We start from the raw sequence: 112,739 nt of genomic DNA, 5'->3' as shown, positions 1-112,739 counted from the left end.
GCACCACTGAGCGGTTCGGTGGTAAAGTCAGTTAGGGTTAGCGATCGCTTGTTAATTAGCGACAACACAACAGCATCCACTATTAAAGGACGAAATTCTTCCATCAAATCCAAGGCTAGGGAAGGTCTACCATAACGTTCAACGTGTAAGTATCCTAGATAAGGATCAAAGCCAACAATATTTAAAGCACTTTGCACATCATGACGTAGCAATGAATACCCAAAACTCAGTAGAGCATTAACTGGATCGGTTGGTGGGCGGCGGCGTCTGGCTTCAAATTGAAATTCTGAGGTTTTGATTAGCTGTTGAAAGCAACCGAAATAGGCTGCACTCCCAGCACCTTCTAAGCCTCTGAGGGAATCAATACTGCTAGTTTTTTCGATTGGTGCGATCGCGTTTTCCAATCGAGTGATGTTATTATTCAGGTCAGTATCAGGATGTTCTCGCTGAGTACGAAGTAAGCTATGGCGGTAATTTTTTAATTTACCCCGCACAAATCCTCTGACTAAATGTATTGCTGGTTCTGATTCTCCCACAGCTTGCCATTGGGCTTTACGAACAAAGATATTTTTGGTAACTTCTGGTTCTAAACGCCCTAAATATCGTCCGTTTTGTGTGAGAAATGTTAAACAAATATGACGTTCTAAAAGTTCACTTACGACAGAGGGAGAAACGGTAGCCCTTCCTAGTACTACAATTCCTTTTATTTTAATTAAAGGGATATCCAAGATTATTTTTTGTTCAGCTTTGACGGTGAGACGTTCGTCAACTTTGCCGATAAAAGCATCAGCTTGTGTTACGTAAAGTGTTCCCATGATTTAATCCTTAATTAATTGAAAGTTATCAAACTCAATACAATTTTGTTAGCTTATTTACTACGCGAAGATCCCCCCAACCCCCTTTTTAAGGCCTTGTCATTACCAACATCTTTTAAACTGACTGGGTGATAAAATCAGCAGCCCAACACATATCCTGTAATCGCAACCAGCCTCGCCATAAGGTCTGCCAACCAGGTAGACCATCGGATTTGCGGCCAAGAAAACCACCCAAACGAGCGATCGCTAAAAAGAATTCACCCAAAGTCAACTCACAATTTGTCAACCCAAGACGAGCAACTAAGACTTTTAACATAATTGTAGGTATGTACTCGTGTGCCTTCAGTTGGGAATTGCTGCGACTAAGTTGGCGTAACTGTAATAATCTGACTGAAACTATAGCAAAAAAGCCAAGTAACCTTACCAGTGATGAAGCTGACTCCAATTGACGTTTTTCTACAGCACAACCAGTTTTGAGACACTTATGATACTCTTCAATTAACCAACGTGTAGCATACCAATCTAGTTGCATGAGGGCATCCTCACGAGCATTTACAGCAACAGTGGTAAATAGAATCCATTCTAAATCTCCTTCTGGTTCCCAACAACGAATACACCAACCATCTATTGGCTGTTGTTTTCTTTCACAGCCAATTGCTGGGGGTTGAATTGTCAATTGAGACCAAGCTACTTGTAAGTTAACTTGACGTTTGGGTTCTCCGTTGCGCCCACGCAAAACAACAGTTTTCTCCGCCATTGGTTGTAAAGAACGAGCAAATGCCTTGAGATACCCTTTGGTGGCATCAGGTTTAGTAATCACTCGGTTTTGAGTGACTCGTACTAAGCAGTGCCAGTACAAAGCTTTGGCTCGTCGAAGGTAAGAAAAAATATCACTCCCCCTGTCTCCGACACTTACCCAAATTGACCCAGTTTGTGGTGTTGGTGCAGTGCCGATGGATTCCACCATCTCTGCCCAAATTTCCCCTTCACCATCTGTTCTCAATAGTTCTGGTAGCGCTTCCACCAACGTGTTGTCATTGTCCTTTTTTTGACTACGCAGCCAAGGTATTTGTCCTGCCAATCCCAAAATTTGTGGATTCAAAGGTAACGGTACTACTGCTAAACACGTGTGTAGCATCATTCCTCTACCTTTGCCATCTCCAATATGCCCTAATCCCTTAACTTGCCGATGATGAGTATAATCTAGTTCTGTTGTGTCTTGGATGAATAAAACAACATTGGATTTTATTTCAGTTGCGCTTTGTTTCGTCTCCGTGATGTGAGGTTGAATTAATGCCTTATGAGTTACATCGTCTTCCGCAAATAATCGGTACGCAGCACGAATTTCATTCCAGCCTTGCATCATATCTGGTAAACTCCCTTGCGGGTTGGCAGCTATGGCTGCACCGATAGCGATCGCTCTTTGCGTACGACGAGTATCCCCTAATTCGGCATCTCCCCATTGCTCAACTGCCCAAGCATTGAGGTCTGTGAAATTTTTCAACTTCATACTCTGACTCTATTACATCCCTACCTCACTTTAAAAGATGTTGGTAATGACAAGCGATTAAGCGACAGTGTATAAGATAAGGCATATCTCGGTGTACTCTGTTTAGTCAACTTAATAAATTGAAATTCACTACCATTGGTGATAAACCCAAAAACAGGTTTAGCCGAAGTTGCATCTGCCAACATATAAGCCAATGCTTGTGGAATTGCTGGCACTAAGGAGTAATCTGCTCGTTTCGCCTCAATAACGAGAACCCAAAATGGAGGATGAAACACCAAGATATCAATACGTCCTCTAATAATTGTGCCTTCGTCTTCAGAAGAAATTCTTACCTCTTCTTCCGACGCAATGTAAAAAGGCGGTTGATAAAAACCTGCTAGACGCAATAGTGGAGATAGCACCACCATTTTGACTACAGGTTCTAAAATTTGGTAGCGGGATAAATGCAAATATTCTGCTTTGACTTGGTTGAGAGATTGCTTTTCTAAATCACTCAACTCAGGTAAATCTTGCTGCCACTCTGAAAAAAATTGTTCATTGTCTGCACGTTGTAGCCCAAATTGATCTATGAGTTAGGCTAAGGTTATATCTCTTCCTTGAATAAATTGAACCATTGTTAATCCTTTTTGTTAAATGGTAATTGCAGATAAAAGTTTTATTGCACTCCTAATGTACTTTTTTAATTTTTCAACCCAAGCGATGCCCAAAATATTGACGATACAATTTACACAGTGGCATCACTTCATTGCCTTTAAACTTAACCAACCCCATACTGCGGAGTTTAAACGCTTCAGTTGTGCCTACATCTACGGGGCGATTTGCTGTCATAACTTGTTTGACCGCAGCTAGCAATTCTGCATCCTCTTGCAAATTCAGCCAATGGCGGCGCAGATGGTCGCTGTAAGGCCCCTTCCTCGGTTGCCGCGATTTTTTGTAGATTTTCCAGCGTCATCCTACCACGAGCAATTTCATAAAGCGCTACCCGCACTAAATAAGGATGACCACCCACGAGTGTCATTAATTCTTCAATTTGTGATTCAGTCCAATTGAGTCGGTGACGCTGTACTAAGTCTTGTATTTGTGTTTGATTTAAGTCTAGTAACTCAATGGGTAAGCCGACATTAAAAGGCGACTGATTAATATTGAGCGGGATATAAACTTCCTTAGAATGCACAATTACCAACCGGAGATTTTTCCAAACTGTCTCATTCTTTGACCGCTCATGCCAAGCTCGTAGTAATCCAAAAAAATCAGCCGCAATTATGGGATGCTTGAAGACTTCATCGACTTCATCCAAACCTAAAGCTATGGGGCTATTAATCGTAGGTAATAAATACCGTTGAAAGTAATTTGTACATTTATTCTTGCTACCTAAAACACCCTTCCAATACTCGTCTAGCTTCTCTGGTAGATTCAATTCGTAGGTAATGCTGGCGCAGAACCACTGCAAAAACCGATCTAAATTACCGAGAAATTCTGCATCGGCTGACTGGAAATTTACAGGTGCTATCTGATAGCCATGTTGACTAGCATGATGGAGAACCCGCGACATTAGCGAAGTTTTGCCCATCTGCCGGGGAGCTTTGATGCGAATTAAGGCCCCTGGTTGCAGAATCGCTTCATAACAGTCTACCTCAATAAGCGATCGCTCCACATAAAAAGCAGAGTTGAGGGATACCTGCCCTTCTGGATTTTCTAAGGTGACTGCTGGTTTTATATCGGTATCTGGAATCGTTTCGTTAACAGAGTTAGCACCTTGGGGATTGTTCCGACTTTTCAACACTGGTGTGGAAGATTCTGGAATACTTTCTAAGTCAATAGCGCTACAGCCAAACTCATAAGCATCCTCATAAGACCTATCAGCACCTAGTGCATCATAAAAGCCTACCGCGAATTTAATTGCGGCGCGATCGCCAATTGCCCGATTCATCCCAACTACGCAGTTAATATTTTGATAAATTGCCTCAGCTTGCACCTGGCTATAGCAGGCATTTAATAATACACACTCAATTTTGTCTTTAAATAACTTAAATAGCCTTGCCAGTGACTCCGTACTCACCAGCTGCATTTCCCCTGTATTATTTTCCAAGGCTAAACCTTGATTTCCTCCACCATGCCCAGAAAAATGGATGATATGAGGATTATGATCTAAAAGCGCACGCCGCAAATCGTCAGGACGCACTGCCCATTTAGTAATAAGTTCAAACTTATCTCGGCTGCGAGAGCGTTGCAACCCTTCCTGAATTTCCCTTACTTCCTCGTCCAAGCGAAGTTTATCTGTTGTCGTGGGATTAGCTGACACAATCAGGATTTTTTTCACAGCGCTATCAACTATTGAATGCAGTCTTCTGGCTTAGATGTAGTTTACTACAGCAGATAACTACACAATTACTGATACTGCATTACCGTTAACGAGTATTTGAACTGGATTCATCCACCTTTGAACTCCGTTGACGAGTATTTGATACTCATGCAAATTCCAGCAATTTTCACAAGCATCGAATACACATAATTGTAGGGGCACAATATATTGTGCCCCTACGCGTGTAGTCTATTCAATTGAAAACCGTTGTAACCCTTAGCCAGATGCAACCTAATTAATCTTAATTTCCGATTTTTTCTTGGCAATCAGAGCTTAAATCAAAACTTTGACATTCTCTAGCTTCCGACAATTGCCTAACCGTATTACCAGACTGATAACTTATCAAAGTTCCGGCAACCGCAGCCAGTGTAACAATAGTAGCTAGTCCCAACAAAGTAGCTCGTTTTCTAGCTTTAATTGTACTGATGAAATTATCTATCCCAGTGGCACTACCAACAACCTCAATTGTCCCAAGTGCTTTTAAAGCAATAGCCGCATTAGCATAACGACGTTTTCGGTTACGTTCCACCATTTTCATCAACCACCACCGGAAACGCGGACTAATTTGAGGAACTAATTGCTGGAAATTAAAGCGATAGTTATCATCAATTAATTTGCCAATCTCAACAGAACGGGTATTAGTAAGTAAGCAAATTAGCGTTGCTCCTAAACTATATAAATCTGATGCCTCAGTCAGAGAATGACCAAACTGTTCTTCTGGAGGCATAAAACCTGGAGTTCCGGCGACAAAGCTGCTCAGAGCTATTTTTGCACCCTGTATTCTAGCCAACCCAAAATCCACCAAGTAAGCATTTAGTTCTTCATCAACCAAAATATTCTCTGGCTTAATATCCCGATGAATAATTGAGGGAACTTGCTTTTGCAGATAAACCAAAATTTCTAAGATTGACAGAGCAATTTGCTTTATTTCTTCAGGACGAAAGCTGCTTTTTAAGCCTAAAGGCGGGGCATTTTTATATTCCTGCACTAGATAAAAAACCCCTGGTATTTCAAAAGAATCTATATAGCGAGGGATGCGAGAATGATTTAGTTGCTGCAAGATTTCGATTTCGCGCTCATAAGCTTTCACACCTGATAAATCAGCATCCGCACGAGCAAAACAAAATTCTTTAATCACTACCTGTTGCTTAGAGTTGAGGACATTAGCTAAATAAGTAATGCGTCCCCCTTCTCTATTGCGTCCTAGTTCACTGATGACTTGATAGCCAAGTTCTGAAAAATCTGGATGGTGATTTAAGGGAATTACCCTTTTATGTTTATTACGCACATCAAGCTCCATTACGCACCATACGAGTTTGATTCTGTCAAGGTGCAATTAGTAAAGATTAAGATCCACTCACCCAGATTGTTAGCTCTATTTCTATCTGCATAGGCCAAGGCGCATCGGCAGGAAGTTTTTTTGCATTCGCGTCTTGGCAAAAAATTCTTACCTTTGCGTTAGCCAATCGACAATCTGGGCATTGACAACATCTGGAACCTCATCGTGAGGACAATGACCGGCATTGGGAATGGGAACAATTTTGATTTCTTTGCCATTCTCCCGCGCCTTTTCGTAAATCTTGGCCCCGGTAATTGGTGTCCAAGGGTCGTCAGCACCCCAAATTACTAATAAAGGACGTTCTACTTTGGGCAAAAGTTCCTCTGGACTAGGGCCAGGAGGCGCTGTGAGAATGGATGCGAAGACTTGTTGCGCTCCTGGGTCGCAAGAGGGAGTATAAAGTAAATCAACTAATTCATCGGTGACAGCTTGGCGATCGCGGTAAACTTGGTAGAGGGTGCGGCGAATTTGGGCTTTTTGGCGGATGCGGTTATAGACAAATTTACCTGTAATTGGCGATCGCACAAACCGATTAAAAGCTGCCATCACCATCCGTAGCGGCGGGTTCAATTCGTGGGAACGATGACTCAATCCACCCGCAGAGTTAATTAAAATACCACCAGTAGCAATTTCTGGATGTTCTACCAGTACTATTAAGCTCAAAAGTGCGCCGATGGAGTTGCCAATAAATACAGCTAGGTTCCTGGATGTGTTCTGTGCAAAAATCTTTTAGCAGTTCCACCCAAACTTCCACACTGTAATCAATGGGCGCTTTATCGGAACCGCCGAAACCTAAAAGGTCTATGGCAAATACTTGGTAGCCAGCATCAGCTAAAACTGGGATATTTTTGCGCCAGTGTCCAATGGAAGCGCCAAAGCCGTGAACCAGAACTAAAGGGCGTCCTGTACCCATGACAGTGTACTGAATTTTGTAACCCTGCCAAGTCCAAAAGAATTTTTCAAAGGCGTCTTGAGTTGGAAGCTGTTGTGTAGTTACAGTCATTAATAAGATTCATAAAGTGTTTCTTCAAATATAGTAATGTTCTCTGACCGAAATAGTGCTGAGTAACGAGTGCTGAGTAAAAAAGCAATAATCACACTCCTAACTCCTAACTCCTAACTCAGTACTCAGCACTGATGAGATGTTAGTTCCATCTACCCCAAGGGATTAATAAGTTGAGGGATATCAAATCGCCCTGTGACTTTTTAGACGAATGGTAGTGTGGGATGAAATACATAACTCAAAGTAACTTTGCTCAAATGAGCAAATTTGTTATTGCTGCAACCTCTGTAGCAATATTTTCGCCAATATCTTCTGCCTATGCAGCTTTAGGGTTCTCTACCATCGTCGCTCAAATAACAGATAATTCCACAGAACAACAACTTTTAGCCCATAAAGAAGTAGAAACAAGGAATCACACCACTATCCAACGGCAAACTGTGATTACAGAAAGCCGTAACGTTTCGGTAAAAGCGAAAAAAACAGGTTTTAGCCTTGCCATTTGGCAACCATCTGGTAATTTTTCAGAAGTGATTGCTCGCATTTCTGTTAAAAGTAAAAGTGGCCAGGGCTATTTAAAAGAGCAGTTTTTGGGTGATTACAAGTACAAGATTAAGCAAAAAGCAAAATTTGTTAAGGGGTTAAAAGCTAGCGATCGCATCGTCGTGCGATTGTATGATGTTCAAAACCGTTTTATTGGCTACAGCGAATTTGAATGTTTGCCAGCAAATACCACAGTTAACCTGATTTTGTCAGCCAAACCTAGAGAATACCAAGTAGTTCGCACTGTTTATGGTGTTGATGCTGACCAAAACGGCACTATTGACGCAGGTACTAACACTTACGACTACTTCACCCAAGTCAGGAACCAACGTGTTATTTTCCTGAGCAGTTCCCAAACTTTTCAAGGTAGTCAGTTCCAAGTAGAAGGTTTGTCAAAAATTGCCGGAACCAGCGTTTATCCCGTCTCTTTTACTCAGGGTGATTATGCTTTAGTGCGTCAGTCCTTCGTGAATATCTTTAATTCCGACTTGGCAAAGGTTTTGCAAACTACTCCTGGCAACTTGGTACAGGTGATTGAAGTCAGCGATAACTCTAGCTACGACATTAGCCAAATGCTAATGAATTATCGCCAAGTTAGACTGTCTCGCCCTTTCCAAGTTGAGTTTTCTGATATTTCTACAGACTACTGGGCTAAAGATTTTATTGCCGAATTGGCCTCAATGGAAATTCTCGAAGGTTTTCCTGATGGGACTTTCCGCCCGGATGCACCAGTAACTCGTGCCCAATTTGCGGCAATGCTGCGGAAAGCGTTTGCCAAGGGGAAAATTCGCCAAGCAGTAGCATTTAAGGATGTCTCAACTCGATATTGGGCATACAATGCCATCAGCGAAGTTTATCAAATGGGCTTTTTAAACACTGTTATTGGCAAGGATTTCAACCCCACTCAAAGGCTTTCTCGCCTTGATATTTTGGTAGCATTAGCGCGGGGATTAAATTATCAAAGCAGTGGTTCCACGGATACGATATTATCTGTTTATAGTGATGCAACTACTATTCGTAGTGAATATCGCAGTCTGATTGCTGCTTTGACACAACGCGGTATAGTCGTCAACTATCCCAACGTGAACTTGCTAAATGCTGAACGGGTAGCAACTAGGTCTGAAGTGTCTGCTTTGGTATATCAAGCTCTGTCTAGTACTGGACAGGTAGCAAACATCTCCTCGCAGTACGTCGTTGGACAACAACAAGTTGCAGTTGAGCAGCAGACTGAAACTTCAAGGGCGCGCATCAAACCGCGTCGCCATTGCAACCAAGGAATTGGTAATGGTGCTGAGGGTTGCGACCCAGGTAATTCCCGTCCTCACGGTGGTAGTAACGACGAAGGTGGACGTACCCCTGGTAATAAATAATATTTTCTTTTAAGAGACGCGATTAATCGCGTCTCTAGCTTGCTCGACTGTAAAACTAATTTCCTGACCATAGGAAATTTCTAATGTATGACCATCTGGGTCTTGAAGATAAGCCCAGTAACCAACCGGATGGCCCCAGTCATTTGGCCCAGCCAACAATATTCCCTCAGTGCGTGCCTCATTGCACAGGCGATCGATTTCCCCACGATTCTGATAAGCTACCCCAAGATGGGATTGTGGTAAAAGTGCGCCTTCTACTTTCGCTACTTTAATTAGGACAATCACAAAAGGTCTAGTCAGGTCACTAATCCAAGCAACATCTGATTGAGTCGCTTGATCAATGCGATGATGCACGACTGTCATCTGAGCATACTTTGCATAAAATGAGATACTTGCATCAACATCACTGACTGCAAGTGCAATGTGAGTAAAACCAAGATCGGACATAAAAAAACTCCGTGGTAGACTTGACCGGACGAATAGACCTCTTGCAAAAATATATTTTTGCAAGAGAGGGAAAAGGGTAAAGGTTAAAGGGAAAAGATTTTGAGTTTCTTTTACCTTTTCCCCTTCCCCTTTACCTGACTTTTGCAAGAAGTCTAATGTAGGTATTGGACTGAGTGCTTACTAAGAAAGGTGACACCATTGATAATGAAGGTAGGCGTTATCTTCACAAAATTTATGTTTTTAACTTGGTTAGACAGCAACTCTTGGTTACTGGAAATCGGCGAGAAACGAATACTAATTGACCCTTGGCTGGTTGGTTCGTTAATTTTCAGCAATTTAGAATGGTTATTTAAAGGTTCGCGATCGCAAGAGCGCCCAATCCCAGATAATATCGATCTAATCCTTTTATCTCAGGGTTTAGAAGACCATACTCACCCACCAACACTTAAGCAACTCGACCACAGCATCAAGGTTGTAGCTTCTCCCAATGCAGCCAAGGTAGTACAGCAATTAGGTTACACTCAGGTAACAGTATTGCCTCATGGTGAAACTTTCACTTTAGATAATCAAGTTGAAATCAAGGCTTTCCCCGGCTCGCCCATTGGCCCCACTCTGGTAGAAAATAGTTATCTCCTCAAAGAATTGGAAAGTGGTTTAACTGTATACTACGAGCCTCATGGATATCATTCTCCACAACTTCAGCAAGCTGCACCTATCGATGTAGTGATTACACCGTTTATTGACATGACCCTACCTTTGCTTGGGCCGATTATTAAAGGGAAAAATAGTTCATTAGAAGTAGTAAAGTCGTTAAAACCTCAAGTAATATTACCTACTGCGGCTGGTGGGGATATATTCTTTGAGGGATTGTTGATGAAACTTATTCAGACTAAAGGAAGTAGTGAAGAATTTCGTTCGTTGCTAAAAGAGAACAATCTTTCAACGCAGGTACTTGAACCGAAACCAGGCGATCGCTTTGAACTACCATTAGAAAAACGAGCATTAGCAATCTAAGTTGCACCTAGCCCTAGCGATTACAAATCGAGGTTTTCAACCCGCGCAGGCGGGTTTCGTCTGTATAGCCGCGACTTCTAGTCGCCAGGGCTAATTTTGTTACATAGCTGAATTATCTTGCATATACACTTGTCTAATCGGAAAAGGAATTTGAATTCCTGCTTGCTGATAGCGCTTGTGTAATTTTTTTACAAACAGATGTTTCCCAATGCGCTGATCGAAGTATTCACTAACGCGCATATAAAGCGTAAAATCTATACTAAAATCATTAAAAGTATGAAATCTGATATATGGTTCATTTTCTTTTAAATCCGGTGCAATTTCTTGCATAACTTCCTTGGCAACTTCTACAGTCACTTTTTCAACTTGTTCTAAATCGCTATCATAACTGACACCAACATCCATTGTTAAAGTAATTTCTTTTGCAGGTAAATGATAATTTGTGAAAATCGCAGAAGACAACTTAGAATTGGGAACAATGACTACATTATTTGAAATTTCTTTAATCGTCGTATTGCGCCAAGAAATATCTATCACATATCCCTCATGTCCAGCATCTAATTTTACATAGTCTCCGGTTCTAACTTGCTTAGAAATAATTAAGTAAAAACCAGAAAACAAATTTGCCAGTGTGTCTTGAAGTGCCAAACCAACTGCTAAACCACCAATACCTAAAGTAGTAACTATTGGTGTAATTTGAACACCTACCGTTTGCAAAATGATTAATGTTCCCAAAACTAAAACAGTAATCTTAGCAAGGTTAGAAATTAGTGATGTGGGAACCCCTTCTGCTCTACGAATATATAAATTAAGAAAACCAGCAGTCAATTTGGCTAAAACTAGCGTTACAGAATACAGCAATGCAATCGTCAAAACTTTTTGCAGTACGATCGCAATATCAGGTCTTAGGGGTGCGCTCAAAATTGCCCAAAAAAANCCGGCAATGACAAACCAAATAAATGTCATGCGGTGCAGAGAGTAAAATATAATATTACCCCCGGCAATTCGTTTATTCTTAACGAATATTTCCAGCTTTTTGAAGATAACTTTTTCACCAATTATTCCAGCCAATAAGCCAGCTAGAATAAATGCAATCGGTATAATCCATTCCATCATATCAATTCTAAATTTGAAATTTTAGATTTAGGAGAGCAGCATTTTTGCTGTGATTATGGCTAAATTTTAGCTTGTTAGTTGTCGGATTAGCTGCTTGAGATTTTCTTTCCTTATGGACTTGCCAATTATTTACCACCCAGATTACATTGCTCCTCTACCTGAAGGACATCGCTTTCCGATGTCTAAATTCCGACAACTCTATGAATTGCTGTTAGCCGATGGTGTAGCGAATCAAGAACAATTTCACACCCCTGAACTTCCGCCACTAGAATTGATAGAGTTAGTCCATACCCCAAGCTACGTTCAAGCTTACTGTGAAGGAACCCTAGACCCCAAAGCACAGCGACGCATTGGTTTGCCTTGGAGTCCAGCATTAGCAAATCGTACTTGTGTAGCGGTAGGTGGTACGATACTGACTGCAAAACTGGCACTAAGTCAGGGTTTAGCTTGTAATACGGCTGGTGGAACTCATCATGCCTTTCCTAGTTATGGGTCTGGTTTTTGTATTTTCAACGATTTAGCGATCGGCTGTCGCGTTTTACAAAAATTTGGACTCGTCCAAAAAATCCTCATTGTCGATTTGGATGTCCATCAAGGAGACGGTACAGCTTTTATTTTCCAAGACGACGATAGCGTTTTTACTTTCTCTATGCACTGCGAAGTCAATTTCCCCGGTACTAAACAAAACAGCGATTTGGATGTTCCTTGCTTGATGGGAATGGAAGATGACGCTTATTTACAAACCTTGGCGAATTATCTATCAGATTTATTGTCTAAAGTCAAGCCAGACTTAGTATTTTATGATGCTGGTGTTGACCCTCATATAGGCGATCGCTTGGGAAAATTAGCCCTTACCGATGCTGGCATTTTTCGCCGGGAAATGCAGGTTTTGAGTACCTGTATGAGTAGCGGTTATCCTGTCGCCTGCGTTATTGGCGGCGGTTATGCTGATGACATGAAATCCCTAGTTTGGCGTCATTCCCTGCTGCATCGTGCTGCCAGTGAAGTTTACCATCAGTACAAACTATAGTCATTTAATGGGCAATACTATCCCAAATCGTCAAGTTCTTAAACGCAGAGAAACGAAAAGGTACGCAGAGTATTTCCAAATATAATTCGTAGCGAATAGGACTAAAATAAACTTTGCGCTACTCTGCGCTTACCTCTGCGCGACGGCAGTCGCTACAACGGGGGGAACCCCCGCAACGCGCTGCCTCCCCTTTGCGTTGAAATTTAAACCCTATTTTGTCAGCAAAGGCACTACTGGATGAACAACGGCAAACTCAGAATATACGAACTAGCAAAAGAATTGAATTTGGATAGCAAGAAGCTATTAGTAATTTGTGAAAAACTAAAAATTGCAGTTAAAAGTCATACTAGTGCAATCTCAGAATCCGATGCAGAACGAATTCGTATAGCGATAAATAAACTAACAGCAAAATCCTCGAAAACTAAAACAACCTCTGAAGATTGGGGCTATATGTTTATAGCTTCAGCAATTGATAGCTTTATCCGCCATCTTGAAGGTGAAGCTGCCCTTAAATCATATTCTGAATTTAGAGAGCGGCGCGATCGCGCCAATGAATTAATGTATGAATGTGTAGGGAAAAAGCCTTCTCTCTTTTATGTACGTCGTAAAGGTGCAGGCAAAGAAGCAAGAGAAGAAATTTGGGATTTGACCATAGCAACAGATTCTGATGATTTTCAGTTACCTACAAGACTTGAGAAGCTCAGAAAAACATTAGGATTTAGAGCGGCTGTACCAAAAGATGGACGGGGAGGTTTAAAAATACTATCGGCTCAGTTATTACAGCTCTCACGGGGACACGTCGATAGCTATGCGATACCTTGTCGCTTACGTTTGCTACCTAATCATCAGCATCATCTCGACATTGCACCCACGACCTTGAAACGCATTGCAGCCGCACCAGTTTGTGGCGAAAATGTCCCTACAGAAGATCAGCTTAAAGCTTGGAAAGCGTTTTTGCAAATTGAAGAAAAAATTGCGAAAGCGCGTCAGTTTTGCGTGCGTTACGTAAGTCATAACTATAACTTCAAAAGACGGATTAGTTTTGAAATAGATGTAGGCTCAGCCACCCTTGACGGCTTTTATCAAAATTCCCTCGATGTAGAAAACTTCTGGGAACGAGCAAGACGCACAAAAAACGAAGATTTAAAGCTTTTTGAAACTGCTCCCGTCGGCAAAAATTGGATTAGCGGTCGTCAATTAGGGACTGTTGAAGAAGTTGACCCCAACCGTTGTGTTATCAGCCTCCGACTAGAACGCGACTTAGCTGAATTCATGGCAGCAGAGCGTTATAAGTTGCCAGATACAGGATTTTTGTGTTTTGAGGCAGTTGGTGATATTCAGCAGATTCAGCGTAAGAAAAAAGCTTTAGATGATTTGAATAACGGTTACACCCAAAATCCCTATTTGGGTAACTTTTTATTCGATGCTTCTCAGGCTAGACAAATCAAAACAACTGTTGAACTTCAACCACAAGATTTATTATTATCTTCTGCAAATCCTGGTCAGAAAGCAGCAGTGGAAAAGGTACTTGCCGCTCAGGATCTTGTTCTCATCCAAGGGCCACCGGGTACTGGGAAAACTACCGTAATTGCCGAGATTTGCTATCAAATTGCCCTTCGCGGTGGACGCACTCTAATTGCTTCTCAAGCCAATTTAGCAGTGGATAACGCCCTGAGTCGATTAGTTCACAACCCAGTGATTCGGGCTGTACGCAAGGGGAGAGCCGAAAAAGTTGGGGAAGAAGGACAGCCATTTCTAGAAGACCAAGTGATTGGCAGATGGCTAGAAAATACTGCAACTGACTGTGAAAATAATCTGACTCAACGGCTGGAAAATATTAAAATTTTCACTCAATTACTGGCATCATCACAAAGATTTGCAGCCTACTTCCAAGCAGAGGAAGAATTTAATCATCAACAAACTAAATTCAATAAAAATAANGGTAAAACTAGAGGTAAACTTTCAAAATCAAGAAAAATATTACAACGAAACTGTAGAAAGACAGAACAGGTTGAATCACTAATTACAAAATTAGAAAATATATTAAATACTTTACCAAATATCAACTGGGAAGCTTCAGAAGTTACAGATTTTTTGCCACTTCTTAAACCCTATACAGAAGGTAACAGTTTAGTAGAAGAATTTTTAGCAAATGTTCGTCAAACCATCAAATATACTGATGAACTTGGCTTTGTGCGTCCAGCGCTTGGTGCTTTTGGTTTAGCGGTTTGGTTGCGTGAAACTGTAGCAAGAGAAATTTCTGGATTTAAAACTGCTTTGACTTATGCTCAGGAGGCAAGTAAAGCCATCTTAGAAGTTGCGGCATCAGTGGAGGTTGTCAAACAAAATTTCGCCTCATTAAATCAGTTACAACCAAATTATCAGCAATATCTTGCCAAACTGCAAAATATACAGCAAACAATCCAGATATGGCAAAATCGCCAACGGGAAATAGATTACATTATTTCAGCAGTTAAAGAATGGAAATCTACAGCACATTCTCATCTCTATCAAACTTTAAAAGAATGTCATCAATCAGGTTTACCACTCACAGAAAATTTAGTTGACTTACCGCTAGGTTTGTTGATGTTTGCTAACACATTAAAACTACCAATAGTACCAAAAAATTATAAAATAAATTTACCTGAATGGGAAGTATTAGCAAAGGCGATCGCTTATGAAATAGACGGAGGTTTTACTGATAGACAGGGGAAACAGCATAATTTCAGCTATTTTTTACAACAAAACTTTAGTCAGATTCCAATGGTGCTATCAAAGAGCGATACCTACGGTGGGCAAAGCCTACGCACCCAATGGCAAGAAACCTATCAACAGTTCAACAACTATCAGCTACTCAACCCCAAACAGCGAAAATTACTAGTTGAAAATACCCANGGTTTTTTAGTTAGAATACAACGGACTTATGGCGCATCATGGGAATGGAATAACATTGATTCTACTCTCACCCGCCTTACAGAAGAATTGCTAGATACTATCCTTGCAAATGCGCGTCAATGCGTTTTAAAAGTCAAAACCGAAACTGAACAACAGCTTCAACATCTACAACGACAATTAAATGAACTTCAGAAAAATGAAGTTAGCCAACAGCAAATATCTATTACTCAAGCTGAGGTAGAAAAAGCACAGCAAGATGCTAATTTCCAACTTGGACAAGCTATTAATATCTTGCAAGAGCTTAATCAAAAAAATATCCCCGCTCAATTACGTATTCTAGTTGAAAAATATCTTGCAACACAATCAAATATTTGGGAGCATCCCCAAGAATTTGCAAATCAAGTAAATTTTTGTATAACTTCTATTAGTCAGCTTGAAACTTTAATCTCATCATTAGAACCTTTTGCTGTACTGGAGATAATTAAACATTATTTAAATGAGCATTTATCAAAGCTAAAAGTAGAAACTGAAACTTCTCTACAGCAACTTCAGAAATTACAAATTAATCTACGTGAGATAGAACAAAAATTACAACCACAGCCATCAGAAAACCTAAGAGAAGAACGAAGCTGGTGGTTGACAGAATGGCAAGCAATACCTGATAAATTTAAACCAGAAAATTCCCAAGCCGACTTATTTAGTATAGAGTTTTTACGCAATATCAATACTCAGTTTGAATCTTGGCAACAACAACTCCAGACAGACGAAACTTATCTCAATAAATATCAGAATTTTGTTCAAGATTGGATAGGAAAATTAAGAGAGCCAACTGAAGGCGATCGCGATGATTTAAGGCGCATTTATTTAGATAATGCTAATGTCGTCGGTATCACCTGCGTTCAAGCTGCAAATAGAGGGTTTTCGGAAGAATTCAAATCATTTGATGTCGTTATCATTGATGAAGTTAGTAAATGTACTCCACCAGAGTTACTAATCCCTGCATTGAAAGGCAAAAAGTTAGTTATGGTAGGAGATCATCGGCAATTACCACCCATGCTTGATACTAGCACTTTAGAAGAAGTTGCCCAAACAATAGGCAATACAAGAGACGAACTACAATTCTTAGAAGAATCACTATTTAAAAGTCAGTTTGAATCTGCTGATGAAAGCATTAAACAAATGCTAACTACACAATATCGAATGCATCCATTTATTATGGGAGCAATCAATCAGTTTTATGAGGGTAAACTAGAATCTGGGATTTTGGAACCTGACACAAAACGCGCACATCATTTAGCAGATGAAATTATCCGAGAATCTCACCATATTCTCTGGGTAAAAACGCCTATTGAGAATCAGTTTTTAGAGCAAAAAAATGGAACTTCTTACTTTAATACTCCAGAAATTGATGCGATTGAACGTTTGTGTCAGCAGTTTGAGAATACTTGGGCTTCTAAAGTTGCTAATGGTGAACCCAAAAAAGAAATTGCCGTAATTACATTTTATGGCGCTCAATTAAGAAAAATTGATGAGCGTTTGCAATCTGAACTTTTCCCTTCCCTAGAAATTCGTACTGGTACTGTAGATAGATTTCAAGGTATGGAAAGACCTGTTGTAATTGTCAGCATGGTTCGCAACAATAGTAAAGGAGATGTGGGATTTGCCAAGAAGCCAGAACGGGTTAACGTTGCATTTTCCCGCGCTCAAGAACTCCTGATAATTGTGGGTTGTCATAATTTATTTACCCATCAATCAGGTAAAGTCGGAAGTATGTATTCAGAAGTTTCAAATATTGTCAGTCTTCATGGAGGTTTCGTTGATGTTTCTCGCCTCTTCAGCTAAATCTGTGGTGTAGCCCCCCGCACGTTTTGTGCGAATCGACAAAAAACCTAAATTTCATAAACCGTAACTTGGGCTAAGTATCTTAACGGAATTTGCTCTTAGAGATAGAAATATCGTATTTCTGCGGTCGATAATGTAGCATTTGATAGCTATTCTAAGAAAAGCACTGAGACAAGACAGCGCTGAGTAATTAGTTAACTTCTTTATGCTTTACCGTCTAGCGTTAACCTCTAGCCTGGTGCTGGCAAGTGCATTAAGCTTGCAGGCATTCGCTCTAGATCGAGCTGTGCTAGCTCAAAGTGCAGATGTTCCGTTCAGTGGAACAGTTCCAGCTGAAGCTACCTTTATTTCTTCTGCCCCTGGCACTGCTGAACCAACTATTTCTAGCACTTCTAGTGGAATTGCGACAAATCTTGAATCACAAACTCCTGCCACTATCGGTGTGCAAAGCAGCACATCTGCAACTGTTACTGTTTCTCCTCCCAAGCTTGTATCTGGCCCTAGTCCCGATCCATCTGGGACAACGCACATTGGCTTTTTAAAATTTGGTTCGATCAATATTCGCAGTGATGTTGGTGGTGGGAGCGCAACNTTTGCTNNNGCAGGTAACACCAATCTAGAGGTGAATTTGTTAGTAGAACGACCAGTAGCGTTTACGCCAGGAATTTATACCTACGTTGTTACCTTAACTATCGCACCATAACTGCTTTTCTTGTTGATGCTTCGTTTGATTGAACTCTAATTCATTTGAGAAGGATTTAAAAATGATTCGTCGTTCTTTATTAACCGCTGCTTTGATAATTGTTGGTTCTGTTGCTGTTGCACCCAAAACAATGGCACAAACTGCTGATGTTCCTTTTACAGGAAATGTCGGTGGTGTCTGCAACTTCGATCAAATTATCCCTGGTAAATTGGGACTCAACCAGCCGACTAATGCAACTGCACTAGCGGGAGGATTTACTGGAGGGCAATTTGGTAAGGTTTTTGTTAGCTGTAATCAAGGTGCCAGAGTGAGTATATCTCAGCCACAGCAGACCGGAGGCCCTGCGTTTACACCTATGTTCTCTGCCGGACATATCAACTCATCTTTTGGTAGTACGAGTTCTCAGGGTGGTAGTCCTGTGTTACTGCCCCCTGGTAGCGGTTTGCCTTTGGATATAGACATGATCGTAGATAAGGGCAGTCCCCTTCTTCCTGGAAACTACAGCTATGTAACAACCTTGACTATCGTGCCATAGTCTAAAATTTTTCCCGTTTCCTTCAGATTGATTGAGAAAAATAATTGCTGAATATCTTGTCGCTAGAGAATAAATTTTCAAGCGGCAAGATATTTTTCTGATTACCCAGAGATAAAATAACCCTGCTTTTGGGAATTATAAATCAGGAATTAAATTTACAATCCCGCCATATTTATAAATATGCTCAATAATAATTGGCGCTCTCTAGCTGCTGTTAGTGCTGGCTTATTCGCCCTAATATTGTTTCCTGGTGCTGCTAAAGCACAAATGAGCGTTTCTCCTCTGGTGATTGAAGCCAAGGCGGAACGCGGACAAGCCCAAGGAATGATTACAATTTCCAATACCAGTAAGACTCCTTCTCGGATTCGGATCTATGCTCAACCTTTCACATATAGCCGCGATACAGGGTTTCAAACCTTATCCTCTAGTCCCAATGACCTGACAAAATATCTGCAATTCTCACCGCGTGAGTTGACTGTCAAACCAGGAGAAGTTCGGCGGGTGCGCCTCATTAGCCGCTTGGCTCCTAATTTACCTGATGGGGAATATCGTGCGGTAGTGTTTAATGAAACTCTCAGTGAATCCAAAGATGCTGCTGGTAATAACGTTACTTTGGTGGCACGAATTGGCGTGACATTCTACGTCAGAAAAGGCAATCTTTCTCCACAATTAGCGATTGATAGTGCCAGCTTTAACCCAGAGCAAAAACAAATTCAAATTTTAGTTCGCAATCAAGGTCAAGCAACTGTTCTCCCTAGTTTAAATTGGACTTTGCGCCAAGGGCAAACTGTTATCAAAACTGGGCAGGTAGATACTAATGCTGTGGTGGCAAATAGCGATCGCAATTTCTTATTAAATTACCCCAATAAAGACCAACCAGCCCTCAAACCCGGTCAATATCAGCTAAGTGGTGAGTTGTTTTGGGGTGAAGACAGTAAAAAAACTAAGTTGCCCTTCAATTTAAATATTACTATTCCTACACAAACAGCGGCATCAAATAAAAAATAGCTTGTGTAAAAATTCGTAATTCATAATACTTCGGCTCCCTTCTCTACGAGAGGCTGCACTTCGACTACGCTCTGTTACCACGCCAACGGCTTCTCTACGAGACGCTACGCGTTAGCGGAGCTTTCGCTTTAGCGATACGCTCAGGGCAAGACGCTCAGTACAAGTTCGTAATTCGTAATTAATAAATTCAAATTAAATCTGGCATCTTTAGCCTGATTTGGGAGAATTAGTCTGGCTGTAAAATACAGGATTAATATATATAATTTTGCCTGGTACGTGGGAATTATATGTTGTAGACACATTGCATTGCAATGTGTCTATTTTTAATAAATTTCCTGAGAAATGAAAATTTTGTGCAACTTCGCTTATTAACTATTATAAGCAAATATCTGCTAGCTGCGATCGCTATTATCTGTCAAATTACGATCGCCCCAGCGAAGGCAGATACACCTGCGATTTCAAATCTACAAACGCCCACAACTGACCAATTAGCGAAGGATTCTGAATTTAAAGTTTTTCCCGTAGGATTGAATGTAGGGAACCGCAATGTCAATCCTAGCGTTTTAGTGCGCGGTCAAGAAGATGGTTCTGAAGCAATTGATTTTGCAAATTGGCTCTTACCCTATGATGCTGTAATTCAAGGATTAAAATTAAATATTACCACTTTACCTGATGGTCAATTAGAAGTGCGATCGCCTGGTGTTGTAACTCGCATCGACCCAACAAAACTTCGCACCGATCCAGAATTAGGATTAGTCTTGACAATTCAAGATTTACAAACTCTCTTTGGCGTAACGGCAAAATTTGATATCAATGAATACGCCATAGTTTTAGATGTTCCAGGATTAGATCAATCTACTGGCAAACTAGCAGAAACGGAAACTCCGATTCAACTGGAAGGATTACCACACATTGCACCTCAAAAGTTTAGTATTGCCGCAATTGAACAGAAGGTAAATGCTAGCGGTAGTGCTACCAGATCGACAAACTATAGAGGTGATTTTCTGGCTGTTGGTAGTGCTTTTGGTGGTTCGTGGTTCATCCGCACCGATCAACCAAATTTAGAAAATCCGCAAACTTGGAATATTGCCGAAGCGCAGTTTCTGCGACAAACTAATTCAGCTGATTATTTTGTAGGTTCCCAGCCAACGTTTTGGCAGACTCAAGGAACAGGAGACTATTGGGGTTTTACATCCATTCAACGACAGGGTTTTGTACCACCTCAACCCTTCGGTGGCGGTTCTTCCGATCCTCGCCAACGGTTACAAGCAGATGCTATTGGACGGACAATTTCTGGTAAGACTGAACCAGGTACATTAGCGCGGTTGGTACAAGGTTTTGGCGATCGCGTAATTGCCGAAATTTTAGTTGATTCGTCTGGCATTTACCGCTTTGAAAATATTAAAAGCCAAAATCAATTTTTGGGCAACAATTATCGCGTCTTGCTTTATCCCCAAGGACGACTCACCGCCCAACCAGAAATTCAAGAGGCTACTTTTTCGACAGTACTAGGACAATTACCAGCAGGTGCTTCAGCATTAATCGTTTCTGGTGGGTTACGACGGGATTTTGTGGGAAATCAAAGTCTGTTGGGCAACTTTTCTGACTTTCGGGGCGGAGTTGCTGGGCGTTGGGGTTTATCAGAAAATCTGACAGTAGGCTTAGGTGGAGTGTACGACGAATCGCCTAGAGCCTTAGCAGAATTATTTTGGCGTCCGGGAAAGTTACCTTTGGAAGTAGCAGTTTCAGCACTGACGGGTAATAAGTGGGATGTGAATACAGATATTCGCTATAATCCATTTTCTACCTTGAGTGCTGCATTTATTAGCGATCGCTTGTCTAGCCGTTTTAATCTAGATTGGCGAGTTTTGCCTCAATTCACCTTATTCACTAGTACTGACACAGCTGATGCGACATCTGGCGGTATGCAAATTAACTTGAGTGGCAAAGATGTCTTTACCTTTGCCCGTGTCAGCTTAGATACTAAAAACCGCCTGCGCTGGAATTTGCTGCAACGTCTTGGGAGACTAGAATTAACGCAACGCGGTAACGAAATTGGCAGTTTGTCGGAACTAACTTACAACTTTTCTAAAAACAGCTTTTCTAATAGTGGCAACGCCCTGCTGTTAAATTATGAAACACAGAATCAAAACCGTAACGACAGCTTGCTAAGTGTGAGTTGGCGGTATCGTTCACAACAACAGGCGATTGATGGTAGTTATAGATGGGAAATACAGTTGGGTTATGGCACTGGTTCTCAGGGTAATGGACTACTAGCGACATTATCAACAACAGTTTTACCAGGTTTGCTATTACGGGCGCGCTATCAAGGAGTATCGGCAAGTTCCGATGAAGCAACTTTCAGCATAGATTTAGCTTCTAGCCTGAATTTACAAGGGGGTATTAGTCCAGGCGATCGCCGTTCTAATTATTTCCGTACACAAGGCGGACTGTCAATTAAGCCATTTTTTGACCGGAATAATAACGGCAAACAGGATAGAGGCGAGGAAGTTTATACAGATAACGCTGATTTATTGTTGACTTTGAATAATAAACCGCTGAAGTCGTTTTTACCACAAATCCAGAGCGATTGCACTTTAGTACGGATGTCTCCCGGCGTTTATCGCCTCGATCTCGATCCAGCAGGTTTACCGCCTGATTGGCAGGCTGCGGCTGAATCTTTAGCCGTTGATGTGATTGCGGGGAGTTATACCCCTGTGATGATTCCGCTAATTCGTTCTTACACGCGATCGGGGGTAATTACGGATGCTCAAGGCTAAGCGATCGCAGGCGCACGTGTAGAAGCTATACAACCAGATCGGGGGACTCGGCGTTTTTCTGTTACCAACGGTGCTGGAGTCTATTATTTAGAAGGCTTGCCACAAGGTAAATACACTCTACAAATCAACGGTAAATCTTCTGGTAGCTTAACATTGGAAGAGTCTTCTGAGGCATTCCAAGAGCTTAATTTACAACACCCGTCAATCCCCTAGGGCGTGTCATATCATGTCCGCTTGATTGCTTATTAAACCCGAAGAACCCCACCCCGCCAAAGCTGTGCTTTGTCTCCCCTCCCCGCCTGCGGGGAGGGGGTTATTTTATTATGGGTAATTTGGCGGACATGATATCATCTATAAAGAGTGTCTGCCTCCGTAACCTCATACTTCATACAAAAGAAAACTGCTGTAAAATCCTCCCCGTACTTGAAGTATGAGGAGGATTCAATTATCCCAAATTAGCAATTATCAATATTGCTAATTTGGATTTAGCTGTAAGCTTGCAGACATGCCTTAGCCTTCTATGGATTTTGAGAGATGTTTACGCAACGATCTCAAAGTTTATCGCTGATAATAATGGTGGGGCTGTGAATTGATTGTTATCGTTATCAATGTTGGCAAACAGACTACCTGTCCCAAAGCCTGGTGATGTCAAGTTTTGGTTGAAGAACAAGTTGCCAGTTCCAAGACTGTAAGTAATGAGTCCAGAGCTAGTTGCCGCTGCTGCATCATTAGCTACTATCCTAATTTGGAGCAGATTATTGAGTCCGCCAAAAGTTGTCTTATCGAGGACAATTTTATCGTTAAAGTTGCTGAAGTCAGTAATTGTATCGACACCGAGATCGGCACTATTGTACCCAACACCTGAGTTGAATACAAAGCGATCGCCACCAGCACCACCAGTCAGGATGTCATTACCTTTACCACCTCGTAATGTATCATTACCACTATCTCCATAGAGTAAGTCATTGCCAGCGCCACCATAGAGAATGTCATTACCCTCACCACCGAAGGCTCTCAACGGTGTTGTTGTACCACTACCATCCAGGAAGTCATTGCCAGCCCCACCTGTGAACCAGACTGCATTTACAGAAGTTCCTGACAAGCTGTTGACATCAAGGGTGTCATCACCCCCACCACCATTGATTTCAAACCTCTCTGCACTGTCTACAGTCAGAGTGAAGGGAACCAAGTTCAGGCGATCGAAGATTGCTCTGCCTTGAGCATCTTGTTGTAGGCGGAAGTTGTCTCCCACACCCGCGCCGTTAACTTCAACCACGTCATAGCCAGCATTACCGCTGATTCTGTCGCTACCGTCACCATTGTTCCAGATCAGGCGATCGTTACCGTTTCCACCAGTAAAGGTGTCGTTGCCACGATTTCCGAGTATGGTATCGTTCCCGTCCCCACCAGATAGAAAGTCGATACCATCACCACCTCGTAACAGGTCATTACCAGTATCACCATAGAGGTTATCATTGCCAGTACCACCTGTCAGGCTGTCATTACCCTCACCGCCGAAGGCTCTTAACGGTGTCGCTGTACCACTACCATCGAGTACATCATTTCCTGCCCCGCCTGTGAACCAGACTGCATTTACAGAAGTTCCTGAGAGGTTGTTGACATCAAGGGTGTCTTCACCTCCACCACCATTGATTTCAAACCTTTCTGCACTGTCTACAGTCAGAGTGAAAGGAACCAGGTTCAGGCGATCGAAGATTGCTCTGCCTTGAGCATCTTGTTGCAGGCGGAAGTTGTCTCCCACACCTGCGCCGTTGACCTCAACCACGTCATAGCCAGCATTACCGCTGATTCTGTCGCTACCGTCACCATTGTTCCAAATCAGGCGATCGTTGCCGTTTCCGCCAGTGAAGGTGTCGTTCCCACGATCTCCGATTAGGGTATCATTCCCGCCTCCACCAGATAGAAAGTCGATACCATCGCCACCTCGTAACAGATCGTTACCACCATTTCCAAAAAGGCTGTCATTTCCACCCAAACCATTGAAGTTATCAGAAGCAGCATTACTGATACCTATATCTGCTCCATTAGTTGGCCTCTGGGTCTGGAATCCAATTTACTGCCATGATTAATACTCCTAATTCTTAATTTCTCTAAGTGAATAATGAGTTACTAATACTTCATTTTTAATAAATGTATGGAAGTACTAGTTTCTCTCTATGAACTACAAAACTTATAGTTTTTAGCTGCTAAGTATTACTCAGAGATATTTTCTTCTTTTATGCAGAATATTGGTTTTTGTAAAACTTCTTCACTATGATTTTTATAGATAGAGTTGAATACATCCTGACTTTTTACGTCATCTGAAAAAGAAAGAGTAGCTCGTGAATGCCTTTTACAAACTAGCTTTCAACTGATTGAACGATTTTTGCTCAAGTTCAAACAAATGTAAGTAACGTTGAAAAAATGACAATATTAAATACTAAACCGTATTCGTATTGTGACTTTACTAACAGCTGCTTAATTCGTTGAGTCGTATTAATAAGTGAGTGTTTATATGAAAAATATTGTAAGTTTTGATTCAAAGAATTTATAAGTACTAGTGATTCCAACGTACCTAATAAAAATCAATTCATTCAGTTATTAACCCGGATTTTTGTTGAAATTGGAGCATTGATTTTTACATTTACTCTCAAACAAGTATTTATCTAATGAGTAAAATGTAATACTTTAATCTGATTCAATATTTTGGTTCTAGAGTTACGTAAATTCGACGGCTTATATCGTGTCCGCTGAATTGCCTATAATAAAAGAACCTCACCCTGTCCTATCGGAAGGCTTTGCATAGCAAAACCAGGGTGAGGTTTAGAAGGACTTTTGGGTAATCAGATGACTTGTGTGTACACCGTAAGCCTATTAGGGGAGAGGCCATGCTAATACGATTTGGTTAAAGACTGAGTTATTGTTAAGACGGTGATTCATCGCGTCTCTTGCCTTAACCGAACAGTATTTGGATGCCACGCAGGAATCACAAGAATTTACCGCAGTTGACATCATTCCCTGGCTGACAGTCAGGGAATGAGAAAATACTAACTCGCGGCTAAATTGCTCCAACCGACGTAGGGTAATTTTGTAGCTGTTGCCAGAACTTGGTCAGCATTCGCCACCAACTGACCGCAAGCGTCCCAAGTTCCAGAAATAAATGTGCTTCTTGTCCCTTCACCGATCGCAACTGGAGCGGTGTAATCAGCAATTTGCACTTGCAAGGTTTCCAGGTTTACTGTTACGGCAGATTGAGGATTGGCAGCAACTAAATCTTGCAGTTGTTTAACAGTCACAGCATCGGCTGTCAAACAAGGTATGCCCATTGCCACACAGTTACCAAAAAAGATTTCGGCGAAGCTTTCACCGATTAAAGCTTGGATTCCCCATTTTGCGATCGCTTGGGGTGCATGTTCTCGTGATGAACCACAGCCAAAGTTACGGTTGACTATTAAAATATTCGCCCCTTTGTATTGGGGTTGGTCAAAGGCATGTTCACCTTTGAGCGCTGTCCGGTCATCGATAAATGCGCCTTCGCCTAACCCATCAAAGGTAACGGCTTTTAAATATCGCGCAGGAATAATGCGATCGGTATCTATATCATTGCCCACTAAGGGTACACCGCGCCCTGAAACTGTTTTAACTTCACTCACCATAAACTTTATTTACCTATCATTTCAATGACAGTATGTTAATTTCTACAAATGACCAATGACAAATGACCAATGACCAAAAAATTACAGCAACTCACGCACGTCAGAGACTTCGCCTTTAATGGCAGCAGTAGCGACCATCGCCGGACTCATTAACAATGTCCGACCAGAAGAGGAACCTTGTCTGCCTTTAAAGTTGCGGTTGGAGGAAGAGGCGCTGATTTGTCTTCCTTGCAGCTTATCGGGGTTCATGGCTAGGCACATGGAACATCCTGGTTCTCGCCATTCAAATCCGGCTTCTTGAAAGATTTTATCCAGTCCTTCAGCTTCTGCTTCTTCCTTCACCCGTTCGGAACCGGGGACAACGAAGGCTTTAATTCCTTCTGCAACGTGGCGACCTTTGGCGATTTTCGCCGCTTCTCGCAAATCACTAATTCTGCCGTTGGTGCAACTACCAATAAAGCAGACATCGATTTTAGTGCCCTTTATCGGTTGACCGGGATATAAATCCATGTAGCGGTAAGCTTCTTCGGCAATAAATCGGTCTTCTTCTAGCAGTTCTTCTGGCTGAGGTACTGACTGGTTGACACCGATACCTTGACCGGGAGTAATCCCCCAAGTGACGGTAGGAGGAATTTCCGCAGCGTCGAATACAACTACATCATCGTACTGGGCATCTGCATCGCTCTTGATGGAATCCCACCAAGCTACTGCTTTATCCCAATCTGCATCTTTGGGTGCAAAATCTCTGCCTTTGAGGTAATCGTAGGTGACTCGATCGGGATTGACGTAACCGCATCTAGCACCGCCTTCGATCGCCATATTGCAGACAGTCATCCTCTCTTCCATATTCATTTGCTCAAAGGTCGTACCTGCAAATTCATAGCCATAACCCACACCACCTTTCACGCCAAGGGTGCGGATGATATGCAGGATGACATCTTTGGCGTAAACTCCAGGGTTGAGAGTACCGTTAACTTCTATTTTGCGGACTTTCAATTTTGAGAGAGCAAGGGTTTGGGAAGCGAGAACATCCCGGACTTGACTAGTTCCAATACCAAATGCGATCGCACCAAATGCCCCATGACTGGAAGTGTGACTATCTCCACAAGCGATCGTCATTCCTGGCTGAGTCAGTCCGAGTTCTGGAGCGATGACGTGAACTATACCCTGGCTACCAGAACCAATATTGTAAAAAGTTATCTTATTTTCTTGACAGTTATTTTCGAGCGCCTGAATCATTTCCTCTGCCAAGCTATCGGCAAAGGGACGCGCCTGGTTTTCTGTGGGCACAATGTGATCGACCGTGGCCACAGTCCGCTCTGGAAACAGTACTTTTAGACCCCTCTCGCGTAACATAGCAAAAGCCTGGGGACTGGTGACTTCATGAATTAGGTGAAGCCCGATAAATAGTTGCGTCAGCCCTGAGGGAAGTGTACCAACGGTGTGTAAGTCCCAAACTTTATCAAACAGGGTACCTTTGCTCATACGTCAATCAATATTTAAAGAGTCCGGTCTTAAATAGTATCAAAAAATAGTCTGGGTTTTTGCAGATAACTTAAATATTGTTAAACGCAGAGGGGAGGCAGCGCACATTGGTGTCAACTTAACGCGAAACCGCACGTCCGCCAGGGATTGTAAATCCCTGTCTCATAGCTAAAGTCATCTGAAGATGACTAGATATCCCCAAAAATATTCAGTCTACTGAAGTAGACTTTAGCTATGAGCCAGAGAATTCATTCTCTGGCGGGTTATGAAGCCCGTAGCGCAGCTATTTCTAGCTTAAGTTGACACCAATGGGCAGCGTGTTGCGGGGGTTCCCTCCGTTGTAGCGACTGCCGTCGCACAGAGGTACGCAGAGAATTCTTGATGTGATTGGATCGCATTTGAGGTAGTAAATGCGAAAATTCTCCGAAATATTGAGATGCAAAGATGTAAATAACTTTATCCTTTTCCACAAGGATATGTTAAGACAATACCAGATTATTGCACTACCAGGTTATGTCCATAGATTTACGGGAATTTTATCAGGCTAGCGATCCCAGCAGAACTCTGTTTGTCAACAATAGCTCTGATGGCAAGTATTATATAGATTTTTCCTCGGTACGAGGTGGTGATATTCTGGGCAAGCTGAAGCAGAAGATTACTTTTTTTAAGCCGAATGAACCCACTTGTACTTTATTTACTGGGCATATTGGTTGTGGTAAATCGACAGAACTATTACGGTTACAGGCAGAACTGGAAAAGTTAGGTTTTCATGTGGTCTATTTTGAGTCTAGTGATGACTTGGAAATGACTGATGTCGATATTGCTGATGTGCTGCTAGCGATCGCTCGGCGGGTGAGTCAAAGTCTGGATAAAATTACCCTAGAGGAACCCAACAAGTTTAATGAGTTGCTGCAAGGTGCTTGGAAGGTATTAAACTCCGAGGTGACGGCGGGAAAAGTTAAGCTTCCGGTGCTTGGTGATGTGGGTTTATCGGCAGATAAAGAAAAGTTTTCTCTGTCTGTAGGGATTGGGGAAATCACCGCGAAGATGAAAAATGACCCAACACTGCGAGAAAAACTTAATCAGTATTTAGCACCGCAAAAAACTAAGTTGCTGGAAGCGATTAATCAAGAATTATTGGAACCTGCGATCGCTAAACTCAAACAGCAAGGTAAAAATGGTCTGGTGGTAATTGTCGATAATCTTGACCGCATAGATAATCGTGCCAAACCTTGGGGTCGTCCGCAACAGGAATATTTATTTGTCGATCAGGGTGAGTTTTTGACGAAGCTGAATTGTCATCTCATCTACACCATGCCTTTGTCGTTGAAGTTTTCCAATGATTACGGAATGCTGACTCAGCGTTTCCCAGAAGACCCCAAGGTGTTACCAATGGTTCCTGTGCAATGGTCTGATGGCAGTGTTCATACACAGGGAATGTCACTCATGCAGCAGATGGTACTGGCTAGAGCTTTTCCTGACTTGACACCAGAGGAGCGTTTAAATAAAGTTACCGAGATTTTTGATAATGCTACTAGCTTAGAACGCTTGTGTCAAATGAGCGGTGGTCATGTGCGGGACGTGCTGAGGCTGCTGAATACCTGGATTATGGAAGAGATGAGTCTTCCCCTAACCCGTGAAACCTTAGAGCAAGTTATTCGTTCTCGGCGGAATGAAATCATGTTACCGATTTCTGAGGATGAGTGGCAATTGTTACGTCATGTCAAAGAAAGGAAAAAGGTGAGTGATGACCACGGATATCAAAAACTGATCCGCAGTCGGTTTGTGTTTGAATATCGGGATGGTGGCGAGTCTTGGTTTGATGTTAATCCCGTTTTGGCAGAAGCAAGGGAGTTGCAGTAAGGTATCTTTCGCTTATCCACTCACCCGCCTGGGAATAAATTCCGAGGCTAATAGCTAAAGTCCTCTCAAGAGGACTAATAATTCTTTCCAGTCCACTAAAGTGGACTTCAGCTATTAGCCTTGTACTTGAGTGCAAGGCGGGATATGTTGACTCAACGTCAAAACATATAGTAAAAATTCGCACCTGAAAAGCACATCAACTTATGGCAGACTCGCAATCACCAGAAGATGACCATGTAAACAACGAGCGCTCTCTGAAACAATTAGCTTGGGCGATTGAATCCTCTGTGGGACAGTTTAAGCTGATATTGGCACGGTGTAATTATGCTAGCTTGCGCGATCGCTTAATCTCTAAATTGCAAGAAATTTGCCAAGTCGAAATTCGTATCTTGGCAGTGCAGGAATCAAACAGAACTCTTTATACTACCATTCAGGAAGAATTCGGCGAAGAAATACCAGCCTGTGTGATGGTTGTGGGTTTGGAATCAGTGCAGAATTTATCTGTGATGTTAACTTCTGCGAATCAGGTGCGGGAGGAGTTTCGCAAGAATTTTGCTTTTCCCTTAGTGTTGTGGATTGACGATGAAATCTACAAGCAACTAATACAGCTTGCACCAGATTTGGAAAGTTGGGCAACTACGAGAAATTTTGATATATCAACCCAACAATTAGTAGATTTTATTATTGAAACAGCTAATCAGTGGTTTAGTAATAACTTAAAATTTAGCTTCGATGTATATATTAAGCTGGAAAATGAATTAGAAGCGGCGCAAAGATATTTACTCAACAAGCCAGATGTTTATAATTTACAAATTCAAGCTAACTTAGAATCTCTCTTAGGTTTTGTTAAACAGATAAACAATCAGAAAGATTCGGCACTACAACATTATCACAAAGCTTATAAGCTCTGGCAACAAAGTTATAATTTAGAAAGACAGGTAAAAATCCTCGCTGAGATTAGCTTTTGCTATTATCTCAAAGCTTTGAAGCATCAAGATATCAATTCTCAAGACTGGCAGACAACTTGGCATTATCTTCAAGAGTATATAAATTTTATTAGCCAGTTTAAAAGTCCAGATTTAATTGCTAGTTCAGTAGTTAAATTTGGTGATATTTTGCGAGACTTGAAAAAGTGGGAAATATTACATAGTCTTTCAGAACAAGCTTTATTAATCCATCAAAATAACAAGCAGCCAAGGGAAATAGCCAAAGATTATGGTTTTTTAGCTGAGGTGGCTTTAGCTCAAAAAAACTGGGTTAAAGCAAATCAGTTAGTTAAACAAGCATTAGAAGTTTTTGCTACGATTCCAGATTTGGAATCAGCTAATATATCAGGGATTTTATCTGATATTTCCGAAAGGGTTTTAAAATCAAAAGACTTGAGCTTGTATCGATTTATTCTAGGTCGTTCTCAATACCATCTCGGTCAAATTCAAGAGGCAACCCTCAGCTTAGAAACTGCTAAAGATGTGGGTAATCCCCTAGAAGATGTCAGGCTTTACTTGGATATTCTCAGATTTTTGCAGCAGCTTTATTTTGAACAGAAAAAATATCTCAAAGCATACAAAATTAAACAGCAGCGGCGTTCCATTGAACAGCAATTTGGCTTGCGGGCTTTTATTGGTGCGGGTAGGTTAGAAGCAACAAAACAGGCATTTGTAGAGACATTGCGCTCAAACTCTCCCCAAGGAAATATTGCCCCAGAAATTGCTGCATCTGGTCGTCTTTTGGATGTAGAACGTTTAATTGAACGCATGGGTCGCCCTGATTATAAGTTGATAGTAATTCATGGGCAATCGGGTGTAGGCAAAAGTTCCCTGGTAAATGCGGGACTAATGCCAGCTTTAAAGAATAAAGCAATCGGCACTCAAGATTATTTGCCTAGGTGGTAATGCGCGTTTACACCAACTGGGTGGAAGAGTTGGGGAGGCTTTTGGGAGGAACTGGAGAATGGGGAGAGTTAGAACCTCAACTTTCAGCCTCAGAACTCGGAACTTCAACCTCGGAACTCGGAACTTCAACCTCGGAACTCGGAACTTCAACCTCGGAACTCAAAACTTCCGCTTCAGAACCTCAACGTTCGACCTCAGAACTCCAAACTTCGACCACTGAACTCAAAACTTCGACCTCGGAACTCAAAACTTCGACCCCTGAACTCAAAATTTCAGCCTCAGAACTCGGAACTTCGACCTCAGAACTTAAAACTTCGACCTCCAATACTCAAAATCCCCACTCCTCACTCCTAACTCCTAACTTCCTAATCACCCAACTGCGCAAAAACGAACAGCGTAACCTCCGCACAGTGCTAATTTTTGATCAATTTGAGGAATTTTTCTTTGTTTACACCGAACCTGCACAAAGAAAGCAATTCTTTGAGTTTTTGGGAGAGTGTTTGAATGTTCTATCGGTGAAAGTTATCTTATCGCTGCGGGTGGATTACATTCATTACTTGCTGGAGTGCAATGATTTGTCCAGTCTCAAGATTATTGGCAATGACATTCTCAGTAATAATGTGCTTTACAAGTTGGGGAATTTTTCACCTGCTGATACAAAGTCAATTATTCAGCGTTTAACTGAAAATACTAGTTTTCGTTTAGAATCAGCTTTAGTTGAACAACTGGTACAAGATTTAGCCAGAGAATTGGGTGAAGTTCGTCCTATTGAGTTGCAGGTTGTGGGGGCGCAACTGCAAACGGAGAATATTACAACTCTGGCAGAATATCGGCAGCGTGGTACTAAGGACGAATTGGTTAAACGTTATTTGCATGAAGTTGTTAATGATTGCGGTGTTGAGAATCAGCAAGCAGCAGACATATTACTCTATTTGCTGACCGATGAAAAAGGAACTCGCCCTCTAAAGACTCGCGCTGAGTTGGAACGCGATTTGCTCCCGTACTTCTTCGAGATTGCCCCAATCCCTCTTAAAAAAGGGGGCTTTATTCTTTTTACATCTTTTTTAAGGCGATCGCAGCAGGCAAAAGTAAGTCTGAGCCGCGGCTTTCGTCGCTCAGAACTTCAGGGAGGGTCAGAAGCTAGGGAGAAACAAGCTTCTGAAATAAGTCAATTAGATTTAGTGTTAGAAATTTTTGTTCAATCCGGCTTAGTGGTTTTGCTACCAGAAAACCCGGCTGACCATTATCAACTGGTACATGACTACATTGCCGCCTTTATCCGCCAGCAACAAGAACCGAAGTTAAAGCAGGTAATGGCAGAACTGGAAAAGGAACGAAAACAAAGAAAACTGAGTGAAGCGAAACTAAATAACTTTCTCAAACGCGCCCTTTTTAGTTCCATCTCCGCAGGTTTAGGATTTGCTGGGTTGGCAGTGGTAACATTCCAGTGGACAGTAGAGGCAAATGTTCAGCTAATTAACGCCATCAATAACTCTTCTGAAGCCTTTTTTGCCTCTGGACAATATTCAGATGCTTTAATAACAGCCTTAAAGGCAAGTAATAAACTCAAGCATACAATTTGGGCACAGCACAGAAGCGATACCCGAATGCAAACTGTAGCAACTTTACGGCAAGCAGTTTACTTACAGCCAAATGAGAAGAAAGAAAACCGTCCTATAGAGGTAAATACTTTAGAAGGTCATAGCAATGGGGTCATTAGCGTCGCATTCAGTCCCAATAGACAACAGTTAGCTTCTGCCAGTTATGACAAAACTATCAAAATCTGGGATGTCGGCAGTGGTAAACTCATAAAAACCTTAACTGGTCATAGCGAGTCTGTCTATAGCGTGGTCTACAGCCCTAATGGACAACAGTTAGCTTCTGCTAGTACTGACAAGACCATCAAAATCTGGGATGTTAGTAGCGGCAAACTCCTCAAAACTCTGACTGGTCATAGCAATTCGGTCATTAGCGTAGTCTACAGCCCCAATGGACAACAGTTAGCTTCTGCTGGTGATGACAAGACCATCAAAATCTGGGATGTTAGTAGCGGCAAACTCCTCAAAACCCTGACTGGTCATAGCAGTGAGGTCGTTAGCGTGGTCTACAGCCCTAATCGACAACAGTTAGCTTCTGCTAGTTATGACAAGACCATCAAAATCTGGGATGTCACTAGCGGCAAACTCCTCAAAACCCTGACTGGTCATAGCGATTTGGTCAGTAGCGTGGTCTACAGCCCCAATGGACAACAATTAGCTTCTGCTAGTTATGACAAGACCATCAAAATCTGGGATGTCACTAGCGGCAAACTCCTCAAACCCCTGACTGGTCATAGTATTTGGGTCAATAGCATTGCCTACAGCCCCAATGGACAACAGTTAGCTTCTGCTAGTGCTGACAAGACCATCAAAATCTGGGATGTCAGCAGAGGCAAACTCCTCCAAACTCTGACTGGTCATAGCAATGCGGTTAGTCGTGTGGTCTATAGCCCCAATGGACAACAGTTAGCTTCCGCTAGTCTTGACAACAACACTATCAAAATCTGGGATGTCAGCAGAGGTCAACCCCTCAAAATGCTTACTGGTCATAGCAATTCGGTCATTAGCGTAGTCTACAGCCCCAATGGACAACAGTTAGCTTCCGCTAGTTATGACAAGACCATCAAAATCTGGGATGTCAGCAGTGGTCAACTTCTCAAATCTCTGACTGGTCATAGCGATTTGGTCAGTAGCGTGGTGTATAGCCCCAATGGACAACAGTTAGCTTCTGCTAGTTATGACAAGACCATCAAAATCTGGGATGTCACTAGCAGCAAACTCCTCCAAACTTTGACTGATCATAGCAATTCGGTCATTAGTGTGGTCTACAGTCCCAATGAACAACAGTTAGCTTCTGCTAGTCTTGACAAGACTATCAAAATCTGGGATGTCAGCAGTGGTAAACTCCTCAAATCACTCACTGGTCATAGCAGTGCTGTCTTTAGCGTGGTCTACAGTCCCAATGGACAACAGTTAGCTTCTGCTAGTGATGACAAGACTATCAAAATCTGGGATGTCAGCAGTGGTAAACTCCTCAAAACGCTGACTGGTCATGGCAGTGCGGTCAATAGCGTCGCCTACAACCCCAATGGACAACAGTTAGCTTCTGCTAGTGATGACAATACCATCAAAATCTGGGATGTCAGCAGTGGTCAACTCCTCAAAACGCTGACTGGTCATATTGGTTGGGTCAATAGCGTGGTCTTCAGTACCAATGGACAACAGTTAGCTTCTGCTAGTGATGACAAGACCATCAAAATCTGGGATGTCAGCAGTGGTCAACTTCTCAAATCTCTGACTGGTCATAGTAATGTAGTCGAGAGTGTGGTTTACAGCCCCAATGGACAACAGTTAACTTCTGCTAGTGCTGACAAAACAATAATTTTATGGGATTTGGATTTCGATAATTTATTACACAGTGGTTGCAACTTGCTGAATAATTACTTCATTGGCCATCCAGAAGTGTTAGAAGAGTTGCAATCATGCCAAACTCCATCTCGTTTGGCGCAAGGTGCTACAGTATTAGTCATCCAAGGTGAGAAGTTAGCACGAAATGATGATATTAATGGCGCTGTTGAAAAGTTCAACAAAGCACAGCATTGGGATAATAAATTAAAGTTTGATTCCCAGGCGAGGGCGAAAGAGTTGGCGAATAAAGTTAAAGGTGACAAGGGGACATTACCCTAATGATAGATAATCACAAGGCAAAAGGATGGCATACAGCGATTTTAGTCTCGCCAAGGTGAAAAAGAGTTTTGATTTAACACTCGATGAAACTCGGAATTTATTTGCTGATACAAAACCTGTTACACCATCAGAAACACTCAGAACAATTTTAATAGATTACATCCCTTTAGCAACTGCAATTTCAACCGAAAAAGCAAGGTCAGAGTTTTTAATTGCACCAATTATTGCAGAGATCAGACGATTATTAAATAATAAAATCTCCCTATTTTCGGGAAATGAATTTAATGTTGATGCAACTCAAGGCTTGCAAGGTTTTTGCAATTACATCATCAGCCATTCCCAAGAACAATTATTTATTTCTGCTCCGGTAATGTTTATTTTTGAAGCAAAAAAAGAAGATATTATCGGCGGTCTGGGTCAATGCGTAGCGGCAATGATTGCAGCGCAGCTGTTCAATCAAAATCAAGGCAATGAATTTGGGCGAATTTATGGCTCGGTTACTAGCGGAACTAACTGGAAGTTTTTATTTTTAGAAGGGACGACTGTTTATATAGATTCGACTGAGTATTATATTAAAGAAGTTGATAAAATTTTGGGTATTTTATTGCAACCTTTTCAGGCTGTTTTAACTGCTGTTTGAATATATAGCAGGTGTTGATGTAACTTACCTGGTCAAGTTTGAAAATTTGCTAAAAAATAAGATAAGTTAAACAACTCGTTCACCATTAAGTATCTAGGCATAAGTTTGTAGTAAGGACTTTAGTCCTGATAATCCTTGCTCTGAGCGATAAATCGCTCACTACAAACTAGGAGTTTATTTTATATTTAATTATGTCTACCTACTTACCACTATTCGATTGATATGAGTCTATATTGTCTAGTTCACGGTGCTTTCCAAGCCACTTGGTGTTGGGATTTGCTAATTCCATACTTAGAAGCGCAGGGTCACAAAACCGTAGCAATGGATTTGCCAATTGAAAATGCATCTGCTACTTTGTCCCAATTTGCAGATGTAGTAATTCAAGCGCTGCCAAAAACTGATGATGATATTGTCCTAGTCGGTCACTCAATGGCTGGTACTATAATTCCCTTGGTTGCAGAAGCGGTAAAAGTGCGTCAACTAGTGTTTGTGGCGGCGCTACTTCCATATCCTGGAGTCAGTACACTCGACCAGTTTTCTCATCGTCTTGATTCTGATATGCTCAAATCATTCAATTACCAGCCAAAAGAGCTAAGTAAACTCGAACAGTTCCACGATGAGCCTGATATTTATGAACCAGCTTCCGTAGGTAAAGATTATTCAGACGAAGCAGTATTAAGGGAGTTTTTTTTTCATGATTGTCAACCAGATGTAGCACAGTGGGCAATCTCGAAAAGTCGTTCGCAACAATCTATGGCATATATATTTGAAACAAATCCTCTAAAAGCTTTGCCAGATGTTGAACGTAAATATATTGTTTGTACCAATGACCGAATAATATCTCCTACATGGTCACGCTACGCCGCACGCAAGCGTTTAGGAGTCGATGCCATTGAACTACCTTCTGGACATTGCCCACACCTGTCTCGTCCTGACCTTCTGGCTTCAGTATTAACTAGTGATTAATTGTTTGAGTTTGGGTCAATTGTTGCCATAGCAAAGTTATTTTCCAACTGCTGCATTTTTGACGAATCTGATAAAAATGCAGAATATCTTACTGGTGCGTTGGCGCAACCCGCCGTAGGTATCGCTCATAATAAATGAAGCCCGATAAAGGTAAACTGGTATGGATTGGAGAACTTATATTCATTCAGACCCGAAAATTCTCCTTAGAAAGCCTGTCGTCAAAGGAACGCGGCTATCTGTGGAATTCATATTAGGGTTGTTTGCCGAAGGTTGGACAGAACAGCAAGTTACAGAAAGCTATCCAACTCTCAGCGCTCCTGCAATCCAAGCTGTGTTCGCATTTGCCGCGGAGTGTCTCAAAGAGGATGTATTCTACACACCATTGCTGTCTATTGAGGCCAAGTAATGCGGTTTCTGGCGAATGAGAACTTTCCACTTCCCAGTGTGCGGCTGCTACGGCAAGCGGGCTATGATGTTGCCTCGGTGACAGAGGATTGTCCAGGTATTGAAGATACCGAGGTTTTGAATCGTGCCGCTAATGAGCAACGGGTGATTTTAAGGTTTTATCGCGACTATGGCGAACTCATCTATCGCTTAAGATTACCATCACCAACGGGTGTGATTTATCTGCGGTTTCGCCCCCATATTCCAGAGGAGCCAGCCACACTATTGTTAAATTTAGGGATCTGCGGGTTAATAGTGTCCCAGCCAGGAGGGTTTCGACCTTCGATTGCGCTCAGTGCATCGCTGCGCTCAACCCTCAGATGTCGAGAGTTGAGCGCAGTCGAAACTCGGTTTATTGGTACTTTATTTTCACTCAAGTCCTTACTAGAGATAGAAGGATTGCAATTTGAGGAGCAGTTCACGGTATTAGAGCGCGATCAGATTCGTCAGCGTCCTCTGCCATAATTAAGGAATACCACAAATCTAAAAAGGCTAGAAACTGCATTTAAGCTGTCTCTAGCCTTAATTTACTGAATGGGCAGTACCAGACTCGAACTGATGACATCCTGCTTGTAAGGCAGTAGTGTAAAAATCTAAAATGTATTGTCTGCATAGCTTCTAGAAAGTGTAAAAATTCACTGAGCTAATTTTGAGCTAATTTGACAATTATTCTGCTACCGCTTCTTCTGTTTCAGAAGTTTCAGCAACACTTGTAAGTTGTTTGGCTCTCTTCGCCATCAACTTTTTAGCAGCAACTTGAAATTCTCCACGTGTGGGTTTTTCCATATCTGGCGGATAGGAGTTAACAATTTTGGTCAAGTGACGCTTACCCTTGGTGTTTTCCTGGGCGATGTCGCCCAAAATTTCTGCTCTTTTTGACTCGGTGTCACCAGCGAAAGTGAGGTATTTTTCGAGTGTTGGCGTAACACCTCTCTTAAGTGGCTGAAATTCGGGCTTTGACGGTTCTGCGTTGCTCACGCTACCGTTATCAGTTTTAGCTTTTGGCTCTTGCTTACGTCCGTTAGTCTGCTCTTCGGTCAGCAATGTTGCTGCCTCATGCCGCCCCTGCTCCATGCGAAAGTGAATCACTAGTTGAGATGCCGTTTCATGAGCTACTGCCCATGAATCATCGCTCCAGTAAAAGGGTGTGCCCAATGCCTGAAGGCGAAGTCGCAGTTCCTCTTCTGTTTCGCCAGTGATTGAGGTAATCCGATTCCAGGGCACCACGTTGGGCATTTCTTGAGTTGGAGCTAAATCAAACTCTACCGATCTGGAAACTGTTGCTACTGTCATAGCTTCCTCGCTTTTATGTATTTCCTCTGATTTTAGTTCAGCCGCAAGTAACAGGTTGCTGGCAGTGTCGTATATTTTCAGTTTGGAAGTGCCGAGGATGATGGCAGCTTGCTGTATCAAGCTATTGGATTGGGCGATGACAATGTTAGGATCAGCGCCTCGGAAGATGAGGCAGTCTTCATTGACTGTGATATTGAGGTCAGTAAGGACAAAAGTTTGAAATCGAGCAAGCTTTGCCGTATGTAAGCGTTGGGCGTCTTGGGAGTTGTATTCGGTGAGCATGGGAAGGCAGTGCGGTAAGAGGGGGTTTCCCGCATGAGCAACTGCCGTTTAGTTTTCCCCAGTCCAGTGATTCTATCTGGCGGAATCCGCCAGATAGAATTTGGTGCAAAGAGTATCTCCTAACCAGGGCGACTTTTACGTAATGTCTTGCGACTACCCAGCTAGGTACTTGTTTCTCTTGCTTATGTCAGTAGAGGAATAGCGCATGAGTGATGACATTTGCTATTCGCTGTTAGACTGATTATAGTGCATTGCAATTAGAGTGCAATGGTTAATAGATTTAGAAAAATTAACCCGCCTTGTCGTTTGACGAAGGCGGGTCTTCTTTAAGCATTTTTAAAATGCGATCACGCTGCTGCCTGAGAGATTGATTTTCTTCTCTCAGGCTCTCTATTTTTTTAGCGCTTCCTGCTGTTTTTGGAAAAATAGCTGTTCAAGTTCTGTCCGCACTTGCTGTATTTCCTGGCGCATTTCCTGGCGTATTCTGTCAAGCTCGTCGCTTCCATCTTTACTTTCATCGTCAATTCCCAAGGCTGCTGCCAGTAGATCATTGATTATCTGAGAAACGCTTTTGTCAGAGTTCTTGGCTAGCTTTTTGATAGCTGACAAAATTTCTTCTGTCGTGCGAAAAGTCATTTGCTCCGTTAGCTTCATATTTTTTGCATTGCATTACCTTGGCTTGATTATAGCTATATAACTAGGCTTTGGGAATTTTGTCATGCAATTATTGACAATTGCACTGCAAATGCATTACATTAGATTCATGCCACCAAAAAGGCGATCGCTCCAGTCTCGCAAACGTCAGCGAATCGCCCTTTTGGAACCCTAAATACGAACATCAGGTACAAACCATAATGACACACTCAATCTACACTGTTCAACAGCTTCAAGAACTCAAGTTAGGTGAAATCAAAGCGATCGCGTTTTCGTTAGGCGTTGCTCCAGAAGGTGACAAACGCAATAAAGATGTCTGGGCTAATGCGATCGTTGAGTATCAAAAATCGCAGGTTGAAAAGCTATCTGGCGGATTCCGCCAGATAGATGTAAGCGTTGCGGTAGCGAGTATTTTCGAGTCGCAAGATGTTGCTCAGGCTGAACTCGAAGCATTTGTTGAGGAGCAGGCAGAGGAAATTGCGCCCGATTTACAACGATTACAAAACAATCAGCAGGGCTATCAGGACGCTACCAACGGGCTAGAAATGCAATCAATAGATCCTTGCTATCGCAGTGGATACGATCGCGGATTGCGTGATGCTTCCTCAATGCCAAAGCAATGTGACTCGGAAGCGATCGCATTTGAAAAAATCGGGCAGACCATACGCGGGGGTGTATGGGAGGCGGTTGTTGATGACATCCAAATCCTAATTGTTGGAGTTAGTGGCGGCTACAAATCCAACCTTACAGGCGTGCGACTGATAGAAGACTTTGGAGCAATGATTAAAGAGACAATTGTAGCTGTTGCAAAGATACAAGAAAAGCAAAAGTTGGAATCAGCAGTACGTTCCCCACGCGCCCAAGCAATCACTGTGCTTGAACAGCAGGGCGACGAATTTGTGGTGGAGAACTCCACCAACCAAAACCGCTACACTGTCCGCCCAAAGCATCAAGATCCAAACTCACGGTGCGGGTGTGCTGATTGTCGTCATCGAGGGACAAAGTGCAAGCATCAGATAGCAGTAGAGAATTTCCTGAAACCCAGTTTAGTAGAGCAAGCCTCGCTTGAAGAAGACCGGAAAAATCTAATTTTGTATTCTTACGAAAAAAACAGTTTTGTTGCCTACGATGCAGGCGTTGAAGTGCGTCAGGCAACCATAAAAACCTTGCTTGACCAGCAATTCTATCTGATGGACAACGATGATGTTATCGGTGAGTTTCAGATTATCTGCCAAGTAGCTTAATCTACGTTTATTGAAAAGTTTTAGACATCTGCACCCATTGCAGTTGACCACCTAGTTAAATGCGATCGCCCTCTCCGTCAAGAAACAGCGATCACACCTGTCCACCCACACAAGGAATGAACACCATGAAGTTTATCTCAAGTTTCATTGTACTGACAATATCTACCGCTACCTTTGCACCTACTGCGTTAGCGCAGCCAGCCTTTGGCATCGCTTTTTCTCCTATCAAAGACCCAACGCGATTGATTCGGTTAGCCTTGCAAGTGCCTCGCCCATCTGTAGCTGCTCAAACTCCTTCATCTCCGTCCAGCGATGGTGAGGATGTGCCATATAAAGGCGGTGGCAGGCGGTAAGTAAAATTAAGTTTATTGGGAGCGTAAATTGCCCCTAAATTTTCATAAAGCTTGTTCATCCAAAAAAGGGGTAAAAAATGAATTTAGAACAACTGATTGATGAGGTTTATGGCGAGTATCAAGCCAAGATAAAAGCAGAATTTGAGGCGAAAAAGCTTCAAGAGCAACAAGAAATTGAGGAAGCGATCCTTGAATTTCGTTCTGACTTTGATGTGATGATTTCTCCGAACTTACAAAAAGAACTGGGAATCAATATCTGCGCGGTGTACCAGTCACCAGTCTACGTTTTTGCAGAATTTGTATACAAGGGCGAAAAACTAACAATATCTAGATGGGGCGGCAGCTATCAAGATTGGCAACTTCAAAGAAATAGCGATTTCTTGTGTGGTGGCAAGACTGATGGTTTTCTAAATCTCTTGTTAATTGAATTGGGAAAAATCAGGGATTCTGCTGTAGAGCCAGAGCCGGAACAAATGACGCTTGAACAAGCTGCTGGCACTCTCGATGACTGTCTTGCCTTGGCAGAGGATGTTTATGCTCATAGACACGATTTTATCCACAATCCAGAGGAGTTTGGTAGTAGTCTAAAGGCTGCGATTTGCCTTATGAGTAAGTTGTTGGATGAGCTAGCAGAAAGTGAAGGTCAAGCAGGATGAATGAACCAACACCCCAACTTAATGCGGCCCTCGCCAAAGCTAAAGCAGAAATCCCGACTATATTGGCTAACCGCACAGTCAAAATCCTCGCCAAAACAGGCAGGGAAATCAGCTTTACTTATGCAGAACTAGAAGAAATTCTGCCTGCCATTACTCCAATTCTCTCGCAGCATGGAATGGCAGTAGCTCATCAAATGGGCTTCGTGGAAGGTAGGTACTGCCTGATTTCCTCACTCCGCCACGAAAGCGGCGAACAGCTAGAATCGCTGTTTTTGCTACCATCCGACTTTAACGATCCTAAAGATTTGGCGGCAAAAATCAGTTATGGACGCAGATACAGTACTTTGTGCTTGTTAGACGTAACAATAGTGGAGCCAGATAGCCAAGATTGGGAGGAAACCAAGCGCAAGGTTGCCAAAGAGATAAAAATCGAGGCTGGGTTAGCCCAGAAGCCTAGAAAGGATAAAGAAGGCTCTATTTTACACGATATGGCTGGCGTGAGTCCTACCCAGACAATTACCGAACCTCAAGCCAAAAGATTGTGGGCGATCGCACGCAATGAGCTTCACCTTAGTGATGAGGATGTCAGACGAGCAATTGCAAAATTTGGATATGATTCGACGACCGCGATCGCTCCCAACAAATATGATGCAGTTATTCAAGAAATGCGAGATTTAGCAAAGGCGGTTTTTTGATGAAACTTTTAATTCTGGATTTGGATAATACTGTTCGCCGCCCCAAATCAGGGGCAAAATTCATCTCAGATCCTCTCGATCAAGAGATTATTGCTGGATCTCAAAGAGCGATCGCTCACTACAAATCCCAAGGCTGGCTAATAGTTGGGGCTACCAATCAAGGAGCTAATGCTGCAAACATCCCTTTTCTTTGGGCATCGGATTGGTGGGGTTCATCCACGGAAGAAGATTTCCCTTGGTAGAGGTACGCTCCAAGCAGAAAGCGAAATCTTGTTAGGCGGATTGATACATCAGGAGGCGAACTTTTGCAGTAGGTCGTTGCGGTTGTGGAGGGCGATCGCTTCTAGTATCCCCTGCCTCATCCGCTCTTTTTTGTCCAAGGGAACGCCCAAATCCTCAGCAATAAAGCTGTCAAGAGAGTTTTTATTGCTTTGCTGCAACTTCTGGATTAATAGCTCAGTCTGGTTCTTCGCAGGATTGATGAAGGTGCGGGAATCGCGGTCAAAGCCTGAATAATTTTCCATCTTTGGCATTGGTAGCCACTCGTTGATTGCCCCGTGGAAAAGGGCGCGTCCCACAGGGCTGCGCTTGGCTATTTCTTTGATTGCCTCGGAAGTTGGCTTTTTATCTTTGGGTAAAAGTTCAAGGTTGATAACTGACTCGTAGGCGCTCATTTGTTGGGGGTTGATAATCACGTAAGGGTTGAGTTGACTACGCATTCCCCCGCTTATACCCAAATCTGAAGTATCACCGTTTTGAACTGCCATCCAGAAATTTCTGCCATCCCCATCCCCCAAGCTCACAAAATGAGCAATCTTGTTTTTCAGCCAAGCCATCGCTCCTCTAGTGGATTTGAATGAGGAAGCAACAGCTGCGCCTTCATCTAAAAAAAGCAAGCATTCCCCTGGAACTTTCATGTACAAATCAAAACACCCCTTGACCCACGCGACAACCTCGTGGGGTTCCATCTCGATAATTTTTGCCCTTTCTAGATAATCTGCGCGCCCTTCCCAGTAACCCGATTCCTCTGCTTTACCTTTGGGATCGATTACAAATATTTTACGATTAGGATGATATTTTTGTACTGCTGCTAGAGCATTACTAATCACGATCCCCTTACCTGCACCCTGAATGCCGACTATCAGCTGATTTTTTATTGCCTTGCCTACCATCTCACCCATCACATCAAATTCTTGGCGGCTAGGAGGGGTGTAGTAACTGGTATTGGTTTGTGGTACTTGGATTGTGGGAGACGAGATAGCAGCCGCTCCACTTGGTGAGGTAGAGAAAGGGTCTTGTAATCCCAATGCGTTGAGGCTACCACCGACGGTGAGGGAACCCCCTCTCTCGCGCTGCTCAAGAAAATCGAGTGCATCGTTACTCAGTTTGTATTCGCGCTCTGTCGCCCATTGGATTTGTCGCAATACTTCTGCATCCCCTACTTGGCTGCGGAAATCACTAAAGTTATCCCCCTCCAGGATGTGGGCCACACACTTGTAATTATTGATTGCCACCTCATTGCGATTGGCTTGCTTAGTACGCTGCCAAGCTGAATAAAACCCCCAACCGACGACAAGCAACCCCGTGGGAGGGAAGCCAGTAGCGGACGCAGCAAAAAGCCCCAACACTATGCCGCCAATAATCAAGTATTGAGAGCCATTGTCCTCAATGGAATCGCTTGCGATCGCTTGCCACTCCTGGGGTGTCAGTTGGCGTGAGTTGGGGTTAAACGCGGACATTACTTTGTGCGATGAATTGAGGGAGTAGTTTTGAATTGGGGCTGCTGACACTGCTTCAGGAATAGCGGGGATAGCAGCGTGATTAATCCCGCTATCATCAGCAAAAAAGGAATTGGCTTAGGGATAGACACCCTTTGACTTTGCATTTTGTCCATTGCCTTGCACACTTCCTTGATTTGGCGATTATCAAATTCAAACCATTCACCATGCTTGCGAAACGAAGTAAATTTGTGGTGCAAACCTAGCTCAATAGTGTGAGCATCTTCCACAAGAATTGTCTTGGTAGCTATCAGAGGGAAAGGACTTTGACCACCGCTGAGTTCTGTTAGCCGCTGCTCAAAAGGTCTATTGGTGTAACCGATTTTGTAGCGGTTTGTTCCCTTGGCGTTAATTAGGTAAACTGTGCCTTTACTCATCTGCCAATCCTCTTTGACCTTACTCCACAAGTTAATGGACTTGCTTCGGCTGGTACGTGTGGCCAACTTGGATCTGTCTTGAGTTCTTTAGACATCTCTTCACAATTCTTGTCAAACCATTCTCTATTGTCTTCTTCATCATCTACAAACTGTTCTCTGTAATTTTGATCGTTTTCGCCTTTGCCGATGAAGTTAAGAACAATTTCAGTTTTTGAATTCTGATTCCGTGACATTGCTTTAGCCTTAATTTGTAATTGATAAGAAAAATTATCTCGAATGCGATGCTCTCATGAAGTAGGCGATTTCTCCTAGCCAGAAGATAAGGTGGATAATTGCCTCAATTGCGAATAGCGTAACGATGAGCAAGGTGACATTCTTCCAGTCAACTTGTCCCCATTGACCTGAAGCCAAAACAAACATCAACTGTCCAAATCCACCTTTGCATGGGGGATACACCAAAGCACAAAAGCAGAAGTCGATCGCGTAAACGAACAATGCCAAATTCCGCGCAGTGGTCATTGTCAGTGTAGGGAAAGCATTGTACCAACGCTTTAGTGCTGCCAACGCCGGATCGTCGTTTTCCCGAATCTCGAATTTATCAGCAGATTGGGCATTGCTTATTAGCGTCCGCATGAAGGCGCGATCGCGTTTAAGGATGATGGGGAAAACTTCAACAGTCTGCACCACTACCCAAATCACCAGGCCCACTAGCCAGTGCAATGCTGTGCCAACTGTGGCGGCGGCGGGGCCAATTAAGGGCATAGAGTAAATCAATTGGAGTAAGGCTGTATCAGCCGCCGCGCCACTAATAATCATCTTTACTGCTTGGGCATAAGGCTGGATATTTAAATAGGCAAACCAAATCCCGCAAATCACTGCTGCCCAGTACAGAACCCTGATGAAGGTACGGGTGTCTGTACCCCGATTATTCTTGTTTTTTGTCTGGTTCATTTTCTGATAGCAAGCGTCCAAAATCGTAAATAGTAACCGTTGGCTTTGGATCTGGTTGTGGCTGCGGCTCTGGTTGAATTTGTGGGGAACCCAAGCCAATCGCTTCTTTGATGAATTGTTCCATTGCTACAGATTGGGTGAAGAGTACTTAGCTTTTGAGCGTTTCACTACTTTGTCAATCACTGCTTGGTTGCCAGTGAAAGCAATCTCGCCCACCACCTCACCATTGATAATTCTGGCGGTGTTGCCGTAGGCATCGCATACCACTGTCCCCACGGGTAAAGGGGCGTTGCGAACGCGGTCAAAAACTGGTCGCCCTTCGGTTAGGGTTGTGAACTGTCCAGGAGATTTTTTAGCAACCACCAATCGACATCCTTTGTTGTATCGCGCCTCGGCAATTTTGGCGTTTGTCTCTATCTGCTGTTGAGATAGAGTGAGGTTCCATTCTTTGGAAGTATTTTCTTGGGATTTTTGCTGGAGGGAGGCGATCGCACCCCACTGATTTTTCAAGTTGCCCGACGACAGCGCCAGGCACACGCACAACCCAAAGAAAAATACCGATGCCATCGGGTTTCGTTGCAGATATTTCATGAAGCCTGAGCGTTCAAGTTTGTCGAGCAAGACTGGGATAGCAGGGATTTGACGAGTGATTTCGTGTCTGGGATGGTCATCTTCAAACCAGGTGTAATCGACTTTTTTTCGCCTGACACCCCTTCGGGGTTCGGCAGTTGCTCATGGGGGGAACCCCCAAGACCGCACTGCCTCACCTCAGCCAGAAATGCATCGGGGTCAAAATCAGTCGTGGTGTTGGTAACTGTTTTAAGTTCGGTAGCCACTTGGTGATTCGGCTTTAATCCATAATCTTGTGCAATTTGTTGCCTAGTCTGGGGGTTCTGAATCAACTGCATCATGAAGGCAACTTGCTCGGCCGTTTCCTGAGTTGCATCTTGCAAGGATCGGGCTTGCAATTCGCCCTGAACGTCTTTAAATAGCTGATTGGTGAATTGGTGGATGACGGTGGCTTGGGCAATTGTCCGGCCCGCCAGAATCTCTACAAATCCCTTGAACACTTCTTTGGGGATGTCAAGGCGATCGCCTGCCAATTCAACAGCCAAGTCTTCAACTGGCGTGAGACTAGATCCACTTGTAGCTAGAAGCTTTTGCCTGTCAACTGCATCCTGAATAATGCCAAAAATATCTTCCAACTGCTCAACAATCGATTCATCGAATGATTCTGCATTGGGGTCTACTTGTTTATCAATTTCCGCAAGCTTGGACAATGCCTGAATTACTTGCTCAGTGGTGTATTCACCTTCAAAGTTTTGAAATAATTCAGATCGTGTGAACGCCATTCCCTATTCTCCAATTCTCAAATTGCTCTCTAGTTAATTCACTACGCTTTGAGCGCAAATAAACTTTCACTTCCTCGTTACTCATCCTCCTGCCCTCTTCCACGTAGCCGTTTTTCAAAGCGTAAATAGCAGCAAGGATGAAGCGCTGATAGTTATCAAGGTAGCCGTGTCCGGTTTTATATTCAGCAAGTATGGCGATTACAAGGCGGACAATATTTTGCTCCCATCTCCATAAAGTTGTCCGCCCAACTCCTAAACAATCTGCCCATTGCTCCCGACTTAGGAAGTATGGATCAAACTGACTACGCACTCCCGACCGATGGTCAAAAAAATCCCAAATCTCAACTTTGCTCACTGTTCATCTTGTTTCACTGGTAATGTAAGGTCTGAAACAATCACGTTCCACTGTTTAAATTCAATGCCTCAAAATCTCTTTTTCGTGGGTTTTGGTGATGTTTTTAGGTTGGTTGAGATGATTTAAGGTGAATTTATCAAGTGTTAAGTGGAACCTGTTGATTCAATTGTTACTGGAACATGTTTCAGTTGTGTTTCAGCCATACGCTAATTAAAAACCCCACCATAGGGCGGGGTCTAGCGGTTGATTGTCGAGTTATTGTCCGTCAAATTGTCGGAACCAAAAAATCTGGAGGTATGACTCGTCCAACCTGCTGCCAATGAGCGTCTAATAGCCAGCAAGCAAGAAAAATAATCTGCCTTGGGTGATATTCGTTAGAGCAATAGCGCTCTGCGGTGCGGCGATCGCATGTCAAATAAAACGCTAACTGAGTCAATGAAAGATTGTACTTTGTCCTAAGTTCACGGGGATGCATAATGTTAGTTGCTCCTTCTACAGGTAATGTCTGTGGTCGGGGAAGTCGTCTTTCAGTGTCGTCAGCACTGGGAGGCGCATCTCTTTATGCCGATAATACCATCAATCAGAATTAATTGGTTTTATCATGGTATTATTTGGGGCAAAAGTGGGCAAAATAGGCTATGGCAGAAGATAACAGGCTGAGGATTGGTCTGGGAGAAATTTATCGAGATTTGCTGAAGAATGACGCTTTTCAACGCGGTAGTACAGAGACTCAGCAAGCAGATAGCCTGTTGGGAGCCAAGCTGATGGAGCGCGAAAAGCGTATCGTGGAACGCAATAGATATTTGGCATGGAAGCGTGGTATCACACCAGCACAGTTATGGATGGACGTGCTGAGTGGCAGCGCTAAACCGCCGACTGCTGAAGAATTGTCGGAGTTGCGATCGCGCGGTTTAATAGATGAATCTGGGGATGTACCAGGACTGGGCATCTGAAGACAGCGATCGCATAATCCAAATCACACCATTGAACCTAAGCATCTGCTAAGACATTCAAAACTATGAGTGTCCTTTCATGCTCGGTCTACTTGTTCTGGCTAACATTGCCTCATTTATCGCTTTTGTGATTGGCTTAATTAACCCTAAACTTGTACTGCGTGGCGACAAACGTACACGCCTAAAAAGTTCTCTATTGTATTTCGGAGTATTCTTGGCTTCCGGCTTCACTGCTGGCGCACTAGCTCCTAAAAAGTCTGAGCCAATAGCAATAGTTACACCAATCGCAAAGCCCAGAGTTGAGGCAAAACCCACGCCAACACCAAGCCCAGTTCTAACAACTAAAGAAGTCAAGCCAACTCCAACGCCGTCATCTACTCCAACGCCAACAGTTACACCTGCATCCATCGCCTTCGACCCAAGTGTGTGCAAAACAGGTGACTATTTACCAGTTAACGGAGCCAGCACCGCCTTGTACACAACCTGCCAGTATATCAACCTCAATTCGCTTAAACCTGAATCGGTGTCCATTGTGACTTGGAAAAACGGTGACGCCGAAGTAGCAGTACAAGAGTTGCAAGCTGAATCAGGCTTTGAAAAAGTTATGTGGAGAGATTACACTCTCTCTGAAAACCCAAACAAAGATGTGTGCGTTCACTATGTAGACAAATCCGTGTCTTGCTACAAATTCTCCACCGAACCGAACAATTAGCTATCTGGCGGATTCCGCCAGATAGCCTCATGCCTACTCCCGTATTTTCCTCTAGTCAGATAAATTTAAAGCTTTGTAAGCCCAGTATAAATATCATTATCTAAGTCTTTATTGCTACGCCATAACTGTAATGTTGGCGGGGATGGGGTGGGGCAAAAAGATGAAAGAGATATTTGTGCTGTATCACGCGACACGCAGTTTGCTACTGCGAAATCACCTGGTTGAACTTAACATTGGACTAGCCAGGAGAGTTGCCCATCGAATGGTGGTGAGTTGTCAAGAAAGCTACCAAGACTTGCTTGGACTGGCAACAATCGGACTCATTAAAGCAGTGGAACGCTACGACCCCAACCAGAAGTACTTTACATCCTTCGCCCTGCCCTACATCAAAGGCGAAATTCTGCACTTCCTCCGCGACAAAGCTTCCCCTGTAAGAATTTCTCGTGGATTGCACGAAATGAGCGCCAAAATTAAGAAGGCGCGATCGCATTTATCTGCCAGTTTAGGGCATCGTCCTAGTGACGCAGAAGTGGCGCTTTATCTGGGTATCAGCAAGTCCCAAATTGATGAGGCTCTTGGGGCTTCCCGGAATCAAAAATACATCTGGAGCCTTGACTCTAAACTTGATGACACAGACGACCTAACCTTGGGCGATACCCTGGTTGGGCAAGAAGCGCCGATTGACAGGAGTGATGAGATATTAGGGAAGCTGCGTGAGGCGATCGCATCCCTCAATAACCCAGCGATTGACCTTGTTTACCTCAAAGGGAAGCAGCCAAAAGTTGCGGCTATGATGCTGGGTAAAACCGAAGCCCAAATAAATGCCCTGTTGTGGCAGGGCATAGAGGAGTTGTCTAAATTAGAAATTTGCGATTTATCAGAAGCCTCGCTTATCCTCTCTGAGTCTGAGGATCTGAAAAACTTTGAAACCAGCGCTGGATACTTGCTACCTAATGGGATGGCTTTTCTGCACGATTGGCTTTACGGCCAACTTGCTGCTGCTTGAGGATGGCGACGGCGAGAAGTAAGTGAGCAAGTTTCATGGGCTGCTGGAGGAGTAGAGGATGTGGCTAGATTTCCCCAAATTAAATGAGTAATGAGTAATGACTTAGGAGTAATGAGTGATGGATATTTACTTATTACTCATTGCTCATTACTCAGGATTGTGCAAGCCTTCAGGTTGTGATGCGGATTTGACAATTCCCCCCTAATCCTCTCTTCCAAGAGTAAAAGCCAGTCTATATGCTCCATCTGGTTTTGCCAGGAAAGTTTGGTTTTTTTCTGGATGTGAATCAGTGAGAGCGGCGCTAACGCCACCCCCGCAACTGCGCGACGGGGTGCGAGTTCTGACAGTGCAAAACTTTGGGTGAACCCCTGAAGATCGCAATCCCAAATACCAATAGGGCTGCTGTCACCATTGCGCCAGACACGCCAGACTGCAAAACGGTGCGTGAGTGCAGAATTATATTGATTGTCATGCGATCGCAACCGGAAAGCGGTTCCGTTGAACTCCCCAGCCATCTCTGCTTGCAAAGCGGGGAGATAGTCGAGGGTGATGAGGTAATCGCACTCGCCGTGTATTGAAGTGATTCTGTAGGTGCTAAGTCCGCCTGGGGTGGTGCGCTCGATTCGCAGTACGGCGCAGTGTTTCCCGTACCAGCTTTTGATAATTTTTGGGGAGGCGCGACGTTTTTTCTTGCCCTGGAAATGGAAAAGCTTTGCGATCCATCGCTGTAGTCGGGAGAGCCATGTTTCCACATCACTCGCGCCCCTTGGTCAAAAAGTGTCCCAAAGCCAGGGCAATGGTGTCTGTGGGCAATCCTAAAATTGCGGCAATCAGAGCTACGCAAGGATAGAAAATTTGGGCATTGAGTTCGCGGGATGCGATCGCAAATTCAAAGTCTCCAGGCTTATTGGTTTTGAAGGAAATGTCTATCGATTGCCCCACAAGCAAGGCAGTCAAAATGGAGGCGAACAGGTATGAGTATCCCTTGCCAATTCGAGAATCTTTGGGGGTTGGAGGGGAAGTCATAGAAGGGATACTGCACTACCTCGCTAGGGTTCCCACAAAAAACGCCATACGGTGAAGATGGCGCAATCCAATGAGTGTGATAACCAAAGAGTTATTTTAGTAGCTGATTGTACTCTATATTCCCAAGTACATACCAGATGAATCGTTGGGTCTGGCGTGCAAGTACTTGGAAGTGGTTGCAGCACTGCTGTGTCCAAGCGTTTGCTGCACCAAGTGCAGTGGCGCTCCAGCATCCAGAGAGTGAGACGCGTTGCAGTGCCTTAACCAGTGCGGGGAAACTTCTTCTGTGATTCCTGCTCTTTCCCCAGCTTCCTTGACAATCCGCCAGACTTGGGATGTTGACATGTGACCACCTTTTTGACTGAGGAATACAGGGTCATCAGGTAGAGCATTTGGCTTTTTCAACAACTTGAGTGCTTCCCAAGTAGACTGTGGGATTAATACCGTCCTCGTTTTCCCGCCTTTACCGAAAATTGTAATTTGACCGCTAACTCCGGCAGGGCGTACATCCCGCCACTTCAGCCTACACAGTTCGCTGACTCTGGGTGCGGCAGTGTACAGAACTAGCAGTATTGTCAAATCGCGCCCAGATGGTGCAGAGACAATCATGCTCTCTACTTCCTCTCTGGTAAGAATGCGCTCGGCTGTAGTGTTTTTGATTCTGGGAGCGCGTTCGGGAGCAGCGATATTGAAGGGTAGATAACCAATGCGCTGCCCAAAGCTGCACAAGGATTTGATTGCATTTAAGCTGCGGGCAACAGTCGCTGGGGCTTTACCCTCTTGCTCATCTACGTAGTCTTGAATATCGGCAATGGTGATTAACTGTAAAGACTTGCCGACAAATTGAATAAAAAGTTCAGCCTCTCGTGCGTAGGCTTTTTGAGTGCTAGCGGCTTTGGAGTGCAGCCACATTTTGATTAGTTGTTCGTCGGTTGAAGCCTGTTGTACAAGGCGGTTTTTAGCTTTACTCGTGGTGGTAATTTCCAAGCCAAAATAATGCAATTAAAGGGTTCTTTACTTGCATTAGAATTCCCCGCCCTAGTTTTCGTAGTATTTGCAACTACTGAGAAGTAGTGATAGTTTGGTAATAAATACTTTTTTCAAATCAAATGATTGGGCGATTATGGCAATGATTTTTTCAATCTTTAATGCTATATTTCTCGCCGTGGAACGTTTGCTTTCATCGCAACTCTAGAATTGATACTAACCACTCCTCATTACTTTTATCGTTCACTCGCATAAACTCGAAACCCCTTGATTGAAATCGCTTCAATCGTGGCAGTTTATCCTTATCTAGCAGAACTAGTAGAATTGAACGAATAATTACGATTTGCTGCACTGCCGCCATTTGCAACACCCAATTACTAGCTAGCCACCGCGCCACTGGTGTAAGCTGCGGAAGTGAATCAGCTATCTGTAATAACTGCGCTAAAGGTATTTGCTCAAGCGAGCAGTGCGGTCTTCTCCCAAGGGGAGACGCTTTAGCGTATAGCGTAGCGTTAGCGAGTCCGCGAGCGTCTGGGGTTTCCCCAAGTGGAGCAACTGCGGAGGCTCCGGTTGTTGGAACGAAACCCCCGGAAACCTCCGAAGAAGCGATTTCGGAACCATTCGCGGCAACCACAGAACGATACACGGGTGTTTCCAATTCTTCTTTCAACGCTCTAAGTTCATTCTCTTTGTAAACAGCTTGCTTGCCGTTTTTTCCCTGAACATAAGTAACGTTTATTCGCCCTTCGCTGGCGTAATTCTCGATAGTTCGTGTAGAAACGCCAAGTAATTCAGCCGCTTGCTTTTTATCCACCCCCGAAGACCTCCGAAGACCATCGAAATCGTATTTTCGAGGGTTCATGTAACCGTGTCAAGCTAACTGGTCAACTATCAAGCTCTTGACCAGTTAGCTTTGAGAATCATTGCCGTAATTCCACGCAAGCCAGAAACAGGTGATATCGTGTTTTTGCCCTTTTCACAAAGCTTTTGAGATTGTTAAAAAATATAAGCTCTTCAAATAAAAGTAATATTAAACACAATATCTTTTAGATAATGCGTATAAGTGATGAATATCTTGCGGAATTATCAGAAGATTTCTGCGCTCTAGATGATGAGATTTCGTGCGTGGTGCGTCTTTTGCAGGAAGTGAGGAAATCTCAAGAAGATTTGAAAACGATACCAGCAAGTGAGCGATCGCGTGCTTTATTGGGGGCTTGTGAAAAGTTTGATGAGATTATCAGTTGCGAATTGCTAAAGAGTGAAACTGCGAAAAGTGCGGTCTTGGGTGGAACCCAAGATGAGCAACTTTTCAAGAAAGGGCTTTGCGCTTAACTGTCATCACTGAATTTTTGCGTCAAAATTCAGTGCCGCATTTTACCACTAAAGCTTATCAGTAGGGAACTGTAGAGAAATACGGTACGCCCAATTATGCGGTAATGCGGTGATCGACTCCAAGACTTGGGATAAAGCAAAAAATGATTATGTAACTGGCACAGAGTCGCTAGCTGCGATCGCAATGAAGTTTGGCATCTCTAAGCGTGCCGTTGAGAAACGTGCTAGTGACGAAGGTTGGGCAGCATTACGTCAAGCACAAAATGGTGTGCAGCCAAAAACTATGGAAACTTCGCGTAGTCGAAATCCCTGCTCCCCTTTTTCAAATCGTCGTCGTGACGAGTTACAAGAAATTGATGAAGTAGAAATCATTGACGGCGCGATCGCCTCTCTCTCAGCCATCCTTTCAGGAAGTATGGAAGATACTCGCGGCATTGGTGGCATTGCTACGGGATTGTGTCGGTTAATCGAACTGCGTAATAAGCTTGTGCCCAAAACTGCCGCCAATTTAGCTGATATGGCGATCGCACTCGGTATCTCCCCGGCTGAATTTATCCGCGCCTTGAATGACCAATGTCAAAAGAAAGCGTAGCTGATAAGCGCCGGAGGGAGTTTGCCGAAGAGTGTGCAGCAGCGCTTGGGCTAGTCCAAACCGAAGATGAAGCGGTTCCTTTTGCCGACTACGCCACCAAGCCAGTTGAGTTTGTGCAGGAAGTGCTAGCTGTCTCAACAGTGACAGGTGAGCAAATTAAGATTCTGGAGTCGGTCAGGGACAGAGCAGAAACCAATGTCCAAGCTGCTCATGGCGTGGGAAAAAGTTTTATCTCAGCTTGTGTTGTCCTGTGGTGGGTGTTCGCTGTTGGCGGTTTAGCTATTAGTACAGCTCCTACTGAATCTCAGGTCAAACAGATACTGTGGTCAGAAGTCCGCAAACTTTACGATAAGAACAAGATAAAGCTTGGCGGAGAGAGGGGGGAGTTATTTTTAAAGTTTTCTGAGTCTGCCCGTGCCTATGGCTTCACTGCTCGGAACTACGACAGCAACAGCTTCCAAGGCAAACACGCTGAGAAATTACTGCTAATTCAAGATGAAGCGTGCGGCATCACCGAAGAAATCGACGACGGGTTTGCTAGCTGTCTAACTGGCTCCGATAACCGAGGCTTGCGAATTGGCAACCCCATAGTCGGCGGCACTCCTTTTGAAAAATCCTGCGCTCGTCGCCACAACCGTATTTCAGCCTGGAGCCACATCAACGTTGCCTGGGCTTATGAAAAACACGCCGATGAAATTCATCGCCTAAAGCCGAGTGTCGCAGCTGCAATCATTGACCCAGTAACAGGGGATGTATTGCCACAATCAGCATGGCCCGATTGGTGTCAGCGCGATGTTATCCCTGGCGCTATCTCAATTGCCTGGATTGAAAAAGTCCGCAAAAAAGGTGAAAATTCAGCATTCTGGCAATCCCGCGTTGAGGGCTTATTCCCGGTAGATTCAGAGCAATCTATTGTCCCCCGCAGCTGGTTCCTGCAAGCTCGCGCCCGTTACGATGCCGACCCCCAAAAATGGGACTTCATGGCAGAACACCACCACTGGCGGCACGGGCTGGATGTGGGTGACGGCGGGGATGACCACGCTACTAGCAGTTGGCGCGGGCCCGTACTTTATGCAGCTGCCACTATGCCAACCAAGGGCGATCGCTTAGATGTCGGTAGAGCAGCGGCCCTTGGTGCAAAAGTGATGGACGAGAAACCAGGCAGCATCAACGTGGATATCATTGGCGTTGGTTCTGGCGCTTTATCAAAGCTACTGGAGGGTGAATACCCAGGCGATGGTACGCACTGGGGAGAAGCGGCAGATGAAAATAGCTTGTTTGCTAACCTGAAAGCGGAACATTACTGGATGCTGCGCGAAGGATTCAGGAATGAAGAGATTGCGATCGCGCCTTTGGGCGAAATCGAAGAAATGCTCATGGAAGATCTGGCGGGAACTTACTACGAGGAAACCACCACAGGCAAAACCAAGATTGAGGATAAGAAGAAGACTACTGCTCGGTTACACCGTTCCCCTAATGTCGGGGATGCGGCGGTGCTGGGGTATAACGGTGCTGGCGGGGTGGTTGAATTTGAAAGCGTGGGCAAGAGTTCTCGTGTGGGGTCGAGATTGAGGGATTACTGATCTTCACTCTCAATCCATTGATAAAGCAGCGATCGCACTTTTTCTTGCCAATCTGGCATCGCTTGAATTTTTTCTAAAACGGATGGTTCTATTCTCAAACTTAGCTTGGCATCTCTCGCCTCTGCTCTGTCTGTAGTAAATTTTCCTTGATTATTTCGTATTTTTTGCATCATTCACCTCCTATTGCCTCTATTCTATACTAGAGCCAAGTCCCCGTGGAATAGAACTTATTGATGGTAAATGGCTAAAAATACAAAATTATTTATGCAAACTCCCTTTACATCCATGTCCCCACGGCATATAATTAAAACATGAGGGAAAAGTTACGCCCTCAAATTAAGGAGGTGAGTAAATGAGTCAATCAGGAAACGGAAAAAAAGAAGATGTTAAGCCATCGGACATTGATATCTTCGAGAAGGTTGAAAACGAAAACCCGCTAACCGAAGACCAAAGGTGGTTTAAAGAGAACCTTGGTACAGGCGAACGGGAAATCGAAGTAAATCCGCCTGAGTTCGACGGTTCACAGGATGAACCTCAAGAAGGTTAATCCATAGCGAAAACCCCTACCCCAATAGGGGTTTTCCTAGTTAAATGCATTCTATCAAATTTGGCGAATATGAATGACTACACTATCATCTATCCAAGTTACTTCCGAATTTTTGAGTGCAGATCGGGGCGCTGGTTTATCAAAAATACGGATACTTTCATAGGGTCTAACACAGTTAAAGATGATAACATTACTGCACTTTATGGTGTTACTGAGCAGCAAGTGGTTGTCAATTTATTTCGGATTAATGGTGGAAAAGCTGGCTTTTATTTGGCTAACTTAAAAGATAAAACTTATCACTATTGTGGACAAAGCAGGGAAGGCATTAAAACCCAGCCGCGATCGCTCGGCATTGGACGCGACGATCCGATGTCCGCTTGAGGAGCTATCTGGCGGATTCCGCCAGATAGACAGGGAACCCTAGCACTGAATCTTTCATGATTCATGCACCTAGCCGGGGTTTCCGGCTTTCCCTCACCCTCACTCAAATGCCGCCCTCCCTCCCCCGCAACTTCGATACAGAGATAGCCTCAGTCAAACGCGATCCCTATATGCTGCTTTTGGGGTCGCGTTTGCTCAATCCTGATGATGTTCTCCAGGGACGGGGGAAAGGGGAGTATAAAGCTTACGACGATCTGCTCAAGGACGGGCACTGTCACTCAGTTTTGCAAAAGCGGTATCTGGCTGTGATAGCCCGTGAGTGGTCGGTGGAACCTGCTTCAAAGGATAAGATTGACCAGAAGGCAGCAGACATGGTGAAATACCATCTCCAAAGCCTTGCTAGTAGAGCGGATGATGACGACCTCTTGGCAACTGGCTTTGATAGAACCTGTTACAACTTGCTTGATGCTGTCCTGAAAGGCTTTAAGCCAGCAGAAATTCTCTGGGGCGAGGACGGTAAAGAATTTTACCCCAATCAGATCAAAGCCAGAAACCAGCAGCGCTTCAATTTCGCCATCAACGAGGCGGGAAAGTGGGAATTAAGGATGTTGACCCTAGAGGACATGATCGACGGGGAAGCGGTTACTAAGCTTCATCCCCGCAAGTTCCTGACTCACATCTGCGGTGCAACTGACGACAATCCTTATGGCACGGGATTGGGGCGTACACTCTGGTGGAACGTTTTCTTCAAAAAGCAGGGGATTAAATTCTGGCTGCAATTCGTTGACAAGTTCGCCTCTCCTACTGCGATCGGCAAATACAAGCGTGGGGCTACTGCACAGCAGAAAAGTACCCTGCTTGAGGCATTGGAGGCGATCGCCACTGATGCTGCCGTTTCTATCCCCGAAGACATAGAAATCATGCTACTAGAAGCTTCCCGCTCCGGTAGTATCGATTGCTATGAATCCCTGTGCAAATACATGGATTCTGAGATGAGCAAGACGGTGCTAGGTGAGACGCTAACTACTGAAATAGGCAGTAGAGGGAGTTACGCAGCTGCCAACACCCATAATGAAGTGCGGAAGGAATTAACCAAAGCCGACTCTGATTTACTCAGCGACACCCTCAATCGGACGCTCATCAAGTGGGATGTTCAATTGAACCTGCCCGATGCCAAACCGCCACGTTTATGGCGCAACTTCGAGGAAGCGGAAGACCTCAACGGACGCTCAAACCGCGATAAGACCCTGTTTGATATGGGCTTTAAGCTCAAGAAGGAAGCCGTCACCGAGATTTACGGCGACCATTACGAAGAAGTAGAACAGGGGGGAGAGGCAACAGACGAGCAGTTTCTGACTAATTCGGGCGTACAGTCGAATGACACTGCTGATATGTCAGAAGTAGTCGATTTCGGTAGCATCATTGACCGAGTGCTAAAGTGGCAGAGTTTGTCGATTGGTGTGGAGTTTTTGCCCGGACAGGTTAGGTTTCCTGGTCGCAAGAATTCTAAAAAACTGCGCTCTGGCTATGCCCATATACGCAACTACGTGGGCGCTGATGGTGAAGCGCTCGACTGCTACATTTACCCTGGACTGCTTAAAGACGAGCCAGAGGGGAGCGATCGCATTTTCCAAATATCCCAAGTTTCCCCGGAAGACGGGGACTTCGACGAGCATAAATTCATGCTTGGTTACGAAAACCTGAAGGCAGCCAAGCTTGCATATCTTCAGGAAATGCCTGTTGATTTCTTCGGCGGAATCCAGGAAGTAACAGTTGAGAGTCTAGAACAGTACAAGCGTCAGCCCCCTGTCTCCCTCTCTACTTCCCGCTCACTCCCCATCGCTACCAATTTTGCAGAGCTAGACTTGGATGGGGTTGATTTGTATGCCCAGCAGTTACAGGAGCGTTCTGCACCTATCATCACTGACTGGATTGAGCAGATACGGGGATTGGTACAGGAATCGGAGAGTTTTGAAGAGGTGCGCGATCGCCTCTTTGATCTGTTCCCCAAACTCAATACCCAAGACTTCACTGAACTTATGGCACAGGCGATGATGGCAACCGAAGCTGGGGGTAGGTTTGAGGTACTGAATGAGGCGGGAAACCTAGAGGCGTAAAACTATAAGCCTCACCGAATGCCACTACAGTTTAGCGAAAAAGAATATAAGTTTGTCGGTTTATTCGTCACGCGACTGTTGTGCGATCGCGCCATTGAGTTTGCGGAAGGTAAAACCCAAATCAAAGATAAGCAGTCACTGCTTGACCTAAAGCAAATTCTGGAATCTTCCTATACAGACGGGATTACAGCAATTCCAGAGGCTTACATTAATGAATCGGGTGACATCGTAGGGATTTTTAAAGATAAAGTTAGCCCCAAATTAACTAAGCGCCTCAGATTTAAAATCACAGATTCTGATATTAGCTACTCACTCCTCAATCCCAACCAAGTAGCTAGTTTTAGCGAAACGCTATTAGAGTTTGCAACAGCTACAAAACAGCCAAAGTCTTGCAAAAAAGGCATACCCTGTGGCGGATCGTGCATCAGTGCCAACAAGACTTGTAAAAGCCAGATACAGCCAGCGCAGAAAACCAAAGTAGCTAAGGTNNNNAGCCGCTGCGGTGGCAACTCCCACTCCCGCCAGCACGGCGAACGCTGCAACTGGCGGTGGCAGTAGTCCGCCTGCTCCTGCGACAACAACACCCTCTGCACCTTCCCGAAATCCCGCAATTAAAACCAACGATACCGAACTTGATGCCAAGCGCCAAGATTTAGAAAAACGCTTTGGCAAAAAAGCGGTTGAAGATGCAGAAAACAACGTTAAACGCATCCTTGATAGCCCAGATGTCGCAGTTCACGTTCGGGTTGGTTCCTCTGCAACGCTAGAACTGATTTTGGGCGATCGCTTCAAAACTTCGGCTGAACTTGGCGTTGACACTCATCAAATTCCTCACCTCAAAGGTGGGTATCAAGATGCCCGTAACCGAGTTGAGGCTAAATCGCTTGGCTACGACAAAAATACCAAACCCGAAGACCGCCCCATCTACGGCTACTTGGGCGGCAAGGATATGAACGGGGCATCTCATGCAGATGTAGCTCAAGCTTATGGCTCCATTACTGTCAAGCTCAGGCAAGACGTGAAAGACCGCACCACCTTCACGGGTGCTGATTCTTTCAAGTCTGGTATCGCTTCAGAAGTCAAAAATCCCAATGCCGCAGCATTGGTATCCAGCACTCGTCACGGCTACGACAAAGATAAACTTCCTGCGGGATATCCCTCTAACTACGCCGACAAATCTGGAGATAAAGCACAGCTAACCGCAGCCGCCAAAGCGAAGAATGTTGACGATTTAGCCAACGGACTCGCGCCAACCTAGCAACCGCTATGTCGAAGCTCAAGTCCACGGGAAAGTTGGGCCAAAAGACATCGCCGAGATTCACTTTGAACCTAAAGGAGTAAGCGATCGCCCCACTGCTGCGATCGCCAAATTCGCCAAGGATAACGGCGTCGATTTGTATGTCAGTGGTAAAAAGCTTTCTACCAAAGAACTTGATGACATTGTGACACCGCCCAAAGACAGGCGAAGTCAACGGATTAAGGACTTGGATGATGCCCTGCAAAAAGGTGATTTTAGCAAGGTTGCTGACCATGCAGAAAAAATTCACGATGATGCTCAAAAGCTGAAGCTAGCGCCTGGTGAAAGAGACGCTGTGCTGAAGCAGCTGTACCAGGATGCAGGGTATGACGGTAAACCAGAAGTCCGCACAAAAGCTCAGATGGATGCTTTAGCCCAAAGTGGAACCGTGATGATGACCAGAGGTGTAAGCGCCTCTACTGGGGCAGATGCCTCAAAAATGATGGAGCAATTCCGTACAGGTGATTATCACACTGGAAATGGCATTTATGGCAATGGAACTTATGTCGGACATTCAGGAAGTTTCTCGAAAGATGGCTCAACATTCATCGCCAAAAGTGATGCCAAATCTCAACAACGCGCCTGGACTGATGTTGCAAAACATGGGTACATTGTTGACGAGAAAAGAGGTGGCGCTACCTTGCGAATGGCTTTGAAGGATGATGCGGTTGTTGTCACTGCAAAATCGATGATCAAAGAAATGAATGATTTAAAATCTAAGGTTGATGCCTGGGAGAAAGCTGAAAAGCAAAAAGCTATATCTGGGGCTAATCCTGCCGTATATAAAAAAGAAAATGATGCTTACAAAAAATCATTAGACACCAAAAATGCCCGGATTGACCAAACAATTAGAGCAAAAATAGGTGTATTTCCTGTTGATGTCCACGACTATGTTATTCCTCACAAAAATAGTAAGTATGGTGCTGATATTAGGGTAAAACTAATTGACAAGACATTCATGTCAGACGGATATCAATTTCAAGCTCCAGATGGTTCTATAGTTAAGATAAAATCAAACAATTTAAATGTTGCCTTGAGGAATGTCCGCGATACTTACGCTCAACATGAAGCTACAAAAACTGCTGGTGGTGGCAATGTGACAGCAGTTGAAGAAAAAGCCAAAAAGATGCGGAGTGTTCTTGGATTGCCGCCCGATGGCGACCAAGGCAATGGAACATCTGGGCGCTATGCTGTAGTTAAAGGAGTTGATGCTGTAGCCTTAAACAACAGCTACGAAAAAGACTCCTTCATGAACCTCTTGAATAGAAGTAAAGTTATCGTGCAAGACAAAGATTTGAGTTACAAAGATGGAAAAGCTAAAGGTGTAGGGGCTTGAAGCTAAATTTCTTCTGTAATATTAACTGGATCTTGGGAATTGAGTAACTCATACAATGGGATTGCAAAGAGTTCTTCATCAGAGTCGCTTTCGTAGGATTTAGCGACTATAGGGGCATTAGAACCTTGCTCTGTGCCCACTAGCAACAGTGCAGTTCCGCCAATATCTCCTATTTTAAAAATTTCGTCGTTTGGCAAAAAATCCACATCTGGATATCGGTCTTTGTTAGTGATTATTTTTTTTTCACGTGCGGATAAAAATGCTTTGTCTGCATCTGTAAATTCAAGAGTAAAATCTGAATCCTCTTTTTTTATGCAAGATTGAATTGCTTTGATCTGCTCATCAGTCAGCCCTGAATACAGAGGATAATCAGGCTTGCTTCCTGGGCGCATACCCGCCGAATAAAGGCAAGCACCTAAAAATGTTTGCCAGTTTTTATCAAGCTTTTCAAATGTGTCTGCTTTTGTACACTTTTCTATTACTAATGAATTAAATTTGTCTCCAGGAGCAGTATCAAGATAGTATTGAGAATTAAAAACGCGAACCAACATTCTGTCAAGACTAGCGTGCATATTTTTATTTATATTCAAGTGCTACATTCCTCCTATTCAAACTCAAAAAAATACTGTTAGCCACATTTGATCCATCTGCCCCTTATTCCCCTGAGCGCATAGCGTAGGCGTTCGCGTAGCGTCTCGTAGAGAAGCCCGCCGCAGGCATCGCTCAGGGGATTTTGAAGTCTACGTCTACGCTATCTTCTTCGGTCTACCAGGCTTACGCTTGGGGGCTACAGTCGTTGCAGGGGTGTCCTTTTTGGGTCTGCCAGGTTTACGCTTTTGGGTAATGGGCGGGTTTGATTCAGATATTGGTGTGTTGGCGCAGTCCACCATAGGTATCGCCACCGATTTGGCAGGCGGTAGAAGCAAAAGCCTGTTGAACAGAGGTGTGGCAGGGAGCGTGGCGATAGCGGGGGTGATTGCCACGTTATCGCACAGCCAGGGGTCGGGTAGTAAAGCATTTTCTCTTGTGTCTGGTTCTTCGCTTTCCTGTTGTTGGGCAGGTAATTGTATGTCTGCGACATCTGGCATTGGAGGTACAGGAAAAAGCCCGTTGATGAAATCAAAAATGATGTGAGAAACAAAAGCCCAAAATACAATCTCGATCGCGTTAGTTAGTAATGCTTGCATGTAAATCCTTTTCGGGAGGGGGTTGAAGTGGTGTCCCTCGCTCATGTACCCACTATAGCAACGGTATACCGTGGTGTAAATAAATTTCGTATGAGCATTTTCTATGGATTTTGAGCAAAAATCAGTTTTGCAATTAAGGAAACTTATCACGGTATACCGTGGCTATTGGTAAGATAGAGGGAAAAATTGGATTAGCATTAATGGAACGCCCTATAGACAGAGCTAAAAGGGATACAAATGGAAGATTTATTAATGAGCCAGGATCTATGGCGGATTCGCCTATCTGCGTGAAGTTCAGCACAGAGGTAGACGAATTACTGCGATCGCTCCCCAGCCGCTCAGATAAAATCAGGCAATGGGTAATTGAGGGACTAGAACGAGAGGGGCTTTTAACAAGGGAACCTTAAACCCATGCCAGAAACCATCGATCCTTTTAAACTGCCCTTTGATGAGGCGATCGCTTATTTTCGCAATAAAACCCCACTAGGTAGCCTCGCTTGGGATAACTTCGCTGATGCGGCCCAGGATTTTGCGTTTACCGTTGCCACAGTCACAGAAGCCGAATTGCTCAACGACGTATACAACCTTATATTGAGTGGGCTAGAAAACGGCGACAGTTACGGCGAATTTAAGAAGGGATTTGACAAAGCGATAGATAAGGCGGGATGGAATCCGGCGAATCGCCCATACAGAACTGCACTCATCTTCAATCAAAACCTCAGAAATGCATATCAGGCAGGGCGCTACAAGCAGATGTCTGACCCAGAGGTGCTAAAACTGCGGGGATTTTGGCAATATGTGCACAGAGATAGTCGTGTGCCTCGTCCGCACCATCTCGCGCTGGATGGTAAAATCTACCCTGCTGACAGTCCTTTTTGGCAGACGTGCTACCCCGTCAATGGTTGGGGATGCAGGTGCGGCGTGGTTTCACTCTCTCAACGCGACCTTGACCGAGAGGGGCTAACGGTGGATGAACCGCCGCAAGAGACGGTGACTGTGGTGGATAAGGTAACGGGCGATCGCAAAAAAGTACCTGCGATCGGTGGTAAACCCATCGGCGAACCAGGATTTAGCACGATCCCCGGTGGCAGTGACCCCAGCCAAAAAAAGGCGATACTGGAGCAGGCAATGCAGAAGTTGCCGCAGCAGTTACAGGAGCAGGTGAAAAAGGCGCTAGAGAAATGAACTCAATCAGGCAACGCAGGCGAAACCGCCACAAGCTAAAAGCTGTACGAAGACAACCAACAACAAAGACCGCTTGCACTGGTTTCATTATTAAACTGACCGGAGTCAGCGAGGCTTTTGCTCAAGCAAATAAAGCAATGGCGAAGCTGTCTGAAACAATGGCGCGTCCTGAGATTCAAGGGGGGATGAGGAAAATGTGGCAGGATTTTGCGCGTCTTGCTCCAGGGATTCGTCAACTAGGGCTTGCTGACACTGGAACGCTTCGCCCCAGTTTTAACTTTGAGGCAGCAAGGGCAAAACTTATTACCGATCGAGAAGCTGAATTACTTCGTCAATACGATTTGAATTGTTATCGGCATCGATTAGAGCAGATTCAAGTAGGTGCTGAGGATGATTGGTTGGGCGATCCTTCGTGCAAGTTCAATGCGCGTTCTTGTCATGTGCAATGTGCTATCAATCCTACAGGCGAATGCAGCGAATGTTCATTTTATGAAAGCTAAAGAACTTGCAGAGATTCTGCTTCAGTATCCAGAACTTGAAGTGGTTGTAGCGGGCTACGAAGAAAATCTAAATCTCGTGGAAACAATCATCATCACCAAAATCAAGCTGGACGCGATGAGCATTGAGAGCGAAGTATATGGGAATTATTCTTATTTGGGGGATAGTCCAAGCTTTGAAATAAATAGATCACAATCTATAAACGCTATCTTTTTAGGGTATAGCGATCGCGTTGGCATGAGTAGTAGCAGAGTTAAAGGCAATCCGCTTAATTCATAAAATTTATTCATACAAATTCTGCCATTCCTCCAAACTCAAAAACCTCTCTCCGCGATGATAAATCCACCAGCCGCCGCAGGAATCAGACAGGCTTTTCAGCTTTTCCCCTGTTTTTTGGTCGATGAAAACACCGCCCCACTCAAGTTGTTTTCCAAGTGCCGCATCCCACAGTACAAATTCAGTACCATTCATCCATCCAGCAAACCAAGCCTCTGTGGAGATGCTAGTCATTAAATCTAGTAATTCTTGTGCGCTCTCATGCGATCGCGATTTTTGGTACTCGAAATTGATGTATTCATCCTCCTGATACCCCCACTTGTAAGGATTGTTGTTGGGAGGGAGGAGTTTGTCGTATTCTTCATCACTGGGGAACTTCACCATCTATAATTCAACCCTGCTTCTAAGCAAATAGGGAACAAGTCTCTGGCTTCCTGCTCTGAAATCTTGTTTCCATAGTCGGCAATGGTATCTAATGTCCAGTCAGCACTAGCGCAATAAACAGCGTAGTCATTGTTATTGCCGATCCGAGCCACGTAACCAAGCATCTCTTCAAAGCGATACAGCCTAGCTTTGGGCTGCAAGTCATCTAGATTTGCATTGTTCCGTTGAATATAGCTTGCTTTCACTTCACTCATAGGGGAATTCTCGTGATGTCGCTACGTCTAACGTGACCATTATGGCTGACATCATTATTACCCTCGATGACCTCGCTGCACGTCATGGGCTTGAAGAAATTGAACATCGCTTGCATAACCTCCGCCCAGCTTTTGCCTCAATGGGCGAATTTATGGTGCGGCGAACTGAGCAGAATTTCAAGGGTGAGCATGACCCCGATGGCGTAGCGTGGGCCCCACTGTCGGCTGCTTACCGTAAGCGCAAGCGGGGAACAAAGATATTGACCGAATCCGGCAGACTCAGAGCATCCATCACCTACCGCGCCGATGGTACTCAGGTAGTTGTGGGAACCAATACTAAGTATGCTCGCGCTTTACATCACGGATACCCCAAGCGCAATTTGCCAGCCCGCCCCTTTTTAGGAGCATCGGCAGAAGATGAGCGGGAGTTGGGAGAAATTTTGCTTAGTTATCTCAAGTCTGGTAGTTGATCTTGCATTTTTTGAGAATCCGCTTCGCTTGATAATGTGCCAAGTGATAACCAATTTGCAGTTCTTGTGCAATCTCACGGGACTTCATCCCCTTCGTTAGACAAAAATAAACCCTGATGGCTAGTGCTTTAGATTGTAGCCCTTGAGAATCAACAGTAATTTTAGGCATTTAGTCCACATTAATAATTTGCAGATTATTCTATCTGGCGGATTCCGCCAGATAGAGGTGGGGGAACTCTACGAGTACATTACTTTACCTATGTAATTTGGGAGGATGCCCCTCCTTTTCCCCTATTTCCCCATGCCCCAAGAAATCGAAATCTTTGCAGCTGGCACTCACACCAGTTCCAACGGTACAACCGTCACCCTCAATGAATCTGACCTTGATGCGATCGCCTCCAGCTACAACCCCGACTTATTTGACGCACCAGCTGTTGTGGGGCATCCCCGCGACAATAGCCCGGCTTATGCGTGGGTGGAAGGAGTGCGGCGAGTCGGGAGTAAACTGATGGCCAGCCTCAAGGATTGGGATACAGACTTCCAAGAGGCGGTCAAAAACAAACGGTACAAAAAGATTTCAGCCAGTTTTTACAGTCCTGATTCTTCCTCCAATCCCAAGCCGGGAAATTACTACCTGCGTCATGTGGGCTTTTTGGGAGGAATGGCTCCAGCCGTAAAAGGGTTGAAATCCGTTGCTTTTGGTGAAGTCGAAGAGGGAGTGGTGGACTTCTGTTGTGGGATGTCCGGGGATAAGGAGATTTTTCGCAATCTGCGGGAATGGCTAATTGAGCAGTATGGGATGGAGACGAGCGATCGCGTTGTGCCTGGATACTTGCTCACGCTGCCCGACGACAACCGTCTTAACTACCTAGAAAACCGAATCAATGAACTAGAAAACTTTATTAGTAAAACGTTTTCCCCCGACATGGAATCGCGCCTTGAAGAGGTCGGGGAGAAAGTCATGCAGCTTTTAAACAAATACGATTATACGGAGGAACCAGTGCCATCAGAAGAAAGCATTGAATTGTCAGAGCAGGTTCAGGAACTTCAAAATGAACTGCGCCAAGCCAAGTTGGAGAAGAAAAGAGAGGCGATCGCCAATTTTGTAGAAGGACTTCGTGGCAAAATTCGCCCTAATCAAAAGCCACAGCTGATTGAATTCATGATGGCTTTGCCAGAAGAAGAAGTGGAGTTTGCGGATAGCGGTAGCGGTAGCGACAAAGGAGCGTCGGGCAAGCCTCAGACACACCTAGCTTGGCTGCAAGGCTTCCTTAAGTCTCAGCCTGATTTGGTAAATCTCCGTGAAGTGGTGCGGGATGAGGAAATTGAGGAATTTTCTGAGGAAGAGAAGCAATCCCGCAGCGCCTATGCTGACGCGGCTAAAGCATACGAGAACGCCTGGAAATAACAACTAATGAATTCTGACTTTTGAATTTTGAATTCTGACTTCTAACTTCCAATCCATGAACTATGCCAGCAACTAATTATTCAGACTTACTTGACGGGCCTTCTCTATATGAAGGACAAATCGCCAACCTAGAATTAGCCATTGTCCGCACGGGGGTAAACGCAGATTCTACTAATGGCATCCTCACTTTTGGTCGAGCGATCGCCAAAGGAGCCGGGGATAAAGATGTAATTCTCCCTGTGGATGCCAACAGCATTTTGATGGGCATTGCCGTTGCCACCGACACCTTTGAAAAGCGCTCAGGATTCAGTATCAACGGTGATGGTGACTTGGGTTATCCCCTCAACTGGGCTGCTTCTTACTTGGTGCGCGGCATCATTGGCGTAAAAGTTCAACAAAATGTCACACCAGGGTCTGCCGTGTACTGGATTCACACACCCCAAACCGGCCAGCGCAAGGGGCAATTCCGCGCAGACGCTGACACCAACCGCGCCGTGCAGATAACAAATGCTCGTTTCATGAAGTCCGGCACTGCTGGCTCTGTCGTTCCTTTGTCTATCAACTTGGCGTAAGAATCATTCTCACCCCTATCCCCCACTCCCTAACCTATGACTACAGGCGGAAATTTACTATACCGGGCATTAGAGCAGAATATGCCTGGGGTGCTTTCAAGAAGGTATCGCGATTTAGCTTTTGAAAACGGCAAAATCGTCCCCACCCAAGCAGACCTAAAAGCAGGTGCATCTGAGGTCGTGCGCGATACCGTGGACGAAGTTGGCGACGCTGATATTATCAGCGATGGCGCTTTCGATATCCCTATCGTCGATGTGTCAGCTGACGAAGATCGCTACAAAATCTTCATGATTGCTTCGGCCTTCTCCTACACCTTTGCACAGGAGCGTGCTTACAACTACGCAGGTGCAAAGGCAGAGATTAACAATCGCAAGCAAATGCTTGCAAAGCGCTCCATCGGCGAACGTCACCACAAGATTGCCGCATTTGGCGATACACGTTTGAATGTAACTGGCTTCTTGAACAACGCCAGCGTTGCTCTCAACAACTCCAGCTTCGACCCCAACACCGCAGCGCCCGACGAACTGGCAGAGTTCTTTGTAGATGAACTCAAAAGCGCACACACGGCATCAAACAACGTTGAAATGCCGATGGATGTCTTAATCTCCACAGGCTTTTATTTCAAGTTAGTTAAAACCAGGATGCCTGATAGCTCTGTGAGTGTGCTTACCTACATCAAGGAGGCTTTGTCCGAGGGAGACGTGAACTTCAACATCACGAAGTGCCAAGAGTGCGACTCCAGTCAGCTAGAAAGCAACGGCGCACAAGCCGGAGGCACAAATAAAGACCTGATAACCCTTTACACCAAAGACCCAGAGGTGGTTGAGCGTCACATTGAGATGGTTCAGTTGATGCCCCAAGAATGGGTAACGGTGCGGGATGGACGGAAGGTTTATCCCATGTTTAGTTCAACAACGCCCACGATAATTAACTATCCTGGTGCTTTCCGCTATATTAAGGTTCCGAAGGTGAACTAATGGCAACAATCATTCTTAGACCAGAAAAATCCTTCCCTCCACGCAATGGTGCCGTTTGCTTTGACACCCTCACCCTCAGACCCGGCAGCAACTTGAACATCTCAGACGACGCTGTAGAGAGACTGCGATCGCACCCCGACTTCCCACAGTACGAAAGATGGGGAGCAATTGAAATTATCTCTCCTAAAGCAGAGATAAATCCAAGCGCACCTCAACCCTCGGAACTGGCAACCATGAACGTGGACGAGGCAGAAAAGGTAATTGAAAACTGCCCCGATATCGCCAAGCTCGAAGGGTGGCTTACCAACGAAAGCCGCGTTACCGTTCGTCGCGCCATCAACCGCCGCATCACAGCAATCAAAGGAGGTAATGAATAGTGGCTGTTAAGCAAAAAATCGGTGTTGAACTCATTAACGCCAACATCAACCTCACTCACAATATCAGTGTCCAGTGTCCCATCAACTCACTGTGCGTTGACCAGCCCTTCTTTGTGGCAGATGGCGCGTACTTGGTGACTGGCGTTTCCTATGTACACTCGACCGCTGGCAGTGACGGCAGTGCAGTAAACCTGCAAATCACCAAAGACACTGGCACTACTGCACCTGGCGCGGGAACCGACTTACTCACCAATAACACCAATGCTGGCTTCGACTGCAAAGGCACTGCTAACACTGTGCAAGCTGGGGCACTTGTTGCAACTGAAGCGACACGCACTTTGGCTAGTGGCGATCGCTTGTCGCTGGATTTTGCAGGTACAGTCACAGCTTTGGCTGGCGTAGTGGTTACGGTGTCATTGAGAAGGGTTTAAATTTAGAATTCAGAATTCAGGAGTCAGGAGTCAGGAGTCAGGAGTCAGAATCTAAAATCTAAAATCTAAAATCTAAAATCTAAATGCCCTACGCCACTGCCGCCGACATGACTGCCGCTTTTAGCGAACAGGAAATTTTGGAACTCAGCAACATCGACTACCCCGATAACACCACTATCAACGAAGATGTGGTGAATCGGGCAATTGAGGATGCCCAAGCGCAACTTGATTCCTATCTGGCGGTGCGTTACAAAGTGCCAATAGTCACTGTGCCAACCGTGCTTCGCAACTATACTTGCGATGTGGCGCGGTACATCCTGGATAAAGATAAGCCCAGAGATGAAGTTTCCAGGCGGCGGGATTTGGTTTTTTACTACCTTAAAGACTTGGCGGCTGGCAAAGCTTCTCTACCAGGTATTGTCGATGGTACTGATGGCAGCACAACTGATGCCGGAAATGGGGATGTGGTGCTTTTTAATTCCCCAGGAAGAACTTGGACAGCCTCTAGCCTGAAGGATTACTAGTAATGCTAGCAGAAGCAGAAGCCGCCATAGTCAAACGAGTCGAGGCAATTCTTGCTCCTTTTGAGGTGACGATCGCACCCTTTCCAGGTGACAGCGACCAACAGCCCAAGCCCGGACGTAAGGGAATGATTTTGATTGGCTATAAGCGAAGTCGCCATCGCGTGACATCCATTCAGCCGATGACCGTTGAAATCATTGCCGAATTTGAACTTTCGCTGCAACTAAAAGACTTGCGTACCCATAGAGGCGCTTACCCTTTGCTGGATGCGGTACGCTACGCCATCACTGGGTTAATTCCCCTCAAAGGGCCGCTTTCCAAGTGCTACCCGGTGCAGGAAGGCTTTATCAAAACCGACGATAGCGTCTGGTATTACGCGATGGTTGTGGCCGTGGCGATGATGCAAATCGAGGGGCAACAGCCATACACTGCTGCCGATATCGATTACCTAACGCGAGATCCCGCTTTGGGAGTGCGTCCCTATAATGCGACTCAAATTCAAGTTGCTGTGAGGCGATCGCGCGTAGACGACCTGCCAGACAACGTGGTGGATCGGACTTTTGTAGTGATAGAGTCCGTGCCAACAGGTTTGATGGACTTTTCTGATTCTGGCGCTTCTCAATATATCGAAATATTATGACTACTCTTAAGATTAAAGATGCGGACGGGGCTACTAAGCACGTTGCGACCACGGGCACGGGAACGGCTGACGACCCGATAAAGACGCAACAAAGTATTACTGGAGCGGTAGAGATAAGCCAAGCTTTGCCTGCTGGTGAAAACATTATTGGCAAAGTGGAAGTTACCGCGATGCCGCCTATAAGCGTAGGTGACATAAGTATAGGTGAGGTAACAATTGGCGCTGCTTTGCCTGCTGGCGAAAACAATATTGGCAACGTGGATATTGTCAGTTTCCCACCATCAATGGTGTCCACCGACAAGCTAAAGGTAGAAGCGACTGCTACTGAGTTTGATATCCGCGATTTATCAAGCGACACTGATTCAGTTGCATCTGTGCAGTCTGGGACATGGAGTGTTGGAGTCAGCAACTTCCCTGCCAGCTTTCAGGTTAGCAACCTACCTGCTACGCAAACAATTGCAGGATCTGTCGATTTAGGAGCAACAGGGAACCTGGTGATAAGCAGCGATGTTCAGGCGGTGCGCGATCGCTTGCCTGCAACTTTGGGTGGAAAAACTGCTGCCAGTTCTTTTCCGGTCACACTTTCTACTGATGGGCCGTTTGCTACAAATTTTGGATTGCAAGCAGATGCAGCCGCTGCTGGCGATACTGATACTACAAGTTTCCTCGGTTTATTTAAGAGGCTATTGCAACGAGTCACCGCATTGATTAACAGTGTGGGGCTTGACACGACACTGCAATCAATACGCGATCGCTTACCCGTCACCCTTGGAACAAAAACAGCCGCTAACTCATTGCCCGTAACTTTATCATCAGACGGGGCTTTCTCAACTAACTTTGGATCTACTTCTGATAGTGCTGCCACTACCGATACAGGAAGCTTTAGCTTGCTTGCCCTGTTCAAGAGATTGCTCTCAGTGACCCTAGCCAAGGGTCAAGCAGTGATGGCAAGCTCTATATCGGTGGCGATCGCGTCTAATCAATCCGCTATACCCGTCACACTACCGTCAACACAAATACCTGCGAACTACGCTCCTGTTACAACATCAGGGACGGTAGCCGCAGGAAAATACTCAGTAACTTTTTGTAACTTTGGCTCTGCTGCTGGACTTTTGCTGGGTAATTCTTTCCCTGCTGGCGCTTCAATTAATTTTACTCCCCCACCGGGAATGACTTTGAGCGCGATCGCTTACGACGCAACAGGTACAACTTTCTTGATTGGGAGCTTGTAATGGGTGTAACAATTTCCGTTCCGGCAGTAACAACCAAAACCACCGTATTCACCTCTTCTGGAACTTTTACAAAAGACCCTCGTGCTGTGTTCTTGCTCGTTCAGCTTTGGGGAGCATCTGGTGGTGCAAGGGGTGGCGGGACAACAACAAAAGGAACTGCTGGCAGTGGAGGCAGTTATAAAGAAATCTGGATTCCTGCTAGCGCCATTACAGCATCAGTTTCCGTAATCATCGGCGCTGGTGGAATTGGAGGAACGGGATCTAGCGCTACAACCGAGCGGCATCGGTGGGATTGGAGGTAATACAAGTTTTGGCAGTTATGCCACCGCATTTGGCGGTGCTTCACCTTCTAGTGCCAGTAGCGGAGCGGCTGGGGCTACTTCTATGACTGCTGCAACTGGTGCTACTACTGCACTCGCTCCCGACGGTACGGCTTCCTCAACCGCAGGTGTAGCTGGATTATTTAATGGGGCTGCTTCCGGCTCAGGTACGGGTACGGCAGGCATTGGGGCAGGCAGTGCTTATGGAGGCTGTAGTGGTGGTGCTGGGGCTGGAACTACCACTTCTGCCGGTGGCGATGGTGGCTCTCCCGGTGCTTTGACTGGTGGCGGTGGAATTGGTGGGACTGCTGGTACGCCTGGTAATCCTGGCGCTAATGGTATCAATTCTACTTATGGTGCAGGCACGGGTGGTGGAGGTGGTGGTGGTAGTACAACAGTCGGTGGCAAAGGTGGTGATGGTGGTACTGCTAGCGGTGGTGGAGGTGGTGGCATTGGCACAATCTCTGGCGCCGACGGTGGCAAAGGTGGCGATGGATTGTGTCGAATTACTGAATTTTTCTAATTTCTAAGGAGAAAAACAAATGGCTAGATATGCGCTGATTAATGGTTCAAAAGTTGAAAACGTAATTGTCTTGAACAACATCAACGATTTTCAAACTAACCTGACTTTGGTTCAGAGCGACACTGCAAATATTGGAGATATTTGGAATGGCGAAAGCTTTAGTCCGCCACCAATAATTGAAAGTCTACCTCCTGACTGGGGGGCTTTTATCAGAGGGTTATTTTTGAATGAACCTTACAACAATATTCGATTCAACCCAGTAGACAGCCCTGAAGCTAGGGCTACCAGAACAAGACTAGAAACAATCGGCATTTCTTTAGGGTTTGGTGGAGTGCTTTCAGAACAGGATTATCCCTTGTTAGCGCTGCTTTGGAATACCACAATTCAAACAACTGTTGAAGAATTTAAGCCAAGCGTGGAAAGCGTAGGAAGTTGGATAGCTTTAGGTGCTGCTTGCTATCTGCCTGTGTCCTTTAATCAGTCCACTGGAGAAATGATTTTAAGCTAAAAACAAAGCAGGGAACCCTACGGGCAGTTATCGATAACTGCCCATGCCTCAAACGCTTAACATTAATCAATTAACAGCGCCCGGTGTGTATGTATACGAGGACACAGCAGGCGTCATACCTGCTGATATTGCCTCCTTTAACCGCGCCTATCTCATCGGCACGGGTACAACCGGAGCTTACAACACACCCACACAAGTTACCAGTGCTGATGATTTTGTTACCAAGTTTGGGACTTCCCCAAGTCTCAATTCGGTAAAACTATTTTTTAACAATATTTCTAATGGCATCCTTTTCTTTGTTCGTGCTGCCTCCAAGCAAATCGCAACCGTGACGGCAGGCACGCCAACAGAAGGAAATTACTCTTTAACAGTCAGCGGTACTGCCATCACTTACGCGGCAGATTCAACCCCTACCGCCCAAGAGATTGTGGATGGGTTGATTGGGGCAACTAACAGTAACGGCACAGTTGCCGCTCTGGTGACAGCTTCTGATGATGGCACAGGAAACAGTACTTTCATCATCACATCGGATACTGTAGGCACAAGTTTTACAGTCACATCCCCCACAGCCCCGGTAGGATCAACCCTTTCAGTGACAGTCAACACCTATCCTGGACTGGCTGACGATTACGTTTACGCTATTCAAAACAGCTTTGACCCCGACCTGCACGAGCAAGGTATTTTAATTTGCCCAGAAGCTTTTTCTGGATTGACCAACCAAAGCGATCGCACCTCAGTCGCCACCGCGATGGAAAACCTGTGTGCAACAGAGGGCTTTGACTGGATAACATTCGTTGACTCTGGACCTAGTGGGACTATTAATACCCCGGCACTAGCACAAACAGAATCTGCCAACTACACAACTGCACGCGGACATCTGGCTTATTTCTTCCCCTATGTGGTTGATTTATTCGACAACACGATTCCGCCATCTGCTGGAGTAGCTGCGATCGCGCTCCGCCGTTACCGTGCTGAAGGATTCCAACAGGCTGCAGCGGGGACAAAGTACCCGATGCGTGGGGTGAAGGATGTGGCAGTGATTGTCAAAAAGGCAGAACAAGCAGTAGTCAACCCCAATGGCGTGAACTGCATTCGCAATCTACCAGGACAGGGAGTGGTAGTTTATGGTTCTCGCACTCGTTCAGCCAGTCCTTACTACAAATTTGTCAATACAAGAATCATCCTCAGCGTCTTTAACCGCACCTTATTCACCGCCTTTGAAACAGGCGGAGTGATATTCAGCGCCGTTGATGGTCAAGGCGTTCTATTCACCCGCATTCGAGAGACAGCTGAGGCGATTTGCTACAGGTTTTGGAGTGGTGGCGCTTTCTTTGGCGCACAACCCAAAGATGCATTTTTGGTGAGGTGCGATCGCTCGAACAATCCGGCCATCGATTTGGAAGCGGGGATTGTGAGAGTTGACATTTACGTTGTCCCAGTCCCCACCTTGGAACGGCTGCTGATTGGCTCTTATCGCGTGGCAATTGACCAAATACAACAAGCAGCAGGAGCAGCATAAGATATGGGAGCAACAGCAAACCCAATTACCCAACAGCAGTTTTTAGTGACCATCAAAGGCATCGATAGCTACTGGGAAAAGTTTTCAGGAATTAAAGATAAAGCCGACACCAGCGAGTATTCAGATGGCTTGAGCAACCGCAAATTCAAGCTAGTAGGCCCGCGAGAACTAGATGAGTTTGATTTAGAAAAAGCCTTTGATCCAATTGCTGACAAACCCATCATCGACTTTTGGCGCAACTACTGTGACGGCAATAAAGAAGTTATCACCGTCAGCATTACCCCAGTAACTTACTGCCCAGAAGTAGAGCCGATTGGCCCTAGCGTAATTATCTACGGCGTTCGTCCGACTCAGCTTGAAGGGTTTGAAGTTGACAAGAAAAGCAACGATATTTCAATGCTCAAGCTCACGTTTATCGGTGACGATTGGGAGTACGCATAATGGGTAGAATTGCACGAGTAGAAGTGGAGGCTCAAGAGCAGGGGAGCAGGGGAGCAGGGGAGCAAGTCTCCATTGCCCTGAGTGACGGCACACTAGCAACGTTTCGCCCCGTAGTTTTAGAAGATGTGCGAGCAATCACTGCATCTGGCATCGCCAACGAAATTGAAGCAGCCAGCCGCATCATAGCGAGAAACTGTATTAAGTGGGGAGACAGACCAGGAATCACCCTCCCGCAGTTGCGATCGCGTGACATTGAAGATATCGAGCTAATTAGCGAATCGCTCTCCCCAAAAGAGATACCCGAATTTGTTGAATTGCCTGACAGATCGAAATCCCTCACTCTCGGTAATGGAATTGAGGTGATTTTCCGTCGCCCCAATTACGGCGATGCTGAAGCAATTAGCAAAAATAAAGGTGGTGGATTGGAGGTACAAATTGCGATCGCGCTCCGTCTTTGTATCAAGTGGGGCGATCGTGATGGTGTGGATGAAGCCACACTCAATAAGCTGAATATGGGTGACTGGCAGGGGGTCGCTAAAGTCGTAGATTCCTTTCGCCCCAAACCTAAAGGCGATTGACGAGGATAGCTTTTTGCGAATTGTCTATCATCTCAACGGTAAATCTTTCAGCAATTTGAAGGACTACAAGGAAATACCTCTTGATACCCTACAGAGTATGGTGGCAATTCATGTAGAGGCAGTAGAAAGCGAAAGAAAGGCATGGGTTCGTGGCAAGTAGCTTAGTCGATTTAATAGTTAGAGTTGCTGGAGCTGCCGCCGCTACTAGCGCATTTGGTAGAATTGGCGCGGCGATGGGGGGACTTGGGCGTTCTGCAAATACTGCGTCTGGAGGAACACAAAGTCTTACTAGCGCGATCGCTGGCGGCATCATCCAAGCTAATCTCTTGGGACAAGCTTTATCACTAGTGGGTAATGCTGCGTCTCTTATGGGGCAGAAATTCGAGGAAGCTAAAACGATTGAGATGGGAGATGTGTCTGCCGCTTCCACATTCGCAGCGCTAACTGGTAAATCCTTTCAGGAATCCTCAAAATTCGTCTCAGATTTCAGTAAGGAAATATCACTTGTAGCAGGAGCACTACCAGGAGCGACCAAGGACTACAATAAGGTAGCCAACTCCATCATGGATAATGTTATTCCCGCCTTTAAAGATGCCAATGGGGTGCTTGACCAAGGCAAATTTCAAGAGAACTTGGTCGATATCACCAAGAAAATGACGTTGATGGGAATATCATCTGGGACGGATGCTCAGGCGGTGGGTATGTTCACCGCTAGATTGCTAGATGGTAATGTCGCTTCAGCCAAGCAGCTGCTATTTGCTGACAACAACCCTGCGTTTATGGGAAAATTCAAGGAAGCCTTAGAAAAGCAGGGAAAAACTGAGAAAGACTTCAAGACAATGACCTCTAAGCAGCGATTGGAACTAGTTCAAGCTGTATCTGAGCAATTTATTTCAAAAGATGTAATTGACGCTGCATCGAACACAGTTGATGGCTTGTTGGCCGGCATTGAATCAAGTATTTTCGACCCCAAATCTGGCGTATTTGGGCTGTTACGAGATTTGACAAAAGATGAGGGCAACCAGACGGTAATGACCGCAGTAGCTAGCAGTATCAAAGCAATGATGAGCTTTTTTGATGCTGGAGCTAGTATATTGCAAGCCTTGGGAGTGCCGAGTGTTGACCCGATGCTAGTACTTTACAACGGCATTAATATTTTTACTGAATGGGTAAAAAAGGCATCAAGCTTTGCTACCAATCTTGCTAATCTCGCGAAGGGTGCAGGGGGAGGAATAACTGGAGCTAGCGCGATTATAACTAAAATTTTTAATCCTGATTTTATTCTTGGTAGCTTCCAAAAATTAATCAATTCAATTCAAAGTTTTATCAAACCAGATATTTTAGTTAGCAGCTTCCGAGGAATGATGGGAGGGGCGCAGAAGTTTTTCAAGCCAGATGCAATACTAAATGGACTGGAAAAATTATTAAGTGGTGTGAACACTTGGATTGGTCAATTCTTCTCATGGCTTGTTGCCTCTTCAGGCAAGATTTTATCTAGTGGTGGCGGGGCTATTGGCTTTGGCGTGATAGGGGTAAAGCTTGGGATATTTGGCGGACAACTGATAGGCAAATTAATTCAGTTTATTATCAATCTACCTTGGGGCGATATCCTCATCTTCATTGGCAATCTAGCTCTTGCTGCTATCCCTTTTGCTATTGGTTTAATCGCCGGCTTCCGAGCCAGCATAATTTCAGAAATTGGTAAGGGATTGCTGAGTATTGGCGCGAAACTCCTGGAGGGATTGAATAACGTCGTTCTAGTGGTTAGCTACTCAATCTCTGAATTTTTCAGCTATCTTGTCAGCGCAAGCGAAACTGCATTTAATTTGGGGGAAAATCTGGGGAATCTAATTGGCGAAAAGCTGTTGGAGGGATTGAATAACGTCGTTCTAGTGGTTAGCTACTCAATCTCTGAATTTTTCAGCTATCTTGTCAGCGCAAGCGAAACTGCATTTAATTTGGGGGAAAATATTGGCAATTTAGCTGCTACTTCGATTCAAGAATTCCATTCTGCTATTGGCTCTGCTATTACTTCTACTCAAAGCTTTTTTGCGACTATTGGAAATGCGATCGCCGATATGTGGAATCAGTTACTCTCGGCGATTACTGGAGCAATTGGCAGCGTTATCAATCAAACTAAAAGTACAATAAGCGCTCCTGTAGCCGCCCTAAACAATTTCGTTACCAATCCCATTGGGACTGCTAGCAGTGCGGTTGCTGGTGTTGGGCAAGCTGTTTCTAATCCTATTGGCACTGCCAGCAGCGCAGTTATTGGCGCTGGGCAAACTGCTTTTAACTTGGGACAAAATATCGCTTCTGGAGCCACCAATTTACTCGGCTTTTACAAGGGGCACATCCCTACAGCAAGTGGTGGATTGCTGGGAGCCTTCGCTACTGAATCTCGTAATATGCCATCTGGCGCAAGTCCAGTTGTGGCAAATAGCTCAGAATTCATTTTGACCCCGGCACAGATGGGGCGCTTAATGCAGGGTAGTGCTGCCGTTGGGTCATCCGCTAAAAGCACAGTTTTTTCCCCAGTCATTAACGTTTATGGGGTGAATGACCCTGTGGCGATCGCGCGCCTTGCACTGGAGCAACTCGAAATCATGTATGCCCAGCAGCAAGAAGGGCAACTAGCTTAGGGAATTTTAAGGCAAAGAAGAAAAAAAGAAAATCATGCTAAAACAGCCTTTGCTATTCTTTGCTATGCAGTTGGACGAGACACCACAACTTAACCGTGGGCGCTTGTTTTTGTGCGACTACGAGAAAGGAATCGTAGGCAGATGGATTGCGACATCAGGACTAGGGCAATATCAAGGGACAGGAGATTGGAGTAAACAAGGCGGGGGAGTAATTCCGCCAACATACGAGATGAAAACGCCAATAGATTTTTACAAAGTTGCTACCAAGCCAGTTGACTTGAAGCACGTCAAAGGAGTCGAAGGTAATGGATACCCAATTACACCCTTTACAGTTGAAACTAAACTTGGCGTGAAGAGAAGCGATCTGTTGATTCATAAAGATGCCAACCAACCTGGTAGTCTGGGATGCATTGTTTTATCAACTCCAGAATTTGCAGACTTTGAACGTGTGTTTAGTGCAGAATGTAGCGATTTCGATTCAGTTAAATTGCTGGTTGGCTACACCTACTAATGCGTTTCAATGATCTGGCTTACACAACTCTAGCTACTGCCAGCAAAGAATCGAAGGCGATCGCGGCGGTTTTGCTGGAGTACGATATCTCCGGTAATACCCCCAAGCCTTTATGGGTATTTCTGGTCAATCCCCAATCGCTGAGATTTAGCCGGGAAGCCAAATACACCGAGATTTCACCACTGGCATCGCAGCGATCAGAAATTCAATACGCCGCTACCACAGGGCAAACTCTCTCAATCCCTGACCTCATCCTGCAAACTTGGTACTGCGGCAAATCTCTACGACCACTGCTTGAAGGGATAAATTTGCTACTAGAAGCAGATATCAAGAATAAAAAATACGCTCCTCCCATTCTCAAATTCCAGATGGGGACAAGGGAATTTGGCCCGTGTGTGCTGACTAATGTGCAGTGGGAGGAATCGGCGTGGTTAGGAGGTGAGCCAGCATCGGTAAAGCTGGGGCTAGAACTAAAGGAAGTTCCCAAGGTGATATCGCGGGGAGAAATTGAGCAGCAAAAAACTAAGGGGATGGAAACTGCCAAGGCAACCCGCGAGAAGCAGGGCAAACCTAGATTGCCACTGACTGATAGGCAACGCACTGATGCGGCGGCTCATGCCAAGAAATACCTCGAAACCAATATCAAGCAATGGGCGGCTGATGTCCAGGCAGCGATTCGGGGAAACAAATATAAGTTATCGACTGATGCCAACAGTGGCGCAGTTGCAATGGTTGGAGTTGGTGGTAAGAGTCTTGGTACAGTCCTTACATGGGATGGATTTCAGGCTAAGACGGGGCAAAGTGTAACCACAATTCCTCTGGTGACTGGTGGTAAAGCACCTTAAGCATGAACAAATGTATCTGGCGGATTCCGCCAGATAGCCAGTTACACAAACAAATTAAAATACTATGTCTAAGTTATTACCCATCGAAAAAAACGAGCAAATAGTCGGTTATTTTTTTGATTGCCCAAGCTGGTCACGCTTTGTATGTTCGTCCTTACAGAAATATTGTTGGTGCAGGCTGGGATTTCAACGGTGATATGGAAAGACCAACATTTAGACCTAGCGTTGTAAGTCGCTATCAATTTAGCTCTGAATCAGGTAAACCAGATGAGGTGGCACACATCCGCTAGCAGGGCTTACAGTCAATATCCCCGATCTATAAAATGACCAAAACCAAATCTGGAGACACCATAGCCGCGATCGCCTCTCAAATCTTTAATGGCGACGTTACCCGCTTCACCGAACTGCTCGACCTCAACCCCGATATCGACGTATTTGGGGAATTGGTGGAAGGGCTGGATTTGGAGTTGCCCGACACCTCCCAAATCCTCAACTATGCCCGTCCGGTGTTGTCGCAGATTGGCGAAACGCTTGATACAGCGACCAATACGCTCACTACCCTACAAACGCAATTACCCAGCAACTTGCAGGGATATGCGGCAGATGCCCTGAAATTGCTGGGTGATGTGAATGGGGTTTTGGGAGATGTGGAAACGACGCTGACCAAGACACAAGAACAAGTTTCGAGTTACGACGGCAAGCCAGTGCAGTTGGTGAAGTGGTTGTTAGGCGGACAAGTTTAGCTTTCTTGAGGCAGTGTGGTCTTGGGGAGCTAGTGCGGTCTTGGGGTTTCCCCAAGTGGAGCATCTGGCGTGGTTTCCACTCGTGTTCAACTGCCGTTTAGCATCATAAATACTAGCTTCACCACCGCCATTACAAAATGGGCAATCTTCAGCCGCTTTATATTCTCCACCCTTGTCTTTTTCGATGTACGCTCCAGTGCCACCGCAATACTGGCGATCTCCACTATTTGGATCTTCAGCTTTTTTCTTAACCACAATTACTCCAAATTAAATCAATTTGATTAATTTGCTCAAACCTTCTTGAATTAAAGCGATCGCGCCTTTCATGGCATTGCGTTGCTTATTGGTCATTGGGGACTCTTCATCGCCCCAGCAAACCTTCAATTCTCCCTTTGCGATCGCACGCATTAGCTTGGAAATATTCGGATCTTCTCCCCATGTCTGCCCGAAATCTAAAGCAATCTGCTCTAACTGTTGCTTTTCTTCGGCAGAGAGGGAGAGAGTGATTGTCTCTCCCTTGCGGCTCATAATTTTGCTAATCCCGCATCAATATTGTCTCGATTGTCGATCCACCATTTTGCAGAAGTGGGCAGGGAGAAATCTTTCTTCTTCCAAGCAGCAGCAATATCTGCTGCTGATTTGTGGGCGATATCGAAAGCCCATTTGATTTGTTTTTCCGATCCAGATAAATTCAACGAATCTATAGCATGATTTACATCTTCTAGTTCGGGTTCACTTATCACTTGTTCGTCTTCGTCTTCAAACTCTTCGTCACCTGCGAACGACTGGCAAACATTTAAAGCACGGCTATAAATATCCTCATGCAGATGCCCACTGCTGACTATAAAAGGCTGTTGAATTGCTTCTGCAATTGCATCTTCGGCGATTGCTTGATAACTTTCTCCTTCTGGTAGTCCGAAATTATTCTTTAAAAATTCGACCAGATTTTTTAAAGCTTTTTGTGTTTCTGGGTTTTGGAAATCTACCCTCTTTTTTATTACCCCAGTGTTTTTGTTTAAAAGTCCCATGCTAAGATCCTCTTGAATAGGTTGTTTTATAAGGCTTTGGGGTCGCATCCCTTTGCCTCATATTTATATTTAATCACCTAATTTTGTCCGTGTCAATGACAAAGTGTCCGTGTAAAATAAGGGAATTATAGGAGCGTTGTAACTGTGTTTCGCCGTGCGCCTAATTGCCCCCTTTTGTCGTTGTCGAATTGGTGAGAGTGTTTTTGAATCAGGCGATCGCTTCTTGCTCGAAGTGAGCGTAGAACTTGGCGAAAGCGAAAGGTCGAGCCGTGGATCGTTCTCAATCTACGATCCAGGTTTAGTAATTGGCGGAAAATTCCAACAAATATCGTTTACCAGTGGGGGCATTGAAGTACCGCCAGAACTGCTATCTTCCTCCAAACAGCAAGCCGCCACTGCTACACCCACAACATCAACAACATCTGACGCAACCCTCCCCACTTCCACATCAGGCGGCGCGGCAATCCTTACCCGTCCTACTGGTCGCTCGAAATCTGCTCAAGCCGATTACTACAATCGTGTTTGGTCAACAATGTCCATCCGCCCTGATCGCCTGGGGCTAGTAAAAGAGGCGGCACAGCAAGCGATCGCTAACCAGTCGAGATACCAGACTATATCTGCTAAAACTGGTGTGCCGTGGTACGTGATTGCGGCGATTCACTACAGAGAGTGTTCCTACAATTTCAACCAAAATATTGCCAACGGCGATTCACTCCAGCGCAAAACCGTGCGCGTGCCAGCCGGGAGGATTCCCGGTGTTGCTCCTCCCTACACTTTTGAGCAAGCCGCCATCGATGCGCTGACTTCAGATAATCGTTTTAAGGGTGTGAATTGGGGTTCTATCCCTGACTTGTGCTGGTTTTTGGAGCAATACAACGGGCTGGGGTATTTGTTTAAAGGGCGACCATCGCCGTATCTGCTTGCTGGCTCTCAGCACTATGATTCAGGAATGTATGTTGCCGACGGCAAATACAGCAGTGGCACAACCGACAGACGAACTGGAACACTCCCCATAATCTGGAGTATCCAAAATTCCAAGCGGACGATGACCCCAGAAACGCAGCCGCAGCCACCCCAAACTCAAATACAAGCGGTCACGCCGCCACAAGAAACTAGCATTAAGGGGACTGAAATCATCATCGAATTGGGGTTTGAGCCATCGCAGCTAATCGCCTACCACTTCATCCATGTCGCTACTGATTCAGCCAAAGGTGAAAAAGATGTCACCGTATTTACAGGGCAAAGCATTCGCTGGCTGATGACCAGGCGGACTGAGAACAAAAGCTTTGAAAACGTCACCCTGCGTCAACTGGCAGAAATTGTATGTCGGCAGCACAATCTGAAGCTGGAGATGGAAGGTAACGGCCCAACGTATCAGTTTCTTGACCAAACAGGCATCACCGCTTACGAACTCCTGTTGCGGCAATGCCGCTCAATTGGCTATACCGTCAAAGATGAGAAGAATAAGCTCATACTAAAACCCAGTGGCAGACCTGAGTACACAGGGATTGTCATTGATTGGGAAAATGTGATCAACCTCCGATTTGGCGATAAAGCCAGGGGCGATCGCACTTCAGCTTCCGGCGCATCTGCCACCTCTCCCCCCACTCCCGCAGCTGCATCTAAGGCAGTGATTGACCGCCAGACTGGGAAGGTGGAACAACAAAAAACTGAGGATAAGGCAGGAACGGGGAAAACTCCCAATGGTGTGACAGGGGCAGCCGCGCCGCCAGTTGTGGGGAATGTAAAATCAAAGCCCTCCACGACCACCGCCGACAATACGCCAACCGTTCGCCCAAGAAAACGGAAGCTACTGTTACCACGGCTGATACCAAAAAGAACACCGACGGCACAACCACAACCNATTACCACTATCACCAATAAAACCATTGAGCGCGGCAAGGTGGAGACAACAGTTTTAACGAAGTGGCAGACGGGAGCGACTGTCATCAAAAAAGTGGTGACGACGACAGAAACGACCAAAGGAACGACCATTGAAACCGAAGACATTGCCGCCAATGGTGTCATCACCAAGTCCACGACCAGCAACAGTCAAGTTTCTAAAGCGGCGCTAGCTAGCCTCACTCTCAAAGCAGAAGATCCGCCTTCAGCACCAGTCACGGCCAACCCTGGAAAAAGTGAAGATGGGGCGGGAATGCCGAGACAGGCGATTGGCGCGATTGACTTGGCTGATGGCAGGGCACAAGGGGAGGCGATCGCGGATGAAGCCAAAAGAATCAAGGGGTATGAGTCGGAAGCGACTGTTATTACTACGCCTGAGTATTTGGCGATCGCGCCTGGGCAAATTATCGGCATTTCTGGTGAACTTGTACCAGCGCCATTTAATCGGGAGTGGCGAGTCAGCAGCGTATCTCACAAGTTTCCGGGCGGGGTGACGCAGTTGCAGTTCTACACCCCACAAGCTGCACCTGCCGTGGAGTCCGCACCTGTGGCGACGGCGGCGGGGACTACTGCGATCGCTTCTGTTGCTGCGCCTGGTAAATTCATTTTCCCAGTTCCCAAAGGAGCGCAAAGTATTGGAGATGGGTTGGGGACACGCCCAGGGCGAAAACCCGGCTATTTACACAAGATATTGGATGTCGCCGCGCCAATGGGAACGCCGTTTGTTGCGATGGCAGATGGCATTGTTACAGCAGTTAAATTGCGTAATGGCGGTGCTGGAAATATGATTACTATCCAGTACGGTGGCGGGTACGAGTCCACCTATATGCACTGCATGGATGGCGGCATTTTAGCGCAGCAGGGGCAGCAAGTAAAACAAGGACAAGTAGTTGCTAAGTGCGGTTCAACTGGAGACAGTTCAGGGCCACACCTGCATCTTCGGTTCCTGCTTAATGGCAGCCCTTGCTTGCTTTCTCAAGTTGGAATCGATGTCCTAAAAATAGGCTTACCAGTACAACGATTCAATAAAACCTGCGATAAATATTAGTCTATGTGCTTCCAAGAACGTTTTCGGACGATCCCAGAAACACCTGTTTGAGTTATGCCAAACTGCTGGGCGATGTGCAAAGTGCGATCGCCCAGAGTTGCCGCTCGTGGGGCGAATTTTTATTATCTAATCATGCTTTGAATACTATCAATAGCTCAACAAAAATATTAGAAAATACTTGACAGATTTAGCTAGCTTGTTTTAGTTATTAATTAACTCTTAACAACACAAAACATGCAAGCGCATAATTTTATTAAACGCCCAGACAAAAGACTAGAATGCAAAGTTTGCAAGTGGAATTGGGCAAGCAAAACAAACACTTTTTGTCCTGGTTGCATTCGCTATAACTGGGGCAGCCAACCTCCTCATTTAAAAGACAGGGTTAGCCTTCATAAGCAAAATCTAAAACCTAAAAAAGGCGCAAATCCAAGTGGTTGCTTCTACTCAATGAAGCGTAACGATTGGACTTGGTATTATGATGAAAATGATTGTGAAATAGCAGACACGCAACTACCACCCATCGTCCAGTGGGATGACATAGGCGAACTTAAAACCGTAGGGCAACTCAAGAAAATAAATTTAACTCCAAGTGAAGATACGAAGCCTCGTGCAGTTGCCTGGGTGTGGGACAAAGATATTGAATGGGGTGTGTGGATTCCGCTTTATCATGAAGATGATTGCAAGTGGAATCCCAAAGACGGATGGATTACCAAGTTTCAATTACAAAAAACATACCTACTTTCGAGAGGGTGGATTAAGCAACTAGGAGAACCAGATAAAGAATTAGTAAATCAACGCTATCCTAATGGGCCAACTATCAAGCTTTATTCTAGAAAAAGAGTTGAGCAATTCTTAGCAAATAACGCCGAAGCCTACGCTGAGTGGTTGGATAAACGCGATAAATATATAGCTATTTTTGAAGCCAATCGAGATAAGATATTTGCAAAACGTAATGCAGCAATTGAACAAACTAAAATGTGTTTAAAATGCGCTTCTGGCTGTTCAACACCAAAAGGATTTTTATGTGCAATTTACCCGATGGGGTTGCTTGATATGCCTTGTCATGATTTTCAAGAAAGAGTAGATTAAGTGGCGATCGCTCGATAATTTACTTGTCCGTAAAGTTTATAGTTCTTGATGCTTGCCTATGCGCTACGCTAAAAGCTTGTTGTATGGCGTAATTGTAGATGCCTCTGAATCTAGCTACCGTGATTACGCAAACTGGCAACTAAGATGTCCAAAATGTGGAGAACCTATTTACTTAATCGGCGCATCTAAGCGCCGAGAACACACAAGATTAGCGCCAAAATCAAAACAAATAGTTTTGGTAAAAAGCGCCGAAGTTAGACCTTCATTTGCTCATTTTAAAAGCTTGGCTGATGCAACTTGTGAGAACTTTAACAGTCAAATAAGCCAAGTTGATATTAATAGATTCAATGCAAAAAATCGAGAGCAAAGGCTAAAAATATACAATTCTAGATTTCTAGAAATTGTGGGATACGATAAAGATAGTATGAGAGGATGCTTTTTCAATGCTTTTAAAAAAGTTAATAACTGCAATAACAAAGCAGCTAAAGCAGTTGAAAAGTCTACTGCTACTGATTTTTTAGGATTAGCGGTTAAATTTAATCCTGAAATTTTTAAAGAAGCAAGTAGGATGAGATTAGAAGAAATCAAAGCAGAAGAAAACCCATTAAATTGCGTTGATGCAAGCTTTGTCGATGAAGCAGCTACCAAAAGTTTTTTAATATGGCTAAACAAACTTGACATTGATATGCAAACAATATTTGTAGGAGAGGCGATTTCTTTTTTAAAAACGAATGCTTGTAAGGCGATCGCCTTACAGTTATTTGAACTAGCCTTTCATCGATTGGCTTTACACAATAAAAATATATCTAATTTAATAGATGTTTCTAAGGTTTTTTCCAAAAACCAGGAAGACGAACAATATACAAAGTTTATTCACTTATGCGTTAATGAGTTGATCGAAATATTTGCCTTAACTGATTGGGTAGGAGCAATAAAGAACGGGGAAGCCTAAGCCCATGTCCCAAATTTTAAGCACCCTTGCCGAACTAAACAGGCTTAAAGCCCAACTCGCCGAACTCCCCAACCGCGTGTATGGCTTGCAAATTGGCATTGTAACTGATAATGCCGATCCTCTCAATCAACGCCGGATCAAAGTAAGCCCCCAATCCAAGGCAGGTTTAGCGCCAACGGATTGGCTATCGCACTGCAACCCAGCCCCCGCGATGGACGCTCCCATTCCTGTGGTTGGCTCTACCGTGTACTTCCAATCTTTGGACGGCGACCCCCATGATGGGGTGTGGCTGGGCGTAACGCACAATGACACCAATCCGCCAGACCCAACGCAATCTGACCCAGTGCGTGACTGTGCCGTGGAAGTAGCCGGGAACGATCGCCGCACAATCATCGGCTCCAGTACGCACCAGACGGTAGGCGATCGCATCGACGAAACTGACCAAAACCACGTGGTGAAAGTCGAGCAAAACTATGCCCTAACTACCTCTGTGGGCGAAATCAACCTAGAAGCCGCTAACAACAGAGTCACCATCGCCGGACTCACTGAAGTGCGATTAGAAGATGGCAGTGGCGGTTACATCGTTATGAGTGGCGGACAATTACGTTTTGGCAATGCCTCTGGGCAAGAGTGGCAACTAGGGGGAGCATCCGGCACAAGCTGGGTGTGGAATGCAGCGGGGGCAACTATAAATGTTTTAAATGCTGGCGGTTTTCAAATTAATGGTAAAGAGGTTGCAGTCGTTGGTGCTATCGATGACGATGGCGACCATATAATCAACCGGGGTTACTAATATGGATAATTTGGATTTAGGGAAAGCTGCATTTATAGCCTTTAACTTATCCTTGCCAAAAAAACAGTCCGCAGCATTCCCTGCCACCCGTGATAAATTAGAAAGTCTGTGGAATACAACTCTTGAAGAAGAACGAAAAGCAGCGTGGCAAGATGCTGCACTAAAAGCAATCGAGGTGAGTAATGGTAAAGCTTAGGGGACTGGCTTACCCGCTTCAAGTTTTCAATGGCTCCCTGAAATTAAGTGAAGATTTCGACACGATTAGAGATGCGATCTTCGGAGTTTTAGAAACCCGCCCCTCGGAAAGAATTATGCGGCAACAATTCGGTTGTCCTGACTTCATCTTTGATGCTGTCACCCAACCTCAAGTAGTTCTTTCCCGCATCAAAGTGGCACTCGAAGAACAAATCCCCGATGTTGGGTTTGAGGTGACAGGGAATATCAAAGAAGATGGCGGCTTCAATGTGCGAATTGAGTGGAGCATTGCAGATGTGCCACAGCCGTCGATTAGTTTAGTACTAAAATCATGAGAAACTGGCGACATCACGCTTTCACCATTTTTGTTGGCGCAATACTAGGGACGATCGCAGTCAGCATTATGCTTGCTTACAAGGAGCCAACCTGGAATGTCAACTTTGATATTAGCGGATACCAATTCACAGCTAAACTGGTTGGGATTCAATGCCTACCCTTTTACCCGGTTGAATGGCTGATATCTTGCGTCTATCTGGCTTACGTTTTTCACTGGTTCGAGGAAGCGATGGAAGAAGCTGAACAAGCAAGAGATGATTAATGGAGGCGTTTTCCAAATCCCTTGTATGTCCGTTTTGTCTGAGGGCTGATTAGTCCTTTCTCCAAAAAGTACTGTTCAATCTCATGTTCAGTACGACCAGAAAAGAACATTTGCATATCGTTGGGATTGGTGATCTGAGTCTTAGCTTGAAAGCTCCAGAGCGGGGTTCCTCTCAGTTCCCGCATGATTCTTTTTGCGATCGGGAAGACTCTTAGCGTTTCTCCTGTTACGCCACGCTTTTCGTCAATAAAAGGAATACAGCGATTGTTGACTGCATCAGCATTTGCAGTAATTTCAACAGGTTCTTCAAATTCGCCAAAGTATAAAATCAATCCAAATAATTCGGGATGCCCTGTATAGCCGAAGTCAAAAAATATAGGTTCATCGTTGAACTCCAATCTATTGAGGTTGGCTTCCGACAATCCGAATCCGTATAGATTTCCACCGCCTTGCAGCGCGGAAACAAATTTAATCATTACGCGTTTTGCTCATAAACAATAGTGCGATTGTATACTTATTGTACAAAAGCGACTACGCCTAATTTCAATCTATCTGGCGGATTCCGCCAGATAGAACCTAATCAGATAACCCTTCATCAATTTTCCCAATCCCATTTTTGACAATTAATGCCCCGGAACTTCCTCTCGGCAAAAAAGGTGGTGGGTTAATCGTGTGACCACATTCAACGCAGGTTTTCCAATCCCAATACCTGCCATAGCAAAACATTTCATGCTTAGACAAAGGACGGGCGCATTTCGGGCATTTCTGAAAGAGTGATAATCTTGCTATTGTCAGGATTCTCATTACGGTGGGAAATCTTGAGCTATGCCTAATCCTACCAGATTCACCCCCCTACAACCAGAACCTCTTTATCCAGCAGACCCTAAACTGATTCTGCAAGCAATGCAGGATAGATGTTACACGGCAAGCGATCGCACTCTCAACGATTTCTCAGCAGCAAGCCCTATTGTGGCTTTGTACGAGGGTCACTTGTTTGCTGTTTTAGAGCATTTGTACTATACCAACAAGCTGCCGTCAGCCTTGGCAGTGGAGTTTTTGAAAATTGCCGGGATACAGCGAAGATTGGGAAAGGCGGCGCAGGTCTCGCTCACCTTCACGTTGTCAGCACCGCTCGGCAGTCCATTTTACCTGAGTGCGGGGTACATGGTGAGTGACGTGAGCAATACCTATAACTTCTTAACTGATGAAGATTTGGTGATTCCGGCTGGGTCAATAAGTGGGGTGGTAAGTGCAACGGCTGAGAATTTGGGACGCAGCTATAACTTGCCTGCCTACACCATTAAGAATTTGAGCGAGTCGCGGGCTTTCCTGCAATCCGTGACCAACACTTCGCTTGCGAGTGGCGGAATCGACGAAGAGACAGAAGACGAAGCGAGAGCCAGAGGATTTGTAGCACTGCGACGGCGGGGGTTGACGAGCGCCGATGACTACGAGCAAGAGACGAAGTTGCTACTGGGTGAGGGGAGTGTAACCAAAGCAGTGGGGTTGCTGGCAGCTGATAAAATCAGTTTTGAAAAGGGTGCGGTACACGTTTTCGGCTTAAATCCAGACGGTACAGAGTTAAACCAAGCTCAAATTAACGTTCTGCAATCAGCCTTAAGAGCGCCGGGTAAAGCACCGATTGGGGTACTGGTGTACGTTTCCAGTATCGAGCTTGTGCCGTTGGAGGTATACGCGATCGCCTCCTTGCTACCTGGGAGTAATCCAGAGGCGATCGCACTTGCGATTTACCAACGACTTCAGGAGTACCTACAACCTGGGAATCTGGCGTTGGGAGAAACCATCAACCTTAAGGAACTAGAATTTCAGGTGAAGCTGGCGGGAGTCGAGTTTGTGCAATCAGTTTCGACGCATACAGCGCAGGATGTCTCGTATGCAGACATTCAATTACCCAACAGCTACAGTGCAGCTTACCTACTCGACCTCACAGTTGACCTGGTGCTAGGAGGACAGAATTTTACCTACAGTTACGGTGAGGGAGGGGATTTAGATTGAGTCGTAATTGATAATTCGTAATTCGTAATTAACTCCCCAATTACGAATTACGAATTACGAATTAGTAATTAGGAGGACTAATGCCATCAGCGTGGGAACAAGGAAGACCAATTTACAAACGCCTGCCGATCGCTGAAGAGAAGTATCAAGTTGCACCAGATGACCCAGAACTTGATCCTGTGGCGGATTGGCTAACATTGCCAGTGGATGAGTATCTGGTGGCAATTAAGGCAGCAGTGGATAATTTTTATGCTGATTACCTTGATCCAACAACAGCCGCATCCGAGAACTTAGACTGGTTAGCGCAGCTGTGCGGCTTCACAGGGGAGTACTGGGAAACATCGTGGACTGAAGCGCAGAAGCGATCGCTCATTACCAATGCCTTTACCTTCATTTGGGAATCAAAAGGGACAAGAGCAGTACTAGAATTTTTGCTCCTAACCTTTGGCATCCAAGGTAAAATTTACCTTTTGGGCGAATTCTTGGCAGGGCGCAACGTGGCAGGGGATGCTCTCGGTGGCGAACCTCTGGAATACTTCTTGTTATTGCCACTTGCTTATCTGCGAACTTCTTACCAGTGGCGGTTAGCAGTTAAATTCAATCGGCTGTACGGGCCAGTTTACGTCAAATCAACTGTGTGTTACAGCCAATTCGTAACAGGTTTTTCGATCGCTGGCGACCCAGTTTTTGATAGTTCTGTCGCCTTTTAGTTACAATTCATACCAAAATCGTGAGGAATCGGTATGAACAAAGGTGAATTGATAGATGCTATAGCTGACAAGACTGGCGTCACCAAAAAACAGGCGGATGCGGTAATAACCGCCACTTTGGACACAATCATTGAAACTGTCTCTGGCGGTGACAAGGTAACACTGGTAGGGTTTGGCTCATTTGAACCCCGTGACCGAGCCGCCCGTGAAGGGCGTAACCCCAAAACCAATGAAAAGATGGAAATTAAAGCAACTAGAGTACCTGGCTTTTCAGCGGGGAAACAGTTTAGGGAATCGGTAGCACCCTGAAGAAGGCAGGAGGACGGAGCAGAGGAGTCACTGCGGTGGACGGGAAACCCTGCATAAAGCAAGTGGCGTGGCAGAAGGGAAATCTAACACTGTTCTTTAGTGGCTAGGACAAATAGGCATCTTTCCTCCTGCCTCCTGCCTCCTGCCTACTGCCTTCAAGTGACGCAAATAACAGGAAAATTCGTAGATTCGGGTGGGGTGACGTTTGACGGCGATTTGACCGTCACCCTTGATGCGCCATTGGTTGATGTCGGCACTACACCTGATTCAATTTATACTCTCACGCCTCACACCTTCACTTTTAGTTCTGGCACGTTGAGTGGCGTGAACGTTGTCGAAAGCGCCACAAGTAACGTTACATACCACTTTGTAGTCAGTAAGCACACTACGAGAATCACTTACTGGTTGGCAGATGGTACGCAGTATGACGGGCCAGTAGTCATTGAGAGCAGTCTTTACTACACTGGTACGTTTTACGATGCCGATACCTCACAGCAACTAGGGCAAGTCACCACCGCAGAATCAAGTGTGGTGATGGATTTCCATGCGCTTGTACCCAATACCTCATCAGTTGAATTTGCGTCTCTTATCCCAACACGCATTTCCACAGATTCGCTACCAAGAGCAGTCAGACAGCTTGCCGAACTGCTGACTACTGATGCTGATTTTGTAGAAGCGCTGCGTGGTGGGCCGCGATTCAAGGGAGCTTATTCATCTGCTACTTATTACCAGAGGGATGATTCCGTAACTTATGGCGGCTCCTCGTGGGTGTATATTAATCCCGATCCTGCCGCAAACCAAACTCCTTCGCTGGTGAACACAGCTTACTGGCAAATCCTTGCACAAATTGGCGACCCTGGAGGAACCGGGGGGAATGACACTGCTTACGATGCGACTGGGTGGAACGGAGACACAAATGCTCCTAGCAAAAATGCCGTGCGCGACATCATTGTGCAATTGGCAACAATTGCCCAGCTTGCAACTTATGCACCCCTAGATAGCCCTAACCTGACTGGTTCGCCTAGCCGCAATAGCAATCCACTTTTGGGCGATCGCTCACTCGCTATACCTACCACTCAATGGGTGGGAAATGAATTTGCCACTAAAGATAGCCCAATTTTTACTAATAATCCAGCAGCGCCAACCCAAGCGATAAGCGATGAAAGTAATAAGTTAGCAACAACTTTATACGTAAAAAATAAACTAGCAAGCACTGCATTTGCGGCAGTCAAAACAACCGATCAAGCTCTTACAGCAGGCTTAAATATTCTGAATTTTGATTCAGAATTGCTAGATACCGATAATGCTTTTGTTCCCTCAACAGCAACATTTACTGCCCCTACATCTGGCTGGTATGAATTTCATGCTAGCGCAAGCATAGAAAGAACTACTGGTACGATCGTAAGCTTTTTTATCGGCTCTATTTATGTGGGAGCCACAGAATATCGGCTCTGGCAAATCAGCGGAGCCGAGACTTTAATGTACGCTTCGGGTACTGCACAAATTTATCTTGTAGCAGCCTCTACAGCACAATTCAAGCCATACGTCGTTAGCGATGGCACGACAACTAATCGCAATGCTTTAACTGATATTTACATGACCCGATTTTCTGGTAGCAAGCTTTATTGGTAATTATGGTAAAAACAACTTTTGTAAATGGGACTACAGTAACTCCAGATTTTCTCAATGCAATTAATGATCCAACTTTTGACGGACAAGATTTGGATGGGCATTTTGCAAAAATCACCAACGATGATTTGAGCGATACCGCAGGACAAATCAAACCAGAGTGGACGACTTTTAGAGATACCCTCAAAGTACAAGCAGCGACTGGATTAACTTGTTCGCACCTTGGTGGCAGTGTAATACTAGCAGACGGCGCGATCGCTACCATCTCACCCGCTAATTTATCAGTCGCCAATAATACTACAAACTATATTTATGTAAACGAGGCTGGCACAGTAGTCGTTGGCGTATTATTGCTTGTGCGGTGTACGCCACTTGCTAAGGTGATAACTAGCGCTGGCAGTATCAGTTCTATTGTGGATTTGCGCCCTCGATTTCAAATCCAGCCAAGGGCAAATACAATTGCCAGTTTTGGTTCGGGTGGCTACGAGGGTGATTTGACGATTAGCTCGAATCAGTCTCTATCTGGAGTAAGATTTGTCAGAAATTTTACTGTTTCTGCTGGCGTAACCCTTACAGTCTCTGGATTTTTACAAATCATCGCTTCTGGAAATATCGCGATTGATGGCACTATTACCATCACCCCAGCAATTCCGGGGGGCAGAGGCTTTAGCGGAAATTTTCCCTCTCCTGGGCTTGTGGTAGCTGATTCTGGATTAGGGTATGGCGGAGGCGGTGGGCATAATTCTTCTGCTGCCCCTATCTACCCCTATAGCTTTTCTGGTAGCCCAAATCCAGGATCTGGTGGGGCGGCTGGGATTGCCACTTTATCAATTTCTGCTACCCCGGCCTTTGCGACATCTAGGGGCGGCTTTGGCGGCGGCTTCTTCACTTGCGATGCTGCTGGCACAATTACCATTACTGGAGGCATATATTGCAATGGTGGCGATGCCATTTCCGGTGTAGTCGATAGTGATGATGGTGCAAGTATTGCCTTGGCTGGAGGTGGTGGCGGCAGCGGCGGGCTTATATGGCTTAAATCTCTTTTAGGGATTACAGCGACAGCTGCTGCTGTACTTAGCGCTAAAGGTGGCAATGGAGCCGCAGGGAGCCGATTTAATTATGCCAACAGTGCTGGTGGAGGAGCTGGCGGTGGCGGTGGCTACATCGTCTTGCAAAGTCCAAGCACCAACACCACAGGCGCAACTATAAATTTGGTAGGTGGGGCTGGAGGAATAGGTGCAGGCACTCCGCCAGGAATCGGCTCATCACTTGGTGGCTCCTACGGTGGGCAATCGGGCGCTCCTTCTAATGGCAATGGTGGTTCCGGGACTTCGGGGCAGTTAGTTTTACAATCGTTTCTACCTATATAAATATGATTTTTTTAATCTGCAATAACGAAATCGCAGGCATAACAGATGTCTACTTGGAATCAGAATTACCAACTGGGTACAAATGCATTGAAGGGCCGAACTTGCTTCCATACGAGGTTTATTGGGATGGAGAAGCCGTGCTTCCCAAGCCTCCCCAGCCATCCTTGGAGCATTACTGGGACAGTACCACTAACACTTGGCAACTCCCCCAATTAATTACTATTCCTCAAATCAAGGTAGAGAACTGGGACAAGCTCATCTTGCTTTTAGATAGCTCCCCAGAATGGGGACGAGTGTACGCTGCGGCTGAAAAGACCCTGAAAGCCAATACGGCATTTACCACTCTGCTTACCACCCTCACTAACCTGAGAAAAGTAGAAACCCTGATTTTTGCGATCGCTAAACTCAGAGAAGCGATGACAGGTATCTCTGGAGTTGGCGATTTTACGAGTGAAGAAATCGCCAGTATTAATCAGAAGTTGACTGATTGTGGTTTTGAGTTGCAATTATCTTAAGCGTTCTGATTTTAGCTTCATCCGCACCAACTAACTCCCTTAACTGGCGGTAGATAATCAGTTCTTCCAGCAGTTGATTAATGTGTTCTTGAACGGAAGTGATCGCGTTTTTGTCAGATTTGATGGCTTCTTTAATGATGTTGGTTTGTCTGGATTCGGTTTCTAGGTTTTGGATGTGCCAGTTGTGTTGGATAATGCGCTCTAGGGATTGCAGAATTTGTACTTCAATTGGCGGGGGTTGTTGGAGGGATTTAAACAATTGCGCTGCAAATTTTGGCGGCACTGAATAGCCAATAATCGAGCCAGCAGTGGCGGTATCTGGGGGGAATTCGTACCAATCTGGAAACCCTTGCAACCGCGCTGCTGCTTCTATTGACAGTGACTTTACAGTGCCATCCGGTAGCCAGATATCAGCAAACTTGTTGCGATTGCAGCCTTTACCGTCGGTGAAGTGTGATCGCAGTATGGTATCGCATGGGAGGTGAGCGGGTTTGATTCTGTACTCTTTTTCTCTTGCCCCTGTTCTTTGAATCAGCAATGGTGTGGGTTCGTTCTTTGAGAGGAATTCTTCAAGCGATTTCTGCTGTCCTAGGACTAATTCTGAATCCGCCATTTTGGGGATGAGATCAGCCACTACTTCATACCAGCCAACTGGTTGAATTGGCTCCGGTAACGGCGGCAACCAGCCTTTAGCCGCCCAGACAATAAACCGCTCCCTGGCTTGACAATCGAGCAAAGTCATAATTTGCCTTTGCCAGATATAGCCCTCAACTTCTAGCGCCTGGACAATAATTTTGAAGCTTTGGGAATCGCGGTAGCACTTGACGTTTTCAAGCGTGAAAAACTTGGGTTGGAGATGGCGAATCGCATCCGCAACAGCTGACGCCATCTCGATATCTTCTGTTGTTTCAATAGCCTCACCCGCTTTGGCATTGCTAAAATTAGAACACATTGGGGAAGCATGGAGAAACTCGGTATTTCGCGGGAAAACAGGAAATCCTAATTTTGAGATTTCCTGAACAGTTTTCCTTTCTACCTGACAACCGTATTCGCCAAAATTGCGTTCGTGACAATCAGCGATCGCACTGCTGAGTTTGGGCTTCTTCGGGTCAAACTCGACAGCGGTAAGTGGTCGAATCCCAGCTTCCACCATGCCGGCTTCCACGCCACCGCCGCCAGCGAATAGTATTACTGCGATCGGCGCATCTGGTGGCAGAACTGGTTTGGGATTAAGTTTCTCCACTTGATCTGTACCAAGCACTAAATTCGTAGTAGTTACCAGTGACTCATAACTGACTAAGCCATCGGCGTATACATTTGGATATTCTGCGATTTCAAAGGTTTGCCCCAAGCTTAAGCGATGCTTGGAGATAATGCGATCGCCTACTTTAAAGCCTAAATCCGTGCCACTGGAGGGTCTTTTCGCTAGTAATTGAATTTCCCACAAAGTAACTCGTTTTCTGCGCGGAGGTTTGGGCTTGGTGCTAGATTCAATTAGTTCAATTGTTACGTGACCCCCGCGCTCTGGTTTTGCAATCTGATAGATAGATTCGGGGACATCCCTCCACTTGACGCGATCGCCTATCTTGAATTGCTGTGTATTCACTTCATCCATTAATTGTTCGGACTTGGTTGCATTGACAGGGCATTGAGTTGCCCAAAATTGAAACTGCTCTTTTAAAGAAAGAGATAGTGCCTGGTAGCACCCCTGTTCTTGGTGTTCAATATTTTTCTTTCCGTCAGTCCAAACCGCCTTGCAATAGTTGCTAGCCAAGTTCATGGCGTAGTTTGCATCAAGACTGATTACGTTCATCTGAGGATACAGAAGTGCTTGTTTTTTTGGGACTGCCGCCCAGTAGATGTACAGGTCTTTTACCAAACCACTCTGGCTTAAGATCCGTTTTTCCATACCCTGACTCGACACTGTAACCTAACCAATAACTATCAGGCAGCGTTACATCACATTTAGGAATCAGTAACACTCGACCAGCGTATTTAGCTAATTCTGTTGCCTGGTCTAAAATTTCTGGTAGTTGATCGGGGTGTTCTATGTCTCTTGCCGTGGCAATTAGTGGCTTGTTCTGTTTCACCATCGCAAGGTGCTTTTCGTGGTCGTAATTCTCCCAATCATTGTCGATCATCATCATGTGCTGGTGAGATTTGTTCTTGCCGCTGCTATTTATTCCTAAATTCCAGCCATGCTCAGTAGCGATCGCATCATACTTACTCTTTCCACCACCACCGCAGTAAAAGAGTAAAGGTAATTTAATATGGTATCGCCAATGATTAAGAGGTCGCGTTCTATCTTGCTCTGTTGCTTCCAGTTCAAAACCAAGATTTTTGTAAAAATCGTTAGCCGATAAATCGGCAGGGCATTTGAGGAAAATACTGGTTTTTTGCTGCTCGATAGCTTTACAAATTACTCGATAAATTAAAAGCCGTCCCCATCCTTGTTTTTGATGCTGAGGTAGAACAGCCAATTTTCTGATAGTTACTTGAGTGTCTTTTTTCCTCACATAGTAAGCACATACACCAAAATCTTCAACTAGTTCAAAAGTCAAGTCTGATAGCTCAAAAATCGAAGTGAAACCCAGTTGGTTTATGAGCTTGTTGAAAATTTTATAAGAGGCGACAACCTCGCTCCTGAAAAATTTTTCAACAACTTGTCCCTCTATGATCTGGCAAACCATCAGTAGGTGGCGTGGGATAGGGAATTCTTTTTCCTCCCATGCACCAATGCACATATTCCCATCCCAGCGCTTGAACTGAAAAGACCAGGGACATTCTTTTTCACTAATCCAATCACCTACCTGGAGCAAGGTAATATCTTCTGCGGTAGCCGGACGCTTGGTGCAACTGGTAAAAAATTTACCAAGGTTGGGTGCAGCTAATTCAGTCATTTGTCCCACTCCTGTGCGATCGCCGGATGATTATGCGCGGAATCGGAAGAAGCTGGCATGGCAATCATGATTTTGGCTCCCACATTGGGCATTGTTGCCCGATTCCCTCAAACATCTCCTCAACTTCTGTCAGGTACTCGCTCTCCACCTCAATAATTCCTAGAACCTGTTCGCGGATGCCGCGCTCAAAATGACAGCACTCGCCAGAGTAAGAGAACAACCCGCTATCAATTACTGGATGAAATTCTCCCATGAGGCAATTGAGGCAAGATTTAGTCATTCCCAATCCTCCGAGTCAATCCTGTCTTCTGCTGCTTCCATCGCTTCTTCCTCGGCATCAAAAGGGCCGTACCACTCACCAGAATCAAGCCTGTAGTACCATCCCTCTCCCGGTTCCCAACTTGTCTCAATTTCCCTACCTCTGCAAGATTCAATTGGCATTGTTAATACTCCCGCATCAGAAATATTCTGCATTTGTTGATTCAGACTTAGAGTTTGGGATCTCCTCTAACAATTTCAGTATCTTAGAGGCTAGGAACGAGCGATCGTAATGGGGCAATCCAGATGCTGAAATCGCCACCAGCATAAGTTTGATTTCTGACTCAAATTTGCCTAAATTCATCACTGAAACCAGTGGCAGCAGGCATCTGCCGTATGCCCTAACCTCTTTGTGTGTGATTCCGCCCTCGCCTGGATTGGTTGCAATTCGCCGAAGTATTTTCTGAAACCCTTCAATTTCGCCATCAAATCCAAACATTATGCAACTGCCTCCAAATCAAGACAAGAAGGATCAAACTCAACCTCAAAAAATCCTTGCTTGCCACAAACAGGAAATGGCTCAACAATCTTCTCAATATCCTCCAACTTCCATGCCCATCGTCCAACTCGCCAATCTCCACAATCAATCTCAACTTCTGATTGTTGGGCGATAAATTCTTCGGTCAAATGGAAGCAGTCGCTAAGGGTGACAACGGCGATCGCATAACCTCTAGGCAAATCATCCCATTCCCTACACCACTCATCGTCTATGAGTAAATCGGGATATCGATCCTGATATTTGTATAAAATTTTGTCGTAAATCCGCTCTTGCTCTCTAGACTGTTTTTTCGCCGAACAAATCAGTAAATCACCTCGGTAATTAGTTTCCCAAGATCGCGTCTCATACCGCTTCATGCCCAAAGGAATAAACGACGCCCAAGGCTGCCACAAACTAATAGCTTTCATGAGTAAAGCTCCTTTATACCTGCCTGAAGCGCCTCTTCTGCCTCCAAATAGCACCCGTGTAGTGTGCTAAGCCCTAGAATGCCGCCACTCATTACCCCACCGCCCATACCCACTGCAAAACAATAATGTTCTTCTTCGTATGGATGCGGCCACACTGTAACCCGCCATTGCCCTCTGGGATTACCTTGTGATTTGTAGCCACACTCCTCAAGGATGCAGTTTTTAGAGCAGTCATAATCAATCCAGTCGTCTGGAATTTCGTAAATTCCAAGTTGTCCTTTGTGGTGAAATCGGTTGATAGGTTTGGGGTTGGCGATCTTCCAGTCCCAACGACTGCTATCCACTTGTTGACAATCCACAACATCAACAAGCCCGATAACCTGACCAAGCGGTAAACGATTGTGGTGAGGAGGCTTAATTCCCGTCATCCTGAAAAAATTCTCACAATCCGAACGCGTGCATTGTTTTCCTGCATGAATCGCTACTTGTTTCAGGAAACCTATGGACTCATAACGCCTAATAACAGTGAGATTGGCGTTGAATATGGCCCATGCTAGGGTGGCTTTAACTGTGATGGCTTTCATAGCTCTCCCATTGGATAATTTCGCATCATTTCCTCAAGCGAGGCTTGGCTTCCATCTGGCAAGTAAGCCCACTGTCCTCCCGTCATCGCAAGCACTATCCCTTGCTTGCGTGCCCAGTTAAACCAATCACTGACATCAGTCGTGACAGTAGTTTTTGCCTTGACTCCACTCTTGCAGCTGTTGATGAATAATCCCGTGGGATTGTCGCACCAACCCTCTGATAGCGCCTCTTTGACACGAGCGATCGCACCTGCCACATTACCCCAATATTTCTTAATTACCCCCAAGCACGGGTCTGGATTAATTCGCAGCCTTTTTAGTTCGACACAAGTATCCTTAATTTCCTGCTTTGTGGGCTTATTTTGAGTTGAAGTTTGCTTAATTTCTGGCGCGGAAGATAAATCATCATGAGGATCTATCTCGTCAGCAGGAGTTACTTGTTCTAAGTTTTCAACGGAGTGAGTAATCTGGGTTTGCTCCCAATCATCGGTTGCAGCAGCGTTCGCGCAGCGTCTCGTAGAGATGGATTCCCAATCTGATTCCTCTTCTTCCTTCACCACAACTTTTTTTTCACCAACAGCAGTGTTGTTGTTTTTAAAAAGCTTTAAGTTAGTTTCTAATGTTGGCGGATTATTCGCATTGATAGGCTGATTAATTGGCCTATCTATGTCAATTTTTTCGCATCGACTGAAAAAAAGTATTTTTGGCAGCATATCCAAATGTTTCCAGAAGCCAAGCACTTTTGATAATTCAGCCCACTCAGATTTATCAAATTCTATCGGTGGCAGCCAGTTGGGATTTAGCCTGTACATATTGGCTGTATCCTTGGGAAAGCGCTGTGCTGGCAACTCACTCACCAGATTGTCTGTCACCAATTCTCTGAGATGTTTGCTGATCGTTTCCCGACAATACCCTAAGATTTCGCCCAGATTTTCGTTAGTTATCCTGACCCACTCTTGACCATAGAAATGCTTGCCATCAAGCCATGAGAGTATCGCTGCTTTGCATTTGTGGCGACGATTGAAAATCTCCAAAAATTCTTTGAGGATATTGACTGGGGCGCTAATTTGCCCCAGCATTGCAGAGGTAAAATTATTCATGATTCTCCTCCTTCTGCCCAGAATCGCGCTAATAACTCTTGCTTTGCATCCTCTATTCTCCAGATTTCAACAGACGTTACCTCACCGATGATTTGTTCAACCTCCTGTCTTTGTTGCAACTTCGCCTCTGCGGAAATCAGTTTATGATCGATCGCCTCAGACTCTGGATGAAAATTGAAATTTTGGTATAGATAGCGAAAGTGACGTTTATCTTGTGATGGTAGTGTTGCCCAGGTGCTTGCATCCCATCCTGGCGGGATGAAATCAGATGATGGTGGGAGTATTTTTTGTACTTGGGATTGGAGGCGATCAAAATTCTCTTGCATCTGCTGAATCTGCTGCTGGAGTTGGGGAATTACCTTGACTGCCTGTTTAGCCAAGATTTCACACTCAAGAAAATATTGGCGTACTTCTTTACCTTTTTCAGTACCCGCCATCATTGCCATTTCTTTTAAGCAATTACAAGAGAGCCAGATATCATCTCTATGGGTTAATCCCTTATCTGGAGCCGACTCCGCCAAATGGCGGAGCATATAATCTTCATTTTCAACGAAGTTTCTAGTGAGCTTTTTCTTGGCTGAATCCTTTCTTGTGTATCCCAACCATTGCCACGCTAACTCAAAATCTACAGGGAATTGCTCAACTGAATTCCATAGGTAAATTGCTATTTCTAAGGATATTTCTGGTTTAGAGAATGGTATAATCATATTGCTTTGATTGGTTTCCTTGTGGATTGCATTGTCTACAGGAAGCCATCTTTTTTTGGGAAGATAGCTGTTAATTAATCCTGATCTGAGTTTTCAACGCCTGGCTGCTCGTCAATGCTCTGGCGTACAGAATCAAGTTCGCCCTCAATGTCATCAAGGGTTTCAATAATCGCTTCATTATCAGATTCCGACTTTTGAAAGGAATCGGTTCTACCAACGAATCTAATCAACCTGTGTAACTTTCCATACGCTCTCACCAAAGCAAAGAAAGCGATCGCATAGTACCAGGGTGAATCAGGTCTGTTGCTCATTTAAAATAATGATTGTTGTCCTGGGACTGTTGAATCGCACCCAATAGCTGACTTCCTTTTGGCTCCCCTACGCCCTGTCTCAGCTTCAGCTAGTCCAAGCCGATAAAAGGCTTTGCGTCGCTCGTCCAACCAAATCTGGTAGGGATGGTTTTTCCTCATTCCAAAAGGGTAGGATGCGTCAATTGCACTCCTCAAATCCTGCTTTTGTTGGTCGGTCAGGTTTTCTAAATCGACGCTGAAATTCGCGATCGCTTCTTCAATCACCGATGCTGCTTTTTCTCTCCAATAGCTCATAGATCCTCCTCATCCTCTGCATAGTCGGGTCTGTCGCCTGTAAACTCTTCGTAGGCAATCTCAGCCATGCGGTAACACATCAGTTCTTGGGGATGTTGTGATGCAGAAAAGTCAAATCCTTCCCTCACCGCGTAACCCATCTGGCGGTAGAACTCTCTTGCCAAGTTGTTTAATCGATCTCGAATTTTCATTTCACCCAATAACCGTAATCACCAACAACTGTTTGCAAACGGTAAAACATATAAGTTTTGGTCAATGAGTTGACCAATTTGCAGCGCTGCCCCTGAGCTATTGCAATAATCTCAGGAGAAATCAATACTTGCTTGCCAGCAATGATGTTGAGATAGGTGTCGGTATCCAAAGGAATTTCGATAGTCATGCTACCGCCTTTGTTGAACTCTGAAGAAGGGCTTGATAGACTGCTTCAATCTGGGCTTTGCTCCAAGTGGTAGAGGCTTTGATGATGGCCTGATTTAATTGCTCTGGAGACAAGCGAGATAATGCGATCGCCGCTTCCACCACCAGTGCATCGCCAATGGCGGCAAAGTTGGGCATAGATGCTGGAAGTTGCTCTGGTATTGGCTCCTCATTGCGGGGGGCTTCCGGGAATAATTGCTCCCCTTTGCCAAATCCCATTTCTTCTTGTTTTTGCTGCAATTCCTGTTTTACGGATGTGGGTGGTTCTTGCGACTTCTCAACGACAGGCTTCATGTGCGAGAGGTAGATGTGGGCGTGTTTAGCTGTGTCACCCTCTACGAAGCAGAGAGCTGTATTGCCCGTGATGACTCGCACCTCGGCGGACTTGCCTTTATGTTCGCCATCCGTCACGAACACTACTTCTGTTTCTTTGGGAAGCCAGGGTTTCTCCTTCCTGGGCTTTTGGGTGTAGGTTGAACCGCCTCTGCTAACTCTTCTCCCCGTCCCTGCTCCCTGGCTCCCTTGCCCATCTATCTGGCGGAAACCGCCAGATAGACCACTAGATTCTGCTTGGACAGTTGTGTTGGACTGTACCGAACTGCGTCCAATCTCGGCGCGAATCCTACTAACAGTGTCGTGATGCACGCCGCAGCGCCGAGCGATTTCTCTGTCGCTCCAGCACACCCACTCTTCATCACTGAGCAGGGTAGATACGGCGCGGCGCTTGTCGTCGTTGGTTCTCCTCAAGCCGTGATTGCTGTTAGCTCCCACTGAATACAGCACCGCGTCTCTGCGAGTGCCCTGGCGAATATCGGCTTCAACTTCCACCACATTTGCTTGTTTTGCGCTAATGCAGCGATGGAACCCGTCTGCTAACCAGTAATTCTCGCCGTCGTAAAAGGCAATAATCGGCGGAAATTTTGCACCATCCCGCCAAGCAGATGCGTATTCATCAATTACTTGTTGATTGATACCAGCGCGAGATTGTGTCCCACCGTCTAACTTGATAACAGCTATCTGTATTTTTAAAGACTCAATTCTTGCTTTTTGAACAGATGCTAAAATGAGTCCTTGCCCCATTTGCTTGGCGGCCTCTATTGCGTCAATTCCGCGAATTAATACATTGTCTGGTGTGATAATTACTTCCGGTAGTGAGCCTTTATTTTTTAAAATCTGAATGATTCTTTCTACTTCTTTTGTATCAGCAATTGTGCCTTGTGGCACTTGAACATCTATGGGATTGATGGGGCGTAAATCCGCACGGGTGCTTGATTGTACCGAAACATCTAGGTTTCGTGATTTTAAGGATTGTGTCATAATCTGAGTCTATGAAAGAACTTTTTTTGAGCGTAATCGTGCCTGATTACGCTATTTTTTTGCCCCGCCGTTTTTCAGGCGGCAAGGCAAGTCTAGCCTCGCATTTTTCAATATGAAACTGATAGCGAGGTACGGCAGAAGAGGGACTCCGCACATCACGTACTTCATGCCCAACTCGCAATATGCCGCTTCGTACCATTTCTCGTAATTGCTTAACTGAATTGAGTCCTAAGAGAGGATAGGCTTGCTCTGTGTCATACCACTGCCTTTGTGATTGAGTAGTGGCATTTACTCCTAGCATTTCTGCCAGGATTTTTTTGATGGCCTCCCTGAGTTGGGATTCGGGAATAAAACGCTCAGTCTCAATTTTGTATTTACTGTCTGACTGCTCCATTTTGTGTGCTTGGTGTAGATGCATTCCCCACTATTGCGCCGTTGAAAGCATTCGCTCTCTGGCTTCATGCTGCTCTTTTCGATAGTTCAGCAAGAACTGTCTCAGGGCAAAAGTAACTATCGAGGACTCAGGGATGCCCATCTCTTCCGATACCTTTGCAACCTCTTCTGCTATAGCGTTTGAGGTAGTGTATGATTTTTTAGCCATGTTGCCACTACTATGGTGATATTTTCTTGATGTGGTTGCCATAAACTATATCACAAGAGTCTATAAGGTGACACGCGTAATATCAAAATCAGCTAGATGCTGAATTATCATGATGTGGATGGAAATCTTTGAACAAGCGTTAATGAGCGATCAATTTGCGGAGCGTTTTCAGGAAATTGTAAATCGGGCGAAGGGCGATCGCTCCCAAAGTGAATTTGCTCGTGAACTTGGTGTCAGTTCGTCTACTGTTCAGAAGTGGTTGGCTGGGAATGGGTTTCCATCCTCAGACAACCTAGAGAAAATCGCCAAGTCTGCTGGATTGAGTGGCGTGGATGCATTAAGGAATTACCTCAAGGGGGAGGTTGCAACAGCAAAATCTCCGATGTCGCCAGAGGAAATACTTTTGCTGGCTAAGGGATTAAGCAAGAAGCAGCGCAAAAGGCTGATTCAACTAATGCTTGAGGATTTGTAGAAGCTTTCCGTCCCAAGCGCTCTTGCACTGCCTTGTGCTATCGGATAGACAAAGATATCCGCGCATGGGACAGCTAAAACTAAACTAATTGTTGAGCAATCCCTCAAACACTTTCGCGTGTTCGACTTGAGATATCCATTTATTGTAAGTATTCCAGTGAACTGTGGGTGAGTGTCCCATCCATGCGGCCATTGTCGCCACTGGCACTTTGTGACGCACGCTGCCGCGAATTGCGTAAGCGTGACGAAGGTCGTAGGGATTAAAGGGTGCATCTTTGCGATCAAAGGTTCGGCTTACTCTTTGCCCGTAATCCCGATACATTTTCCCCGTACAGTTTGGCTTTTTAATTTCCCAAAGTTGCCATTGTGTTGGCCAATCTGGATGCAAAGGGTAGCAGATTCTTTCCCCTGTTTTTCCTTCTCTTACATAGCAAGTGTGGGGTGGTGTAGGCGAGATTTCACAAAAAAATATCTCATGATCTCGCAATCCGTAAGTTGCCATTACGCTGTATGCCCAAAGCCACTTCGGGGAATTATCGAAAAGCGATCGCACCTGAATTATCTGGTCATCAGTGGGAATTTGGCGTGGCTTGGTTTGGGCGTTGCCGTAATTACCAATGTAGAGTTTGAGGTCAACTTTTATTCCAGCAAGCTCGGCTAAAAGCTGCAACTTTTCACAAGTCCGTTTGCGGCTGCGGCTATTAGCAGTGGTTGAAGTAGCAGCAACAATAAGTGAGGTGTTGGTAACTTCTCCCTTCAAGTTTTTAAAAGCTGCTTCGTAGTCGTTCTTCCAAGTAAATTGGGTATTTGGCGTGTCACCTTTTTGGGCGAAGTAATTATTGCGTAGCTTTTCTATCCACTGCGCCCAATCCCCAATACTTCTCTGCGAGACGCTACGCGAACGGCTGCGCTCAGTACAAGTCCCCAATTCCTGCTCCGAAGCAAGATATCGACTCCAATCAAATTCACCCCGCGCCAACAGCCCACCAACAATTTTGGCTTCTGCCTCTGCCCGTTGCAGTCCAGCAGGATTGGCGTAAATGCCCAGTGCGAGATACTGCTGATAAGGTTTAGTTTTGTTGCTTCCTGGCTTGGGTGGCAGTGTGGCCCGCAATGATAAGCGATCGCCCCTAACCTCAACTCTTACCCCAATCTTGGCCGCTTTGAGCCGTTGGTTTATGATTTCAACCGTCAATTTCACTGTGCTAAACCTGAGCTAAAATTACTCTGTGGTTACAGGTGATATTGGGTGATTTAAGACAATAATATTACCGTAAATCGCGGCGGCAAAGTTATGCTTCCAATTAAAAAGCCGTCAGAGCGACGGCTTTTTAACTATGGGCAGTACCAGACTCGAACTGATGACATCCTGCTTGTAAGGCAGGCGCTCTACCAACTGAGCTAACCGCCCGTTTGACTAATCCTTAACTAATATAGCAAAAGATTTCGCATTGCGCTAGTAGTTTCAAGAAAATCTTTTTTTCTCTTATACTGACTCAGTATTCAGTTACTCAGCACGAGTTAAACGCCCCGCTATCATTAACAGGATTTAGGATGCCCTCTGGTCGGACGCACGATCGCATTACTATGTATGCTCTGCCGTTGGTGGCGGGCGTTACTTTTTGGCAAACTCGCAGTAGCAATGCGACTTTGTTGGTTGCAGGTGGGTTTCTCTTTGGTGGGCTGATGTTTGGCCCCGATTTGGATATTTACTCTGTGCAATTCCAACGCTGGGGTTTCTTGCGCTGGATTTGGCTACCTTATCAAAAAAGTCTCCGCCATCGTTCTTTTTTATCCCACGGGCCGATTATTGGTACGATTTTGCGGGTGATTTATCTGGGGTGTTTGCTTGCTATTTTGGCAATTGTCGTTTTAGCGATCGCTCAAAGGTTGTGGAATCTGAGTTTTAGTTGGCAGGATTTGGGACAAACTGTGGGGCGATCGCTCGTGCAATACGATACTGAATATGTCGCCCTGTTTTTGGGGTTGGAACTCGGTGCGATGAGTCATTCTCTCAGCGANTTGGGGGGGTCGGCTTATAAACGTTTTCAAAAGCAGGGGGTTCGGGGGTTGCTTCCTAGTGGCAAAATTAAGAGGCGGAAAGTGAGGGGTGGTGGTCGTCGGGCGAGAGTGAAGAAATAATTTTTTTAAACGCAAAGGAACGCTAAGGGAAGCGCAGAGGTACGCAGAGGTATGGAAAAGCAAGATGAGAGTTTGGCGGCGTTGCAGGAGTTGATTGAGGTGGTGGCGAAGTTGCGTGAGCCTGATGGTGGTTGTCCTTGGGATTTGGCTCAAACTGCCGAAACTTTGACTCCTTATGTGATTGAGGAGGCTTATGAGGTGGTGGATGCAATTAAGAGTGGGGATAAGGGTGCGATCGCTGAGGAGTTAGGCGATTTATTATTACAGGTGGTATTACAAGCCCAAATCGCTAGTGAATCGGGGCAATTTTCTCTTAAGGAGATCGCTCAGGGAATTTCCCAAAAGTTGATTCGCCGTCATCCTCATGTGTTTGGTGATGTGTCGGTGGCAAGTGTGGATGAGGTGCGGCAAAATTGGGAACAAATCAAAGCTGCGGAAAAGGGCGAAGCATCTCCAGACGCCCAAAAATTTAGTGCTAAACTCGCTCGTTATGGACGTACTCTTCCCCCACTGACGGCGGCGATGAAGATTTCTCAAAAGGCTGCTGCGATCGGGTTTGAATGGGAAAATATTCAGGGGGTTTGGGATAAGTTTTATGAGGAGTTGGGAGAGTTCCAGCAAGCTTTAGCTGAGGAAACACCCGAACGACAAGAAGCAGAATTAGGCGATTTACTATTTGCCGTGATTCAGCTAGCGCGTTGGCATAATCTTGACCCCAGCAACGCTTTGCAAGGCACTAATCAACGATTTGTCCAGCGATTAGAAAAAATGGAGGCGGTTGTTGACCGTCCCCTTTCTGATTACAGTTTGAATGAGTTAGAAACTCTCTGGCAACAGGCAAAAGCTCAACTTGCGAAAGAAGGGAGTGGGGAGTAGCGAGTGGGGCATTGGGAAGAGACAAGGAACACAAGGAAGAGGGGGGAGACAAGGAAGAAACTTGTTCAATAATTCTCCCTTGTCCCCTGCTCTGCTCCCCTGCTCCCTGCTCCCCATTCCCTTCTTCAAGATTTTTCAGCATCGAACCACTTATCATATAGCGATTGATAAGTGCCATTTTCTTTAAGATTCAGTAGAGCTTGATTAATTGGTTTGCGGTAGGGACTGTTGTTGGGCAGAATAATGCCATAGTTTTCTTCACGCAAGATACTGCCAACAATCTGTACTTTCCCTTTGCCTTCATTAGCAGCATAGAAAAGAAGTACAGGTGCATCAAACACTACGGCATCAGCTTTTTTGGTTTGCAGAGCATTGTAAGCTTGATCAATCTTGTTAACTTCTAGAACTGAAATCTTATGTTCTCGCATATATGTGGCGGCTGTGCTGCCCGCAGTTGTGGCCACTACCTTGCCAGGTAAATCGTCTATACTCCTGATATCGCCCTGAAGCTGTTGTACTGTCAATGAAGTAGTAGCGCTGGCTGTAAAGTAGGCGGCAAAAAGTACTCCAATGAACATCCAGATAATACCTACTAAGCGTCCTAGTACTCCCTTGGGCATTTCATCAGCTTGGGTTGCTAATGTGGCAGCTGACCACCAACAGGCTTTGAAAATGCCAGGAAAGTATGATTGGGGAATCATCCCATCTTTATGATTGCGCTCAGATAACCAAAGAATGTGGGCTGCTACGACAATTAGCACTAAGGCAACGCCTATTACTTGCAAGAGGCTAGTAGAGAAAAATAATTGCAAAATATTTGGGAAGGCGCTGTCGTTGCTTTCTGCGTTTCGTACCATTATTTGCAGCCCCCCAGCAAAAATGGGTAATGAGAAATCAAAATTCTGCTGGCGTTCGGCTGTAATCGAAATAGCTGAAATCCCTAAATTAGCTTTGTTGTCCTTAATAGCAGAAAGCAGTTCCGGCACAGTGGAATATTCTATAAATTTAGACTCTACACCTATTTGGTTGGCGATGCTGCGCCAGAGGTCGATACTGAATCCCGATAGTTCACCTTTGTTTGGTATTACAAAGGGCGGTATAACTCGTGTAGCTACTAATAACGGTTGTTGGAGTTGTGAGGATTGCTGGGGTTCCGGTTTTTAGGCTACTCCTGGGGACGCCATTAACAACAATGCCAGAATTCCACCTACTAATCCTATGCAGGTATACAGTGCTAAGGAACGCTTGGTTTTGTTTTTATGGTCATATCTGCCAATTGGGCTGTTTTTACCAGCCATAAGTTGGCGAAATCTACTAGCGATCGCATTTATCATCAGAATTCTCTTAGGGTTGTGTGCATAATCTATTTATCATGCCCACCCCATATCAAATATCACATTCATCATCCTCCTAAAATCGATTTTTTTCAGATTTAGGAGGATGAATAAACAGATAAGGGGACAAAGCGAGAAAATCCTCCCCTTGTCCTCTTCGGCTCGAACTACAACTTGATGGTAACGGTCTTAACTTCGGTATATTGCTGCAAGCCATATTCGCCTAGTTCGCGACCAATACCAGACTGCTTAAATCCACCGAAGGGTGCAGCAGCATCGAATACGTCATAGCAATTTACCCACACAGTACCAGCCCGAAGATTGTTGGCGATCGCATGAGCTTTGGTGATATCCTGAGTCCACACAGCGGCGGCGAGTCCATACATTGTGTCATTCGCCCGTTGAATGACTTCATCAATATCTTTAAATTTGATGATGCTCATCACTGGGCCAAAGATTTCCTCTTGGGCAATCTTCATGTCATCGCGGACATCGGCAAAGACTGTGGGTGCGATAAAATAACCCTTGTCGCCGACTTGATTGCCACCACATAACAACTGAGCGCCTTCACGTATCCCAGATTCGATGTAGCTCATCACCCGATCAAATTGGTCTTTGTCTACTTGCGGCCCTTGTTGTGTGTTGGCATCGAAGGGATTACCGACAACTCTCTGTCTAGCTCTTTCTACGGTCTTGACAACAAACTTTTCATAGCATTTTTCTTCGACAAATAATCGCGAACCAGCACAGCAGCACTGCCCTTGGTTAAAGAATAAGGCATCGTGGCAACCTGCGATCGCCTCGTCCATGTCTGCATCGGCAAAGACGATGTTAGGACTCTTGCCACCAAGTTCCAAAGTGACGCGCTTCAGGTTACTCTTAGCCGCTGCTTCCATAATTAGATGACCGACTTCAGTGGAACCAGTAAATGCCACTTTGTCAATATCTCTATGACGAGCGATCGCAGCCCCGGCGGTTGGCCCGTATCCTGATAAGATGTTCACCACACCAGGGGGAAAACCTGCTTCAATAATCAACTCACCTACTCGCAGTGCTGATAATGGTGTTTGTTCGGCTGTTTTGAGAACTACAGTATTACCAGTTGCCAAAGCTAGTGCTAATTTCCACGCTTGCATCAAAAGTGGAAAATTCCACGGGATAATTTGACCAACTACACCCACAGGCTCATGGCGAGTGTAGCAGAAGTATGGCCCATTAATCGGGATGGTTTTACCTTGTACTTTATCAGCCCAGCCTGCGTAGTAACGATAGCAGGCGATGACTAATCCTAAGTCACCTAATGAATCTTGTAATGGCTTACCGTTGTCGAGAGTTTCTAGTCGTGCCAACTCATCGATATTCTGCTCAATTAAGTCAGCTAGCTTGTAAAGCAACTCGCCGCGACGGGTGGCAGATATCTTTCTCCATTCTCCACTAGTGAAAGCCGCACGGGCTGCTTGTACTGCTTTATCTACATCTGGGGCATCTGCTTCTGAGACTTCGCAGATCACCTCACCTGTAGTCGGGTTGATTGTTTCAAATCGGCGATCGCTGACACTTTCTACCCACTCATTGTTAATCAGCAACTTGGTTGGGCCAATTTTAACCTGTTGTCTTGGTACTGTTGCTGTAACCATCAGGCCCTCCTAAAGTTATAAAAAAATTTTTTTAAATCTACTTATTATGTTTGTTGCTGTACAGCATTCTAGGTGGATTTCTTTATGAATTCTTTATTTTAGGATCAGAATTAGAGGTTGAGACAGCTATATTGTGTCTAATTCACTTTGTAGAACTCGCGTTGTCAAGACAAACCTCTATCTTTTGAGCAATAGTTTTGAGTTCAGCTTTTAGTGTAATTATAGATTTATTTATAATTGCCAAATATTGTATCTAACTTACGCTTCTTAGTCTTTGCAAAGTGAGCAACATGGATGTAGACGATTTCAGTCAACAAATAGAGACATTGCGCTCACGGGTAAGGGCATTAGTGCAAAGGACTACAAGTTAGCCGTATTCACAGCAAGAGCTAACAGCAGAAGCTTTTGAGGAACCGAAATAACAAATGCGGTTGGGTTTCGACTACGCTCAACTGCCGCGTAGTCGAAACACTGCCCCCTTCCATAAAAAACGGAGGCAGTTACTAACTACCTCCTGAGAAATTAAAGCTTGGATGGACTGAGAAATGCTTCGACAGCAGCCTAGAAACTTTGCTAGCTGCGGCTCAAAAACATAGTCAAGACCACTCCCAGGATAATCGATCCACCGCCAAGGATGAATGACCAAAAGCGATGGTAACTGTTGACGATGGTGCCATTTTTACTCTGGAGTTGAATTAAATCCATCCAAGGCGCAACACCTCGACGGAACCAACCCACAGCGCCAACTTGTTCGCCAATCAAGCTTTGGACTCGCTTCATCCCAAACAGAAAATTGCCAATAGGGCCAAAGCGTGAGGCGTAATGCAGATAAAGCATTCCGCTACGATCTTGAATTTTTAAATCGGAACCAAATTTATAACCAGCGTCGCCACGGCCAATAAGTTGACCTTCCAGTTTTGCAGGTTGTCCGCGTAATGGACTGGCATAAGGGTCTGACATCAGGGTGAGAATATCGGTTTCTGGTGCTTGTTTGTAGTCGGGGAACATCACCAAGGCTTTGATGAGAATTCCCATCCCTAAGCCAATTAATGGCGCACCCAGTACTAAACCTGTGTTTTGCGAACTTGACAACAAAATCACACCTGTTACCAAGCCAGCAAAGAAACCAATAGTTTCAGCGCCGTAAAGTACAACATCTAAAAAGAAGTTGCCGTAAAGTCTACTTTTATTAAGAGTTTTACCTTCTCCAATAACTCGCCCCATATCAAACTCAGTCGGTAAACCCAATTGTTCGGCATAGTTGCTCAATGCGCGAACTCGCTTGCCTGTCAAGGGATGAGTTGAATTTAACTCCATCCACCAACCCCAAGGGTTAAACATATCCCACAGAAAGACGCGACCAACTTTTTGAGTATCGGATGTAATGCGGTAAGCGGTTCCTGTGGAAGCGGCGGCTTTATGGTCATAGATACCCAAGGCGCGAGTTCCTTCAATTAAACGGCTGGGTTCTTGTGTCCGCGAACCTTCTTCTAAAATTCCGTAGGCAATCTTCACCAAAGCGCGGGATAATCCATTGGGATTACCTGTACTTTCGGCTGCAAAGTGGTCGGCAAAGTATTCTCGTGTGCGGGAGAGGTACAGCACTAGATAAGTACCGATGACATAAAACACGTAAGCAACTAGGGCAGCAGTTTGCATCGCATCTTTGATTTTGCTATCGCCACCGCCACGCCCAAATCTTCTGGCTGTGCTGTAAATCAAGTAACAAATTTGCACTAAGGTAGAAGCTACTGTCATCACTGCAAAGTCCCAGTGGACGATGTGCCCCAGTTCGTGAGCGTAAACGGTAGCAACTTCATCGTCATCGAGGTATGTGAAAAGTCCCTGACTGACGACTAAACGGGCGCTGTTCGGCAATGAACCATAAGTAAAAGCCGTGGGATTTTGGTCGTCAATAATTCCCAAACGCGGCGTTTTTAGCTTTTTCTGCTCACAGACTTGGCGAATAACTTTAGCTGTCTCTGGACTGAGGGTTTCAACTTCTGCCAAATCTACCCAGCGAGTTTGGTAAAGCCAGCCTTGAGTTAAGTCCATGATGAATGGAGATATGAAAAAGGCGGCGATATTAAAGACTAGGGTAATACCAATAGCGATCGCTAATCCTTGGAGTGGATTATCGTTACCCAAAATAAATACTATGCTCAAACCTAAAGCCAACACCATGCCAAACAGCAAGGTCATGGTGACACCAGAAGCTAACGCCAAACTACCACCCACTCCCCCCATTGCTAATTTCATCCCAGTGGTAACGGCACGACCAGCTTTTTGGCTAGCTTTAGGTGGCGTTTGACCCAAGGATTGACTAGCTTGTTCTGCCCAACTGCGAGCCTGTGGATTTTCACTCATGATTAGCTTTTGACACAGGGCTTTGGCTTTTTCGGTTTCGCCTGTGGCTTGATAAGCTTTCATCAGCCACATCTGTGCTGAAAGATAATCTGAGGAATTCTGTTCAGCGCAATCGCGGCAGAATTGTTCGAGTAATTCAACCGCTTCTTGATAACGTTTTTGGTTTAAGGCATCTAATGCAGATTGCAATGACATAGTATCTCCCTACTAAAGGAGTGGTATTTGATCTATCAATACTCAATAGATCCAGCGATCGTCACTGCAATTTCGTAAAAATTTAAATAATGACAGTATAAAATATTTACTTAAGTAAAAGACTAGAGAAACATACATTACTATGTCTCTCTAGCCTGGGGAACGCATAAATCATATTTAAGACTTTCAAATAACAACTGTAATAATACTTATAATATTTTTGCT

At 44.9% G+C, this 112,739-nt stretch carries 126 protein-coding genes, 1 tRNA gene and 3 pseudogenes (1 of these 130 cut by a window edge); 72 read left to right on the top strand and 58 right to left on the bottom strand.

The window, feature by feature from the left end; translation table 11 throughout:
- The 6 genes and pseudogenes from cas1d to QUD05_RS16905 form a co-directional block, all read right to left on the bottom strand.
- Positions 1-815, bottom strand: partial view of a type I-D CRISPR-associated endonuclease Cas1d gene (gene cas1d, locus QUD05_RS16930; protein WP_289797089.1) — the 5' portion only. It extends 190 nt beyond the left edge of the window; 815 of the gene's 1,005 nt are visible here — the first part of the coding sequence; the start codon lies at positions 813-815; its stop codon lies beyond the left edge, outside the window.
- Between the two features lie 115 nt (positions 816-930).
- On the bottom strand, positions 931-2,325 hold the full coding sequence (locus QUD05_RS16925; protein WP_289797088.1) for an IS4 family transposase: 1,395 nt from the start codon (positions 2,323-2,325) through the stop codon (positions 931-933).
- Between the two features lie 20 nt (positions 2,326-2,345).
- On the bottom strand, positions 2,346-2,822 hold the full coding sequence (locus QUD05_RS16920; RefSeq protein WP_289797087.1) for a type I restriction enzyme HsdR N-terminal domain-containing protein: 477 nt from the start codon (positions 2,820-2,822) through the stop codon (positions 2,346-2,348).
- A gap of 190 nt (positions 2,823-3,012) precedes the next feature.
- Positions 3,013-4,645, bottom strand: a pseudogene (locus QUD05_RS16915) (AAA-like domain-containing protein).
- A gap of 283 nt (positions 4,646-4,928) precedes the next feature.
- Positions 4,929-5,987 (bottom strand): serine/threonine protein kinase, encoded by a 1,059-nt coding sequence (locus QUD05_RS16910; protein WP_289797086.1) that lies wholly within the window; start codon positions 5,985-5,987, stop codon positions 4,929-4,931.
- Between the two features lie 147 nt (positions 5,988-6,134).
- Positions 6,135-7,029, bottom strand: a pseudogene (locus tag QUD05_RS16905) (alpha/beta fold hydrolase).
- 257 nt (positions 7,030-7,286) lie between these two features.
- Between QUD05_RS16905 and QUD05_RS16900 the strand changes: the two are divergent.
- Positions 7,287-8,939: an S-layer homology domain-containing protein gene (locus QUD05_RS16900; protein ID WP_289797085.1), complete on the top strand. Its 1,653-nt coding sequence runs from the start codon at positions 7,287-7,289 to the stop codon at positions 8,937-8,939.
- A 9-nt stretch (positions 8,940-8,948) separates the two neighbouring features.
- On the opposite strand, the gene QUD05_RS16895 is transcribed toward QUD05_RS16900, so the two are convergent.
- Positions 8,949-9,386: a VOC family protein gene (locus QUD05_RS16895; RefSeq protein ID WP_289797084.1), complete on the bottom strand. Its 438-nt coding sequence runs from the start codon at positions 9,384-9,386 to the stop codon at positions 8,949-8,951.
- A 234-nt stretch (positions 9,387-9,620) separates the two neighbouring features.
- Here QUD05_RS16895 and QUD05_RS16890 point away from each other — a divergent pair, with 234 nt between their 5' ends.
- On the top strand, positions 9,621-10,400 hold the full coding sequence (locus QUD05_RS16890) for an MBL fold metallo-hydrolase (RefSeq protein ID WP_289797083.1): 780 nt from the start codon (positions 9,621-9,623) through the stop codon (positions 10,398-10,400).
- A 99-nt stretch (positions 10,401-10,499) separates the two neighbouring features.
- Here the strand turns inward: QUD05_RS16890 and QUD05_RS16885 are convergent, their stop codons facing one another.
- Positions 10,500-11,516: a mechanosensitive ion channel family protein gene (locus QUD05_RS16885; RefSeq protein ID WP_289797082.1), complete on the bottom strand. Its 1,017-nt coding sequence runs from the start codon at positions 11,514-11,516 to the stop codon at positions 10,500-10,502.
- Between the two features lie 112 nt (positions 11,517-11,628).
- Here QUD05_RS16885 and QUD05_RS16880 point away from each other — a divergent pair, with 112 nt between their 5' ends.
- The 6 genes from QUD05_RS16880 (at position 11,629) to QUD05_RS16850 (ending at position 22,522) form a co-directional block, all read left to right on the top strand.
- Positions 11,629-12,546, top strand: a complete 918-nt coding sequence (locus tag QUD05_RS16880; RefSeq protein ID WP_289797081.1) for a histone deacetylase family protein — start codon at positions 11,629-11,631, stop codon at positions 12,544-12,546.
- A gap of 237 nt (positions 12,547-12,783) precedes the next feature.
- Positions 12,784-17,283: a translation initiation factor IF-2 N-terminal domain-containing protein gene (locus tag QUD05_RS16875; protein WP_289797080.1), complete on the top strand. Its 4,500-nt coding sequence runs from the start codon at positions 12,784-12,786 to the stop codon at positions 17,281-17,283.
- Between the two features lie 764 nt (positions 17,284-18,047).
- On the top strand, positions 18,048-18,521 hold the full coding sequence (locus tag QUD05_RS16865) for a hypothetical protein (RefSeq protein WP_289797078.1): 474 nt from the start codon (positions 18,048-18,050) through the stop codon (positions 18,519-18,521).
- Between the two features lie 180 nt (positions 18,522-18,701).
- Positions 18,702-19,529 (top strand): fimbrial biogenesis chaperone, encoded by an 828-nt coding sequence (locus QUD05_RS16860; protein WP_289797077.1) that lies wholly within the window; start codon positions 18,702-18,704, stop codon positions 19,527-19,529.
- 353 nt (positions 19,530-19,882) lie between these two features.
- Positions 19,883-22,309, top strand: a complete 2,427-nt coding sequence (locus QUD05_RS16855) for a carboxypeptidase regulatory-like domain-containing protein (protein ID WP_289797076.1) — start codon at positions 19,883-19,885, stop codon at positions 22,307-22,309.
- Positions 22,310-22,312: 3 nt separating this feature from the next.
- Positions 22,313-22,522 (top strand): carboxypeptidase-like regulatory domain-containing protein, encoded by a 210-nt coding sequence (locus tag QUD05_RS16850; protein WP_289799986.1) that lies wholly within the window; start codon positions 22,313-22,315, stop codon positions 22,520-22,522.
- A 325-nt stretch (positions 22,523-22,847) separates the two neighbouring features.
- Here the strand turns inward: QUD05_RS16850 and QUD05_RS16845 are convergent, their stop codons facing one another.
- The 3 genes from QUD05_RS16845 to leuC all read right to left on the bottom strand — a co-directional run bounded on the left by QUD05_RS16845 (position 22,848) and on the right by leuC (position 27,450).
- Positions 22,848-24,344 carry a calcium-binding protein gene (locus tag QUD05_RS16845; RefSeq protein WP_502911433.1) on the bottom strand — a complete coding sequence of 499 codons (1,497 nt, stop codon included), beginning with the start codon at positions 24,342-24,344 and terminating at the stop codon, positions 22,848-22,850.
- 1,012 nt (positions 24,345-25,356) lie between these two features.
- Positions 25,357-25,965, bottom strand: a complete 609-nt coding sequence (gene leuD / locus QUD05_RS16840) for a 3-isopropylmalate dehydratase small subunit (RefSeq protein ID WP_289797075.1) — start codon at positions 25,963-25,965, stop codon at positions 25,357-25,359.
- A gap of 81 nt (positions 25,966-26,046) precedes the next feature.
- On the bottom strand, positions 26,047-27,450 hold the full coding sequence (leuC, locus tag QUD05_RS16835) for a 3-isopropylmalate dehydratase large subunit (RefSeq protein ID WP_289797074.1): 1,404 nt from the start codon (positions 27,448-27,450) through the stop codon (positions 26,047-26,049).
- Between the two features lie 513 nt (positions 27,451-27,963).
- Here leuC and QUD05_RS16830 point away from each other — a divergent pair.
- The 6 genes and pseudogenes from QUD05_RS16830 (at position 27,964) to QUD05_RS16800 (ending at position 37,445) form a co-directional block, all read left to right on the top strand.
- On the top strand, positions 27,964-29,313 hold the full coding sequence (locus tag QUD05_RS16830) for a P-loop NTPase fold protein (protein ID WP_289797073.1): 1,350 nt from the start codon (positions 27,964-27,966) through the stop codon (positions 29,311-29,313).
- Positions 29,314-29,516: 203 nt separating this feature from the next.
- A pseudogene (locus tag QUD05_RS16820) lies at positions 29,517-34,930 on the top strand (WD40 domain-containing protein).
- A 25-nt stretch (positions 34,931-34,955) separates the two neighbouring features.
- On the top strand, positions 34,956-35,570 hold the full coding sequence (locus QUD05_RS16815; RefSeq protein WP_289797070.1) for a hypothetical protein: 615 nt from the start codon (positions 34,956-34,958) through the stop codon (positions 35,568-35,570).
- Between the two features lie 222 nt (positions 35,571-35,792).
- On the top strand, positions 35,793-36,536 hold the full coding sequence (locus QUD05_RS16810; protein WP_289797069.1) for an alpha/beta fold hydrolase: 744 nt from the start codon (positions 35,793-35,795) through the stop codon (positions 36,534-36,536).
- 160 nt (positions 36,537-36,696) lie between these two features.
- Positions 36,697-36,942 carry a DUF433 domain-containing protein gene (locus QUD05_RS16805; protein WP_289797068.1) on the top strand — a complete coding sequence of 82 codons (246 nt, stop codon included), beginning with the start codon at positions 36,697-36,699 and terminating at the stop codon, positions 36,940-36,942.
- A complete protein-coding gene (locus QUD05_RS16800) occupies positions 36,942-37,445 on the top strand; it encodes a DUF5615 family PIN-like protein (protein ID WP_289797067.1) in 504 nt (167 codons plus the stop codon). Before QUD05_RS16805 ends, QUD05_RS16800 begins: the two co-directional genes overlap by 1 nt.
- Positions 37,446-37,646: 201 nt before the next feature.
- Here QUD05_RS16800 and QUD05_RS16795 read toward each other — a convergent pair whose 3' ends face one another.
- Positions 37,647-38,555, bottom strand: coding sequence for a hypothetical protein (locus QUD05_RS16795; protein ID WP_289797066.1), 909 nt, complete (start codon positions 38,553-38,555; stop codon positions 37,647-37,649).
- A gap of 390 nt (positions 38,556-38,945) precedes the next feature.
- Positions 38,946-39,191, bottom strand: coding sequence for a hypothetical protein (locus QUD05_RS16790; RefSeq protein ID WP_289797065.1), 246 nt, complete (start codon positions 39,189-39,191; stop codon positions 38,946-38,948).
- A 218-nt stretch (positions 39,192-39,409) separates the two neighbouring features.
- Here QUD05_RS16790 and QUD05_RS16785 point away from each other — a divergent pair, with 218 nt between their 5' ends.
- The 5 genes from QUD05_RS16785 to QUD05_RS16765 all read left to right on the top strand — a co-directional run bounded on the left by QUD05_RS16785 (position 39,410) and on the right by QUD05_RS16765 (position 42,399).
- On the top strand, positions 39,410-40,453 hold the full coding sequence (locus QUD05_RS16785) for a hypothetical protein (protein WP_289797064.1): 1,044 nt from the start codon (positions 39,410-39,412) through the stop codon (positions 40,451-40,453).
- Positions 40,454-40,578: 125 nt separating this feature from the next.
- Positions 40,579-40,806, top strand: a complete 228-nt coding sequence (locus QUD05_RS16780; RefSeq protein WP_289797063.1) for a hypothetical protein — start codon at positions 40,579-40,581, stop codon at positions 40,804-40,806.
- A 77-nt stretch (positions 40,807-40,883) separates the two neighbouring features.
- Complete coding sequence (locus tag QUD05_RS16775; protein WP_289797062.1) at positions 40,884-41,462, top strand: hypothetical protein; 579 nt, start codon at positions 40,884-40,886, stop codon at positions 41,460-41,462.
- Complete coding sequence (locus tag QUD05_RS16770) at positions 41,459-42,157, top strand: ERF family protein (protein ID WP_289797061.1); 699 nt, start codon at positions 41,459-41,461, stop codon at positions 42,155-42,157. The genes QUD05_RS16775 and QUD05_RS16770 overlap by 4 nt, the downstream gene beginning before the upstream one ends.
- Positions 42,157-42,399 (top strand): hypothetical protein, encoded by a 243-nt coding sequence (locus tag QUD05_RS16765; RefSeq protein ID WP_289797060.1) that lies wholly within the window; start codon positions 42,157-42,159, stop codon positions 42,397-42,399. Before QUD05_RS16770 ends, QUD05_RS16765 begins: the two co-directional genes overlap by 1 nt.
- 48 nt (positions 42,400-42,447) lie before the next feature.
- On the opposite strand, the gene QUD05_RS16760 is transcribed toward QUD05_RS16765, so the two are convergent.
- From QUD05_RS16760 to QUD05_RS16720, 9 genes are all read right to left on the bottom strand, one after another.
- Entirely contained in the window at positions 42,448-43,896 is a 1,449-nt protein-coding gene (locus tag QUD05_RS16760) for a hypothetical protein (protein ID WP_289797059.1), read from the bottom strand.
- Entirely contained in the window at positions 43,896-44,312 is a 417-nt protein-coding gene (locus tag QUD05_RS16755) for a GIY-YIG nuclease family protein (protein WP_289797058.1), read from the bottom strand. Before QUD05_RS16755 ends, QUD05_RS16760 begins: the two co-directional genes overlap by 1 nt.
- Positions 44,309-44,545 carry a hypothetical protein gene (locus QUD05_RS16750; protein WP_289797057.1) on the bottom strand — a complete coding sequence of 79 codons (237 nt, stop codon included), beginning with the start codon at positions 44,543-44,545 and terminating at the stop codon, positions 44,309-44,311. The genes QUD05_RS16755 and QUD05_RS16750 overlap by 4 nt, the downstream gene beginning before the upstream one ends.
- A gap of 34 nt (positions 44,546-44,579) precedes the next feature.
- Positions 44,580-45,263 (bottom strand): hypothetical protein, encoded by a 684-nt coding sequence (locus QUD05_RS16745; RefSeq protein WP_289797056.1) that lies wholly within the window; start codon positions 45,261-45,263, stop codon positions 44,580-44,582.
- Positions 45,238-45,387 carry a hypothetical protein gene (locus QUD05_RS16740; RefSeq protein WP_289797055.1) on the bottom strand — a complete coding sequence of 50 codons (150 nt, stop codon included), beginning with the start codon at positions 45,385-45,387 and terminating at the stop codon, positions 45,238-45,240. Before QUD05_RS16740 ends, QUD05_RS16745 begins: the two co-directional genes overlap by 26 nt.
- A 2-nt stretch (positions 45,388-45,389) precedes the next feature.
- Entirely contained in the window at positions 45,390-45,854 is a 465-nt protein-coding gene (locus QUD05_RS16735; protein WP_289797054.1) for a hypothetical protein, read from the bottom strand.
- Positions 45,851-46,615: a hypothetical protein gene (locus QUD05_RS16730; protein ID WP_289797053.1), complete on the bottom strand. Its 765-nt coding sequence runs from the start codon at positions 46,613-46,615 to the stop codon at positions 45,851-45,853. Before QUD05_RS16730 ends, QUD05_RS16735 begins: the two co-directional genes overlap by 4 nt.
- Positions 46,596-46,970, bottom strand: coding sequence for a hypothetical protein (locus QUD05_RS16725; RefSeq protein ID WP_289797052.1), 375 nt, complete (start codon positions 46,968-46,970; stop codon positions 46,596-46,598). The genes QUD05_RS16730 and QUD05_RS16725 overlap by 20 nt, the downstream gene beginning before the upstream one ends.
- A gap of 265 nt (positions 46,971-47,235) precedes the next feature.
- A complete protein-coding gene (locus QUD05_RS16720; protein WP_289797051.1) occupies positions 47,236-47,445 on the bottom strand; it encodes a hypothetical protein in 210 nt (69 codons plus the stop codon).
- A 163-nt stretch (positions 47,446-47,608) separates the two neighbouring features.
- On the opposite strand from QUD05_RS16720, the gene QUD05_RS16715 reads away from it, so the two are divergent.
- From QUD05_RS16715 to QUD05_RS16705, 3 genes are all read left to right on the top strand, one after another.
- Positions 47,609-47,923 (top strand): hypothetical protein, encoded by a 315-nt coding sequence (locus tag QUD05_RS16715; RefSeq protein WP_289797050.1) that lies wholly within the window; start codon positions 47,609-47,611, stop codon positions 47,921-47,923.
- A 79-nt stretch (positions 47,924-48,002) separates the two neighbouring features.
- Positions 48,003-48,635 (top strand): hypothetical protein, encoded by a 633-nt coding sequence (locus QUD05_RS16710; RefSeq protein WP_289797049.1) that lies wholly within the window; start codon positions 48,003-48,005, stop codon positions 48,633-48,635.
- 160 nt (positions 48,636-48,795) lie between these two features.
- Positions 48,796-49,641: a sigma-70 family RNA polymerase sigma factor gene (locus QUD05_RS16705; protein ID WP_289797048.1), complete on the top strand. Its 846-nt coding sequence runs from the start codon at positions 48,796-48,798 to the stop codon at positions 49,639-49,641.
- Between the two features lie 137 nt (positions 49,642-49,778).
- On the opposite strand, the gene QUD05_RS16700 is transcribed toward QUD05_RS16705, so the two are convergent.
- The 4 genes from QUD05_RS16700 to QUD05_RS16685 all read right to left on the bottom strand — a co-directional run bounded on the left by QUD05_RS16700 (position 49,779) and on the right by QUD05_RS16685 (position 52,516).
- The gene (locus tag QUD05_RS16700) at positions 49,779-50,393 is read right to left on the bottom strand and encodes a hypothetical protein (protein WP_289797047.1); all 615 of its coding nucleotides are present in this window, start codon (positions 50,391-50,393) and stop codon (positions 49,779-49,781) included.
- Between the two features lies 1 nt (position 50,394).
- Positions 50,395-50,667 carry a hypothetical protein gene (locus QUD05_RS16695; RefSeq protein ID WP_289797046.1) on the bottom strand — a complete coding sequence of 91 codons (273 nt, stop codon included), beginning with the start codon at positions 50,665-50,667 and terminating at the stop codon, positions 50,395-50,397.
- Between the two features lie 114 nt (positions 50,668-50,781).
- Positions 50,782-51,669, bottom strand: a complete 888-nt coding sequence (locus QUD05_RS16690; protein WP_289797045.1) for a tyrosine-type recombinase/integrase — start codon at positions 51,667-51,669, stop codon at positions 50,782-50,784.
- Positions 51,670-51,847: 178 nt separating this feature from the next.
- Entirely contained in the window at positions 51,848-52,516 is a 669-nt protein-coding gene (locus QUD05_RS16685) for a helix-turn-helix domain-containing protein (RefSeq protein ID WP_289797044.1), read from the bottom strand.
- Positions 52,517-52,707: 191 nt separating this feature from the next.
- On the opposite strand from QUD05_RS16685, the gene QUD05_RS16680 reads away from it, so the two are divergent.
- The 3 genes from QUD05_RS16680 to QUD05_RS16670 all read left to right on the top strand — a co-directional run bounded on the left by QUD05_RS16680 (position 52,708) and on the right by QUD05_RS16670 (position 55,161).
- Positions 52,708-52,986, top strand: coding sequence for a hypothetical protein (locus QUD05_RS16680; RefSeq protein ID WP_289797043.1), 279 nt, complete (start codon positions 52,708-52,710; stop codon positions 52,984-52,986).
- Between the two features lie 109 nt (positions 52,987-53,095).
- A complete protein-coding gene (locus tag QUD05_RS16675; protein ID WP_289797042.1) occupies positions 53,096-53,578 on the top strand; it encodes a hypothetical protein in 483 nt (160 codons plus the stop codon).
- Positions 53,560-55,161 carry a hypothetical protein gene (locus tag QUD05_RS16670; RefSeq protein WP_289797041.1) on the top strand — a complete coding sequence of 534 codons (1,602 nt, stop codon included), beginning with the start codon at positions 53,560-53,562 and terminating at the stop codon, positions 55,159-55,161. The genes QUD05_RS16675 and QUD05_RS16670 overlap by 19 nt, the downstream gene beginning before the upstream one ends.
- On the opposite strand, the gene QUD05_RS16665 is transcribed toward QUD05_RS16670, so the two are convergent.
- Positions 55,155-55,334: a hypothetical protein gene (locus QUD05_RS16665; RefSeq protein ID WP_289797040.1), complete on the bottom strand. Its 180-nt coding sequence runs from the start codon at positions 55,332-55,334 to the stop codon at positions 55,155-55,157. The two genes, QUD05_RS16670 and QUD05_RS16665, sit on opposite strands and share 7 nt — an antisense overlap.
- Before the next feature lie 179 nt (positions 55,335-55,513).
- Between QUD05_RS16665 and QUD05_RS16660 the strand changes: the two genes are divergently transcribed.
- The 4 genes from QUD05_RS16660 to QUD05_RS16645 all read left to right on the top strand — a co-directional run bounded on the left by QUD05_RS16660 (position 55,514) and on the right by QUD05_RS16645 (position 59,464).
- Positions 55,514-55,708: a hypothetical protein gene (locus QUD05_RS16660; RefSeq protein ID WP_289797039.1), complete on the top strand. Its 195-nt coding sequence runs from the start codon at positions 55,514-55,516 to the stop codon at positions 55,706-55,708.
- A 69-nt stretch (positions 55,709-55,777) separates the two neighbouring features.
- Positions 55,778-56,089, top strand: a complete 312-nt coding sequence (locus QUD05_RS16655; protein ID WP_289797038.1) for a hypothetical protein — start codon at positions 55,778-55,780, stop codon at positions 56,087-56,089.
- 56 nt (positions 56,090-56,145) lie between these two features.
- Entirely contained in the window at positions 56,146-58,206 is a 2,061-nt protein-coding gene (locus QUD05_RS16650) for a DUF935 domain-containing protein (protein ID WP_289797037.1), read from the top strand.
- 502 nt (positions 58,207-58,708) lie between these two features.
- Positions 58,709-59,464, top strand: a complete 756-nt coding sequence (locus QUD05_RS16645) for a hypothetical protein (RefSeq protein ID WP_289797036.1) — start codon at positions 58,709-58,711, stop codon at positions 59,462-59,464.
- A gap of 60 nt (positions 59,465-59,524) precedes the next feature.
- On the opposite strand, the gene QUD05_RS16640 is transcribed toward QUD05_RS16645, so the two are convergent.
- Entirely contained in the window at positions 59,525-59,647 is a 123-nt protein-coding gene (locus QUD05_RS16640; protein ID WP_289797035.1) for a hypothetical protein, read from the bottom strand.
- A 1-nt stretch (position 59,648) separates the two neighbouring features.
- Between QUD05_RS16640 and QUD05_RS16635 the strand changes: the two genes are divergently transcribed.
- Positions 59,649-60,839 (top strand): hypothetical protein, encoded by a 1,191-nt coding sequence (locus QUD05_RS16635; RefSeq protein ID WP_289797034.1) that lies wholly within the window; start codon positions 59,649-59,651, stop codon positions 60,837-60,839.
- 2 nt (positions 60,840-60,841) lie between these two features.
- Here QUD05_RS16635 and QUD05_RS16630 read toward each other — a convergent pair whose 3' ends face one another.
- Positions 60,842-61,429: a hypothetical protein gene (locus tag QUD05_RS16630; protein WP_289797033.1), complete on the bottom strand. Its 588-nt coding sequence runs from the start codon at positions 61,427-61,429 to the stop codon at positions 60,842-60,844.
- Between the two features lie 156 nt (positions 61,430-61,585).
- The gene (locus tag QUD05_RS16625) at positions 61,586-62,026 is read right to left on the bottom strand and encodes a hypothetical protein (RefSeq protein WP_289797032.1); all 441 of its coding nucleotides are present in this window, start codon (positions 62,024-62,026) and stop codon (positions 61,586-61,588) included.
- A 158-nt stretch (positions 62,027-62,184) separates the two neighbouring features.
- Between QUD05_RS16625 and QUD05_RS16620 the strand changes: the two genes are divergently transcribed.
- The 4 genes from QUD05_RS16620 to QUD05_RS16605 are packed head-to-tail and all read left to right on the top strand — an operon-like array spanning position 62,185 to position 63,988.
- Complete coding sequence (locus QUD05_RS16620) at positions 62,185-62,433, top strand: hypothetical protein (RefSeq protein ID WP_289797031.1); 249 nt, start codon at positions 62,185-62,187, stop codon at positions 62,431-62,433.
- A 4-nt stretch (positions 62,434-62,437) separates the two neighbouring features.
- Positions 62,438-63,211: a phage head morphogenesis protein gene (locus tag QUD05_RS16615; protein WP_289797030.1), complete on the top strand. Its 774-nt coding sequence runs from the start codon at positions 62,438-62,440 to the stop codon at positions 63,209-63,211.
- On the top strand, positions 63,208-63,711 hold the full coding sequence (locus QUD05_RS16610; protein ID WP_289797029.1) for a DUF6464 family protein: 504 nt from the start codon (positions 63,208-63,210) through the stop codon (positions 63,709-63,711). The genes QUD05_RS16615 and QUD05_RS16610 overlap by 4 nt, the downstream gene beginning before the upstream one ends.
- Positions 63,701-63,988: a hypothetical protein gene (locus tag QUD05_RS16605; protein ID WP_289797028.1), complete on the top strand. Its 288-nt coding sequence runs from the start codon at positions 63,701-63,703 to the stop codon at positions 63,986-63,988. The genes QUD05_RS16610 and QUD05_RS16605 overlap by 11 nt, the downstream gene beginning before the upstream one ends.
- 3 nt (positions 63,989-63,991) lie before the next feature.
- Here QUD05_RS16605 and QUD05_RS16600 read toward each other — a convergent pair whose 3' ends face one another.
- Positions 63,992-64,369, bottom strand: a complete 378-nt coding sequence (locus QUD05_RS16600; RefSeq protein WP_289797027.1) for a hypothetical protein — start codon at positions 64,367-64,369, stop codon at positions 63,992-63,994.
- Positions 64,363-64,623, bottom strand: coding sequence for a hypothetical protein (locus tag QUD05_RS16595; RefSeq protein ID WP_289797026.1), 261 nt, complete (start codon positions 64,621-64,623; stop codon positions 64,363-64,365). The genes QUD05_RS16600 and QUD05_RS16595 overlap by 7 nt, the downstream gene beginning before the upstream one ends.
- A 41-nt stretch (positions 64,624-64,664) precedes the next feature.
- Here QUD05_RS16595 and QUD05_RS16590 point away from each other — a divergent pair, with 41 nt between their 5' ends.
- The 21 genes from QUD05_RS16590 (at position 64,665) to QUD05_RS16490 (ending at position 79,883) form a co-directional block, all read left to right on the top strand.
- Entirely contained in the window at positions 64,665-65,093 is a 429-nt protein-coding gene (locus QUD05_RS16590) for a phage virion morphogenesis protein (protein WP_289797025.1), read from the top strand.
- A 301-nt stretch (positions 65,094-65,394) separates the two neighbouring features.
- Positions 65,395-66,501 carry a hypothetical protein gene (locus QUD05_RS16585; RefSeq protein ID WP_289797024.1) on the top strand — a complete coding sequence of 369 codons (1,107 nt, stop codon included), beginning with the start codon at positions 65,395-65,397 and terminating at the stop codon, positions 66,499-66,501.
- A gap of 62 nt (positions 66,502-66,563) precedes the next feature.
- Positions 66,564-67,073 carry a structural cement protein Gp24 gene (locus QUD05_RS16580; protein WP_289797023.1) on the top strand — a complete coding sequence of 170 codons (510 nt, stop codon included), beginning with the start codon at positions 66,564-66,566 and terminating at the stop codon, positions 67,071-67,073.
- A gap of 36 nt (positions 67,074-67,109) precedes the next feature.
- On the top strand, positions 67,110-68,051 hold the full coding sequence (locus QUD05_RS16575; RefSeq protein WP_354666137.1) for a major capsid family protein: 942 nt from the start codon (positions 67,110-67,112) through the stop codon (positions 68,049-68,051).
- Complete coding sequence (locus QUD05_RS16570) at positions 68,051-68,428, top strand: hypothetical protein (protein ID WP_289797021.1); 378 nt, start codon at positions 68,051-68,053, stop codon at positions 68,426-68,428. The genes QUD05_RS16575 and QUD05_RS16570 overlap by 1 nt, the downstream gene beginning before the upstream one ends.
- Positions 68,428-68,859: a hypothetical protein gene (locus QUD05_RS16565; protein ID WP_289797020.1), complete on the top strand. Its 432-nt coding sequence runs from the start codon at positions 68,428-68,430 to the stop codon at positions 68,857-68,859. Before QUD05_RS16570 ends, QUD05_RS16565 begins: the two co-directional genes overlap by 1 nt.
- A gap of 83 nt (positions 68,860-68,942) precedes the next feature.
- A complete protein-coding gene (locus QUD05_RS16560) occupies positions 68,943-69,383 on the top strand; it encodes a gp436 family protein (protein WP_289797019.1) in 441 nt (146 codons plus the stop codon).
- A gap of 2 nt (positions 69,384-69,385) precedes the next feature.
- Positions 69,386-70,021, top strand: a complete 636-nt coding sequence (locus tag QUD05_RS16555; protein WP_289797018.1) for a Gp37 family protein — start codon at positions 69,386-69,388, stop codon at positions 70,019-70,021.
- Positions 70,018-71,253, top strand: a complete 1,236-nt coding sequence (locus QUD05_RS16550) for a hypothetical protein (protein WP_289797017.1) — start codon at positions 70,018-70,020, stop codon at positions 71,251-71,253. Before QUD05_RS16555 ends, QUD05_RS16550 begins: the two co-directional genes overlap by 4 nt.
- Complete coding sequence (locus QUD05_RS16545; RefSeq protein WP_289797016.1) at positions 71,253-71,555, top strand: hypothetical protein; 303 nt, start codon at positions 71,253-71,255, stop codon at positions 71,553-71,555. Before QUD05_RS16550 ends, QUD05_RS16545 begins: the two co-directional genes overlap by 1 nt.
- Complete coding sequence (locus QUD05_RS16540) at positions 71,494-72,096, top strand: hypothetical protein (RefSeq protein ID WP_289797015.1); 603 nt, start codon at positions 71,494-71,496, stop codon at positions 72,094-72,096. Before QUD05_RS16545 ends, QUD05_RS16540 begins: the two co-directional genes overlap by 62 nt.
- Positions 72,097-72,115: 19 nt before the next feature.
- Complete coding sequence (locus QUD05_RS16535; RefSeq protein ID WP_289797014.1) at positions 72,116-72,604, top strand: hypothetical protein; 489 nt, start codon at positions 72,116-72,118, stop codon at positions 72,602-72,604.
- A 43-nt stretch (positions 72,605-72,647) separates the two neighbouring features.
- Positions 72,648-74,123, top strand: a complete 1,476-nt coding sequence (locus QUD05_RS16530) for a phage tail sheath subtilisin-like domain-containing protein (RefSeq protein ID WP_289797013.1) — start codon at positions 72,648-72,650, stop codon at positions 74,121-74,123.
- A gap of 3 nt (positions 74,124-74,126) precedes the next feature.
- Complete coding sequence (locus QUD05_RS16525) at positions 74,127-74,564, top strand: hypothetical protein (RefSeq protein WP_289797012.1); 438 nt, start codon at positions 74,127-74,129, stop codon at positions 74,562-74,564.
- On the top strand, positions 74,564-75,142 hold the full coding sequence (locus tag QUD05_RS16520) for a hypothetical protein (protein WP_289797011.1): 579 nt from the start codon (positions 74,564-74,566) through the stop codon (positions 75,140-75,142). Before QUD05_RS16525 ends, QUD05_RS16520 begins: the two co-directional genes overlap by 1 nt.
- A gap of 13 nt (positions 75,143-75,155) precedes the next feature.
- Positions 75,156-75,302, top strand: coding sequence for a hypothetical protein (locus QUD05_RS16515; protein WP_289797010.1), 147 nt, complete (start codon positions 75,156-75,158; stop codon positions 75,300-75,302).
- Entirely contained in the window at positions 75,292-77,784 is a 2,493-nt protein-coding gene (locus QUD05_RS16510) for a phage tail family protein (protein ID WP_289797009.1), read from the top strand. Before QUD05_RS16515 ends, QUD05_RS16510 begins: the two co-directional genes overlap by 11 nt.
- A gap of 34 nt (positions 77,785-77,818) precedes the next feature.
- Positions 77,819-78,295 (top strand): hypothetical protein, encoded by a 477-nt coding sequence (locus tag QUD05_RS16505; RefSeq protein WP_289797008.1) that lies wholly within the window; start codon positions 77,819-77,821, stop codon positions 78,293-78,295.
- A complete protein-coding gene (locus QUD05_RS16500; protein ID WP_289797007.1) occupies positions 78,295-79,140 on the top strand; it encodes a hypothetical protein in 846 nt (281 codons plus the stop codon). The genes QUD05_RS16505 and QUD05_RS16500 overlap by 1 nt, the downstream gene beginning before the upstream one ends.
- 116 nt (positions 79,141-79,256) lie before the next feature.
- On the top strand, positions 79,257-79,430 hold the full coding sequence (locus QUD05_RS16495; protein ID WP_289797006.1) for a hypothetical protein: 174 nt from the start codon (positions 79,257-79,259) through the stop codon (positions 79,428-79,430).
- 33 nt (positions 79,431-79,463) lie between these two features.
- A complete protein-coding gene (locus QUD05_RS16490) occupies positions 79,464-79,883 on the top strand; it encodes a hypothetical protein (RefSeq protein ID WP_289797005.1) in 420 nt (139 codons plus the stop codon).
- Here the strand turns inward: QUD05_RS16490 and QUD05_RS16485 are convergent.
- The 3 genes from QUD05_RS16485 to QUD05_RS16475 are packed head-to-tail and all read right to left on the bottom strand — an operon-like array spanning position 79,866 to position 80,911.
- Positions 79,866-80,138: a hypothetical protein gene (locus QUD05_RS16485; protein WP_289797004.1), complete on the bottom strand. Its 273-nt coding sequence runs from the start codon at positions 80,136-80,138 to the stop codon at positions 79,866-79,868. The genes QUD05_RS16490 and QUD05_RS16485 overlap by 18 nt on opposite strands.
- A 12-nt stretch (positions 80,139-80,150) precedes the next feature.
- Positions 80,151-80,411: a hypothetical protein gene (locus QUD05_RS34095; protein WP_354666136.1), complete on the bottom strand. Its 261-nt coding sequence runs from the start codon at positions 80,409-80,411 to the stop codon at positions 80,151-80,153.
- Positions 80,408-80,911, bottom strand: a complete 504-nt coding sequence (locus QUD05_RS16475; RefSeq protein WP_289797003.1) for a hypothetical protein — start codon at positions 80,909-80,911, stop codon at positions 80,408-80,410. The genes QUD05_RS34095 and QUD05_RS16475 overlap by 4 nt, the downstream gene beginning before the upstream one ends.
- Before the next feature lie 532 nt (positions 80,912-81,443).
- On the opposite strand from QUD05_RS16475, the gene QUD05_RS16470 reads away from it, so the two are divergent.
- The 8 genes from QUD05_RS16470 to QUD05_RS16435 all read left to right on the top strand — a co-directional run bounded on the left by QUD05_RS16470 (position 81,444) and on the right by QUD05_RS16435 (position 87,488).
- Entirely contained in the window at positions 81,444-83,861 is a 2,418-nt protein-coding gene (locus QUD05_RS16470) for a peptidoglycan DD-metalloendopeptidase family protein (RefSeq protein WP_502911432.1), read from the top strand.
- Between the two features lie 47 nt (positions 83,862-83,908).
- Positions 83,909-84,043 carry a hypothetical protein gene (locus QUD05_RS16465; RefSeq protein ID WP_289797001.1) on the top strand — a complete coding sequence of 45 codons (135 nt, stop codon included), beginning with the start codon at positions 83,909-83,911 and terminating at the stop codon, positions 84,041-84,043.
- A 265-nt stretch (positions 84,044-84,308) separates the two neighbouring features.
- On the top strand, positions 84,309-84,950 hold the full coding sequence (locus QUD05_RS16460; RefSeq protein ID WP_289797000.1) for a hypothetical protein: 642 nt from the start codon (positions 84,309-84,311) through the stop codon (positions 84,948-84,950).
- A 58-nt stretch (positions 84,951-85,008) separates the two neighbouring features.
- A complete protein-coding gene (locus tag QUD05_RS16455) occupies positions 85,009-85,902 on the top strand; it encodes a hypothetical protein (protein WP_289796999.1) in 894 nt (297 codons plus the stop codon).
- Between the two features lie 4 nt (positions 85,903-85,906).
- Positions 85,907-86,695, top strand: coding sequence for a phage baseplate assembly protein V (locus QUD05_RS16450; RefSeq protein WP_289796998.1), 789 nt, complete (start codon positions 85,907-85,909; stop codon positions 86,693-86,695).
- A 1-nt stretch (position 86,696) separates the two neighbouring features.
- Complete coding sequence (locus tag QUD05_RS16445) at positions 86,697-86,891, top strand: hypothetical protein (RefSeq protein ID WP_289796997.1); 195 nt, start codon at positions 86,697-86,699, stop codon at positions 86,889-86,891.
- The gene (locus tag QUD05_RS16440; RefSeq protein WP_289796996.1) at positions 86,878-87,225 is read left to right on the top strand and encodes a GPW/gp25 family protein; all 348 of its coding nucleotides are present in this window, start codon (positions 86,878-86,880) and stop codon (positions 87,223-87,225) included. The genes QUD05_RS16445 and QUD05_RS16440 overlap by 14 nt, the downstream gene beginning before the upstream one ends.
- The gene (locus QUD05_RS16435) at positions 87,222-87,488 is read left to right on the top strand and encodes a hypothetical protein (RefSeq protein ID WP_289796995.1); all 267 of its coding nucleotides are present in this window, start codon (positions 87,222-87,224) and stop codon (positions 87,486-87,488) included. Before QUD05_RS16440 ends, QUD05_RS16435 begins: the two co-directional genes overlap by 4 nt.
- Here QUD05_RS16435 and QUD05_RS16430 read toward each other — a convergent pair.
- Positions 87,485-87,964, bottom strand: coding sequence for a hypothetical protein (locus QUD05_RS16430; RefSeq protein ID WP_289796994.1), 480 nt, complete (start codon positions 87,962-87,964; stop codon positions 87,485-87,487). The genes QUD05_RS16435 and QUD05_RS16430 overlap by 4 nt on opposite strands.
- 349 nt (positions 87,965-88,313) lie before the next feature.
- On the opposite strand from QUD05_RS16430, the gene QUD05_RS16425 reads away from it, so the two are divergent.
- From QUD05_RS16425 to QUD05_RS16400, 6 genes are all read left to right on the top strand, one after another.
- Complete coding sequence (locus QUD05_RS16425; RefSeq protein WP_289796993.1) at positions 88,314-89,504, top strand: baseplate J/gp47 family protein; 1,191 nt, start codon at positions 88,314-88,316, stop codon at positions 89,502-89,504.
- A gap of 80 nt (positions 89,505-89,584) precedes the next feature.
- Entirely contained in the window at positions 89,585-90,214 is a 630-nt protein-coding gene (locus QUD05_RS16420) for a phage tail protein (RefSeq protein ID WP_289796992.1), read from the top strand.
- Positions 90,215-90,247: 33 nt separating this feature from the next.
- The gene (locus QUD05_RS16415) at positions 90,248-90,523 is read left to right on the top strand and encodes an HU family DNA-binding protein (protein WP_289796991.1); all 276 of its coding nucleotides are present in this window, start codon (positions 90,248-90,250) and stop codon (positions 90,521-90,523) included.
- Positions 90,524-90,682: 159 nt separating this feature from the next.
- Entirely contained in the window at positions 90,683-92,155 is a 1,473-nt protein-coding gene (locus tag QUD05_RS16410) for a hypothetical protein (RefSeq protein ID WP_289796990.1), read from the top strand.
- A 2-nt stretch (positions 92,156-92,157) separates the two neighbouring features.
- Positions 92,158-93,522 carry a hypothetical protein gene (locus QUD05_RS16405; RefSeq protein ID WP_289796989.1) on the top strand — a complete coding sequence of 455 codons (1,365 nt, stop codon included), beginning with the start codon at positions 92,158-92,160 and terminating at the stop codon, positions 93,520-93,522.
- Positions 93,523-93,524: 2 nt separating this feature from the next.
- Positions 93,525-94,037, top strand: a complete 513-nt coding sequence (locus QUD05_RS16400; protein ID WP_289796988.1) for a hypothetical protein — start codon at positions 93,525-93,527, stop codon at positions 94,035-94,037.
- Here the strand turns inward: QUD05_RS16400 and QUD05_RS16395 are convergent.
- The 16 genes from QUD05_RS16395 to QUD05_RS16320 form a co-directional block, all read right to left on the bottom strand.
- Positions 93,991-95,946 carry a DNA cytosine methyltransferase gene (locus QUD05_RS16395; protein ID WP_289796987.1) on the bottom strand — a complete coding sequence of 652 codons (1,956 nt, stop codon included), beginning with the start codon at positions 95,944-95,946 and terminating at the stop codon, positions 93,991-93,993. The two genes, QUD05_RS16400 and QUD05_RS16395, sit on opposite strands and share 47 nt — an antisense overlap.
- On the bottom strand, positions 95,831-96,937 hold the full coding sequence (locus QUD05_RS16390; protein WP_289796986.1) for a DUF6610 family protein: 1,107 nt from the start codon (positions 96,935-96,937) through the stop codon (positions 95,831-95,833). The genes QUD05_RS16395 and QUD05_RS16390 overlap by 116 nt, the downstream gene beginning before the upstream one ends.
- 64 nt (positions 96,938-97,001) lie before the next feature.
- Complete coding sequence (locus QUD05_RS16385) at positions 97,002-97,217, bottom strand: hypothetical protein (protein ID WP_289796985.1); 216 nt, start codon at positions 97,215-97,217, stop codon at positions 97,002-97,004.
- A complete protein-coding gene (locus tag QUD05_RS16380; RefSeq protein WP_289796984.1) occupies positions 97,214-97,411 on the bottom strand; it encodes a hypothetical protein in 198 nt (65 codons plus the stop codon). The genes QUD05_RS16385 and QUD05_RS16380 overlap by 4 nt, the downstream gene beginning before the upstream one ends.
- Positions 97,395-97,694, bottom strand: a complete 300-nt coding sequence (locus QUD05_RS16375) for a hypothetical protein (RefSeq protein WP_289796983.1) — start codon at positions 97,692-97,694, stop codon at positions 97,395-97,397. The genes QUD05_RS16380 and QUD05_RS16375 overlap by 17 nt, the downstream gene beginning before the upstream one ends.
- Complete coding sequence (locus QUD05_RS16370; protein WP_289796982.1) at positions 97,694-98,161, bottom strand: ASCH domain-containing protein; 468 nt, start codon at positions 98,159-98,161, stop codon at positions 97,694-97,696. The genes QUD05_RS16375 and QUD05_RS16370 overlap by 1 nt, the downstream gene beginning before the upstream one ends.
- A complete protein-coding gene (locus tag QUD05_RS16365) occupies positions 98,158-98,745 on the bottom strand; it encodes a hypothetical protein (RefSeq protein ID WP_289796981.1) in 588 nt (195 codons plus the stop codon). The genes QUD05_RS16370 and QUD05_RS16365 overlap by 4 nt, the downstream gene beginning before the upstream one ends.
- The gene (locus tag QUD05_RS16360; protein ID WP_289796980.1) at positions 98,742-99,845 is read right to left on the bottom strand and encodes a helix-turn-helix domain-containing protein; all 1,104 of its coding nucleotides are present in this window, start codon (positions 99,843-99,845) and stop codon (positions 98,742-98,744) included. Before QUD05_RS16360 ends, QUD05_RS16365 begins: the two co-directional genes overlap by 4 nt.
- Positions 99,842-100,552 (bottom strand): hypothetical protein, encoded by a 711-nt coding sequence (locus QUD05_RS16355; protein WP_289796979.1) that lies wholly within the window; start codon positions 100,550-100,552, stop codon positions 99,842-99,844. The genes QUD05_RS16360 and QUD05_RS16355 overlap by 4 nt, the downstream gene beginning before the upstream one ends.
- A gap of 74 nt (positions 100,553-100,626) precedes the next feature.
- Positions 100,627-100,863: a hypothetical protein gene (locus QUD05_RS16350; RefSeq protein ID WP_289796978.1), complete on the bottom strand. Its 237-nt coding sequence runs from the start codon at positions 100,861-100,863 to the stop codon at positions 100,627-100,629.
- A complete protein-coding gene (locus tag QUD05_RS16345) occupies positions 100,864-101,157 on the bottom strand; it encodes a hypothetical protein (RefSeq protein ID WP_289796977.1) in 294 nt (97 codons plus the stop codon).
- On the bottom strand, positions 101,154-101,348 hold the full coding sequence (locus QUD05_RS16340) for a hypothetical protein (protein WP_289796976.1): 195 nt from the start codon (positions 101,346-101,348) through the stop codon (positions 101,154-101,156). The genes QUD05_RS16345 and QUD05_RS16340 overlap by 4 nt, the downstream gene beginning before the upstream one ends.
- Positions 101,345-101,536, bottom strand: a complete 192-nt coding sequence (locus QUD05_RS16335) for a hypothetical protein (RefSeq protein WP_289796975.1) — start codon at positions 101,534-101,536, stop codon at positions 101,345-101,347. Before QUD05_RS16335 ends, QUD05_RS16340 begins: the two co-directional genes overlap by 4 nt.
- Positions 101,533-102,891 (bottom strand): hypothetical protein, encoded by a 1,359-nt coding sequence (locus tag QUD05_RS16330; RefSeq protein WP_289796974.1) that lies wholly within the window; start codon positions 102,889-102,891, stop codon positions 101,533-101,535. Before QUD05_RS16330 ends, QUD05_RS16335 begins: the two co-directional genes overlap by 4 nt.
- Positions 102,892-102,937: 46 nt before the next feature.
- Positions 102,938-103,309 carry a hypothetical protein gene (locus QUD05_RS16325; RefSeq protein WP_289796973.1) on the bottom strand — a complete coding sequence of 124 codons (372 nt, stop codon included), beginning with the start codon at positions 103,307-103,309 and terminating at the stop codon, positions 102,938-102,940.
- Between the two features lie 6 nt (positions 103,310-103,315).
- Entirely contained in the window at positions 103,316-103,534 is a 219-nt protein-coding gene (locus QUD05_RS16320; RefSeq protein WP_289796972.1) for a hypothetical protein, read from the bottom strand.
- A gap of 100 nt (positions 103,535-103,634) precedes the next feature.
- Here QUD05_RS16320 and QUD05_RS16315 point away from each other — a divergent pair, with 100 nt between their 5' ends.
- Complete coding sequence (locus tag QUD05_RS16315) at positions 103,635-103,964, top strand: helix-turn-helix transcriptional regulator (RefSeq protein ID WP_289796971.1); 330 nt, start codon at positions 103,635-103,637, stop codon at positions 103,962-103,964.
- A gap of 84 nt (positions 103,965-104,048) precedes the next feature.
- Here QUD05_RS16315 and QUD05_RS16310 read toward each other — a convergent pair whose 3' ends face one another.
- Both QUD05_RS16310 and QUD05_RS16305 read right to left on the bottom strand, forming a co-directional pair.
- Positions 104,049-105,164 (bottom strand): site-specific integrase, encoded by a 1,116-nt coding sequence (locus QUD05_RS16310; protein ID WP_289796970.1) that lies wholly within the window; start codon positions 105,162-105,164, stop codon positions 104,049-104,051.
- 137 nt (positions 105,165-105,301) lie between these two features.
- Positions 105,302-105,374, bottom strand: a tRNA-Val gene (locus tag QUD05_RS16305).
- A gap of 143 nt (positions 105,375-105,517) precedes the next feature.
- Here QUD05_RS16305 and QUD05_RS16300 point away from each other — a divergent pair.
- Both QUD05_RS16300 and mazG read left to right on the top strand, forming a co-directional pair.
- Positions 105,518-106,105: a metal-binding protein gene (locus tag QUD05_RS16300; protein ID WP_289796969.1), complete on the top strand. Its 588-nt coding sequence runs from the start codon at positions 105,518-105,520 to the stop codon at positions 106,103-106,105.
- A 51-nt stretch (positions 106,106-106,156) separates the two neighbouring features.
- The gene (gene mazG / locus QUD05_RS16295) at positions 106,157-106,981 is read left to right on the top strand and encodes a nucleoside triphosphate pyrophosphohydrolase (RefSeq protein ID WP_289796968.1); all 825 of its coding nucleotides are present in this window, start codon (positions 106,157-106,159) and stop codon (positions 106,979-106,981) included.
- Positions 106,982-107,106: 125 nt separating this feature from the next.
- Here the strand turns inward: mazG and QUD05_RS34090 are convergent, their stop codons facing one another.
- From QUD05_RS34090 to QUD05_RS16280, 4 genes are all read right to left on the bottom strand, one after another.
- Positions 107,107-108,033 carry a transporter substrate-binding domain-containing protein gene (locus QUD05_RS34090; RefSeq protein ID WP_502911431.1) on the bottom strand — a complete coding sequence of 309 codons (927 nt, stop codon included), beginning with the start codon at positions 108,031-108,033 and terminating at the stop codon, positions 107,107-107,109.
- Between the two features lie 108 nt (positions 108,034-108,141).
- Positions 108,142-108,315 (bottom strand): hypothetical protein, encoded by a 174-nt coding sequence (locus QUD05_RS34080; RefSeq protein ID WP_354666134.1) that lies wholly within the window; start codon positions 108,313-108,315, stop codon positions 108,142-108,144.
- 167 nt (positions 108,316-108,482) lie between these two features.
- Positions 108,483-109,952 (bottom strand): aldehyde dehydrogenase family protein, encoded by a 1,470-nt coding sequence (locus tag QUD05_RS16285; protein ID WP_289796967.1) that lies wholly within the window; start codon positions 109,950-109,952, stop codon positions 108,483-108,485.
- Between the two features lie 573 nt (positions 109,953-110,525).
- Entirely contained in the window at positions 110,526-112,514 is a 1,989-nt protein-coding gene (locus QUD05_RS16280) for a zinc metalloprotease HtpX (RefSeq protein ID WP_289796966.1), read from the bottom strand.
- Positions 112,515-112,739 lie beyond the last annotated feature (225 nt).

Source organism: Nostoc sp. GT001 (assembly GCF_030382115.1).
GTDB lineage: Bacteria > Cyanobacteriota > Cyanobacteriia > Cyanobacteriales > Nostocaceae > Nostoc.
This window is presented reverse-complemented; position numbering and strand designations above follow the sequence as displayed.

Excerpts from the sequence above, each read along its gene's own strand:
- mazG (WP_289796968.1), top strand. The coding sequence starts at position 106,157 with ATGGAAAAGCAAGATGAGAGTTTGGCGGCGTTGCAGGAGTTGATTGAG.
- QUD05_RS16555 (WP_289797018.1), top strand. The coding sequence starts at position 69,386 with ATGCTAGCAGAAGCAGAAGCCGCCATAGTCAAACGAGTCGAGGCAATT.
- QUD05_RS16615 (WP_289797030.1), top strand. The coding sequence starts at position 62,438 with ATGCCAGAAACCATCGATCCTTTTAAACTGCCCTTTGATGAGGCGATC.
- QUD05_RS16550 (WP_289797017.1), top strand. The coding sequence starts at position 70,018 with ATGACTACTCTTAAGATTAAAGATGCGGACGGGGCTACTAAGCACGTT.
- QUD05_RS34080 (WP_354666134.1), bottom strand. The coding sequence starts at position 108,315 with ATGATAAATGCGATCGCTAGTAGATTTCGCCAACTTATGGCTGGTAAA.
- QUD05_RS16450 (WP_289796998.1), top strand. The coding sequence starts at position 85,907 with ATGTCCCAAATTTTAAGCACCCTTGCCGAACTAAACAGGCTTAAAGCC.
- QUD05_RS16560 (WP_289797019.1), top strand. The coding sequence starts at position 68,943 with ATGCCCTACGCCACTGCCGCCGACATGACTGCCGCTTTTAGCGAACAG.
- QUD05_RS16595 (WP_289797026.1), bottom strand. The coding sequence starts at position 64,623 with ATGAGTGAAGTGAAAGCAAGCTATATTCAACGGAACAATGCAAATCTA.
- QUD05_RS16535 (WP_289797014.1), top strand. The coding sequence starts at position 72,116 with ATGGCTAGATATGCGCTGATTAATGGTTCAAAAGTTGAAAACGTAATT.
- QUD05_RS16750 (WP_289797057.1), bottom strand. The coding sequence starts at position 44,545 with ATGTCACGGAATCAGAATTCAAAAACTGAAATTGTTCTTAACTTCATC.
- QUD05_RS16430 (WP_289796994.1), bottom strand. The coding sequence starts at position 87,964 with ATGATTAAATTTGTTTCCGCGCTGCAAGGCGGTGGAAATCTATACGGA.
- QUD05_RS16745 (WP_289797056.1), bottom strand. The coding sequence starts at position 45,263 with ATGAACCAGACAAAAAACAAGAATAATCGGGGTACAGACACCCGTACC.
- QUD05_RS16830 (WP_289797073.1), top strand. The coding sequence starts at position 27,964 with ATGTCCATAGATTTACGGGAATTTTATCAGGCTAGCGATCCCAGCAGA.
- QUD05_RS16490 (WP_289797005.1), top strand. The coding sequence starts at position 79,464 with ATGACCAAAACCAAATCTGGAGACACCATAGCCGCGATCGCCTCTCAA.
- QUD05_RS16520 (WP_289797011.1), top strand. The coding sequence starts at position 74,564 with ATGGGTAGAATTGCACGAGTAGAAGTGGAGGCTCAAGAGCAGGGGAGC.
- leuD (WP_289797075.1), bottom strand. The coding sequence starts at position 25,965 with ATGGTGAGTGAAGTTAAAACAGTTTCAGGGCGCGGTGTACCCTTAGTG.
- QUD05_RS16415 (WP_289796991.1), top strand. The coding sequence starts at position 90,248 with ATGAACAAAGGTGAATTGATAGATGCTATAGCTGACAAGACTGGCGTC.
- QUD05_RS16475 (WP_289797003.1), bottom strand. The coding sequence starts at position 80,911 with ATGGGACTTTTAAACAAAAACACTGGGGTAATAAAAAAGAGGGTAGAT.
- QUD05_RS16610 (WP_289797029.1), top strand. The coding sequence starts at position 63,208 with ATGAACTCAATCAGGCAACGCAGGCGAAACCGCCACAAGCTAAAAGCT.
- QUD05_RS16665 (WP_289797040.1), bottom strand. The coding sequence starts at position 55,334 with ATGATGCAAAAAATACGAAATAATCAAGGAAAATTTACTACAGACAGA.
- QUD05_RS16765 (WP_289797060.1), top strand. The coding sequence starts at position 42,157 with ATGAAACTTTTAATTCTGGATTTGGATAATACTGTTCGCCGCCCCAAA.
- QUD05_RS16640 (WP_289797035.1), bottom strand. The coding sequence starts at position 59,647 with ATGTCATCAAGTTCTTTGGTAGAAAGCTTTTTACCACTGACATACAAA.
- QUD05_RS16600 (WP_289797027.1), bottom strand. The coding sequence starts at position 64,369 with ATGGTGAAGTTCCCCAGTGATGAAGAATACGACAAACTCCTCCCTCCC.
- QUD05_RS16755 (WP_289797058.1), bottom strand. The coding sequence starts at position 44,312 with ATGAGTAAAGGCACAGTTTACCTAATTAACGCCAAGGGAACAAACCGC.
- QUD05_RS16605 (WP_289797028.1), top strand. The coding sequence starts at position 63,701 with ATGAAAGCTAAAGAACTTGCAGAGATTCTGCTTCAGTATCCAGAACTT.
- QUD05_RS16910 (WP_289797086.1), bottom strand. The coding sequence starts at position 5,987 with ATGGAGCTTGATGTGCGTAATAAACATAAAAGGGTAATTCCCTTAAAT.
- QUD05_RS16340 (WP_289796976.1), bottom strand. The coding sequence starts at position 101,348 with ATGAAAATTCGAGATCGATTAAACAACTTGGCAAGAGAGTTCTACCGC.
- QUD05_RS16500 (WP_289797007.1), top strand. The coding sequence starts at position 78,295 with ATGCGTTTCAATGATCTGGCTTACACAACTCTAGCTACTGCCAGCAAA.
- QUD05_RS16685 (WP_289797044.1), bottom strand. The coding sequence starts at position 52,516 with ATGAACCCTCGAAAATACGATTTCGATGGTCTTCGGAGGTCTTCGGGG.
- QUD05_RS16860 (WP_289797077.1), top strand. The coding sequence starts at position 18,702 with ATGCTCAATAATAATTGGCGCTCTCTAGCTGCTGTTAGTGCTGGCTTA.
- QUD05_RS16545 (WP_289797016.1), top strand. The coding sequence starts at position 71,253 with ATGGGTGTAACAATTTCCGTTCCGGCAGTAACAACCAAAACCACCGTA.
- QUD05_RS16810 (WP_289797069.1), top strand. The coding sequence starts at position 35,793 with ATGAGTCTATATTGTCTAGTTCACGGTGCTTTCCAAGCCACTTGGTGT.
- QUD05_RS16775 (WP_289797062.1), top strand. The coding sequence starts at position 40,884 with ATGAATTTAGAACAACTGATTGATGAGGTTTATGGCGAGTATCAAGCC.
- QUD05_RS16585 (WP_289797024.1), top strand. The coding sequence starts at position 65,395 with ATGCCCCAAGAAATCGAAATCTTTGCAGCTGGCACTCACACCAGTTCC.
- QUD05_RS16460 (WP_289797000.1), top strand. The coding sequence starts at position 84,309 with ATGAAGCGTAACGATTGGACTTGGTATTATGATGAAAATGATTGTGAA.
- QUD05_RS16315 (WP_289796971.1), top strand. The coding sequence starts at position 103,635 with ATGAGCGATCAATTTGCGGAGCGTTTTCAGGAAATTGTAAATCGGGCG.
- QUD05_RS16320 (WP_289796972.1), bottom strand. The coding sequence starts at position 103,534 with ATGGCAACCACATCAAGAAAATATCACCATAGTAGTGGCAACATGGCT.
- QUD05_RS16405 (WP_289796989.1), top strand. The coding sequence starts at position 92,158 with ATGGTAAAAACAACTTTTGTAAATGGGACTACAGTAACTCCAGATTTT.
- QUD05_RS16895 (WP_289797084.1), bottom strand. The coding sequence starts at position 9,386 with ATGTCCGATCTTGGTTTTACTCACATTGCACTTGCAGTCAGTGATGTT.
- QUD05_RS16730 (WP_289797053.1), bottom strand. The coding sequence starts at position 46,615 with ATGGCGTTCACACGATCTGAATTATTTCAAAACTTTGAAGGTGAATAC.
- QUD05_RS16335 (WP_289796975.1), bottom strand. The coding sequence starts at position 101,536 with ATGACTATCGAAATTCCTTTGGATACCGACACCTATCTCAACATCATT.
- QUD05_RS34095 (WP_354666136.1), bottom strand. The coding sequence starts at position 80,411 with ATGAGCCGCAAGGGAGAGACAATCACTCTCTCCCTCTCTGCCGAAGAA.
- QUD05_RS16660 (WP_289797039.1), top strand. The coding sequence starts at position 55,514 with ATGAGTCAATCAGGAAACGGAAAAAAAGAAGATGTTAAGCCATCGGAC.
- QUD05_RS16420 (WP_289796992.1), top strand. The coding sequence starts at position 89,585 with ATGCCATCAGCGTGGGAACAAGGAAGACCAATTTACAAACGCCTGCCG.
- QUD05_RS16815 (WP_289797070.1), top strand. The coding sequence starts at position 34,956 with ATGGCATACAGCGATTTTAGTCTCGCCAAGGTGAAAAAGAGTTTTGAT.
- QUD05_RS16440 (WP_289796996.1), top strand. The coding sequence starts at position 86,878 with ATGGTAAAGCTTAGGGGACTGGCTTACCCGCTTCAAGTTTTCAATGGC.
- QUD05_RS16670 (WP_289797041.1), top strand. The coding sequence starts at position 53,560 with ATGTCAAAAGAAAGCGTAGCTGATAAGCGCCGGAGGGAGTTTGCCGAA.
- QUD05_RS16375 (WP_289796983.1), bottom strand. The coding sequence starts at position 97,694 with ATGTTTGGATTTGATGGCGAAATTGAAGGGTTTCAGAAAATACTTCGG.
- QUD05_RS16785 (WP_289797064.1), top strand. The coding sequence starts at position 39,410 with ATGACACACTCAATCTACACTGTTCAACAGCTTCAAGAACTCAAGTTA.
- QUD05_RS16390 (WP_289796986.1), bottom strand. The coding sequence starts at position 96,937 with ATGACTGAATTAGCTGCACCCAACCTTGGTAAATTTTTTACCAGTTGC.
- QUD05_RS16770 (WP_289797061.1), top strand. The coding sequence starts at position 41,459 with ATGAATGAACCAACACCCCAACTTAATGCGGCCCTCGCCAAAGCTAAA.
- QUD05_RS16575 (WP_354666137.1), top strand. The coding sequence starts at position 67,110 with ATGACTACAGGCGGAAATTTACTATACCGGGCATTAGAGCAGAATATG.
- QUD05_RS16800 (WP_289797067.1), top strand. The coding sequence starts at position 36,942 with ATGCGGTTTCTGGCGAATGAGAACTTTCCACTTCCCAGTGTGCGGCTG.
- QUD05_RS16285 (WP_289796967.1), bottom strand. The coding sequence starts at position 109,952 with ATGGTTACAGCAACAGTACCAAGACAACAGGTTAAAATTGGCCCAACC.
- QUD05_RS16530 (WP_289797013.1), top strand. The coding sequence starts at position 72,648 with ATGCCTCAAACGCTTAACATTAATCAATTAACAGCGCCCGGTGTGTAT.
- QUD05_RS16330 (WP_289796974.1), bottom strand. The coding sequence starts at position 102,891 with ATGACACAATCCTTAAAATCACGAAACCTAGATGTTTCGGTACAATCA.
- QUD05_RS16710 (WP_289797049.1), top strand. The coding sequence starts at position 48,003 with ATGCTCGGTCTACTTGTTCTGGCTAACATTGCCTCATTTATCGCTTTT.
- QUD05_RS16380 (WP_289796984.1), bottom strand. The coding sequence starts at position 97,411 with ATGCAGAATATTTCTGATGCGGGAGTATTAACAATGCCAATTGAATCT.
- QUD05_RS16350 (WP_289796978.1), bottom strand. The coding sequence starts at position 100,863 with ATGAGCAACAGACCTGATTCACCCTGGTACTATGCGATCGCTTTCTTT.
- QUD05_RS16625 (WP_289797032.1), bottom strand. The coding sequence starts at position 62,026 with ATGCAAGCATTACTAACTAACGCGATCGAGATTGTATTTTGGGCTTTT.
- QUD05_RS16740 (WP_289797055.1), bottom strand. The coding sequence starts at position 45,387 with ATGGAACAATTCATCAAAGAAGCGATTGGCTTGGGTTCCCCACAAATT.
- QUD05_RS16705 (WP_289797048.1), top strand. The coding sequence starts at position 48,796 with ATGAAAGAGATATTTGTGCTGTATCACGCGACACGCAGTTTGCTACTG.
- QUD05_RS16325 (WP_289796973.1), bottom strand. The coding sequence starts at position 103,309 with ATGCATCTACACCAAGCACACAAAATGGAGCAGTCAGACAGTAAATAC.
- QUD05_RS16760 (WP_289797059.1), bottom strand. The coding sequence starts at position 43,896 with ATGTCCGCGTTTAACCCCAACTCACGCCAACTGACACCCCAGGAGTGG.
- QUD05_RS16925 (WP_289797088.1), bottom strand. The coding sequence starts at position 2,325 with ATGAAGTTGAAAAATTTCACAGACCTCAATGCTTGGGCAGTTGAGCAA.
- QUD05_RS16355 (WP_289796979.1), bottom strand. The coding sequence starts at position 100,552 with ATGATTATACCATTCTCTAAACCAGAAATATCCTTAGAAATAGCAATT.
- QUD05_RS16505 (WP_289797008.1), top strand. The coding sequence starts at position 77,819 with ATGCTAAAACAGCCTTTGCTATTCTTTGCTATGCAGTTGGACGAGACA.
- QUD05_RS16365 (WP_289796981.1), bottom strand. The coding sequence starts at position 98,745 with ATGAAAGCCATCACAGTTAAAGCCACCCTAGCATGGGCCATATTCAAC.
- QUD05_RS16455 (WP_289796999.1), top strand. The coding sequence starts at position 85,009 with ATGCGCTACGCTAAAAGCTTGTTGTATGGCGTAATTGTAGATGCCTCT.
- QUD05_RS16720 (WP_289797051.1), bottom strand. The coding sequence starts at position 47,445 with ATGCATCCCCGTGAACTTAGGACAAAGTACAATCTTTCATTGACTCAG.
- QUD05_RS16435 (WP_289796995.1), top strand. The coding sequence starts at position 87,222 with ATGAGAAACTGGCGACATCACGCTTTCACCATTTTTGTTGGCGCAATA.
- QUD05_RS16880 (WP_289797081.1), top strand. The coding sequence starts at position 11,629 with ATGGACTTGCCAATTATTTACCACCCAGATTACATTGCTCCTCTACCT.
- QUD05_RS16890 (WP_289797083.1), top strand. The coding sequence starts at position 9,621 with ATGTTTTTAACTTGGTTAGACAGCAACTCTTGGTTACTGGAAATCGGC.
- QUD05_RS16735 (WP_289797054.1), bottom strand. The coding sequence starts at position 45,854 with ATGAAATATCTGCAACGAAACCCGATGGCATCGGTATTTTTCTTTGGG.
- QUD05_RS16345 (WP_289796977.1), bottom strand. The coding sequence starts at position 101,157 with ATGAGCTATTGGAGAGAAAAAGCAGCATCGGTGATTGAAGAAGCGATC.
- QUD05_RS16865 (WP_289797078.1), top strand. The coding sequence starts at position 18,048 with ATGATTCGTCGTTCTTTATTAACCGCTGCTTTGATAATTGTTGGTTCT.
- QUD05_RS16280 (WP_289796966.1), bottom strand. The coding sequence starts at position 112,514 with ATGTCATTGCAATCTGCATTAGATGCCTTAAACCAAAAACGTTATCAA.
- QUD05_RS16780 (WP_289797063.1), top strand. The coding sequence starts at position 40,579 with ATGAAGTTTATCTCAAGTTTCATTGTACTGACAATATCTACCGCTACC.
- QUD05_RS16695 (WP_289797046.1), bottom strand. The coding sequence starts at position 50,667 with ATGACTTCCCCTCCAACCCCCAAAGATTCTCGAATTGGCAAGGGATAC.
- QUD05_RS16385 (WP_289796985.1), bottom strand. The coding sequence starts at position 97,217 with ATGACTAAATCTTGCCTCAATTGCCTCATGGGAGAATTTCATCCAGTA.
- QUD05_RS16445 (WP_289796997.1), top strand. The coding sequence starts at position 86,697 with ATGGATAATTTGGATTTAGGGAAAGCTGCATTTATAGCCTTTAACTTA.
- QUD05_RS16570 (WP_289797021.1), top strand. The coding sequence starts at position 68,051 with ATGGCAACAATCATTCTTAGACCAGAAAAATCCTTCCCTCCACGCAAT.
- QUD05_RS16525 (WP_289797012.1), top strand. The coding sequence starts at position 74,127 with ATGGGAGCAACAGCAAACCCAATTACCCAACAGCAGTTTTTAGTGACC.
- QUD05_RS16790 (WP_289797065.1), bottom strand. The coding sequence starts at position 39,191 with ATGACTTTTCGCACGACAGAAGAAATTTTGTCAGCTATCAAAAAGCTA.
- QUD05_RS16360 (WP_289796980.1), bottom strand. The coding sequence starts at position 99,845 with ATGAATAATTTTACCTCTGCAATGCTGGGGCAAATTAGCGCCCCAGTC.
- QUD05_RS16655 (WP_289797038.1), top strand. The coding sequence starts at position 55,778 with ATGAATGACTACACTATCATCTATCCAAGTTACTTCCGAATTTTTGAG.
- QUD05_RS16900 (WP_289797085.1), top strand. The coding sequence starts at position 7,287 with ATGAGCAAATTTGTTATTGCTGCAACCTCTGTAGCAATATTTTCGCCA.
- QUD05_RS16580 (WP_289797023.1), top strand. The coding sequence starts at position 66,564 with ATGCCAGCAACTAATTATTCAGACTTACTTGACGGGCCTTCTCTATAT.
- QUD05_RS16795 (WP_289797066.1), bottom strand. The coding sequence starts at position 38,555 with ATGCTCACCGAATACAACTCCCAAGACGCCCAACGCTTACATACGGCA.
- QUD05_RS16370 (WP_289796982.1), bottom strand. The coding sequence starts at position 98,161 with ATGAAAGCTATTAGTTTGTGGCAGCCTTGGGCGTCGTTTATTCCTTTG.
- QUD05_RS16715 (WP_289797050.1), top strand. The coding sequence starts at position 47,609 with ATGGCAGAAGATAACAGGCTGAGGATTGGTCTGGGAGAAATTTATCGA.
- QUD05_RS16680 (WP_289797043.1), top strand. The coding sequence starts at position 52,708 with ATGCGTATAAGTGATGAATATCTTGCGGAATTATCAGAAGATTTCTGC.
- leuC (WP_289797074.1), bottom strand. The coding sequence starts at position 27,450 with ATGAGCAAAGGTACCCTGTTTGATAAAGTTTGGGACTTACACACCGTT.
- QUD05_RS16650 (WP_289797037.1), top strand. The coding sequence starts at position 56,146 with ATGATTCATGCACCTAGCCGGGGTTTCCGGCTTTCCCTCACCCTCACT.
- QUD05_RS16590 (WP_289797025.1), top strand. The coding sequence starts at position 64,665 with ATGGCTGACATCATTATTACCCTCGATGACCTCGCTGCACGTCATGGG.
- QUD05_RS16400 (WP_289796988.1), top strand. The coding sequence starts at position 93,525 with ATGATTTTTTTAATCTGCAATAACGAAATCGCAGGCATAACAGATGTC.
- QUD05_RS16805 (WP_289797068.1), top strand. The coding sequence starts at position 36,697 with ATGGATTGGAGAACTTATATTCATTCAGACCCGAAAATTCTCCTTAGA.
- QUD05_RS16425 (WP_289796993.1), top strand. The coding sequence starts at position 88,314 with ATGCCTAATCCTACCAGATTCACCCCCCTACAACCAGAACCTCTTTAT.
- QUD05_RS16395 (WP_289796987.1), bottom strand. The coding sequence starts at position 95,946 with ATGGAAAAACGGATCTTAAGCCAGAGTGGTTTGGTAAAAGACCTGTAC.